At 66.1% G+C, this 112700-nt stretch carries 107 protein-coding genes and 3 riboswitches (2 of these 110 cut by a window edge); of the genes, 49 read left to right on the top strand and 58 right to left on the bottom strand.

Annotated elements, in window-relative coordinates:
* The 4 genes in view from LFT46_RS02185 to LFT46_RS02170 are tightly spaced (each overlapping or abutting the next) and all read left to right on the top strand, a layout consistent with a single transcriptional unit that may run on beyond the window.
* Positions 1-276 carry the end of a Bug family tripartite tricarboxylate transporter substrate binding protein gene (locus tag LFT46_RS02185; RefSeq protein WP_236821160.1) on the top strand. The gene continues 735 nt to the left of window position 1, outside the view, so 276 of the gene's 1011 nt are visible here — the last part of the coding sequence; the start codon falls outside the window, past its left edge; it ends in the stop codon at positions 274-276.
* A complete protein-coding gene (locus LFT46_RS02180) occupies positions 273-776 on the top strand; it encodes a tripartite tricarboxylate transporter TctB family protein (RefSeq protein WP_043451292.1) in 504 nt (167 codons plus the stop codon). Before LFT46_RS02185 ends, LFT46_RS02180 begins: the two co-directional genes overlap by 4 nt.
* A complete protein-coding gene (locus tag LFT46_RS02175; protein ID WP_236821159.1) occupies positions 777-2396 on the top strand; it encodes a tripartite tricarboxylate transporter permease in 1620 nt (539 codons plus the stop codon). It begins immediately after the preceding gene.
* Complete coding sequence (locus tag LFT46_RS02170) at positions 2393-2785, top strand: universal stress protein (RefSeq protein ID WP_142131349.1); 393 nt, start codon at positions 2393-2395, stop codon at positions 2783-2785. Before LFT46_RS02175 ends, LFT46_RS02170 begins: the two co-directional genes overlap by 4 nt.
* 10 nt (positions 2786-2795) lie before the next feature.
* Here the strand turns inward: LFT46_RS02170 and LFT46_RS02165 are convergent, their stop codons facing one another.
* Entirely contained in the window at positions 2796-3677 is an 882-nt protein-coding gene (locus tag LFT46_RS02165; RefSeq protein WP_236821158.1) for a fumarylacetoacetate hydrolase family protein, read from the bottom strand.
* A 194-nt stretch (positions 3678-3871) separates the two neighbouring features.
* Between LFT46_RS02165 and LFT46_RS02160 the strand changes: the two genes are divergently transcribed.
* Positions 3872-4132 carry a hypothetical protein gene (locus tag LFT46_RS02160; protein ID WP_236821157.1) on the top strand — a complete coding sequence of 87 codons (261 nt, stop codon included), beginning with the start codon at positions 3872-3874 and terminating at the stop codon, positions 4130-4132.
* 109 nt (positions 4133-4241) lie between these two features.
* On the opposite strand, the gene LFT46_RS02155 is transcribed toward LFT46_RS02160, so the two are convergent.
* The 5 genes from LFT46_RS02155 to LFT46_RS02135 form a co-directional block, all read right to left on the bottom strand.
* A complete protein-coding gene (locus LFT46_RS02155; RefSeq protein ID WP_159633722.1) occupies positions 4242-4487 on the bottom strand; it encodes a hypothetical protein in 246 nt (81 codons plus the stop codon).
* A gap of 162 nt (positions 4488-4649) precedes the next feature.
* Positions 4650-6242 carry a histidine ammonia-lyase gene (gene hutH, locus LFT46_RS02150; protein ID WP_236821156.1) on the bottom strand — a complete coding sequence of 531 codons (1593 nt, stop codon included), beginning with the start codon at positions 6240-6242 and terminating at the stop codon, positions 4650-4652.
* 98 nt (positions 6243-6340) lie between these two features.
* On the bottom strand, positions 6341-8095 hold the full coding sequence (gene hutU / locus LFT46_RS02145) for a urocanate hydratase (protein ID WP_236821155.1): 1755 nt from the start codon (positions 8093-8095) through the stop codon (positions 6341-6343).
* Between the two features lie 126 nt (positions 8096-8221).
* Positions 8222-9079, bottom strand: a complete 858-nt coding sequence (locus LFT46_RS02140) for an IclR family transcriptional regulator (RefSeq protein WP_236821154.1) — start codon at positions 9077-9079, stop codon at positions 8222-8224.
* A gap of 137 nt (positions 9080-9216) precedes the next feature.
* The gene (locus LFT46_RS02135; RefSeq protein WP_236821153.1) at positions 9217-10791 is read right to left on the bottom strand and encodes an HNH endonuclease signature motif containing protein; all 1575 of its coding nucleotides are present in this window, start codon (positions 10789-10791) and stop codon (positions 9217-9219) included.
* Positions 10792-11022: 231 nt separating this feature from the next.
* On the opposite strand from LFT46_RS02135, the gene LFT46_RS02130 reads away from it, so the two are divergent.
* A complete protein-coding gene (locus LFT46_RS02130; protein ID WP_236821152.1) occupies positions 11023-12492 on the top strand; it encodes an amino acid permease in 1470 nt (489 codons plus the stop codon).
* Here the strand turns inward: LFT46_RS02130 and LFT46_RS02125 are convergent.
* The 3 genes from LFT46_RS02125 to LFT46_RS02115 all read right to left on the bottom strand — a co-directional run bounded on the left by LFT46_RS02125 (position 12489) and on the right by LFT46_RS02115 (position 15688).
* Positions 12489-13421 carry a hydroxymethylglutaryl-CoA lyase gene (locus LFT46_RS02125; RefSeq protein WP_236821151.1) on the bottom strand — a complete coding sequence of 311 codons (933 nt, stop codon included), beginning with the start codon at positions 13419-13421 and terminating at the stop codon, positions 12489-12491. The two genes, LFT46_RS02130 and LFT46_RS02125, sit on opposite strands and share 4 nt — an antisense overlap.
* Positions 13421-14662, bottom strand: a complete 1242-nt coding sequence (locus LFT46_RS02120) for a CaiB/BaiF CoA transferase family protein (RefSeq protein ID WP_236821150.1) — start codon at positions 14660-14662, stop codon at positions 13421-13423. The genes LFT46_RS02125 and LFT46_RS02120 overlap by 1 nt, the downstream gene beginning before the upstream one ends.
* Before the next feature lie 252 nt (positions 14663-14914).
* Complete coding sequence (locus LFT46_RS02115; RefSeq protein WP_236821149.1) at positions 14915-15688, bottom strand: IclR family transcriptional regulator; 774 nt, start codon at positions 15686-15688, stop codon at positions 14915-14917.
* Between the two features lie 231 nt (positions 15689-15919).
* Here LFT46_RS02115 and LFT46_RS02110 point away from each other — a divergent pair, with 231 nt between their 5' ends.
* The 3 genes from LFT46_RS02110 to LFT46_RS02100 all read left to right on the top strand — a co-directional run bounded on the left by LFT46_RS02110 (position 15920) and on the right by LFT46_RS02100 (position 18768).
* A complete protein-coding gene (locus tag LFT46_RS02110; RefSeq protein ID WP_236821148.1) occupies positions 15920-16759 on the top strand; it encodes an ABC transporter ATP-binding protein in 840 nt (279 codons plus the stop codon).
* Entirely contained in the window at positions 16756-17619 is an 864-nt protein-coding gene (locus tag LFT46_RS02105) for an ABC transporter permease (protein WP_236821147.1), read from the top strand. The genes LFT46_RS02110 and LFT46_RS02105 overlap by 4 nt, the downstream gene beginning before the upstream one ends.
* 66 nt (positions 17620-17685) lie before the next feature.
* Positions 17686-18768, top strand: coding sequence for an ABC transporter substrate-binding protein (locus LFT46_RS02100; RefSeq protein WP_236800828.1), 1083 nt, complete (start codon positions 17686-17688; stop codon positions 18766-18768).
* Positions 18769-18863: 95 nt separating this feature from the next.
* On the opposite strand, the gene LFT46_RS02095 is transcribed toward LFT46_RS02100, so the two are convergent.
* Positions 18864-19727: an SDR family oxidoreductase gene (locus LFT46_RS02095; RefSeq protein WP_236821146.1), complete on the bottom strand. Its 864-nt coding sequence runs from the start codon at positions 19725-19727 to the stop codon at positions 18864-18866.
* Between the two features lie 119 nt (positions 19728-19846).
* On the opposite strand from LFT46_RS02095, the gene LFT46_RS02090 reads away from it, so the two are divergent.
* A complete protein-coding gene (locus LFT46_RS02090; RefSeq protein ID WP_236800826.1) occupies positions 19847-20221 on the top strand; it encodes a winged helix-turn-helix transcriptional regulator in 375 nt (124 codons plus the stop codon).
* 166 nt (positions 20222-20387) lie between these two features.
* Complete coding sequence (locus LFT46_RS02085; protein ID WP_236800825.1) at positions 20388-20651, top strand: hypothetical protein; 264 nt, start codon at positions 20388-20390, stop codon at positions 20649-20651.
* An 18-nt stretch (positions 20652-20669) separates the two neighbouring features.
* Here the strand turns inward: LFT46_RS02085 and LFT46_RS02080 are convergent, their stop codons facing one another.
* The gene (locus LFT46_RS02080) at positions 20670-21419 is read right to left on the bottom strand and encodes a 3-hydroxybutyrate dehydrogenase (RefSeq protein WP_236821145.1); all 750 of its coding nucleotides are present in this window, start codon (positions 21417-21419) and stop codon (positions 20670-20672) included.
* A 61-nt stretch (positions 21420-21480) separates the two neighbouring features.
* Entirely contained in the window at positions 21481-22857 is a 1377-nt protein-coding gene (locus LFT46_RS02075) for an MFS transporter (protein ID WP_236821144.1), read from the bottom strand.
* Between the two features lie 127 nt (positions 22858-22984).
* Here LFT46_RS02075 and LFT46_RS02070 point away from each other — a divergent pair, with 127 nt between their 5' ends.
* Entirely contained in the window at positions 22985-23902 is a 918-nt protein-coding gene (locus LFT46_RS02070; protein WP_236821143.1) for a LysR family transcriptional regulator, read from the top strand.
* A gap of 46 nt (positions 23903-23948) precedes the next feature.
* On the opposite strand, the gene LFT46_RS02065 is transcribed toward LFT46_RS02070, so the two are convergent.
* The 11 genes from LFT46_RS02065 to LFT46_RS02015 all read right to left on the bottom strand — a co-directional run bounded on the left by LFT46_RS02065 (position 23949) and on the right by LFT46_RS02015 (position 36109).
* Positions 23949-24911 (bottom strand): spermidine synthase, encoded by a 963-nt coding sequence (locus tag LFT46_RS02065; protein ID WP_236821142.1) that lies wholly within the window; start codon positions 24909-24911, stop codon positions 23949-23951.
* 32 nt (positions 24912-24943) lie between these two features.
* The gene (gene rfaE2, locus LFT46_RS02060) at positions 24944-26479 is read right to left on the bottom strand and encodes a D-glycero-beta-D-manno-heptose 1-phosphate adenylyltransferase (RefSeq protein ID WP_236821141.1); all 1536 of its coding nucleotides are present in this window, start codon (positions 26477-26479) and stop codon (positions 24944-24946) included.
* Positions 26476-27927 carry an aldehyde dehydrogenase family protein gene (locus LFT46_RS02055; protein ID WP_236821140.1) on the bottom strand — a complete coding sequence of 484 codons (1452 nt, stop codon included), beginning with the start codon at positions 27925-27927 and terminating at the stop codon, positions 26476-26478. The genes rfaE2 and LFT46_RS02055 overlap by 4 nt, the downstream gene beginning before the upstream one ends.
* A gap of 103 nt (positions 27928-28030) precedes the next feature.
* Complete coding sequence (locus LFT46_RS02050) at positions 28031-28747, bottom strand: SDR family oxidoreductase (RefSeq protein ID WP_236821139.1); 717 nt, start codon at positions 28745-28747, stop codon at positions 28031-28033.
* Between the two features lie 43 nt (positions 28748-28790).
* Complete coding sequence (locus LFT46_RS02045; protein ID WP_236821138.1) at positions 28791-30197, bottom strand: PfkB family carbohydrate kinase; 1407 nt, start codon at positions 30195-30197, stop codon at positions 28791-28793.
* On the bottom strand, positions 30194-30859 hold the full coding sequence (locus LFT46_RS02040; RefSeq protein ID WP_236821965.1) for a D-sedoheptulose-7-phosphate isomerase: 666 nt from the start codon (positions 30857-30859) through the stop codon (positions 30194-30196). The genes LFT46_RS02045 and LFT46_RS02040 overlap by 4 nt, the downstream gene beginning before the upstream one ends.
* Before the next feature lie 56 nt (positions 30860-30915).
* Positions 30916-32190: a glycosyltransferase gene (locus LFT46_RS02035; RefSeq protein ID WP_236821137.1), complete on the bottom strand. Its 1275-nt coding sequence runs from the start codon at positions 32188-32190 to the stop codon at positions 30916-30918.
* Positions 32187-33221 carry a glycosyltransferase gene (locus LFT46_RS02030; RefSeq protein WP_236821136.1) on the bottom strand — a complete coding sequence of 345 codons (1035 nt, stop codon included), beginning with the start codon at positions 33219-33221 and terminating at the stop codon, positions 32187-32189. Before LFT46_RS02030 ends, LFT46_RS02035 begins: the two co-directional genes overlap by 4 nt.
* The gene (locus LFT46_RS02025; protein ID WP_236800813.1) at positions 33218-34306 is read right to left on the bottom strand and encodes a glycosyltransferase family 9 protein; all 1089 of its coding nucleotides are present in this window, start codon (positions 34304-34306) and stop codon (positions 33218-33220) included. The genes LFT46_RS02030 and LFT46_RS02025 overlap by 4 nt, the downstream gene beginning before the upstream one ends.
* Positions 34306-34842, bottom strand: a complete 537-nt coding sequence (locus tag LFT46_RS02020) for a D-glycero-alpha-D-manno-heptose-1,7-bisphosphate 7-phosphatase (RefSeq protein WP_236800812.1) — start codon at positions 34840-34842, stop codon at positions 34306-34308. Before LFT46_RS02020 ends, LFT46_RS02025 begins: the two co-directional genes overlap by 1 nt.
* Before the next feature lie 310 nt (positions 34843-35152).
* Positions 35153-36109 (bottom strand): sigma-70 family RNA polymerase sigma factor, encoded by a 957-nt coding sequence (locus LFT46_RS02015; protein ID WP_236821135.1) that lies wholly within the window; start codon positions 36107-36109, stop codon positions 35153-35155.
* Positions 36110-36256: 147 nt separating this feature from the next.
* On the opposite strand from LFT46_RS02015, the gene LFT46_RS02010 reads away from it, so the two are divergent.
* Positions 36257-37297, top strand: a complete 1041-nt coding sequence (locus LFT46_RS02010; RefSeq protein ID WP_236821134.1) for an NAD-dependent epimerase/dehydratase family protein — start codon at positions 36257-36259, stop codon at positions 37295-37297.
* A gap of 51 nt (positions 37298-37348) precedes the next feature.
* Here the strand turns inward: LFT46_RS02010 and LFT46_RS02005 are convergent, their stop codons facing one another.
* Entirely contained in the window at positions 37349-37996 is a 648-nt protein-coding gene (locus LFT46_RS02005) for a hypothetical protein (RefSeq protein WP_236800808.1), read from the bottom strand.
* Positions 37997-38181: 185 nt separating this feature from the next.
* Between LFT46_RS02005 and LFT46_RS02000 the strand changes: the two genes are divergently transcribed.
* From LFT46_RS02000 to LFT46_RS01980, 5 genes are all read left to right on the top strand, one after another.
* Positions 38182-39186, top strand: a complete 1005-nt coding sequence (locus LFT46_RS02000) for a hypothetical protein (protein ID WP_236821133.1) — start codon at positions 38182-38184, stop codon at positions 39184-39186.
* Positions 39186-39617, top strand: coding sequence for a phage holin family protein (locus LFT46_RS01995; protein ID WP_236800420.1), 432 nt, complete (start codon positions 39186-39188; stop codon positions 39615-39617). The genes LFT46_RS02000 and LFT46_RS01995 overlap by 1 nt, the downstream gene beginning before the upstream one ends.
* A complete protein-coding gene (locus LFT46_RS01990) occupies positions 39614-40276 on the top strand; it encodes a DUF3618 domain-containing protein (protein WP_236800806.1) in 663 nt (220 codons plus the stop codon). Before LFT46_RS01995 ends, LFT46_RS01990 begins: the two co-directional genes overlap by 4 nt.
* 104 nt (positions 40277-40380) lie before the next feature.
* Positions 40381-41616, top strand: a complete 1236-nt coding sequence (locus LFT46_RS01985; protein ID WP_236800805.1) for a YihY/virulence factor BrkB family protein — start codon at positions 40381-40383, stop codon at positions 41614-41616.
* A gap of 349 nt (positions 41617-41965) precedes the next feature.
* A complete protein-coding gene (locus tag LFT46_RS01980) occupies positions 41966-42223 on the top strand; it encodes a hypothetical protein (protein ID WP_236800804.1) in 258 nt (85 codons plus the stop codon).
* A gap of 111 nt (positions 42224-42334) precedes the next feature.
* On the opposite strand, the gene LFT46_RS01975 is transcribed toward LFT46_RS01980, so the two are convergent.
* The 5 genes from LFT46_RS01975 to LFT46_RS01955 all read right to left on the bottom strand — a co-directional run bounded on the left by LFT46_RS01975 (position 42335) and on the right by LFT46_RS01955 (position 46718).
* Positions 42335-43129: a glycosyltransferase gene (locus LFT46_RS01975; RefSeq protein ID WP_236800803.1), complete on the bottom strand. Its 795-nt coding sequence runs from the start codon at positions 43127-43129 to the stop codon at positions 42335-42337.
* Entirely contained in the window at positions 43126-44505 is a 1380-nt protein-coding gene (locus LFT46_RS01970; RefSeq protein WP_236800802.1) for a bifunctional PIG-L family deacetylase/class I SAM-dependent methyltransferase, read from the bottom strand. Before LFT46_RS01970 ends, LFT46_RS01975 begins: the two co-directional genes overlap by 4 nt.
* The gene (locus LFT46_RS01965; RefSeq protein WP_442863662.1) at positions 44499-45587 is read right to left on the bottom strand and encodes a hypothetical protein; all 1089 of its coding nucleotides are present in this window, start codon (positions 45585-45587) and stop codon (positions 44499-44501) included. Before LFT46_RS01965 ends, LFT46_RS01970 begins: the two co-directional genes overlap by 7 nt.
* A 62-nt stretch (positions 45588-45649) precedes the next feature.
* The gene (locus LFT46_RS01960) at positions 45650-46333 is read right to left on the bottom strand and encodes an O-methyltransferase (RefSeq protein WP_236800801.1); all 684 of its coding nucleotides are present in this window, start codon (positions 46331-46333) and stop codon (positions 45650-45652) included.
* 61 nt (positions 46334-46394) lie between these two features.
* Positions 46395-46718, bottom strand: a complete 324-nt coding sequence (locus tag LFT46_RS01955; RefSeq protein ID WP_236800800.1) for a thiamine-binding protein — start codon at positions 46716-46718, stop codon at positions 46395-46397.
* Positions 46719-46840: 122 nt separating this feature from the next.
* On the opposite strand from LFT46_RS01955, the gene LFT46_RS01950 reads away from it, so the two are divergent.
* The 3 genes from LFT46_RS01950 to LFT46_RS01940 all read left to right on the top strand — a co-directional run bounded on the left by LFT46_RS01950 (position 46841) and on the right by LFT46_RS01940 (position 48310).
* Positions 46841-47464 carry a TetR/AcrR family transcriptional regulator gene (locus LFT46_RS01950; RefSeq protein WP_236800799.1) on the top strand — a complete coding sequence of 208 codons (624 nt, stop codon included), beginning with the start codon at positions 46841-46843 and terminating at the stop codon, positions 47462-47464.
* A 181-nt stretch (positions 47465-47645) separates the two neighbouring features.
* The gene (locus LFT46_RS01945; RefSeq protein WP_236800798.1) at positions 47646-47870 is read left to right on the top strand and encodes a hypothetical protein; all 225 of its coding nucleotides are present in this window, start codon (positions 47646-47648) and stop codon (positions 47868-47870) included.
* Between the two features lie 104 nt (positions 47871-47974).
* Positions 47975-48310 carry a hypothetical protein gene (locus LFT46_RS01940; RefSeq protein WP_236821132.1) on the top strand — a complete coding sequence of 112 codons (336 nt, stop codon included), beginning with the start codon at positions 47975-47977 and terminating at the stop codon, positions 48308-48310.
* A 95-nt stretch (positions 48311-48405) separates the two neighbouring features.
* On the opposite strand, the gene LFT46_RS01935 is transcribed toward LFT46_RS01940, so the two are convergent.
* From LFT46_RS01935 to LFT46_RS01910, 6 genes are all read right to left on the bottom strand, one after another.
* Positions 48406-48663 (bottom strand): hypothetical protein, encoded by a 258-nt coding sequence (locus LFT46_RS01935; protein ID WP_236800796.1) that lies wholly within the window; start codon positions 48661-48663, stop codon positions 48406-48408.
* Positions 48664-48776: 113 nt separating this feature from the next.
* Positions 48777-49088, bottom strand: coding sequence for an AzlD domain-containing protein (locus LFT46_RS01930; RefSeq protein WP_236821131.1), 312 nt, complete (start codon positions 49086-49088; stop codon positions 48777-48779).
* Entirely contained in the window at positions 49085-49873 is a 789-nt protein-coding gene (locus LFT46_RS01925) for an AzlC family ABC transporter permease (protein WP_236800794.1), read from the bottom strand. Before LFT46_RS01925 ends, LFT46_RS01930 begins: the two co-directional genes overlap by 4 nt.
* Complete coding sequence (locus LFT46_RS01920) at positions 49870-50376, bottom strand: DoxX family protein (protein ID WP_236802758.1); 507 nt, start codon at positions 50374-50376, stop codon at positions 49870-49872. Before LFT46_RS01920 ends, LFT46_RS01925 begins: the two co-directional genes overlap by 4 nt.
* Positions 50377-50622: 246 nt before the next feature.
* Positions 50623-51966, bottom strand: a complete 1344-nt coding sequence (locus LFT46_RS01915) for a CoA transferase (RefSeq protein WP_236821130.1) — start codon at positions 51964-51966, stop codon at positions 50623-50625.
* A gap of 8 nt (positions 51967-51974) precedes the next feature.
* Entirely contained in the window at positions 51975-52874 is a 900-nt protein-coding gene (locus tag LFT46_RS01910; protein ID WP_236800792.1) for a glycerophosphodiester phosphodiesterase, read from the bottom strand.
* A 49-nt stretch (positions 52875-52923) separates the two neighbouring features.
* On the opposite strand from LFT46_RS01910, the gene LFT46_RS01905 reads away from it, so the two are divergent.
* Both LFT46_RS01905 and LFT46_RS01900 read left to right on the top strand, forming a co-directional pair.
* On the top strand, positions 52924-54285 hold the full coding sequence (locus tag LFT46_RS01905; RefSeq protein ID WP_236821129.1) for a DUF445 domain-containing protein: 1362 nt from the start codon (positions 52924-52926) through the stop codon (positions 54283-54285).
* A 208-nt stretch (positions 54286-54493) separates the two neighbouring features.
* Positions 54494-56182, top strand: coding sequence for an HNH endonuclease signature motif containing protein (locus LFT46_RS01900; protein WP_236821128.1), 1689 nt, complete (start codon positions 54494-54496; stop codon positions 56180-56182).
* Positions 56183-56272: 90 nt separating this feature from the next.
* On the opposite strand, the gene LFT46_RS01895 is transcribed toward LFT46_RS01900, so the two are convergent.
* The 5 genes from LFT46_RS01895 to cycA all read right to left on the bottom strand — a co-directional run bounded on the left by LFT46_RS01895 (position 56273) and on the right by cycA (position 61552).
* A complete protein-coding gene (locus tag LFT46_RS01895) occupies positions 56273-57022 on the bottom strand; it encodes a LamB/YcsF family protein (RefSeq protein WP_236821127.1) in 750 nt (249 codons plus the stop codon).
* Complete coding sequence (locus LFT46_RS01890) at positions 57006-57815, bottom strand: hypothetical protein (protein WP_236821964.1); 810 nt, start codon at positions 57813-57815, stop codon at positions 57006-57008. The genes LFT46_RS01895 and LFT46_RS01890 overlap by 17 nt, the downstream gene beginning before the upstream one ends.
* Positions 57816-57939: 124 nt before the next feature.
* A complete protein-coding gene (locus LFT46_RS01885) occupies positions 57940-58773 on the bottom strand; it encodes a methylenetetrahydrofolate reductase (RefSeq protein ID WP_236800787.1) in 834 nt (277 codons plus the stop codon).
* A 153-nt stretch (positions 58774-58926) separates the two neighbouring features.
* Positions 58927-59026: riboswitch (glycine riboswitch) on the bottom strand.
* 91 nt (positions 59027-59117) lie between these two features.
* The gene (gene purU / locus LFT46_RS01880; RefSeq protein ID WP_373462140.1) at positions 59118-60044 is read right to left on the bottom strand and encodes a formyltetrahydrofolate deformylase; all 927 of its coding nucleotides are present in this window, start codon (positions 60042-60044) and stop codon (positions 59118-59120) included.
* Positions 60041-61552, bottom strand: a complete 1512-nt coding sequence (gene cycA / locus LFT46_RS01875; protein ID WP_236821126.1) for a D-serine/D-alanine/glycine transporter — start codon at positions 61550-61552, stop codon at positions 60041-60043. Before cycA ends, purU begins: the two co-directional genes overlap by 4 nt.
* A 153-nt stretch (positions 61553-61705) precedes the next feature.
* A riboswitch (glycine riboswitch) is annotated at positions 61706-61803 on the bottom strand.
* Between the two features lie 316 nt (positions 61804-62119).
* Positions 62120-62219: riboswitch (glycine riboswitch) on the top strand.
* Positions 62220-62371: 152 nt separating this feature from the next.
* On the opposite strand from cycA, the gene gcvP reads away from it, so the two are divergent.
* The 6 genes from gcvP to lipA all read left to right on the top strand — a co-directional run bounded on the left by gcvP (position 62372) and on the right by lipA (position 70899).
* Entirely contained in the window at positions 62372-65236 is a 2865-nt protein-coding gene (gene gcvP, locus LFT46_RS01870) for an aminomethyl-transferring glycine dehydrogenase (RefSeq protein ID WP_236821125.1), read from the top strand.
* A gap of 9 nt (positions 65237-65245) precedes the next feature.
* Positions 65246-66358 carry a glycine cleavage system aminomethyltransferase GcvT gene (gene gcvT, locus LFT46_RS01865; protein ID WP_236821124.1) on the top strand — a complete coding sequence of 371 codons (1113 nt, stop codon included), beginning with the start codon at positions 65246-65248 and terminating at the stop codon, positions 66356-66358.
* A 46-nt stretch (positions 66359-66404) separates the two neighbouring features.
* On the top strand, positions 66405-66788 hold the full coding sequence (gene gcvH / locus LFT46_RS01860) for a glycine cleavage system protein GcvH (protein ID WP_141158408.1): 384 nt from the start codon (positions 66405-66407) through the stop codon (positions 66786-66788).
* Entirely contained in the window at positions 66785-68107 is a 1323-nt protein-coding gene (gene glyA / locus LFT46_RS01855; RefSeq protein ID WP_272910820.1) for a serine hydroxymethyltransferase, read from the top strand. Before gcvH ends, glyA begins: the two co-directional genes overlap by 4 nt.
* A gap of 289 nt (positions 68108-68396) precedes the next feature.
* Positions 68397-69839, top strand: a complete 1443-nt coding sequence (locus LFT46_RS01850) for an L-serine ammonia-lyase (RefSeq protein WP_236821123.1) — start codon at positions 68397-68399, stop codon at positions 69837-69839.
* 46 nt (positions 69840-69885) lie between these two features.
* The gene (gene lipA / locus LFT46_RS01845) at positions 69886-70899 is read left to right on the top strand and encodes a lipoyl synthase (protein ID WP_236821122.1); all 1014 of its coding nucleotides are present in this window, start codon (positions 69886-69888) and stop codon (positions 70897-70899) included.
* Between the two features lie 9 nt (positions 70900-70908).
* Here lipA and LFT46_RS01840 read toward each other — a convergent pair whose 3' ends face one another.
* The 3 genes from LFT46_RS01840 to LFT46_RS01830 all read right to left on the bottom strand — a co-directional run bounded on the left by LFT46_RS01840 (position 70909) and on the right by LFT46_RS01830 (position 74935).
* Entirely contained in the window at positions 70909-73254 is a 2346-nt protein-coding gene (locus tag LFT46_RS01840; protein WP_236821121.1) for a glycoside hydrolase family 65 protein, read from the bottom strand.
* Positions 73255-73379: 125 nt separating this feature from the next.
* On the bottom strand, positions 73380-74117 hold the full coding sequence (locus LFT46_RS01835) for an HAD family hydrolase (protein ID WP_236821120.1): 738 nt from the start codon (positions 74115-74117) through the stop codon (positions 73380-73382).
* Positions 74118-74317: 200 nt separating this feature from the next.
* Positions 74318-74935, bottom strand: coding sequence for an alpha/beta hydrolase (locus LFT46_RS01830; RefSeq protein ID WP_236800777.1), 618 nt, complete (start codon positions 74933-74935; stop codon positions 74318-74320).
* A 171-nt stretch (positions 74936-75106) separates the two neighbouring features.
* Between LFT46_RS01830 and LFT46_RS01825 the strand changes: the two genes are divergently transcribed.
* From LFT46_RS01825 to LFT46_RS01805, 5 genes are all read left to right on the top strand, one after another.
* Positions 75107-75364, top strand: a complete 258-nt coding sequence (locus LFT46_RS01825; protein ID WP_236800775.1) for a DUF6458 family protein — start codon at positions 75107-75109, stop codon at positions 75362-75364.
* Positions 75365-75672: 308 nt separating this feature from the next.
* On the top strand, positions 75673-76479 hold the full coding sequence (locus tag LFT46_RS01820) for a DeoR/GlpR family DNA-binding transcription regulator (RefSeq protein ID WP_236821119.1): 807 nt from the start codon (positions 75673-75675) through the stop codon (positions 76477-76479).
* Positions 76476-77498 (top strand): 1-phosphofructokinase family hexose kinase, encoded by a 1023-nt coding sequence (locus tag LFT46_RS01815; protein WP_236800772.1) that lies wholly within the window; start codon positions 76476-76478, stop codon positions 77496-77498. The genes LFT46_RS01820 and LFT46_RS01815 overlap by 4 nt, the downstream gene beginning before the upstream one ends.
* Positions 77499-77500: 2 nt before the next feature.
* Positions 77501-79594 (top strand): PTS fructose transporter subunit IIABC, encoded by a 2094-nt coding sequence (locus LFT46_RS01810; protein ID WP_236821118.1) that lies wholly within the window; start codon positions 77501-77503, stop codon positions 79592-79594.
* A gap of 66 nt (positions 79595-79660) precedes the next feature.
* A complete protein-coding gene (locus LFT46_RS01805) occupies positions 79661-79939 on the top strand; it encodes an HPr family phosphocarrier protein (RefSeq protein WP_015935750.1) in 279 nt (92 codons plus the stop codon).
* A gap of 172 nt (positions 79940-80111) precedes the next feature.
* Here the strand turns inward: LFT46_RS01805 and LFT46_RS01800 are convergent, their stop codons facing one another.
* The 3 genes from LFT46_RS01800 to ku all read right to left on the bottom strand — a co-directional run bounded on the left by LFT46_RS01800 (position 80112) and on the right by ku (position 82719).
* Entirely contained in the window at positions 80112-80564 is a 453-nt protein-coding gene (locus tag LFT46_RS01800; RefSeq protein ID WP_236821117.1) for an SRPBCC domain-containing protein, read from the bottom strand.
* A gap of 3 nt (positions 80565-80567) precedes the next feature.
* A complete protein-coding gene (locus LFT46_RS01795) occupies positions 80568-81410 on the bottom strand; it encodes a class I SAM-dependent methyltransferase (RefSeq protein WP_236800769.1) in 843 nt (280 codons plus the stop codon).
* 127 nt (positions 81411-81537) lie between these two features.
* On the bottom strand, positions 81538-82719 hold the full coding sequence (gene ku, locus LFT46_RS01790) for a non-homologous end joining protein Ku (RefSeq protein ID WP_236821116.1): 1182 nt from the start codon (positions 82717-82719) through the stop codon (positions 81538-81540).
* A 40-nt stretch (positions 82720-82759) separates the two neighbouring features.
* Here ku and LFT46_RS01785 point away from each other — a divergent pair, with 40 nt between their 5' ends.
* Positions 82760-85321, top strand: a complete 2562-nt coding sequence (locus LFT46_RS01785; protein WP_236821115.1) for an ATP-dependent DNA ligase — start codon at positions 82760-82762, stop codon at positions 85319-85321.
* A 157-nt stretch (positions 85322-85478) separates the two neighbouring features.
* On the opposite strand, the gene LFT46_RS01780 is transcribed toward LFT46_RS01785, so the two are convergent.
* Positions 85479-85736 (bottom strand): hypothetical protein, encoded by a 258-nt coding sequence (locus tag LFT46_RS01780; protein WP_236821114.1) that lies wholly within the window; start codon positions 85734-85736, stop codon positions 85479-85481.
* Positions 85737-86171: 435 nt separating this feature from the next.
* On the opposite strand from LFT46_RS01780, the gene LFT46_RS01775 reads away from it, so the two are divergent.
* Both LFT46_RS01775 and LFT46_RS01770 read left to right on the top strand, forming a co-directional pair.
* Positions 86172-87761 carry an MFS transporter gene (locus LFT46_RS01775; protein WP_236800764.1) on the top strand — a complete coding sequence of 530 codons (1590 nt, stop codon included), beginning with the start codon at positions 86172-86174 and terminating at the stop codon, positions 87759-87761.
* A gap of 270 nt (positions 87762-88031) precedes the next feature.
* Positions 88032-89168 carry an FUSC family protein gene (locus LFT46_RS01770; protein WP_236800763.1) on the top strand — a complete coding sequence of 379 codons (1137 nt, stop codon included), beginning with the start codon at positions 88032-88034 and terminating at the stop codon, positions 89166-89168.
* Here LFT46_RS01770 and LFT46_RS01765 read toward each other — a convergent pair.
* Positions 89136-89909, bottom strand: coding sequence for an SDR family NAD(P)-dependent oxidoreductase (locus LFT46_RS01765; protein WP_236800762.1), 774 nt, complete (start codon positions 89907-89909; stop codon positions 89136-89138). The genes LFT46_RS01770 and LFT46_RS01765 overlap by 33 nt on opposite strands.
* A gap of 324 nt (positions 89910-90233) precedes the next feature.
* On the opposite strand from LFT46_RS01765, the gene LFT46_RS01760 reads away from it, so the two are divergent.
* Positions 90234-90557 carry a hypothetical protein gene (locus LFT46_RS01760; protein WP_236800761.1) on the top strand — a complete coding sequence of 108 codons (324 nt, stop codon included), beginning with the start codon at positions 90234-90236 and terminating at the stop codon, positions 90555-90557.
* A gap of 142 nt (positions 90558-90699) precedes the next feature.
* Here LFT46_RS01760 and LFT46_RS01755 read toward each other — a convergent pair whose 3' ends face one another.
* The 8 genes from LFT46_RS01755 to LFT46_RS01720 all read right to left on the bottom strand — a co-directional run bounded on the left by LFT46_RS01755 (position 90700) and on the right by LFT46_RS01720 (position 98971).
* Complete coding sequence (locus LFT46_RS01755; RefSeq protein ID WP_236821113.1) at positions 90700-91665, bottom strand: NAD(P)/FAD-dependent oxidoreductase; 966 nt, start codon at positions 91663-91665, stop codon at positions 90700-90702.
* A 109-nt stretch (positions 91666-91774) separates the two neighbouring features.
* Complete coding sequence (locus LFT46_RS01750; RefSeq protein ID WP_236800759.1) at positions 91775-92107, bottom strand: GNAT family N-acetyltransferase; 333 nt, start codon at positions 92105-92107, stop codon at positions 91775-91777.
* Between the two features lie 15 nt (positions 92108-92122).
* Positions 92123-93397: an acyltransferase family protein gene (locus LFT46_RS01745; RefSeq protein WP_236821112.1), complete on the bottom strand. Its 1275-nt coding sequence runs from the start codon at positions 93395-93397 to the stop codon at positions 92123-92125.
* A gap of 119 nt (positions 93398-93516) precedes the next feature.
* A complete protein-coding gene (locus LFT46_RS01740) occupies positions 93517-93921 on the bottom strand; it encodes a DUF1304 domain-containing protein (RefSeq protein WP_236821111.1) in 405 nt (134 codons plus the stop codon).
* 116 nt (positions 93922-94037) lie between these two features.
* Positions 94038-94889 (bottom strand): class II fructose-bisphosphate aldolase, encoded by an 852-nt coding sequence (locus tag LFT46_RS01735; RefSeq protein ID WP_236821110.1) that lies wholly within the window; start codon positions 94887-94889, stop codon positions 94038-94040.
* Complete coding sequence (locus LFT46_RS01730) at positions 94889-96355, bottom strand: GntP family transporter (protein ID WP_236821109.1); 1467 nt, start codon at positions 96353-96355, stop codon at positions 94889-94891. The genes LFT46_RS01735 and LFT46_RS01730 overlap by 1 nt, the downstream gene beginning before the upstream one ends.
* Positions 96356-96541: 186 nt before the next feature.
* Positions 96542-97441, bottom strand: coding sequence for an NAD(P)-dependent oxidoreductase (locus LFT46_RS01725; protein ID WP_236821108.1), 900 nt, complete (start codon positions 97439-97441; stop codon positions 96542-96544).
* Positions 97442-97480: 39 nt separating this feature from the next.
* A complete protein-coding gene (locus LFT46_RS01720) occupies positions 97481-98971 on the bottom strand; it encodes a four-carbon acid sugar kinase family protein (RefSeq protein ID WP_236821107.1) in 1491 nt (496 codons plus the stop codon).
* A 168-nt stretch (positions 98972-99139) separates the two neighbouring features.
* Here LFT46_RS01720 and LFT46_RS01715 point away from each other — a divergent pair, with 168 nt between their 5' ends.
* Together LFT46_RS01715 and LFT46_RS01710 are read left to right on the top strand one after the other, a co-directional pair.
* Positions 99140-99844, top strand: coding sequence for a FadR/GntR family transcriptional regulator (locus LFT46_RS01715; RefSeq protein ID WP_236800750.1), 705 nt, complete (start codon positions 99140-99142; stop codon positions 99842-99844).
* Between the two features lie 132 nt (positions 99845-99976).
* Positions 99977-100189, top strand: coding sequence for a dodecin (locus LFT46_RS01710; RefSeq protein WP_236800749.1), 213 nt, complete (start codon positions 99977-99979; stop codon positions 100187-100189).
* Between the two features lie 74 nt (positions 100190-100263).
* On the opposite strand, the gene LFT46_RS01705 is transcribed toward LFT46_RS01710, so the two are convergent.
* Both LFT46_RS01705 and LFT46_RS01700 read right to left on the bottom strand, forming a co-directional pair.
* Positions 100264-100470 carry a hypothetical protein gene (locus tag LFT46_RS01705; protein ID WP_056331347.1) on the bottom strand — a complete coding sequence of 69 codons (207 nt, stop codon included), beginning with the start codon at positions 100468-100470 and terminating at the stop codon, positions 100264-100266.
* A 151-nt stretch (positions 100471-100621) separates the two neighbouring features.
* Positions 100622-101521, bottom strand: coding sequence for a helix-turn-helix domain-containing protein (locus LFT46_RS01700; RefSeq protein WP_236800748.1), 900 nt, complete (start codon positions 101519-101521; stop codon positions 100622-100624).
* A gap of 221 nt (positions 101522-101742) precedes the next feature.
* On the opposite strand from LFT46_RS01700, the gene LFT46_RS01695 reads away from it, so the two are divergent.
* From LFT46_RS01695 to LFT46_RS01655, 9 genes are all read left to right on the top strand, one after another.
* Positions 101743-102564, top strand: a complete 822-nt coding sequence (locus LFT46_RS01695; protein WP_236821106.1) for an aldo/keto reductase — start codon at positions 101743-101745, stop codon at positions 102562-102564.
* Positions 102565-102617: 53 nt separating this feature from the next.
* Entirely contained in the window at positions 102618-103589 is a 972-nt protein-coding gene (locus tag LFT46_RS01690) for an aldo/keto reductase (protein WP_236821105.1), read from the top strand.
* Complete coding sequence (locus tag LFT46_RS01685; protein WP_236821104.1) at positions 103583-104605, top strand: NAD-dependent epimerase/dehydratase family protein; 1023 nt, start codon at positions 103583-103585, stop codon at positions 104603-104605. Before LFT46_RS01690 ends, LFT46_RS01685 begins: the two co-directional genes overlap by 7 nt.
* Positions 104606-104687: 82 nt before the next feature.
* Entirely contained in the window at positions 104688-105413 is a 726-nt protein-coding gene (locus tag LFT46_RS01680; RefSeq protein WP_236800743.1) for a TetR/AcrR family transcriptional regulator, read from the top strand.
* A 134-nt stretch (positions 105414-105547) separates the two neighbouring features.
* Positions 105548-106804, top strand: coding sequence for an acyl-CoA dehydrogenase family protein (locus LFT46_RS01675; protein WP_236821103.1), 1257 nt, complete (start codon positions 105548-105550; stop codon positions 106802-106804).
* A gap of 30 nt (positions 106805-106834) precedes the next feature.
* Positions 106835-108031 (top strand): acetyl-CoA C-acetyltransferase, encoded by a 1197-nt coding sequence (locus LFT46_RS01670; protein WP_236821102.1) that lies wholly within the window; start codon positions 106835-106837, stop codon positions 108029-108031.
* Between the two features lie 24 nt (positions 108032-108055).
* On the top strand, positions 108056-109612 hold the full coding sequence (locus tag LFT46_RS01665; protein WP_236821101.1) for a long-chain-fatty-acid--CoA ligase: 1557 nt from the start codon (positions 108056-108058) through the stop codon (positions 109610-109612).
* Positions 109613-109877: 265 nt separating this feature from the next.
* Positions 109878-112439, top strand: a complete 2562-nt coding sequence (locus LFT46_RS01660; protein WP_236821100.1) for a rhamnogalacturonan lyase — start codon at positions 109878-109880, stop codon at positions 112437-112439.
* A 35-nt stretch (positions 112440-112474) separates the two neighbouring features.
* Positions 112475-112700, top strand: partial view of an aldo/keto reductase gene (locus tag LFT46_RS01655; protein WP_236821099.1) — the beginning only. The gene runs 608 nt beyond the window's last position; 226 of the gene's 834 nt are visible here — the first part of the coding sequence; the start codon lies at positions 112475-112477; its stop codon lies off the right edge, out of view.

Here is a 112700-nt window from a genome sequence, read left to right as displayed (position 1 = left end):
CTGGACGGCGTGGATGCACCCACGCTGAAGGAATCCAACATCGACCTGGTCTTCACCAACTGGCGCGGCGTTGTGGCCCCTCCGGGCATCAGCGACAAGGACGAGGCTGCCCTGATCGCCGCACTGGAAAAGATGCACGGCACGGACGGCTGGAAGGAAGCACTGAAGACCCACAGCTGGACCGATGCCTTCATCACCGGTGACCAGTTCAAGTCCTTCCTGACCGAGCAGGACAAGCGCGTGGCGGATGTCCTCACCAAGCTTGGGCTGGCGTGACCTCCCTGACCACAGGTCTCAAAGGCCGCTCCGAGCTGGGAGTTGCACTCCTGCTCGGGGCGGCCGGCGTCATGGTCTTCCTGGACGCCAACGGCCTGGCAACCCCGTACTCGAAGTCCGATCCGGTCGGACCCAAAACCGTTCCGTTCATCGTGGCCGGAATGCTCGTGGTCTGCGCCGTACTGCTGGCCATCAACGTGCTGCGCGGCGGCAAGGGTGAAGCTGAAGGCGGCGAGGACGTTGACCTCACGCACCCCGCCGACTGGAAGACCGTCCTGCCACTGGCCGGGGCCTTCATCCTGAACATCCTGCTGATCGACTGGGCCGGCTGGGTGATCTCCGGAACCGTCCTGTTCTGGGGCAGCGTCCTGGCTCTCGGCAGCCGCCGCTACGTCCGGGACGGCCTGATCTCCGTCGCCCTGTCCCTGCTGACCTTCTACGGCTTTTACCTCGGCCTGGGCATCGCACTGCCGGCCGGCCTCCTGGAAGGAATCCTCTAAATGGACGTCTGGTCCTCCCTGATGGACGGCTTCGCCACCGCCCTCACCCCCATGAATTTCCTCTACGCCGTGATCGGCGTCATCCTGGGCACCGCCGTCGGCGTCCTGCCCGGCCTTGGCCCGGCCATGACGGTCGCCCTGCTGCTTCCCGTCACCTATGCCTTGGAACCCACCAGCGCCTTCATCATGTTCGCCGGCATCTACTACGGCGGCATGTACGGCGGCTCCACCACATCCATCCTCCTGAACACCCCCGGTGAATCGTCCTCGGTGGTCACCGCCATTGAGGGCAACAAGATGGCCAAGGCGGGGCGGGCCGCGCAGGCACTTGCGACGGCGGCCATCGGCTCGTTCGTCGCCGGCACCATCGGCACGGCGCTGCTGGCCGTCTGCGCACCGATCGTCGTGAAGTTCGCCGTCAGCCTCGGCGCGCCCAGCTACTTCGCCATCATGGTCCTTGCCCTGCTGGCCGTGACCGCCGTGCTGGGCTCCTCCCGGTTGCGCGGTTTCGCGTCCCTGGGCCTCGGCCTGGCGATTGGCCTGGTGGGCATGGACTCGGTCACCGGCCAGCGCCGCCTCACCTTCGGCCAGCCGCTCCTGGCGGACGGCCTGGACATCGTCGTGGTGGCCGTGGCCATCTTCGCGGTGGGCGAAGCACTCTGGGTTGCAGCACACCTGCGCCGCACTCCCCTGCATGCCATTCCCGTGGGCCAGCCCTGGATGGGCAAGTCCGACTGGAAGCGCTCCTGGAAGCCGTGGCTGCGCGGCACCGCCTTCGGCTTCCCGTTTGGCGCGCTGCCCGCCGGTGGAGCCGAGATCCCCACGTTCCTCTCCTATGTGACGGAAAAGCGCCTCAGCAAGCACCCCGAAGAGTTCGGCAAGGGCGCCATCGAAGGCGTGGCCGGCCCGGAAGCAGCCAACAACGCTGCGGCCGCCGGCACGCTGACCCCGATGCTGGCCCTGGGACTGCCCACCAACGCCACCGCGGCCGTGATGCTTGCCGCCTTCACCTCGTACGGCATCCAGCCGGGTCCGCAGCTCTTCGAGAGCCAGGGGCCACTGGTGTGGGCGCTGATTGCCAGCCTGTTCATCGGCAACTTCCTGCTCCTGATCATCAACCTGCCGCTGGCACCCCTGTGGGCCAAGCTGCTGCAGCTGCCCCGGCCCTACCTGTACGCCGGCATCCTGTTCTTCGCCACGCTGGGCGCCTACTCGGTGAACCTGCAGGCGTTCGACCTGGTGATCCTGCTGATCCTCGGCGCGCTCGGGTTCATGATGCGCCGCTTCGGGCTGCCCGTGCTGCCGCTGATCCTCGGCGTGATCCTGGGACCGCGGATCGAGGGGCAACTCCGGAAGACCCTGCAGCTGAGCGCGGGTGATCCGGCAGGGCTCTTCGGCGAGCCGATCGCCGTCGTCATCTACGTCATCATTGCCCTCATCCTGCTCTGGCCCTTCGCCTACAAGCTCTTCCGCCGCAACCGCCCGGTTGCTGCTCCTGCCGGCGGGGCGGAGTCGGGCGAGGCTGAGTCCGGCGGGGCATCAGCCCTTGCCACGGAAGCCGATGATACGGTCCACTCGAACCACACTGCCGTGTATTCCGACCATAAGGAGCGACCATGACCGTTGTTGTGGGATACGTCCCCACCCCTGAAGGCGAAGCCGCCTTGACGCAGGCCATCACCGAAGCCCGGAAGAACAACAGCACCCTGGTGCTGATCAACTCCTCCAAGGGCGAGGCAACAGTGGACAACCGGTTTGCGCCCGAAGGCGAAATCCAGGACATTGAGCAACGGCTGGCCAGCCAGGGTATCCAGTACCTGATCAAGCGGCCGGTCCGGGGCCACGACGCCGCGGCCGAGGTGCTGGACGCGGCCGAGGAACACAAAGCTGACCTCATCGTGATTGGCCTGCGCCGCCGCACCCCGGTGGGCAAACTGATCATGGGCAGCACGTCCCAGCGCATCCTGCTGGAGGCGGACTGCCCGGTGCTGGCCGTCAAGGCCGGCTGAGTCAGTCCGGCTAAACCGTGGTGGCCGCCGGCGTCCGGTACAGCTCCTGGCGCTGGCGGCCCAGGCCCTCCACTTCCACTTCCACCACGTCGCCGGGCTGGAGGTAAGGGAAGCGGCCGCTGAGGGCCACACCCTGCGGGGTCCCGGTGAGAATCACGTCGCCCGGCTCCAGCCGCATGTACTGGCTGCAGTGGTGGACCAGTGTGGCGGCGTCAAAGATGAGCTCAGCCGATGTTGAATCCTGCCGCGGCTCACCGTTCACCCAACTGCGCAGCCGCAGGTTGCCGCCGTCGATCTCTCCTGCCGGAACCAGCCACGGGCCCAGCGGCGTTGACCCGGGAAGCGATTTGCCCTTGGTCCATTGCCCTGCTGCCCCCGGCAGCTGGTACTCACGCTCGGAGAAATCATTGGCGGTGACGTAACCTGCAATGCACCCCGCCGCTTCGGCAGTGGAGCGGAGGTAAAGGGCTTCCCTCCCGATCACGATCCCCAGTTCCACTTCCCAGTCGTACCGGGTGGAGCGCGGGGGCATCGGGGCGGGGTCGCAGGGACCGGTGACAGTGTTGCTGGGCTTGAGGAACACGACCGGGATGGTGGGCGGCTCTGCCCCGGATTCCGCGGCGTGGGCGGCGTAGTTCATTCCAATTCCTACGACAGAGCCGGGGCGGGCCACGGGTGAACCAATGCGGAGCGAAGCGGCGTCTTTGATCTCCGGAAGCTCCCCCGCCTCCAGTGCCTTCCTGGCCTTGTCCAGGCCACCGGACGCAAGGAACGCACCATCCACCTCCGCAGTAAGCGGCAGCAGGCTGAAGTACCGGTCCTGTCCATCCTCGGAGGGAATTAGCACGGCGGGCTGTTCGCTGCCGGCGTCGCCCAGGCGCATGATCTTCATACCGAATTCTCCTCAAGGTCTTGGTAGGGGTCTTGGAGCCTGTAGCGGCTCCATCCCATGGTCCGTGATTCCCTGTCCCGCCTGCGAACGGACGCTTTATGACCGACCGCGGAAGAGCAGACATCTGACATATCGCTGGAGCAGTCGATAGAATATCGGAGCCATCTTGGCACGAAACACAGAAAGTTCAGTACATGACTACAGCCACTTTGGAGCGGATCCCCGCCGCTGCCGAAAGCATCGAAGGGTCCGCCCAGCGGTCCATCAGCCTGGAATTCTCCACCGCCGACGAGGTCCATGCCGGACTGGAAGACGCAGTAGCCCAGCTGATCGAGGTTGCTGCGAAAGACGCGTCCTGCGGCATCCTGGTCACCCGGGTACACCCCGGACGCTACACGGTCGCCCTGGACGACTCAGTGCCCTTCGGCGAGACGTACGAGTCCACCGCCGCTTAGCACCTGCAAAACCCTCGGCTTGCCCCCTGTGTCCCCGCACGGGGCGCCGGCAACAAAAATCCCCGCATGGCGTCTTGGCACTGCGGGGATTTTTTTGCTTCTGGCGGGACTAGCCGCGGCGGACCTGGACGCCGTCGGACTTCAGGAAAAGCTCCTTCTCCGCAGGACCTGACGGACCCGCCGGAACCAGCCAAAGGACGTTGCCGCTCTGCGACACCTCTTCCACTTCGCCGGCCGCCACCACATGCGCATGCTTGATGATCTCGACCCGGTCCCCGGCCTGGAGGGATTTCCAGTTGGATACCGCGGCGGAATGGGCATTGCGCCTCGACAGGACTGCCCCACGTGCTTTCATTTGAACTTCTACCCCTTTGTATCGTTCTGCTGCCACAGCTTCTTCGATGTGACTTTCACTACATCTTCAGTTCTACTACACTCCCGGCGCCACGGCGGACCGTGGCGCCGGAAATTCCGCCTTTCAGACGGGACTGCGGCAGGAGCTGAAGATCCTTCGGCGTCAGGCGAGGGGCCCGACGGCGGATTCGGCCGCCCGGAGCACGTCGCCTGAGGCCACCAGCCGGTCAGCCGCTTCCAGTTCCGGTGACAGGAACCGGTCCGTCCCCGGTCCTTCCACCACTTCCCGGAGAGCTGCCACGACCGCCGAACCTGCGGGCCCCGGCGTAAGGACACCTCCCGAGAGCTGGGTCCGGATATCGAGGGCCCGCGCGGAGGTCACCAGTTCGATGGCCAGCACCCGGCGAAGGTTCTCCACGGCTTTGCGAAGCTTCCGCGCGGCGTGCCAGCCCATGGACACGTGGTCTTCCTGCATGGCCGAGCTGGGGATGGAGTCCACGGACGCCGGGACGGCCAGCCGCTTGTTGTCCGATACCAGGCCGGCCTGCGTGTACTGCGCGATCATGAGTCCTGAGTCCACGCCGGGGTCTGCTGCCAGGAAAGCCGGGAGGCCATGTGAGCGGGCAGGGTCCAGCATCCGGTCGGTGCGGCGTTCGGCGATGGAGCTGAGGTCCGCGACGGCGATGGCCAGGTAGTCCAGGACGTAGGCCACGGGTGCGCCGTGGAAGTTGCCGTTGGAGCTGACCCGGCCGTCCGGGAGCACCACCGGGTTGTCGATGGCGGCGGCCAGCTCGCGGGTGGCCACCAGTTCGGCGTGGTCCACGGTGTCGCGGACGGCGCCGGCCACCTGCGGGGCGCAGCGCAGTGAGTAGGCGTCCTGCACCCGGGAGTCCCCCACCTTATGGGAGGCGACAATGGGCGAATCCGAGAGCACGCGCAGCATGTTGTCCGCACTTGCCGCCTGGCCCGGGTGTGGCCGCAGTGCGGCGTGCAGTTCGGGCAGGAACACCTGGTCGGTGCCCAGCAGCGCCTCGACGCTGAGCGCGGCGGTGATGTCCGCCGTCGACAGCAGCCGGCGGAGGTCCGCGATGGCCATCAGGAGCATGCCCAGCATGCCTTCGGTGCCGTTGACCAGCGCCAGCCCCTCTTTTTCGGCGAGGGTGACCGGCTCGATGCCGTGTTCTGCAAGCAGCTCAGCTACAGGCCGCTCGCCGGGCCCGCCGTACCTGACGCCGTCGGGCCCTTCCGCTTCGCCTTCCCCCATCAGCACCAGTGCGCAGTGCGAGAGGGGTGCCAGGTCGCCGGAGCAGCCGAGCGATCCGAACTCGCGGACCACGGGCGTGATGCCGGCATTGAGCACATCAACCATGGCCTGTAGGACCACGGGGCGGACGCCGGTGCGGCCGGAGGCCAGGGTCTTGGCGCGGAGGAACATGATGCCGCGGACCACTTCGCGCTCCACCGCCGGGCCCATGCCGGCCGCGTGGCTGCGGATCAGGGACTTCTGCAGCTGGGTGCGCAGTTCGTTGGGAATGTGCCGGTTGGCCAGGGCGCCGAAACCGGTGGAGATGCCGTAGGCGGGGACGTCGCTGGAGGCGAGGTCGTCGATGTGCGCGCGGACCTTGGCAACGGTTTCCAGGGCTTCGGGCGCGATGGTCACCTTGGCGCCCCCGCGCGCGACGGCGAGCACATCCTGGGGCGTGACGCCCGCCGGGCCAAGGGTGACGGTAAGCGGTTCGTGGGTAATGGCTGTCATTGAAATTCCTTGAAGAGGTTCCATCGACTGCTCCGTAACTGTCGTTTTCGGGACTCTAAACGACACTTACGGAGCAATCGATGTGGGGTTTGGCCGGGTCAGCTGTTTTCTGGGGCCACACGGGCAGGGTTCCCTGGCCGAGCTTGCGAGGTTAGGGAGTCCGTGGGGAGCATGGGGATGCGGACGCCGCGTTCCTTGGCAACGTCGAGGGCGCGCTCGTAGCCGGCGTCGGCGTGGCGGATGACCCCCATGCCGGGGTCGTTGGTGAGGAGGCGTTCGAGCTTCTGCGCGGCGAGGTCGGTGCCGTCTGCGACGGAGACCTGTCCCGCGTGGATGGAGCGGCCGATGCCGACGCCGCCGCCGTGGTGCAGGGACACCCAGGTGGCACCGGAGGCGGTGTTCAGCAGGGCGTTCAGCATGGGCCAGTCGGCGATGGCGTCAGAGCCGTCGGCCATGGCTTCCGTTTCGCGGTACGGGGAGGCGACGGAGCCGGAGTCCAGGTGGTCGCGGCCGATCACGATGGGTGCCTTGACCTTGCCTTCCTTGACGAGTTGGTTGAAGAGCAGCCCGGCCTTGGCGCGTTCGCCGTAACCCAGCCAGCAAATGCGAGCGGGCAGGCCTTCGAATTCCACGCGGTCCTGGGCGGCGTCGATCCAGCGGTGCAGGTGCTTGTTTTCGGGGAAGAGCTCCTTGATCGCTTCGTCGGTGACGCGGATGTCTTCCGGGTCACCGGAAAGTGCCACCCAGCGGAAGGGACCAAGCCCCTCGCAGAACAGCGGCCGGATGTAGGCGGGGACGAAGCCTGGGAATTCGAAAGCCCGCTCGTAGCCGCCCTTGCGGGCCTCGTCGCGGATGGAGTTGCCGTAGTCGAAGACCTCGGCGCCGGCATCCTGGAATTCCACCATGGCCTGGACGTGCCGTGCCATGGAGGCCTGGGCCTTCTTCGTGAAGCCCTCCGGGTCAGCTTCCGCTTCGCGATGCCATTCGTCCACGGAGATGCCCTCGGGCAGGTAGCTCAGGGGGTCGTGGGCGGAGGTCTGGTCGGTGACGATGTCCACAGTGAGCTCGCCGGCCTTGTGGCGGCGCAGGATCTCGGGGAAAACCTCGGCGGCGTTGCCCACGTAGCCCACGGACCAGCCACGGCGCTCTTCCTTGGCCTTGAGCACCTTGGCGATGGCGGTGTCGAGGTCTGTTTCCACTTCGTCCAGGTAGCGCTTGCCGGCGCGGCGGCGCAGGCGGTTTTCGTCGACGTCGACGATCAGGCAGGCGCCCTCGTTCAGGGTGACGGCGAGCGGCTGGGCGCCGCCCATGCCGCCGCACCCTCCGGTGAGGGTCAGCGTGCCGGCAAGGGTGCCGTTCTCGTCTCCGGCCAGCTTGCGGGCGATCGCGGCGAACGTTTCGAAGGTGCCCTGCAGGATGCCCTGGGTGCCGATGTAGATCCAGGAACCAGCCGTCATCTGGCCGTACATCATCAGGCCTTCTGCCTCGAGGCGGCGGAATTCGGGCCAGGTGGCCCAGTCGCCTACGAGGTTGGAGTTGGCCAGGAGTACCCGCGGGGCCCATTCATTGGTGCGGAAGACGCCGACAGGCTTGCCGGACTGGACCAGGAGCGTTTCGTCCTTTTCCATGGTTTCCAGGGTGCGGGTAATGGCGTCGAATGCGGCCCAGGAGCGGACGGCGCGGCCGGTGCCCCCGTAGACCACAAGGTCATCGGGGCGTTCTGCCACTTCGGGATCCAGGTTGTTCATCAGCATGCGCAGCGGCGCTTCGGTCTGCCAGGACTTTGCGGTGAGCTCGGTGCCGCGGGCTGCTTTGACCGGGCGGGCACCGGTGGTGAAATCGGCGGGTGCCATGATGGGCTCCTTCTGGTGATTGTCAGGTTGGGGAAAGAAGTTCTGTATCAACTAAAGCCCTTCGGATGGGGCCCTCACAGGGCTTTCATAGTTGTAGTGTCTGTTATTCCAGACGCGCGCCAGAGGCTATTTGCCGAGGCGGCCGTGGATGCGCACGGAGAGCTCGTCGGCCACTTTCTGGACGCGGGCAGCCAGCACGGGCCACTCCTCCGCGGGCAGCTTGTCCTCCAAAAAGGTGACGGCGACAGCGGCCGTGGGCCACCCCAAATGATCGGTGACGGCGGCGGCGATGGAGCCGAAGCCGGGGGTGACTTCGCCGTGTTCGGTGGCGTACCCGCGTTGCCGGACCTGGTCCAGGTGTGAGGACAGGGCCGAGTACTTCATGATGGCTCCCTCCACCTCATGTCGTGCCGTGAAGGCCACGGCATTCGGATAGAGCGCGCGCACCTGGGATTTGGGCAGCGCGGCCAGGATGGCGCGGCCGCTGGCGGTGAGGTGGCTGGGAAGGCGGACGCCGACGTCGGTCACCAGGGACGGGCGGTTCTTGGCCCGCTCCTCCACGATGTAAAGCACGTCCCGGCCGTGCAATACGGCAAGATGCGCGCTCTCGCCAATAGCGTCCACAAGGCTGGCAAGCAGGGGCCGGCCGAGGCGTGACAGCGGTTCCTGCCGGGAGTAGGCGGAGCTGAGCTCGAAGGCACTAATGCCCAGCCCATACCGCTGCTCCTCATGGAGATGCAGGACGAAGCCGTTGGCCTCCATCACCCCAAGCAGGTGATAGACGCTTGACCGCGGCAGCTCCAGGCTGGAGGCGATCTGTGACGCCGCCATGGGGCCCCGCCGCGAAGCCAGGAGCTTGAGGATGCGCAGGGTGTTTTCCGCGGCAGGAACTTTCGACGACGCCTTGGCGGATGCCCGGGACGCCTGCGTTTCGGTGTTGGGTGTTGTAGTGCCCCGTGTTGCGGCGCCTAGTGCAGTGCTCATGGAGTGGAAGGATCTTTCTGGCTAGCTCTGTCCGGTATCCCGTACTTAAGCTTGCGGCCTCTTGGACGCTCAGCGCGCCTCTTTTTGGAACCCTACCGTCTGGAATACCAGACAAGTCATCTTAGTCAGAGGCACGCTCAGCTCGAGAGAACCGGCGCTTCCATATCTTCGAAGTCCAAGAACAGCTTCCACTCCGGGCAGGGATCAGGAGGAAGCTGATCATCCAGCGGCCCCGGGTCATCCGGGACGCCTAGCTCCTCAAGCAAGCCGGGGTGTTCGGGTACGTACACGTCCGGCCACTGCAGTGCCCGTGTTGAGGTCTCCCGTTCCGAGGTGTCGCCGAACAACGCCAGGAGCCATTGCGGCCAGCGGGTTGGTTCGGGGTCGGGGCGTTCTGGGTTGTAGTGCCGTCCTGTTGGTGAGGTCCACCCGGGTGGTTCATTCTTGTTCGCCGGGTCCGGTGTCCACTGACTGTGGTGTTTGAGCCGGTGGTGTTTCGGGCAGAGTTGGGCCAGGTTGCTGACATCAGTACTGCCGCCGTATTCCCAGGCTTGGAGGTGGTCGGTTTCGTTGTCCGGGGTGCGGTTGGTGCAGCCGGGGAAGGTGCATTTTCCGTCGCGCATCCTGATCCAGCGTTTGATGGTTTCGGTGAGGCGGTAGTTCTTCTTCCCGATTTCCAGTGGTGCCCCGTCTCTGGGGTCGAACAGGACACGGTAGAAGAAGTCGGCCCCGTCGGCGACGAGTTTGCGTGCCATCGAGGCCGGAATGGGGCCGAGCCCGTCCAGTACTGCCGGCTCATCGGCCGCCCCGAGCAGCGAGAGTACCGGCACCCTGACCAGGACATCGGCCCGCGGGGTGGGTACTTCGCCGAGTTCGCTCGCTGATCCAAGGAGCTGGGAGGCTGCGATGTCGGGGCGGAGTTGGGTGAGTGTGCGTGATTCGTTGGGGCCCTGCAGGCCGCGGGCGGTGGCAGTGGTGCGGTTCCAGATGGCGCAGGCGGTGTCGGCGGGCAGGTAGAGCGCGACCCAGGCCATACCGTCCCGGTCGGGGCTGTATTCCATCCGCCGGTCAGCCACACCCTTGGCGTGGCGCTTCTCGATCGACTCGGGGTGGTGGCGTTCCCGCCACCCACGCACCTTCGCCCGGAACCGGGACGGGACAAGTTCGCCAGGGGCTGCCCCGCGGGCGGGGTGGGGAGCATCGGGGTCGAAGAAATGCGCCACCAACGCCGCCGCACCGGCCGGGTCGAGGCCCTCGGTTTCATCGGCGATGACCTTCGCGTGCTGCCACGACATATCACCGGCAGACAGAGCCCCGAACACCAACGGTAGTGAGCAGACCTTCCGGGACTGTTCCACAAAAGCACTTGCAGCGGCAGAGCTGACAGTGAGGACCCCGGCGATCTCCTCCACCGTGGACATCTCCGCGTAGGTGCGGTCGTGCAGCGACGCGTCCGGCGGCGTCATGGCCTGCTGAAACCCAACGGCTTCGGCAGCATCCCGCGCCTTCACCGCTGCAAGACGCGCTTCCAGGCGTGCCGTGACCTCCAGCCGTTCCAGCCGGATCTCATACCGCCGCTGCGGTACGTCAATGCCGGTACCAATGCAGGCACCGGAAGCCAGGGAAGCGTCCTCGAACTCCAGGGCAGCGAGGGCAGCCACCGAGGCATGAACACCCTCCAAAACCGCCCCAACACCGCTGCCGCTTGCCATACCCCTATCATCCATTGACCCACTGACATTCAGACTCCGGGGCTGCCGGCCGCCAAGCCCCCTGCAGCGCGGTCGTGCCTCAGCGCGTCAAGCCGTCTGCCGCCGTCGTACGCATCTCACGGCCAACAGTCTGTAACCGAAGACACCAACCCCGCGTGAGCCTCATCACGGCAGGGCCGGAAATGGTCTGCTGGTTACCGGCTCCCCTCCCAAAGACGAGAAGGTAACTCTATGCAACCCACCCAAACCCGGACCGAAAGTCCGGTGGAAAAGCAAAAGCCGGCAGCCGTCGTCGGACAAGCCCTTAGCCGTGGCCTGAATGTCCGGCACATCCGCTTCATGGCCCTCGGCTCGGCCATCGGAACCGGCCTCTTCTACGGCTCGGCCTCGGCGATCCAGAAAGCCGGCCCGGCAGTGCTGCTGGCCTACATCATCGGCGGCGCTGCCGTGTTCATGGTGATGCGCGCACTCGGCGAAATGGCAGTGCGGCATCCGGTATCCGGTTCCTTCAGCCAGTATGCGAGCCGCTACCTGGGCCCCCTTGCCGGCTTCGTAACCGGCTGGACGTACGTTTTCGAGATGGCCATCGTGGCGATCGCCGACGTCACCGCCTTCAGCATCTACATGGGTTTCTGGTTCCCGCAGGTGGACCGCTGGATCTGGATCCTGGCCGTCATCTGCTTCCTGGCCGCGTTGAACCTGCTCAGCGTGAGGGTCTTCGGTGAACTCGAGTTCTGGTTCTCCCTGATCAAGGTCGCAGCCATCATCGCCATGATCGCCGGCGGCGCAGCGATCATCGTTTTCGGTTTCCAGACCGCCGATTCCCCGGTCGCCCCAGGCCTGGGCAACCTGGTTGAGCACGGGGGCCTGTTCCCCAACGGCTTCGAAGGCCTCCTGGCATCCTTCGCCGTGGTGATGTTCGCCTTCGGCGGCGTTGAGACGCTGGGCATCACGGCCGGCGAGGCTGCCGATCCCAAGAAGGTCATTCCCAAGGCCGTCAACACCGTCCCCGTCCGCGTGCTGCTCTTCTACGTCCTCACCCTTGGCGTACTCATGAGCCTCTTCCCGTGGGACCAGGTGGGCACCAGCGGCAGCCCGTTCGTCCAAATTTTCAGCAGCCTGGGCATCCCGGCCGCACCGCACATCCTCAACGCGGTGGTCATCACGGCCGCCCTCTCGGCCATCAACAGCGACATCTTCGGCGCCGGACGCATCCTCTTCGGACTCTCGAACCAGGGCCACGCGCCCGCCGCCTTCGGCAAGGTCTCCCGGCACGGCGTCCCGTGGATGACTGTGGTCATGATGGCGGGCATCCTGCTGGTGGGCGTAGTCCTCAACGCTGTCATTCCGGAGGATGTGTTCCTGGTGATTGCCTCGATCGCAACCTTCGCCACAGTCTGGGTATGGGTGATGATCCTGGCGTCCCATGTGGCCATGAAGCGGGAAATCACGCGGAAGGGCCTGCCGGCGTCGGAATTCCCGTCACCGTGGTGGCCTGCGGCATCCGTGCTCACCATCGCCTTCATGGCGCTGGTGATCGCCGTCCTGGGCGCCTTCGAGGACACCCGGATCGCCCTGTACGTGGGCGCGGTGTGGCTGGGGCTGCTGGTCCTCGCCTACCGCCTGTGGATCAAAGGTGACGGACGACGGCGGGCCCACCTTGAGGACGAAACCTCGCCTCTGCCGGTGGTCTCCCCCTAGGCGGCGGCCTTGGGGAACACTCCTGCTCCGGCGAGGCCGGAGCGGGGAGCCGTCTCCACCTTGGCGCAGATCCAGCGGCCCAACTCCGTGGCTGCACGGGGGTCGATGGACGTGGAGTAGCCTGCCCGCTCCAACATCCAGGCCAAGTCCTCGGTGGAAACATTCCCGGCCGCGCCGGGCGCGAAGGGGCAACCGCCCAGGCCTCCCACGGCACTGTCAAAGACGCTGACCCCGGCAGCCATGGCCGCATAGGTATTCGCCAAAGCAGTGTGGCGCGTCTCGTGCAGGTGGGCGCGGAGCGGCACGTCCGTTTCCGATGCCAGGGCGGCAAAAACCCCGCCCACCTGCCAGGGGACGGCGCAGCCGATGGTGTCTGCTAGGGCAACTTCGGCCAACTGCGCCCTTTGAAGTGCGCTTCGAACGACGGAAAGAGCCTGTTCCCCGGGCACGTCGCCCTGGTAGGGGCAGCCAAAGGCGACGGCGGCCGTGACGGTGAGCGGGATGGCCGAAGCGGCAGCAATTCCGGACACTTCCTCAAGGGCACCGAGGGCGGCGGCCACCGTGGTGTTCTGGTTGGCCGCCGCGAAGGCATCCGTTACGGGCAGGACGTAGTTGATCTCGTCCACCCCTGCATCCACCGCCCTGTACGCGCCCCGGGTGTTCAATACGAGGCCGATGTAGCTGGCTCCCGCATCCCGCGGCACCCCGGCCATGACGGCGTCGGCGTCAGCCATCTGCGGAACCTTTTTGGGATTCACGAAGCTCACTGCCTCGATCCGCCTGGCCCCCAGGGCGATCAGCTCGTTGATCAGGCGCAGCTTGTCGTGGGTACTGACGGGAACCTTTTCATTCTGCAGCCCGTCCCGGGGACTGACATCCACGATGGAGACTGCGCCCCTGGACTTATCGCTTCCCGCAATTCCGTTCATCAGATCGCACCTTCATCCTTGGCATCCTGCAGTTCTTCGGCGCTGAGCTTGAGTAGGCCCGCGTAGACGTCGCTGTTGTGCGAACCGGGCGCCAGAGGCCCGTTCCATGCGATGCCGCCACTGGTCCGGGACAGCTTGGGGATGATGCCCGGCTGGACCACCGTCCCCAACTGTTCATCCGCAACGTCCACCAGCATCCCGCGCGCCCGCAGCTGGGGGTCCTCGAAAATGTCCTCGATGGTGCTGACGGTGCTGTTGGGAACAGAATGCCGGTCAAGGCAAGCCACCAGGTCGCCATGGCTAAACCCTGCAGCCCATTCGGCAATAAGCTGTTCCAACTCGTCCTGGTTGGCCCCGCGGGAAGCGTGGTTGCTGTAGAGGGGGTCGGAAGCCAGCTCCGGGGCGCCCATCGCGGCAGCCAGCCGCACGAACACCGAGTCCTGGTTGGCAGCGATCACCACCCACTTTCCGTCGCTGGAGCGGAAAATATTCGACGGCGCTATCCCCTTCAGTCCGGAACCGCTGGGGCCCGGCACAACGCCCGCAGCCGCGTAATCGGGCACGGCACTTTCCAAAAGGGAGAAGCAAGCCTCTACGAGGGACACGTCCACAACCTGCCCCGTCCCTCCCTTGGCATCCCGCCAGTACAGAGCCAACAGGATTCCCTGCAGCGCGTAGAGCGACGCCAAGCTGTCCCCCAAAGAGATGCCTGTCCGTGGCGGGGCCTGGTCCGGGTATCCGTTGAGGTGGCGCAGGCCGCCTCGCGCTTCGGCCACGGAAGCGTAGCCCGGCTTGTCCGCATCAGGCCCGGTCTGGCCATAGCCGGAGACCCTGGCGATCACCAGGCCGGGGTTGCGCTGCCAGAGCACTTCGGGGGAAAGGCCAAGTTTTTCGAGCGTTCCCGGGCGGAAATTCTCAAGGATGACATCGGCTTCCTTGCAGAGTTCCAGGAACAGGTCCCGCCCGCGAGGCGACTTGAGGTCCAACGTCACGCACTTCTTCCCCCTGGACTGGACTGACCACCAGAGGGTGTGGCCCTCGATCCGTGCCCGGCCCCATTCGCGCATGGGATCGGGACGGTCGGGAGACTCAATCTTGATGACCTCCGCACCGAAATCGGCCAGCTGCCGTCCCGCAAACGGGCCCGCGATGAGGGATCCGAGCTCCAACACACGCACACCGGCCAACGGGCCGCCGACCGCACCTGCGGCGGCAGCGGGATCAGGGGTAACGCCGGACATAGCGGCAACGGGCCGGGTTCCGGTCCGGGGCGCAGCTCCAGAATCCGGGTTCTGAGCACCGCGCATTTCCCCAGCGGGTGCGGATTGTGAAATTTCCACCATCTTTGGAACTCCTGTTCTGCCGGCACCCGGGCCGGGCCGCGTTGCCCGGGTTGCCCGGCCTGCCGCGGGATCGCGAAGCATCGTTGGCACGACGACAATTCATATTGTGGACTGAAATCCACGATGTGGATAGAGGGAGGCGGAAAACAGCTACTGCGGGATGGTGCCTCCGATGACCCTGGTGGACTCCTCGGCCGCAGCCAGGACCTGTTCCACCCAGGACGCGCAAACGTCATAGGGCATCCTCAAGGCGGGCCCCATCACCGTAAGTGCCCCAAAAAGTTCGCCTTGGGGTCCGAAGATAGGCGCCGAAATGCCACTGGCACCGGACACCCGCTCACCGGTGGTGATGGCGAAACCATCTGCGCGGGCTTTGGCCACCGCCTCCTCCAGGCTCGCGGCATCGGTGATTGTCTGGTTGGTGAGGGATTTCAGGCCCGACCGGTACACGCGCTCCGCGACCTCCGGATTCCAGGCGAGGAGGACGCGCCCTGCCGCGCCGACGTGCAGCGGCATGATTTCACCCACGCTCACCACGCGCCGGAGCATGCGACGGGTCTCGGCCAAAGCGATGCACACCCGCTTCCCTTGGGACTCGCGAAAAATGCACGCTGTCTCGCCCAAGTCATCACGCAGCCTGCGCAGCACCGGGGTCAGCAGCTCCAGGAAATCCAGCCCCTGGGTTGCCGGCGCCGCCCAATGGGCCATGCGAACCCCCACCCGGTACCGGTCCCCGTGCCGGTCCAGGATTCCCTCCTGCACCATGTTCGCCACCAACCGCTGCACCGTGGAGTGCGGCACGCCGGTACTGGAACGGATCTCGGCCAGCGACAGCTCGGGCCGGGCGAGGGAGAAAGCATCAAGGATGGCGGTGATCTTCCGAAGGACCAACAAGGGGGTGGCCGAGGTTTCGCTGGAGCTCATGGGGAAAGTGTATGAGTCGCGGAGGCGTTGAGTGTGACGGAAGTAACTGTTAGCATCAGGTCCACATCATGATGGAGAACCCACGATGTGGCAGGAAATCAACCTGCATTGAGCAAGAACACCGGAGTCCGCAAGCGGTTCTCCGTACGCGGACCGATAAACCACTTTCGTGCCGCAGACGCGAACCAACAGGGGGAACAAGCGGCCGGAGCCGGCCGGGAAGAGGCAAAGATGCCAGCTGCACAGCCAGGCACGTCCGGATATGCGGTGGAGCTCACCGGGTGCACTAAACAATTTCCAACGTCCGGAGGCGAGACCTACTTCGCCGTGCGGGACATCGACCTGAAAGTCGAGCCCGGCCGCTTCGTCTCGATTGTTGGCCCTACGGGATCCGGCAAGTCCACCATCCTCAACATGGCGGCCGGCCTGCTGACACCCAGCTTTGGGGAAGTCAGGAGCTTCGGGGAACCCGTGACCGGCGTGAACCGCCGGGCGTCCTACATGTTCCAGCAGGACGCCCTGCTGCCGTGGAAAACCGTAATCGACAATGTCAGCCTCGGATTGACTATGGCCGGTGTCTCCAAGGCGGAGGCCCACGCGGAGTCCCGGCGCTGGCTGGAAAAAGTGGGCCTCAAGAATTTTGCGGACCGCTACCCGCACCAGCTCAGCGGCGGCATGCGCAAACGCACAGCCATAGCCCAGGCCTGGATCGTGAACCCGGACATCCTCCTGATGGACGAGCCCTTCTCTGCCCTGGACGTCCAGACCCGCCAAATCATGGAGAACGAACTTCTGCAGCTTTGGCAGGAATCCGGCAAGGCAGTGGTATTCATTACCCACGACCTCGACGAAGCGATCGCGCTGTCCGATGAAGTGCTCATCCTTGGAGCAGGCCCCGGAAGCACTGTGGTGGGAAGCTACGACATCGACATTCCCCGCCCGCGCGATCTGCTGGACATTCGGGACGACCCCCGCTTCGTGGCCCTGCACCGGGAAATCTGGGGCCGGCTGAAAGTCGAAGTCTCAAAGACCTACGAAAGTGCGCTCGCCGAGGAAGGTGAGGCCGCGTGACCATCCTCGGCTCAAGGAAAACAGGTTCAAGGAAGAACGGTTCCTTTGCGGCACAGGACCGACACACCGGCAACCGCCAGCCACGTCGAGGTGAGATGTCGGCGCTGGCCATGCGGAGCATCCAACTCCTCCTCACGGTCCTCGTGCTGGGAGCGTGGGAGGTCCTGGGCCGGGCCGGGGTGATTGATGAATTCTTCTTCCCCCTTCCCTCCGACATCTTCCAGACCGTGTGGCTCTGGGTGTCATCAGGGTTTGTGTTCCCCCATCTTTGGGTGACCATGCAGGAGGCCATCCTCGCCTTCCTGGTGGGGGCCGCCGTCGGACTCCTCCTGGGTTTCATCCTTGCCCGGGTCCGTTTCCTGGAACGGTTGCTGGACCCGTTCCTCCAGATGTTCAATGCGCTCCCGCGCGTGGTCCTCGCTCCGATCTTCCTCCTCTGGTTCGGACTGGGTATCTGGTCGAAGGTGGCGTTCGGCTTCACCCTGGTGTTCTTCATCGTCTTCTTCAACACCTTGGAAGGCGTCAAGAGCGTCGACCGGGTCCTGGTGGACAACGCCAAAATGCTGGGGGCCAGCGAAAAGCAGCTCCTGCGCCATGTCTTCATTCCCAGTGCCCTCACGTGGATCTTCTCCAGCCTGCACATCAGCGTGGGCTTCGCCATCACCGGCGCAGTGGTGGGTGAGTACCTGGGCGCCTCAGGTGGCATGGGCTACGCCATTGCCCAGGCCCAGGGCGTCTTCGACACCAAGGGCGTCTTCGCCGGGATGTTCATCCTCATGATTGTGGTCCTCATCATCGACCTCCTCGTCAACCGCCTGGAGCGGCACCTCCTCAGATGGCGCCCTGTCCGGTCCTCCTGACCAGGTGCCACAGCCCAAAGCCGCCTACCAGCGCCAACTTTCCGTAACCGCCTGAAAGGGATACCCATGACAGACAAATCAACCCGGCGCCGTGGCCGGGTCCTCCTCCGGCCGCTGACCCTGATTGCTGCAGTTGCCCTGGCACTCTCGGCCTGTGGTGCCCCCGCCGCAGCCCCTCCCGGCCAGAGCGGATCAGCCGCGGCCGGCGGAGGCGGCGGGGGCGGCAAGGTGGTTATCGGCGTGGGCGGCCAGACCCTCCTGACCTACCTTCCGACGACGCTGGCCCAGCAGCTTGGGTACTACAAGGATGAAGGCGTGGACGTCGAACTCCAGGACCTCCAAGGCGGCTCGAAGGCCCTGACCGCCATGGTTGGTGGCAGCACCAATGTGACCAGCGGCTACTACGAGCACACCATCCAGATGCAGGCCAAGAACCAGCAGATCAAGGCCTTCGTGGACATGGGCCAGTCTTCCGGCCTTGCCCTGCTGGTGGCGCCGAAGAACGAAGGCCAGATCAAGACAATTGCCGATCTCAAAGGCAAGAACGTGGGGGTGACGGCGCCGGGCTCCTCCACGGACATGTTCGTGAAGTTCCTGCTGGCCAAGAACAACATGCAGCAGTCCGATGCAGCGGTGTCCGCCATCGGCGCGGGATCTTCCGCCGTTGCCGCTGTTGAGCAGGGCCAGGTTGACGCAGCCGTAATGCTCGAACCGGACGTATCGGTCCTCACCAAGCGCATTGGCCACAATCCTGTAGTCCTGGAGGACGTCCGCACGGCCGAGGGGCTGAAGGAAGTGTTCTCCACTGATTCCTGGCCTTCCGCCTGCCTTTACGCCAAGACGGACTGGCTGAACCAGAACAAGGACACGGCCGCCAAGCTGGCCAAGGCCATCAAGCGCACCCTTGAGTACATCAACGGTCACTCCGGTGCCGAAATCGCGGCCAAGATGCCGGAAAGCTTCGCCGGCGGCGACAAGGATCTCTACGCGAAAGTCATCGACGACCTCAAGAAGACCCTGAGCAAGGACGGTACGTTCACCGAAGACGGCGTCCAGGCTGTCCTGAAAACCCAGCAGGTAGCCAACCCGGACGTGGGAAACAAGGACATCAAGCTTGCCGATACGTACACCAACGACCTCGTGAAGTAGCTGCTGCCGACGGCAGCGAACCACGCCCGGGGAGCAGCTTAAAAACGAAAGGTGCCCGGTCCCCCAAAGGGGCCGGGCACCTCGCCGTTTCTGTCCTAGGCGGAAGCAGCGGCGGAGCTGACCGCCTGGCCCAGCGACGTCGTCGGGCGCCCGATCAGCCGACGCAGGTCGCCGGTGCTGACCAGGAGATCGCCGCGCGCGATGCCAAGGTCGGAATCCGCAAGGATTTCAGCGAAAGCCTCCGGTACGCCAACACCAGTGAGCACGCCAACGTATTCCTCCGCGGGCAGGTCGTTGTACTTAATGGCCTTTCCGGTTGCGGCGCTGATCTCCGCCGCCAGGTCCGCCATGCTGAAAGCGTCATCGCCGCCCAGTTCGTAAACCTTGCCGGCCTGGGCGTCGGCCACCAGGACTGCAGCGGCCGCGTGCGCGTAGTCCACCCTGGCGGCCCCGCTGACCTTGCCCTCGCCGGCACTGCCCGCGAGAGCGCCCTGGGCAAGGGTTCCGGGCAGCTGCTCCGTGTAGTTCTCCAGGTACCAGCCGTTGCGCAGCAGCACGAAGGGCACTCCGGATTCGCGCAGCAGCGCCTCGGTTGCCTTGTGTTCATCGGCCAGCTTCATGGCCGTGGTGTCCGCGTTGGCGATGCTGGTGTAGGCCAGCAACTCCACGCCCTCCGCCTTGGCGGCTTCAATGACAGTCCGGTGCTGCTGGACCCGCTGTCCCACTTCGCTGCCGGAAATGAGCAGCACGCGCCGCGCACCCTTGAGGGCGGCTGCGACCGAGCCTGCATCGGCGTAGTCCATGGGCTTGACCTGCAACCCGCGCCCGGCGAAGTCCGCGAGCTTGTCCACCGAACGGCCGGCCGCCACGATTTCCTCCGCAGGTACTCCCCGCTCCAGGAGGGCTTCCAGAACGTGCCGGCCCAACTGTCCAGTGGCGCCTGTAACAACAATGCTCACGATGATTCCTTTCGGGATTTTGCTCTGTCGAAGAGCACAACCGCCGCCCGCGGACAAAACTTCCCAAAAGGGAGTACGCACTTCTAAGTAAGGTACTGACCTTTAGGTAAGCTACCGGTATGAAAGCAGCTCCCCTGCCCTTGGCGTTTGACGACGGCGTGTTCCCGGCAGGGTGCCCCAGCCGTGTGGTGCTGGACCACATCACCAGCAAATGGGGTGTCCTGATCCTGCTTGCGCTGTCCGAGGGCGAACAGCGCTGGAGCGATCTGCGACGCCGGGCCGAGGGCATCAGCGAGAAGATGCTGGCACAGACGTTGAAGACACTCGAGCGTGACGGCCTGGTGAGCAGGAACGCGCAGCCCGTCATTCCGCCGAGGGTGGACTACAGCCTCACCGAGCGGGGCTACGAGTTGAGCGCGCTCCTGGTACCACTGGTGGCGTGGGCATTCGAGAACGCGGAGGAGATCGTCAACGGGACCGGAGCGGGCAAGTAGCGGGTCTTCGAAACGCGAGTACCTGTTACTGGTGTGACTGGTGTGAATAGCACCTAGCGTAGGAGTACGGTGGCGGCCGGAATGGGAGGACCATCCTCTGCTGGGAGCGTTCCGCCGACCAGCACCGTTAGCAGGCGGCGGGCTGCCGCTTGAAGGAGTTGGTCACGTGGCCAAGGACTATGCGCAGGATCTTTCGGAGATGGGACAGCCCGTCAGCCTCGGCACTGTCCTCGCGGCAGCCTGGGGCCGGACGGTGGCGGCCCTCGGACCCCGTTGCCCTTACCGGGTTGGGGACACGGTGATAGGCGACGACCCCTTCAGCGGCAGGCGCGAAGGGGTCGTCGTATGGCAGGACCGCCGGTCGGTGGGAGTCAAGACGCCGTACGGTGTCTTCTTTTTCGACCACCGGATGGTCAAGCCCCTGGACTAGGGTGCCAGGGGGCCTGCGCTAGCGTGCGGACCAGCCGCCGTCCATCGTGTAGCTGGCGCCGGTGACCATGCCGGCGTCGTTCGACGCCAGCCACGCCACCAGGGAGGCCACCTCTTCCGGTTCCACCAGGCGCTTGATGGCGGATTCGGTGAGCATCACCTTGGACAGCACCTCGGATTCGGGGATGCCGTGCACCTGGGCCTGGTCCGCCAATTGTTTCTCCACCAGCGGTGTGCGCACATATCCGGGGTTGATGCAGTTGGAGGTGACTCCGTGCGGGCCGCCCTCCAGCGCCGTCACCTTGCTCAGCCCCTCCAGGCCGTGCTTGGCGGAGACGTACGCGCTCTTGAACGGGGAGGCACGGATGCCGTGCACCGAAGACACATTGATGATGCGGCCGAAGTTGTTGGCATACATATGCGGCAAGGCTGCCCGGATCAGCAGGAACGGCGCCTCCAGCATCAAAGTAACGATCCGGCGGAAGTCCGCGGGATCGAACTCCTGGATGGGGTTGATGCGCTGGATTCCGGCATTGTTGACCAGGATGTCGCAGTCCAGGCTCAGGGTGGCCAGTGCGTCTGTGTCCAGCAGGTCAACGCCCCATGCGCTGCCGCCCACCTCGTCCGCGAGGGCCTCGGCAGCGGCGGCATCGACGTCGGCCACCACCACTTTCGCGCCGCGCGCCGAGAGTGCGCGCACGCAGGCGGCACCGATTCCACTGGCACCACCGGTGACCAGGGCCTTGCGTCCATTCAGCGTGTTGTCCATTCCAGTTCTCCTTTATATGCCCTCACGATTCGTACGCCCCGCACGGTTGAGCGGGTTTCAGTCAGCGTGCGGCGGTCAGCAGCCCTTCGCGGGCAGCATCTTCCTTGTCAACGTCCTCCAGCGCAACACCCTTGGTCTCCTTCAGGCTCAGCACGGCCACTGCGGTGATGACGCAGGCGACCACCAGGTAGATGGCGGTGGGCAGCCAGGACCCGGTGTCCTTGAGCCACTGGGTGGCCAGCAGCGGCGCCAATGACCCGGCAAAGATGGACGTGACCTGCGAGCCCAGGGAGGCACCGGAGTACCGCATGCGGGTGGGGAACATTTCGGCCATGATGGCTGGCTGCCCGGCGTACATGAGGCCGTGCAGGATGAGGCCGATGGTCACGGCCAGGACGATCACCACGGCGTTGCGGGTATCGAACATGGGGAACGCGAAGAACGGCCAGGTGGCTCCGAGGACGGCGCCGGCCAGGTAGACGGGCTTGCGGCCGATCCGGTCCGCCAGGCGGCCGTACTGCGGAATGATGGCGAAGTGGATGATGTGCGCGATCAGCAGCGCCAGCAGCAGCGATGAGGTGTCGTACTTGTGCACGCTCTTGAGGTAGACAATCGAGAAGCTGACCACCAGGTAGTACATGATGTTTTCCGCGAACCGCAGGCCCATGGCCTGGAAGATGCCCTTGGGGTACTTACGGAGCACTTCGAACACGCCGTAGCTGACGGCCTGTTCCTTTTCGACCAACTCCTTGGCCTCGAGGAAGATGCGCGACTCGCTGACGTTGGTGCGGATGTAGTAGCCCACGAAGACGATTACGGCGGAGAGCCAGAAGGCCACGCGCCAGCCCCAGCCGAGGAAGGCCTCGCTGCTGAGGGTGGTGGACATGATATAGAGCACCAGGGTGGCCAGCAGGTTGCCCACCGGGACGGCGGCCTGCGGCCAGCTGGACCAGAAGGCGCGGGTCTTGTTCGGGCTCTGTTCGGCCACGAGGAGGACTGCTCCGCCCCATTCGCCGCCCAGCGCGAAGCCCTGGATAAAGCGCAGGGCCACCAGCAGCGCCGGAGCCAGGTATCCGATGTCGGCGAAACCGGGGAGGCAGCCCATCAGGAACGTGGACACGCCGATGATGACGATGGTCAGCTGCAGGGTGGGCTTGCGGCCCAGCTTGTCGCCAATCTGGCCGAACACGATGCCGCCCAGCGGGCGGGCGATGAAGCCCACGGCATAGGTCAGGAAGGCCTGGATGATTCCGTCCAGGTCATTCCCCGTGGCGGGAAAGAAGTACTTGCCGAATACCAGGGTGGCGGCAGTGGCGTACAGGAAGAACTCGTACCATTCCACCACCGTGCCCACCATTGATGCGGCAACAACCCTCTTCAGTCCCGATTCCTTGGGTGCATGCCCGGCGTCGATTGCCCGGCCTTGCTCAATGCTCATGGTTCTCCTCAGTGTCCACATTGACACGCGCTGTGATCTCCAGCACAAGTGACTCAGATGAGTATTGCTGCACAAAGAAGGCACTTCAATGGCCAAAAGAGCACTAAGTATGTGCACAATTGCAGATATGAACGCGAATCCCGATGACCTGCTGGTCCTGCTTGCGGTGTCACGCTCGGCAAAATTTACGACGGCGGCACAGGCTTTGGGCCTGAACCACACCACGGTCTCGCGCAGGGTAGCCGCGTTGGAAAAGGCGCTCGGCGGCAGGGTCCTGTCCCGGGCCGCCGGAGGCTGGGAATTGACGGAGCTTGGCGAACAGGCGGTGCGGGCGGCGGAACAGGTGGAGGCGGTGCTGGGCACGCTGGGACCGACGGGCCAGGCACCCGACGCGATTGCCGGCGTCGTACGAATGACCGCGACGGATGGCTTCAGCGCCTATATTGCCGCCCCGGCCGTGGCACGGCTGCGCCGGGACCACCCCGGCCTCAGCGTGGAAGTGGTCACCATGACCCGCCGGGCCCTGCAACAGCGGTCGGGGCTGGACATCGAGGTGGTGGTGGGCGTACCCCAGGTGCACCGGGCCGAGGCCATCCGGCTGGGCGACTACCGGCTGGGCATGTACGCCTCCCGCACCTACCTCGAGGAGCATGGGATGCCGGCCACCGTGGCCGAACTCAACCAGCACCCACTGGTGTACTTCGTGGACTCGATGCTGCAGGTGGACGACCTCGACGCACCTCGCCGGCTGGTCCCGGCCATGCGCGACGGCCTTACCTCCACCAATGTGTTCGTCCATGTGGAAGCCACCCGGGCCGGCGCCGGCGTGGGATTCCTGCCGTGCTTCATGGCAGACCTCCACGATGACCTGGTCCGGCTGCTGCCCGACAAGATCGGCGAACTGCTCCCCTACTGGATGGTCCTGCGCCCGGACTCGCTGCGCCGTCCTGCCGTGGCTGCCGTCGTACAGGCGCTCCAGGACCGGATGGCGGAGCACCGCGAAGCGCTCCTGGGGAAGCAGGAATCCTCATCGACTGCTGGGTAACTGCCGTTTTGGACGCTGAAATTAAAAAGGGCCCACGCCGGCAGGGTTACCTGGCCGAACTTGTGAGGTCAGGGGGCCGGTGGGGATTAATCGGTGGGGGCGGGACGGGGTCGTGGCGGACCGGCGTGCCGGCGGCGAACGCCCGCACCTGGGCGTCGTCCCAAAGGTGCGCGGGGACGGCACCGCCCAGGAGCCGGCGGCGCAGCTGGGGGTCGTCGCCGAAGGGCACGTCGCTGCCGGCCATCACCATGTTCCCGTAGCGCCTGCCCTTCAGCATGGCGGGGTCGGCGATGATCACCGTGTGCTTGAACGCGGCCGCGATGGTGGCGGCATCCTCCCGTGCGTTCCTGAGGTCCGGGGCATCGCCGGAGTTGGCCACGTACAGGCCGCCCGGCGCCAGGACCCGCTTGGCGTGGGCAGTGAACTCCGCCGTGGTCAGCGGGCGCGGGGTATGGGCGCCAGCAAAGACGTCCCGGATGATGAAGTCACGGGTCTGGGCGGTGAGGGTTTCGGTCACGGCGCGGGCCTCCCCCACGCGGATCCGCAGCAAAGGCGCCTTGGGAAGGTCGAACCACCCGCGCACGTACTCCGCCAGCTTCCCGTCCAGTTCCACCACCACCTGCCGGGCGTCCGGGTAGGCAGCGGAGAAGTAGCGCGCCATGGAGCAGGCGCCACCGCCCAGATGCAGCCCACGGAGTTTGTGGCCGCCCCCGGCAGGGGAACCGGCAGCGGACGACGGCGGCCACCGCGACTCGATGAGCGCCGCCATCCACCGCATGTACTCGAAGTCCAGGAACAGCGGATCAGCCAGGTCGATGTGTGAGCTCATGACGCCGTTGATCTTCAGGAGCCAACCGGTGGAATTGTCCTGGTCCGCCACCAGCTCGCAGTCACCGGTATCGATGTAATAGACACCCTCCACCGGACCAGTGGGGGCAGCACCCTTGGGCACCTCCACCACTCCCGGTGCGGGCCGGCCCCGGCCGCCTGACTTTCCGCGTTTGCCCATTACCCTTGCCCCGCTTCAGTCATGCCTCAACCCTAGTTGACCGGGCTGGCTGCCCCCTTGCCGTCCCGGATCCGGTTCACCACGGCCGTGGTGGACCGCTCTGCCACATAGTCCAGGATGGCCACCCGGCCGCCATACTCCTCCACGGCCGGTGTCTCTTCCAGCATTTCGGGGGTGTAGTCCCCGCCCTTGGCGTACACCTCAGGCCGGAGCCTGCGGATCAGCGGCGTGGCCGTAGGGGTGTCGAACACCGTCACGTAGTCCACGCAGCTGAGGGCCGCCACCACCGCTGCCCGGTCCACCTCGTTGTTGATGGGCCGGCCGGCACCCTTGAGCCGGCGCACGGAGTCGTCGCTGTTCAGGGCCACCACCAGGACGTCACCCAGCTGTTTGGCCTGGTTCAGGTAGCGGGTGTGACCGCTGTGCAGCACGTCGAAGCAGCCGTTGGTCAACACGATCCGCTGGCCCTGGGCCCGGTGCAGCTCCATCTGCCGCTCCAGCTCATCCGCGCTTAGCGCCGTGTCCGCGAAAGCCTCCAGATACCGGCTGAGCTGGGCGGTGCTGCACACGGAGGTGCCGGGCTGGTGCACCACCACGTCGGCAGCCGATTGGGCGAGGTCCAGGCTGGCGGTCAGCGGCAGCCCGGCTGCGCGGGCCAAGGTCAGGGCCGCCACAAAGGTATCGCCCGCCCCGGATGCCTGTTTCTCGGCTGCCGGCCGTGCCCACGTGCGGTGCCGCACGCCGTCGGACGTCAACAGCACGGTGCCGTCCCGGTCCAGCGTGACCACCACGGCGCGCGCGCCGGTTCCCTGGAGCAACGTTGCAGCCTCGGCACCCACCGCGTCCACCCGTTCCTGGCCTTCCGGCAGTTTCCGGTCCAGCAGCTGCGCGGCCTCCTGCGCATTCGGGGTCACCAGGTCGGGCTGCAGGGCGGCCCACGGGCGGGGGTCATGCGCGTCAACCACCACGAGCGGACGGTCGGTTCCGGCAGTGCCGCTGCCAAGGACCTCGGCAAGAGCTGTGCGGACGGGGTCCGCCACCACGCCGGTTCCGTAGTCGCACACCAGGACAGCATCCCGGCGTTCGACGGCGGCACCCACCGACGCGGTGAGCGCGGCGAGGGCGTCGGCAGGGACAGTTTTGGCCGAGTCGTCGAGGCGCAGCATCACCTGGCCCCCGCTGCTGATCCGGATCTTGGTGGTGGTAACCATGTCCGGGTGCGTGTGCAGGTGCTGGACATCGATGCCTGCGGCGGCAAGCTGCCCGCGCAGGTCCTCACCGGCGTCGTCGGCGCCGATGATCCCGGCCACCGACACCTTCGCGCCCAAGGCAGCCAAGTTCATGGCGGTGTTGGCCGCCCCGCCCGGAACCGATTCACGGGTCTGGATGTCCACCACCGGCGCCGGGGCTTCCCGGCACAGCCGTTCAATGTTGCCGCTCCACCAGCCGTCCAGCATGACGTCACCGATTACCAGGATCGAAGGCTGCTCCGCGGCCAGCCGGCCGGGCAGCCAGTCGGACAGTGCCCGCTGGGTGGAGAGATCGGCATGTTCCGGGGACGCACTCATGGCAGGTCCTGTTCCTCGGGGACGGAACCGGCTCCGGAACCTGCCGGTGCCGGCGGAGCTTCGATGTGCACCACCTTGACCTGGGTGAACTCGTCCAGCAGCTCGGGCCCGTAGCCGAACCCGGCACCGCTCTCTCCGCGTGGCTGGGCAGCACCTCCGGGTGCGCCGCCAAACACTGCGTTGACCTTCACGGTTCCCACGGGCAGCGCGGCCACTGCCTGCTGGATGTGTGCGATGTTGCCGCTCAGGACGGTGGCGGCCAGGCCGTACCTGCCGCTGCAGGCCAGGCGCAGGCCGTCGTCGAACGTGTCCACCACCTGCACCGGCGCCACCGGACCGAACGTCTCTTCGGCCATGACCTGCATATCATCGGTGCAGTCCAGCAGGACCGTAGCGGGGTAAAAGGAACCGGGCCCGTCCGGCACGCTGCCGCCCTCGACGGCGCGCGCGCCCTGCGCCAGGGCATCGGCAACGTGGGCGTGGACGGCGTCCCGCATCCGCAGGTCCACAAGCGGTGCCACGGTGCCATTGTTGTTCCGGAGCGCCGCCTCTGCCTCCAGGGCGTTGCAGAACTCCTTGGCGATATCGCGGTGGACATAGATCCGTTCCACCGAAGTACAGATCTGCCCGCTGTTGGCGAACGCACCGATCGCGGCCTGCTCCGCCGCCCAGGCCGGGTCGACGTCACGGTCCACCAGCAACGGGTCATTGCCGCCGTTTTCCCTGATGACATGGGCGCCCGTGAGGGCTCCTGCCTGGGCTATCCGGGCACCGGATGCGCTGGATCCAACATGGGCAATGACGTCCACCTCCGCCTGGGACAGGGCGGCACCTACTCCGGCCGCGCCGGAAATGGTCAGGAAGACACCGGAGGGGAAGGCCGGGGCCAGGACCTCGCCCAGCGCCTCGCCCAGGCGCGGGCAGCGCTCACTGGGTTTGTGGATCACCGCGTTGCCTGTGACCAGCGCGGCGCCGATGAGTCCGCAGGCTACGGCTACGGGGTCGTTCCACGGGGTCAGCAGGACTGCCACCCCGCGCGGTTCAGCGATGGTGTAGTCGGTGGCTGACCGGCTGCCGCGGAGGCTGTGGCCGCGCTGGACCGGGCCCAGTTCGGCATACTGCTCCAGGGTGGAGACACCGGCGGCGATGCCTGCCAATGCCTCGGCTTCCGGCCGTCCGGTTTCGCTGGCGTTCAAGCCCGCGAGTTCCTGTGCAGCTGCTTCGAGCGCCTTGGCGGCGGCACGGAGGGCTGCACCGCGTTCGGCGGGAGCTGTTGCTGCCCAGCCGGGGGCAGCCCTGCGGGCCACGCTCACGGCATCGTTCACTGCGTCCGGTTCCGCTTCGGGAACTGTCCAAAGCACCTCCCCGGTTCGCGGGTCCTGGATGGTGACGCCGGCGCCCTGGGCTGTTTCATTGCCTGCGGTTGTTTCGATGGCTGTGGTGGGCATGGTGTTCCTCCCGCCTTTCGGTGCTGGATGAGTTGCTGCTGGTGGTCCTGCTGTGGCCGCACCAGGTGCGTGCGGCCACAGCAGTGGTTCGGCCTGTTCCGGCTTAGGGCCAGGAGCCTTCTTCCTCGTGGCAGATCAGCATTTCGCGGACCTCGCAGCCCGTTGGCTGGTTGAGGGCGAACAGGATGGCCTGCGCAGTGTTGGCGGGGTCGTTGAGCCGGGAATCGTCCTGCGGCTTGTACTGCTCCGTCCGGTCATCGAAGAAGCGCGTCTTCATGCCGCCGGGGATCATGGTGGTCACGCCGATTTCGCCACCGGTTTCCGCAGCGAGCGCGTGGCTGAAGCCCACAACGCCGAACTTGGAGGCGCAGTAGGCGGTGGCATCGGCCACGGCGCGCTTGCCCAGGGTTGAAGCGACGGTGACTACCCGGCCGTGGCTTTCCTTAAGGTAGGGCAGCGCCGCGCGCACGGTGGAAACGGTGCCCATCAGGTTGACCCCGATGACCTTTTCCCATTCGGTGGCTTCGACGTCGGCCAGCTTGCCGCAGCGGTCAATCCCGGCAGCGGTGACCACCGCGTCCAGGCCGCCCAAGGTCTCGGCGGCTTCCCGGACAGCGTGCTCCACCGCGGCGCGGTCCGCCACATCCACTTCGAACGCCTTCACGCCGGAGACGCTGCTGATGTCGCGGTCCAGGACCACCGGGGTGCCGCCTGAACGGAGGACAGCGTCGACGACGGCGGCCCCCAGTCCGGAGGCACCTCCCGTTACCAGGACGCGGCCGGGCGTGGTGGAGGCAGTTGCAGTTGGTTCTGCAGTCATGGTGTTCCTTTCAATGGGGAAAACAAGTTTGCGAAGTAGCGGATCAGCTGACCTTGGCGAGTGCGTCCGCCAAGCCTGTCGTGGAGCGGGCGGGGTGGAAGGGGACGGTAAGGCAGCGGCCGCCCCAGCTTTCCACCAGGTCCGCCTCGGGGAGGCGGGCGCCTTTGTAGTCGCCGCCCTTGACCCAGATATCGGGGCGGAGCCGATCCAGCGCGGCCTCGGGGGTGTCCTCATCGAAGACCATCACGGCGTCCACGCATTCCATGGCCAGAAGCAGTTCCGCCCTGTCGTGCTGGCCAATGATGGGGCGCTCCGGGCCCTTGAGCCGCCGCACCGAGTCATCGGAGTTCAGGCAGACGATGAGGCAGTCCCCCAGCTCCCGGGCTGCTGCGAGGGACCGGATGTGGCCCGCGTGGATCAGGTCGAAGCAACCACCCGTAGCCACCACCTTTCCGCCGCTTTCGCGCACCGAGCGGGCAAGCAGCAGCGGCTCGGTGGTTCGCCGGGCCGGGGCCGGCGTGGGCCTGGGACTACCGGCGGCAGCATCGGGTTCATCGGTCTCCGGCAATGCCGAGACTCCCCCTGCCGCCAGGAAATCCGCAGCGTCATGGACTGCCAGGGCGGCCGCTTCCGGCAGGTCGCGTCCGGCCAGGAGGTGCACTGCAAGGCTGGCCGCCAACCGGTCGCCGGCGCCGCACGGGTCGCCCGCTTCCACGCGCGGCGCGGGAACGGCATGGGAAGCGGCTTCTCCCTGCTGCAGCAGGACGGCCCCCTCCTCGCCCTTCGTCACCAGGACGGCCTGGCTGCGCCAACGCTGCAGCAGGACCTCCGCTACGGCTGCCGCGGGGTCATCGGAGTCGGGCACGCCGCCGGCTCCGGACTGCACGGCCTTGGTGGCTTCGGAAATGTTCGGAGTCACGACGGCGATGCCCGGCACGGGTTCGGGCCCGGAGGGGTGCGGATCCCAGATGATGGGCACGGTGCCGGCGAGCCGTGCGAGCAGGTCCCGCAGCTGCGGGTTGGCCGCCAGGCCCCTGCCGTAATCGGCAACGATGACCACGCCGGCTTTCTCCACGGCACGGAGCATGGCGGGGCTGACGTCGGGGACCGGGGTCTTCTCACAGCCCTGGTCGAAACGGACCACCGGATGGGAACCTGCCCGGACCCGGGTCTTGACCGGCGAAGGGTGGCCGCTGTTCCCCGCCACGAGCCGCACCCCGGCGAGCTGTGCACGCAGCTGGCTGCCGGCGTCGTCATTCCCCAGGACCGTCACCAGGGTGACTGGCCAGCCGTCCTGCGCCAGCATGCGCGCCACCAGGCCCGCACCGCCGGCACGGCGGCGGACGCCCGAGACGTCCACCACGGGGACGGGGGCATCAGGGCTGAGCCGGGTTGCCTCACCGGAAAGGTCGACGTCGAGCATCACGTCGCCCACCACAACGATCCTCATCGCAGGCCACCGTTTGCCACCGCGGTGGTCAGGGAGGGAGTGTGCCGGGCCACCTCAAGGTCGAAGGCGCGGCACACGGCGTGCAGCGCGATCAGGTGCCCTTCCTGGGCATTGGCGTTCAAGGCGTCAACCATGACCGCCTCGTCGCAGGCCTCGGACAAGGGGTTGGGTCCGGAGCCGGTAAGCGCCCAGGTGGTCACGTTGAGGCGGGAGGCAGCTTCCGCAGCCCGCAGCAGGTTGGGGCTCTTGCCGCTGGTGGACAGCAGCATCAGCACGTCGCCCGAACGGCCGTGCGCCCGCACCTGCCGGGCAAAGACGTCGTCGTACCCGTAGTCGTTGGCGATCGCGGTGACGGCGGACGACTCGGCATGCAGGGAAATTGCGGAGAAGGGCACCCGCTCGGAGTCGAACCGCCCCACCAATTCGGCGGTCAGGTGCTGCGCCTCCGCGGCCGAGCCGCCGTTTCCTGCCGCCAGGAGCCGATGCCCGCGAAGCAGGCGCTGGGCCAGCTCCACACCCCAGGCGGCAAGCCGGCCGGACTGGCTGCGCAGCGATTCGAGTGCCGGAAGCACGTTGTCCAGGTGGGTTCGGACGGCGTCCGCACTGGCGGGGTCCACGAACGTGGCTCCCGGGAGCACCGCAGGCAGCGCCGGCGGCACCATCAGTGTGCGGAGGTCTGCTTCGCGCAGGCTTGATTCACGCAGGGATGATTCGGCAGTCACAGTGCGGCTCCTTCCATCGGTACGATCCCGGCCGGAGCGCCCGCCTGGGCGCTTTTCTGGACGCCGGCCACGGCCAACTGGTAGGCCTTTTCGGTTTCCGCTGCCACCCGGTCCCAGGAGTAGCGGGTGCGGGCCCGGCGCTCGCCGGCCTGGCCGAGCTTGGCCCTGAGGTCGGGGTTTTCCAGAAGCAGCGACAGGGCCGACGCAATGGCTTCAGGGTCCTTGGGCGGCACATGCAGGCCCGTGGCATGGTCCACCACCGTGTCCCGGAGACCGCCCACCGCGGCTGCCACCACGGGCACACCGCAGGCCATGGCCTCCAGCGGGACGATGCCGAAGGGCTCGTACCAGGGTGCGCACACGACGGCGTCGGCGCTGCGGAAGATGCCGGGCATTTCAGCCCGGGACACCTGGCCCTGCAGGGTTACCTGCTCCGATACGCCAAGCTGGGCCGCAAGGTCCATGAGGCGGCGGATTTCCGGGTCGGCGTGCATCCCGTTCGAGTCGCCGCCGCCCACGATCAGGAGTTCGACGTCCTCGAATCCGGCCGCCTTGAGGTACGGGAGCGAACGGATGACCAGGTCCACGCCCTTGCGGGGCACCAGCCGCCCTACGGACAGGATCCGGTAGCGGCGCTTCCGCGCGGCGGCCGGACCCTCCGGTGAGAAGAAGCCAAGATCCACACCGCAGGGCGCGATGGAGATCTTGCCGGTGGCGATGCCCATGGCCTTGAGCTCGAAAACCTCGTCCGAACAGGTGGCGATAATCCGGTCCGCAGAGCGGCCCACCCCTGGTTCCAGCCAGCGGCGCGCCTCGGGGCTGGTGTCCTCGGCACCCTGGTGCCTGCGCTTGACGGTTCCCAGCGCGTGGAAGGTCTGCAGCATTGGCACCCGGTAATTGGTGTCCGGCCGGCGGGCCGCGTCGAGGGCGGCAAGGCCGGACATCCAGAAGTGCCCGTGCACCACGTCCGGCGGCCGCTGGCCCCAGTCGGCGGCCACACCGTCAGCGAGTTCGCCCATGTAGGGCAGCAACTCGTCCTTGGGCACGTGCCGGGCAGGGCCGGCGTCGACGTGGACCACCTCGAGGCGCCGTCCCACCCGCACCCTCCCGGGGAGCTCCGTTCCGTCCCTTCGCGTATAGACGGTGACGTGGTGGCCCCGCTTGGCAAGGGCTTCCGACAGCGCGGCAACGTGCACGTTCTGTCCGCCGGCATCCACCCCTCCAAGTGCCGCCAGCGGACTGGCGTGCTCGGAAATCATGGCGATCTTCATGGGGTCTTCCTCTCCCGCGCCGGAACGAGGATCCGCTCGTCCGGACGTCCGTTGTCGGAGTGCCGGGGCTGGGTCCGCAGGTCCGCCAGGAGCTCATCCCAGCGGTCCTGGAACTTGCCCAGGCCGTAACGCTCCAGCGCCGCCTCACGGGCGGCAAGTCCCCGCCGTCGGGCTTCATCCGGATTGGCAACCAGCCGCGCTGCGCAGCGGAGCAGTTCGTCGACGTCCGCGGAAACAATGCCGGCTTCCTGCGGCACCGCCCGGGGGGCCTCCGTGGCCGCCAGCACCACCACCGGCATGCCCAGATGCATGGCTTCCAGGAGGGACAGGCCCAGCGAGGTCCAGCGCATCGGATGGACGTAGACCCGGCAGCGGGCCAGTTCCCGGTGCAGCTCAACGGTTTTCAGGTCGCCCCGGGCTGTCAGCAGTGAAGGTTCGATTCCGGTGGCTTCGGCCAGTCCGTCCGTCTTCATGCCGAACACCTGCAGCGGTGCCACAGAGGCAAAGGCGGGCAACAGGTCCGTACCAGTAACGCGGCCGCGGCGGACGGGTTCGTTGATCACGACGCCCAGTTCGGGCAGCTCGCCGGTGTAGAGCTGCCCCGGGTCGGGGATGCCGTGCTCGATCACGGTGGTGGGAGCGGAGCCGTTGTCCCAGGCCAACCGGTTGAAATGGGTCACGTGGACAACGGGGATGCTGTTTTGGCCAGCGAGCGGATGGCTGATGTTCGGGAAGTTGCCCTTGGGGGTGTTGTGTTCGACGAACACGGCCGGAAGGTCGACGCCGGGCATGCGCCCCAGCGTGCGGACCACTTCGTCGATCTCTTCGGGCCGCTGGAGGACGACGGCGTCCACGGCGTCGGCGTCGAGCGTCGCCAGATCCACCTCCCGCGCGGAGTCCGGCCAGTCCCTCCCGGCGCGGCCCAGTCCCCAGGCCCCACGTTCGGGCAGGACGGGGAGCAGGTACTCATGACGGCCGCGGACAAACGCGTCCGTCCAGGAACCGTGAACATGCCAGAGCAGGATTCTCATCTGTTGCGGGCCTTTCTACGGGTACTCACATGGGTGCTGAAGGAGCTCACCCCGCTGATCAGGCGCTCCACCGCGGCCACCACTTCTTCCGGCGGGACCGAGTCGAGGCAGGGGTGGCCGAGGACGGGGCAAACCCGGGCGCGGGACATGCGGCAGGGGGCGTTCTGGTCCCCGAGGAGTTCCAGGGGCACGCCGTAGGGCGCCCAGCGGATGGCCGGGACCACGGGGGAAAACAGGCATGCCACGGGGGTTCCCACCGCAGCTGCCAGGTGGGCAGGCCCGGTGTTGCCGCTGACCACGGCATCGGCGCCGGCCATCACGCCAGCCATAGTGGAAAGATCGGTGCGTCCGCCCAGGTCCAGGGCCGAGGGGCCGGCCACCGTGGCGGTCAATGACTTTTCCGCCGGGCCGCCGGTCACCACCACGCGGTACCCAGCGCCCTGGAGGAGTTCGACGGCGGCTGCATGGTGCAGCGGGGGCCACGCCCTTGCGGGGACGGCCGCTCCGGGGTGGACCACAACGTAGGGCTCGTCGCCTACCAGGTCGGTTACGTCGGGGACGGAGTCGACGTGCAGCTTCCCGTCGTCCCCGGCTGGCAGCCGGAAACCGGCGGCCTCGGCAATGCCCAGCGCCCGTTCCGCCTCGGGTTGGTCTTCCGGAAAGTCCTCACCGGGCTTGAGGCGTACGTCCAGCAGTGAACCTGCGTAGTCAGTTGAGGCCCCCGTGATGCGCTCCACTCCGGCCAGCCGAAGCAACAGCGCCAGCGGCAACGGTGACTGGTGGAAGGACGTAAGGATGACGGCTTCGGTGATCCGGGAATTGCGGACATATTCGATCAGCCGGTCGGCATGCGGGCCGGTCATCCTGGGCGCCGGGTTCATGATCCAGGGGCTGTCCCAGCTGTAGACCTCTGCGGCCCCGGGGAGCATCGCGGCCGCAGCTTCACCCTGCCGGCCGCACAGCATGACCACGTGGTTGGTGCTGCCGCCGTACTGTGCCCGCCCGTTTGCCACTGCCCGGACAGCGGGACCGGCCAGCAGGACGTCGCCCATGCTGTCCAGCCGGGCCACCAGGACGCGCCCCATCAGGCGGTCCCCTGCAGCAGTCCGACGGCGGAGGCAAGATCAGGGGCGACCAGCCGCGCAGCGGCTACCTCTTCGACGCGTGTCACGGGGGTGGGCACCAGTACTCCGGTGGCCCCTGCCGCTTCCGCGGCACCCACGTCGGCACCGATGTCCCCGATCAGGGCGGCTTCGGATTCTGTGATACCAAGTTTGCGGCAGGCGCTGTGCACCATCCCGGGAGCAGGTTTGCGGCAGTCGCAGCCATCCTGTTCGGCATGCGGACAGACCTCCCACACGTCGAACGGTCCCAGCAGTTCTTCCACGCGTGCATTGACCTTTGCCACGTCCTCGGCCGTAATCAGCCCGCGGGCAATGCCCGACTGGTTGCTGATCACGCCGGTGGCAATGCCGTCCGCCCGCAGGCTGTCCAGCACAGCCTTGGCGCCGGCCATGGGCCGTACTTTGCCGGGGTCCCCGTTGTAGGGCACATCGACCACCAGGGTCCCGTCCCGGTCGAACAGGACAGCCCGGAGCTTGGAGGTTTCAGAGCTTCCCATAAACAACCTGTTCCCTCCTGCTCCTGCTCCTAAACAGCGCCGCAGGCTTTTTCGGCTGTAGAGGCTTGTTCTGATACCCGTTTGAACAGGCAAGATAGGGATTGGGGCGCTGCGGTTGCTCCTTTCAGGGCTCTTCCAGCCTTTCCGCCCAGGCCCGCACCGGCGCCTTCGAAACGGCGTACCGCCGTCGTAACAAGCTGCTCTGTCCCCAGAAAGTGCACTGTCCTCAGAAACCCACTGTCGCCGGAAATTCCGCCATGGCCACACTCCCGAGGGCGTGCTGGGGGGACTGCTGCCACCTGATCCCCTGCTACCGGGTCCGCGTGCCGCCGAGGCGGCGGCCGCCAGTGCGGGCAATGCCCTGGTGCCCTGCGTTCCGGGCCTGGCGGAACGGCGCAACCGGACTGCCCATACCGCCGGCTTGCCCGGCGTGGGTTGAGGTTACATTGCCGGCCATGTCCTCAGGCCGGGAGAACTGGGCGCTTGTCTCCAAGCGCCGCTGCAGTTCCACCAGCACCTTCGCCAGGCGTCGGGATACCTGCATCTGGGACATCCCCAACCGCTTCCCCAGCTGCACCTGCGTTTCCTCGCAGAAGTAGCGCCGGTACAAAAGCTCGCGGTCCGAGTCGTCCAGGTCCTGCATGGCGTCCCGCAGGCATGCCAGTTCCTCAAGCCGCTCGAGTGGCGTGTCCGGGCATGCCAGCACTTCTCCGATGGAGGGTGCGTCGGAGTTCGGGTTCACCGCGTCCAGGGAATCCGGATGCATGCTGCTCGACGCCGAAATCGCTTCCTGCACTTCCGCGGGATCAGTCCCCAGCTCGCCGGCCAGTTCCGCAACGCTGGGGTTCCGGCCCAACGACTGGGTCAGCTCGGGCTCCGCCCGGAACAGCCGGGTCCTCAGGTCCTGGATATGGCGCGGCGGGCGAACAACCCACGTCCGGTCCCGGAGGTACCTCTTGAGTTCCCCCGTGATGGTGGGAGCGGCATAGGCGGGGAAACTTTCGCCCTTGGCCTGGTCAAAGCCGCGGGCCGCTTTCACCAGGCCCAGGTAGGCCACCTGGTTCAGGTCTGCGCGTTCCCTCCCGCGGGCTTCAAACCGCGCAGCGAGGGCTTCGGCGAGGTCCAGGTAGCGCAGGACCAGGTCGTTTTCGAATGTCTCCCGCAGCCGCCCTGAAGTGGCGGGAGGACTTTGTTGTTGTGCCGGTTCCGGCTGTTGGCGATGGACAGGCGCAGCATCCATGGCAAGTGCGGCAAAGGATTCGGGCATGAGTGTTGGTTTCCCTCGGTCTGGTTCCGAAAGCCTGCGGCAAGACTTAGAAGCAGCAAATCATAAGGTTGCTTATAAAACAATCCTTCTCCGCTGTAGGCTCGGAATATAAGCGGCGACCGGACCAACCCGCCAAGGAGTTTTGCCATGCGCATCGCCATCACCGGAGCAAGCGGAAACGCCGGAACAGCACTGCTGCGCAACCTGCAGGGCCAACTCGCCCGGAAGCCCGGCAGCCTGCAGCTTGTGGGCATCAGCCGCAGGCTCCCCGACACCTCACTGGCGCCCTACGCCGGCGTGGAGTGGCACACCCTGGACGTGGGTCTGGAGCAGGACGGGCAGAAGCTGGAAAAGGCCCTCGCGGGCGTTGACGCAGTGGTCCACCTGGCGTGGCAAATCCAGCCGAACCACAACCTGGACCTCCTGCACCGGACCAATGTCACCGGCACGAAGAACGCGCTGGAAGCTGCCGGCAGGGCAGGCGTGAAGCAGGTTGTCTGCGCGTCCTCCGTGGGCGCCTACAGCAAGTCAAGCAAGGAGCCGCGCAGGGACGAGTCCTGGCCGGCAACCGGAATGGCAGGCTCCCACTACAGCCGGCACAAAGCCGAGCAGGAAAAACTGCTGGATGAATTCGCCGCCGCACATCCGGACGTTTCGGTGGCCCGGCTCCGGCCGGGCCTCATTTTCCAGGGCCGGGCGGGAAGTGAGATCGGCAGGTACTTCCTTGGGCACATTTTTCCGCGGCTCGTCCCGTGGAAACCTTGGCTCCCGCTGCTGCCGGCCCCGGACAACCTGGTTTTCCAGGCAGTTCATGCGGACGACGTCGCAGAGGCTTACTGGCGGGCCGTGGACCAGCGGGCCAGTGGCGCCTTCAACATCGCCGCAGAGCCCGTCCTGAATCCCCAGGAACTGGCCCGCATCCTCGGGGCGAAGAGAATATTGCCCATCCCCATGCGGCTGCTCCACGCGGTGGTGGACCTGACGTGGCGGGCAAGGATCCAGCCCACCGATTCAGGCTGGGTGGGGATGGCCGCCGGCGCACCCATCATGGACACCAGCCGGGCCCGGCGCATCCTGGGGTGGGAACCGCAGGTGTCCTCCATCGACGCCGTCAAGGAACTCCTCCAGGGCATGGGAACGGGGGAAGGGGCAGCCCCTTCCCCCGTCCTGAAGCCGCGCAAGCCTTAGCTACGCCGCAGCGACTATCCCGCGGTTGATTCCACCACCGGGACAGCCGGACTAGATGCGCGGATTTTCCTCTCCCCGTACATCCCGCCCGGCGGAAGTGTTCCCGGGGCCAGGCTGACGCCTCAGCCCGGATTCATCCTCAGGAATTTCCGCATTGGCACCTGCAGCTGTCGCTTCCCGGTGTGCGCCGCGGCCAGGCTCGACGTCGGACTGTCCGATGTTCGATTGTCCAGCGTTCGTCTGGCCGGCATCTGGATTTCCAGTGTTCGGATGCGCGGTGCCGTCAGGTGTATTGTCCACGTACCGCCTGTCGCTGCCGGCAGGAGTATCGTGGCGCCGGCTGCGGTCCACTCCGGCGTCGGGGTCGATCTCGTCCGCCTTGCGGGTATGGCTGGCAACATCGCCGCGCAGGGACTGCGCCTCGTGGCTGCGCTGTTCAGCTTCTTTTTGGAGGCGCGCCGCGTCAACCTTGGCCTGTTCGGCGTCCGCACGGGCCCGGATGGCCTTGGCCTCCCGTTCGCGGGCATCAATTTCCATATTCTCGGCTTCGCGCCGGATCTCGGCAGCCTTTTCCCGGTGCTCCTGGTCCCGCTTCTCCTGCATTGCTTTCCGGCGCCTTCCTCCGGCCAGAAGCAGCACCACGATGAGCACCACCACAACAACGGCAATTATCACCCATACCCATGGAGCTGTGTCCATTTTTCCCACCACTTTCCACTTCGCTGTGACCGGGCAGGCATGGCCATTCCGGCTGACATTTTTGGAACGGTTATAACTCGCTTAGCAAGGGTACTTACCTTTTATTAGTAATCATGCTTATCATTTTACGGCCAGTATTGCTGGTTCTTGATTCAACAACCGGCCTTCTTGGAAAGAGAGCGAAGATGACAGAGAACCAATGGTCCGAGGATCCCGCTTACACGGCCCCTCCGGCCAGCACAGGAATTCCTGGCGAGCGGGAGCCCGCCACCTTCCCGTCCACCGCCACTCCCCTCACCGGCGAGAGCCAGACCGGCTACGCCCAGGCCAGTGACGCCCAGGCCGGGGACGCCGCTGGTTCATCCCGAAGGGATGCAGCCAAGGAAGAAGCAGCCGACGTAGCCCGGACCGCCAAAGGATCGGCGCAGAACGTGGCGGAGACGGCCAAGAGCGAGGCCGCGAACGTGGCGCAGGAGGCGAAGTCCAATGCGCAGGATTTGCTGCACCAGGCCAAGTCGGGGCTGACCAGCCAGGCCGGCACACAGCAGCAGAAAGCGGCCGAAGGCATCCGCAACATTTCCAGCCAGCTCCACAGCATGGCCAGCGCCCCGGACCAGCAGGGCATGGCCAGCGACTTGGTCCGGCAGGCAGCTGAACGCACCTCCTCAATAGCGTCCTGGCTGGAGAACCGCGAGCCCGGTGACCTCCTGAACGAGGTCCAGCGCTTCGCCCGCAACCGCCCCGGCACCTTCCTGCTCCTCGCAGCAGGCGCCGGCGTCCTGGCCGGACGCCTCACCCGCGGCCTCACCGCAGGCGCGCCGGAGGCCTCCCCCTCGTCTGCCGGCACCAGTGCCGCAGGCCTGTCCGGACAGTACTCCGGCAGCACGTACGGGGACCAGTACAGCCAGTCCTACCCCGTTGCCGGTGGAACCGTCCCTCCCCCGCCCGTGCAACTCCCCGCCCCGGCCACCACCACGGCAGGCTACGACGGCGGCGCACCGGGCAGCGGCTACTCCGAGTCCGCCGGTCCGGCCAGTGGGCTCGACAGCCCGCAACTGGTGGAGGAACCCTGGTCCGGCAACCAGCTGTCCGACGACCCGCTGCGGGACCGAGCGCTTGCTGACGATCCCATGGCGAACGATCCCCTCACCCAGGACCGCACCCGGGGTGGCCAGACGGGTGGTCTGTGATGAGTAGCCAGATTCCTGAGCCGCCGCCCAGCGCGGCGCATGTGAAAGCGGACAACGCGTCCCTGGGCGATCTGCTCGGTGATGTGACCCGGGACCTGTCCACCCTGATGCGCCAGGAAGTGGAGCTGGCCAAGGCCGAACTCAAACAATCCACCTCCCGGGCCGGCAAGGGCGCAGGCATGCTCGCCGGCGCCGGCGTAGGCGGACACTTCGTCCTGCTCTTCCTCTCCCTGGCCCTGATGTGGGCCCTGGGCGCCGTCATGGCCCTGGGCTGGGCCGCGCTGATCGTCGCCGTGATCTGGGCGATCATCGCCGCAGTCCTGGCCTCGATCGGCCGCAAGGAACTCAAGCAGATCAAGGGCCTGCCCCAAACAGGCGAAACCCTCTCAGAAATTCCCCCAACCCTAAAACCAGGTGAGGTAAACCGATGAGCGAAAACCCTGACGTCATCCGAGCAGACATCGAAGCGACCCGGGCACGCCTGGGCACCAACGTCGACGCCGTAGCCGACAAAGTCACCCCGTCCAACATCGTGCACCGCCAAACCGACAAAGTCCGTGATGCCGTGACCGGGGTGAAGGAGAAAATCATGGGAGCAGCAGACACCGCCACCACCAAGGTCCACGACACAACCTCCGCCGGCGCCGGACACACCAGCAACGCCATGAGCTCGGCCGGGGACAGCCTGCACCAGGCCACCGACACCGTCTCGGCCAAACTCTCCGACGCCGGCCACACCGTCAGCGCCGCCCCGGACCAGGTCAAAGCCAAAACCGCCGGCAACCCCCTGGCCGCCGGACTCATCGCCTTCGGCGCCGGGCTCCTGGTCTCCTCCCTGATCCCGCCAAGCCAGAAAGAACGCGAAGCCGCGGACCAACTCAAAACCGCAGCCCAGCCCCTGGCAACCCAGGTCACCGACGCCGCCAAAACCGTCGCCCAGGACCTAAAGGAACCCGCCCAGGAAGCCATGGAAAACGTCAAGGCCACCGCCACCGACGCCGCCCAAAACGTCAAAACCGAAGGCCAACAAGCCGCCACCGACGTCAAAGACCGCGCCACAGACGCCAAAGACAACGTCCAAAACACCTAGCCCGCCTGGCTAGGCACCGCAAAGGCAATAGCCCTGTCCAACAGGCCGGCACCGTCTCCCGGGGTCGGCCTGTTGGCTTCGCCCCCTGATTGAGAGGACGCCCCATGGCCACTCACGACGATTCCGAGACCAGTACCGCGAAGGCGGCCCAGGCTCCGGCACCCGACGACGCAAGGAAGCCCGACAGCCCCAGGGATCTCTACAAGCCGTCCTGGAAGTACATCGCTAAGAAGACCTTGCGCGAGTTCAGCAAGGACCAGTGCCCGGACCTGGCTGCGGGTTTGACGTACTACGCGGTCCTTTCCCTGTTTCCCGCCCTGCTGGCGCTGGTCTCCCTCCTTGGCCTTTTTGGTGATCCCCAGAAGACCACCAATGCCCTGCTTGAGATCGTGCGCGGCTTCGCCCCGGCAGAGACGGTCAGCACGATCAGCGGCCCCATTACTGAACTGACAAGCGCGCCGGCGGCCGGGTTCACCCTGGTGATCGGCATTGTCACCGCCCTTTGGTCCGCTTCAGGCTACGTGGGTGGTTTTGGCCGGGCCATGAACCGGATCTACGAGGTGGATGAGGGCCGGCCGTTCGTTAAGCTTCGGGGCACGATGCTTGCCGTCACCCTCCTCGCCGTGGTCATCGTGGCGCTTCTGGCCGGCATGCTGGTCCTCAGCGGCCCGGTTTCCGAGGCAGTGGGCGGACTGATCGGACTCAGCGGCGCCTTCCTCGCCGTCTGGAACATCGCCAAGTGGCCGGTGATGGTCATCCTGATCATTGCCATCATTGCGGTCCTCTACTACGCCACCCCCAACGTCAAGCAGCCCAAGTTCCGCTGGATGAGCATGGGCTCGGCCATCGCCCTGGTGATCTTCCTGGTCGCCTCGCTGGCTTTCGGCTTCTACGTTGGCAACTTTGGAAACTACAACAAGACCTATGGAGCCCTGGGCAGCGTGATCATCATGCTCCTGTGGCTCTGGATCCTGAACATGTCGCTGCTGTTCGGCGCAGAGTTTGACGCCGAGGTGGAGCGGGGACGCGAACTCCAGGCCGGCATCAAGGCGGAGGAGACCATCCAGCTGCCGCCACGCGACACCAAGAAGAGCGAAAAGCTGCAGCAGCAGATCGAGGATGACATCAAGCACGGCCGTGACCTGCGGGAGAAGTACGCCGCCGAGAACGGCCAGCAGGGCCAGAACGGTTCCGATGGGGACCAGGACGGACAGTCCGATGGCGACGGGCAGAACGGCCAACGGCCCGGGGAGAGCCACCGCGACAGGATCCGCGAGAAGGTGCAGCACCGTGCCGGCAACACAGGGTCCGACGGCGGCCCAAGGGGCGGAAGCGCCTAGGAGGACAGGTGTACGCCCCGGCTAAAGGGGCCAACAGAGGGACTAGGCAGGACCTTCAGGATGGAGGAAAATTCATCTTGAAGGTCCTGTTCAGTTTTCCGGGTTGCACCGAACCCGGGGCGAAGCGGGGTCGGCGGTGAGATGGCCTCTTCTGAGACCGAGGCCAGTCCCCCCAGTCGCCGTCGGCCCCCTCAAACTCCCATGGCTTGAGGCCGCACTGGACAGGTTCGACTGGACAAATCGCAGCGAGCTGCAATACTTTCTTGAATACCTCGCCGGGATCCTCTGGATACCGGCAGGTCCGCTGAAGCAGACGGCGGCATCTCGGTCAACCCTTAAATGAGCGGACATGCCTGCTACCCATTTTGAACAGTTTCTTGCCGAAGCAGTTATCCCCGATAAGGAGCCCGGCCTGGGCCTGGGACGCGACGAGCTATACGGCCTTTATACCAGTTGGTGCCTCCTGCAGAAGGTTGAACTCCATGAGCCGGCCGCCCTTTGGGAGGCCATGCACGAAGCCGGTATCAACCCCGACAGCAACAACCTTTCCATGACCGGGCCAGCCGCGGCTGACTACATCGTTTCCAGCGCTCCCGATTTGGTCTAAACCGGGGAATGACGATTCAGTCGTGAGATTGACTTTTTGACCGCAAAAGGGCTGTTGCCTACAGGCAACAGCCCTTTTGCGTGCCCCGATCCGGGCTTCCTGTGGCAAGGGCTACGATCGGGCCAACGACAAAAGATAGGCGGCAAAACCCTTGGGCGCCCGTCCGGAGATCCGTCCAGACGTAAGAATGCGCGTCGTATCTGTAGCAGTAATGCCGGCGCCGCTGGCACGGAGCCGGTTCACCAAGCCGCGGTCTTCATCGAATGCGACACCGGGGAACCCGCCCGCGGCGAGGTAGGACGAGGCGCGAACCCCGAGGTTGGCCCCATACACGTGCGGATGGTCCTCCCCATGGTCGTGCCGTGCACGCCATCGGGCAATGAGTTCGTGGGGCATACCGTGCGGGTCCGGGTGCACAGTGCCAACGACAGCGTCGCTTCCGGCTGCGGCCAGTTCCAGCTGCCGGACCAGCCAGTGCCCGGGCACCGACGAATCGGCGTCGGTGTTCGCCACCCAAACCCGCTGCATTGGATCACCCGCAGCGGCGTGGCCGTCGTGGGAACGGGCACGCAGGCTCTTCAGCGCTGCATTGACGCCGGCCTGCCGGCTCTTTCCGACACTGCCGAAGCTGACGGGCAGGAGCCGGAATCGGGTGTCGGCTTCCGCCATTGCCGCGGCTATGGAAGGTGACCGGTCTGTGCAGCTGTCCAGGACAATCATCACCTGCACCTCAACACCTGGACGTTGGGACCCAAGCAGGTCTGCGGCGCAGCCCACGGCGGCAAGCGCGGGCCGGAGGTGTTGCTCCTCGTTGTGCACCGGAATTACCACTGCCACCTGCTGGATGCTGCGTGGATTGAAGCCCACTGAATCCGCTTCATCCCCCACCGGGGGCGACACCGTCATGCCGGTGCCTTCTGTCCGGGGGCAATCAAGACTTCCAGCACAAAGTCGCGTTCCTGGTAGAGCCCTGCCGTTCGCCAGCCCAACCTCTGCCGGGCCAGCGAATGGACTGTGTCGCCGTCGAGTTCCCAGCCGCTGATCGGGTGCCGCCAATGGCACAGGAGCAGGGTTCCCCCCGGTTTCAGGGACGCCTCCACCCGGTCCCACAGTGCGGCGAGTTCCCCAGGCGCCAGGTAGTAGCCCACTTCGGAAACCACCACCAGGTCATAGTTATCCTTCGGCCAGTCGCCCGGGAGGATGCGCTGTTCCACCTGGACACCGGGGCTGCCCTCCAGCAACTGCCCGGCTTGCCGCACCGCGGACCCACTGGCGTCCACGGCCAGCAGGTTTCGGCACCGGGCGGCCAGCTCGGCCGTAAGGGTTCCGATGGAACACCCCACTTCCAGGCCGTTTTCGTAGGAAGCATCGGGAAGTGCGGCAAGGGTGAGTGCCCGTTTGCGGCGCTCGTACCAGCTTCGGGTGTAGTTCCACGGATCTGTGGAGCCGTCGTGGACCCTGTCAAAGACCACCTCGGCATCACTGCTGGAGTGCATCTGTTCCGAGGTATTTACCGGGGGTGTCCAGGCAAACACCTCGAAGCTGCGCGAGAAGTGCTCCAGGAATTCTTTGCTGAGCAGTGTTTCGTCCCCGCGCAGCGGTGATAGCGGCCGCACCTGTGTTGTGTGCTCAGCCATGGCCCGCCCTTTGGCTTGGCGAGCGGATTCGGCCAGGTGGTACCGGGCCCAGCCCCGCCACTCCTGGTCCTGGGTGGTCGCCCAATGCCAGAACCAGATGGGATATTCCAGCAGCGCGTGCCCATCCTCCCGGGCTACCTCCGCGGCCACCGCGCCTACCGCGTCATGGTCCCCGTGCCCGTCTGCCCGGTACGGCGCAACGAGGACCAACGGTTGGGCTGCACCGCGCAGCCGCCGCGCAGAGTCGCGGACAGCGCGGGCGATCGTTTCTGACTGCCCGGCAAGCCCGCGGTCCGGCAGGTCGAGGAACGTCCAGTGATTCTTCAACCCGAGGACTGTGAGGGCTTGTGAAAACTCAGCCAGCCGGACCTGCGCCAGCTGTTCGGGAGTGGTGGTGGGTGAATCCGGGTGTGACCCCTCCCCCGCGGTGCAGAGCAGGACTTCCACCTTGGCCCCCAATGCCACCAGCGAGGCCATGAACCCTCCGGCGCCGAGTGTTTCGTCGTCGGGATGTGCCGCGAGCACGATAAAGCGCATGGCCGCCAACTCAGTGGGATCGAGCGGCAGCTCGGGCATTGCGGACAGGCCGCTGGCAGCCCAGGCGGCCTCGCTGGTTCCTGCGTCTGTGTGCGAAAAGGTCACCACGGGCAGTCTCCCTTGAGCGTGAGCCGCCCCAGCTGGGCGTCATCGCGTGCGCCATGATGCTGGCGTACGTAGAGTGCCAGGTCCGCCATTCTCTTGGCATACGTTTCGTCGAAGGCGAGCGGGCCTGGACCCCGGTTGGACCCCACCAGGTTGAGGACACGTTCGACGGCGGCGGCTACAGTTCCACGGACCCGCTGGGCCTCGCTCCACGTGCTTTGGTTTGCCCCGCCACCGAGGGTCCCGTCATCCAAGCGGGCGGCAGTCCAGGCAAGATACTGCAGCGCGGCAGTAAGGGTGCGGTCAACCTCCCCAAGTGCGGCGAGCGCCACCTGGTCAGGTTCCCGGCCCGTGCCGGAACCCGCCTGCAGGCTGTCACGGTAGTCCCGCGCCACTCCTACTGCGCCGCCCAACCAACAGGCTGCGACTCCCATCCCGCCCCACGCGAAGCCCGGGCGACTGTGGTACCAGCCGGTTCCACCTAAAGGGAAGGCCGGGACCTGCTCGAAGCGGACACTTCCACTCGGTATCTCCCGCAACCCGCGCGCAATCCACTGCGGTTGCTCGCACGCCACCCCGGGGTGGCGAAGGCTGACCGCAAAAGCCGCCCGGCCGCCGTCGTCCGTGTGGGCGGTGACGACGGCGCGGTCCAGGTGCGCTGCAAGTGAACACCAGGGCTTGGACCCGGTGAGGACCGCACCGGTGCCGGCGGGGAGCGCCTCAAGCTTGGCGCCGGGGGCTTCCGCGGCGAACACACCCCAGGCTTCGTCTTGGGAACCCTCCGGCCCGGGCCCAAAATCAGGGTACGGCTGTCCGGCTTGGGCGAGAATCGCCGTGGCATCGAGGTGCGGCTCGAACACGCGGGCGGCGGCCACATCAATGGCAGCCACCGAGGCAAGGAGTTCCCACAGCACCGCAGTCCGCCCTCCCCCGGGTTGCGGCCAAGTCCGGCCGGCCTGAACAGCCAGCGACAGCAGGCCAGGGATGTCACCTGCGGCAGCAGCGACGGAATCGAGGGTCGAAATCCAGGGGGACAGATCGGCGGGGGTGGAGCTAAGGAGCACAGGGGTAGGTGCCGCGCGCAAGAATTTCCTCCATTAATGATGGCCGGCAGGGCGCCGGTCTCATCTCCACAGCTTACTTACTGTTATTGCGGAAGAATGCGGGCCAGCGCGAAGCCATCCCAACCTTTTGACCCGACGGTCTGGATAACAGTGGCATCCAACCGTGGATGGTCCCCGAGCATCTTGAGCGCATCGATTATGCCCGGCGCATTTACGGGATCGATGTCCGGGTCCAGGACAGCCCCTTCCCAGATGGTGTTGTCCAGGACCACCACCGCACCCGGCCTTCCGAGCTTCACCGCCCAGTCAAGATAGCGGCTGTTGTTCTGCTTGTCGGCGTCAATGAAGATGAAGTCGAACGGCTCCCGCTCCTCTTCCTCGAGGGCAGCGAGCGTCTCCAGCGCAGGACCCAACCGGATCTCCACCCTTTCACCCAGACCGGCGGCATCGATATTCGCCCACGCCACCTCCGCGTGCTGGGGCAGGTACTCGCAGGTGACCAATGTGCCGCTGCGCGGAAGTCCCCGGCCCATCCAGATGGTGCTGTAGCCAGCCAGCGTTCCGATTTCCAGGATCCGGTGCGCGCCGGACAGCTGGACCAGGAGTTTCAGGAGCTTCCCGGCGTTCGGGGCCACCTCAATGGCCGGCATTCCCGCTTCCGCAGCCGTCCGGATGGCCTGCTGGGCCGCGGCGTCCGGATGCACTACGGCACTGGACAGAAACTCCTCAGTGGCAACCCACTCCGGCCGGGGCTTGTGCTCGAACATGGGCACAGTTTGGCACGCGGCGCTGCGGGGGGTCCAGATACTTTAGCCCCTCCGGGAAGGCTTAGGGCTCCTGCGCCAGGGCGTTCTCCAGGCGATCCACTTTCGCCGTCAGCTCGCCGCTGTACCCGGGCCTGATGTCTGCCTTGATCACCAGTGAGACACGGCTGCCGTAGCGGCCCACGGCCTCGGTGGCGCGTTTAACGACGTCGAACACTTCGTCCCACCCGCCCTCGATGGTGGTGAACATGGAATCTGTCTGGTTGGGGAGCCCCGACTCCCGGACGATCTTCACGGCGGCGGCTACGGCGTCGTGCACTGAGGCGTCGTTGGGCCGGGAGCCTTCGCTGGGAACGCCTGACGGAGCTACAGAAAATGCAAGCAACATGCCCCCAGTCTCCCACGCGGCTGCCGGCAACTACTTAGGGAGACGCAGCGGCCCTCCGTCACATAAGCGCCTACCCCGGAGTAACCGTGTCGGGCGCAGGCTCCGTTGCTACCCTTTTGGGCATGAGCCTCGCAGTCGCCCGAAAGCCCCTCCGCGCAGACGCAGCGCGGAACGTGGACAAGATCATCACGGCGGCGCGCCGGTGCTTCCGCGAGTTCGGCCCGGAAGTGCCACTCCAAACCATCGCCACCACCGCCGGCGTTGGCCCGGCAACCCTGTTTCGCAACTTCGCGGACAAGGAGGAACTGGTGCTTGCGGCGCTTAACCGGCAGCTCCGGCTCACGGTGGACCCGGTCATGGACGGGGCGCTGGCAGATATCGACGCGGCGGCCGGTCTGCTGCGCGTCCTCGAGGCCCTGATGGCAGCGGCAAGTGACGACGCCAACCTGTTGTGCGCGGTGGCAGGGCGGCGTGAACTCCTCACCGGAATCACGGGATCGCTCATGGATTCCATGGGTGTCTTGCTGGTTCGGGGACAAGGCCAGGGAAGCCTGCGCACGGACATTTCCATGACGGACATGTTCCGGCTGCTGGCCATGCTGATCGGAGTGGTGGACACCATGGAACCCGGTTCGGATGCCTGGCGCCGGCCGCTGGCGCTTGTCGAGGACGCCATCCGCACCGTGCGCCCGTCGCGGCCACTTCCCGTGCTGGTGCCAGTCCCGGCCGCCGCGCCGAGTCTGTAGCGGGCCCGCCCGCAGCAGGCCCGCCCGCTGTTGGCCGAGTTCGTTGTTAGCGCCGATTTCGTTGTTAGCGCCGGGAAGGTGCAATAGACTGCCACTTGGGGTTAGGCAGCCAGCCTCGGTACTTCCAGCGGGAGCGACCCATGCACTCTGTGCCTATCCGCCGTTCGACGGCTGCGCTGCAATGAATCACTCGAAGCTTCTCCACTACCTCACCGATCCCCGCGGGCCGGAGGAAGTCCTTCCTACACTGGAGGCCGGGGAACTCGTCGAACTGCTTGACGCCCTGTACCAGAACCTCGATACCCCCGAGCCTGAGTTCGGCGCGCAGGTTTGGTATGAAATGGGTGTGGAAGAAACGTACCGCAGGGCCGTCTCGCCTGGCGGCACCGCCCACGGAGTCGCTTAGCCAACTGCCGCTCCGGCAGCACCTCGCCGTCGGAGTTATTCCCTACCCTTGTTCGCTTCCTCAGCCCCGCCGTGTTCAGGCTGGCCTGGGCCTTGGTGCTGGGTTTGCATCTCACGCTGTTCATCACTGTGCTGTTCATGACCGGCGTGTTCATGGCCCGGGTACCCATGTCCTTCATGCCCGTGGTGTTGCTCATGGAACTCGTTGGGAACGTGATCCTTCGCTTCCATCAGGTGTTGCTGGAGTTTTTCTTCGGCATCGCGACGCCTCCTTGCCGTGTCCCGCAACTCCCGGGTCGACTCCGAACCCCGGGGATCAAGGTAGGCGGCCCGATGCTTTCCCGTCTGCTCCGCCGCCGGCACTCCGGCGCCCTGTTCTTCCCTGGCGTTCCTGCCGGCATCCTCGGTGCCCTGGCCGTCCTGCGGCTCAAGCGGCCGTGACTGTTCGTCCATCTCGATTCCTCCTTTAGTGGCCGCCTGGGTGTGGGCTGCCTCTCTTCCAGTGCACCACACATGGCACCCGGAGGGTGCCTGCGCTAGGCGTTGCCGGGGTCTCCCCGCCTGCGGATTTCCTGATGCACCAGGGCCTGCAGTGTCGGCACGGACGACGCCGGATCGATGTCGAGTGCCTCACGCAGCCTTTGGGAAAGAAATTCAAGGTCCTCTTGCGGAACGTCCGAAAGCCTGGCGAAGCGCCTGAAGAAGCGTTTGGCAGGCAGCCCCGCCCGCCGTCGGGCATTCTTCTGGCGGGGCTTGCCCGCCAAGCCGCCTGCAGGATGCAGCTGATTTTCCATGGTCGCCGTTCATAGGGAATGCCATGGCCAACTGCATAAGCCGATCTCATAGTACAACCGGCACCTTATGGTTGAAGTGACCCGAGTCACTATCCGGCGCGGTTGGTGTGCGGTTAGCTCCAGCCGAGGAACCGCAACAGGGCCGCGGTGCCGGCTCCGGCGATGACCACCACCAGGAAAGGGGCCCGGAGCGCCAAGGCGATTGCGGCTGCGGCAAGCGCGCCAAGCCTCGCGTCGGCAGCAAGGCCCTGGCCTGACACCACCGCGTTCACCACGGTCAGTGACGCGAGCAGTCCTATGGTCATGGTGCCCGCGATGCGTGATGTGCGCGGATCCTCAAGGAATCTGGCCGGCACAAAGTACCCAACGATTTTCCAGGCGTAGGCAAGGGCGCAGGCAATCAGCAACCACGTCCACAAGCTCACGAGCCTGCCTCCGGATCCGTGGCTTCGCGGCGCTTCGCTCCCGGGTGCGTGCCGGCAGCATCCTGGTGATGGCCGGCGTGATGCGTGTAAGGCTCGACGTCGGGCTCCAGGCCTTCGTCGCGGCGGCCATGGCTGAACCACCCCACGAGTGCCGCCACGACGGCGGCAACGAGGATGGGTACGCCCGGCGGCACGAAGGGAACCGCCACGACGGTAGCCACGGCGCACACGGCCGCGATGGCGATGGGCTCCCGGCCCTTGAGCCGGGGCCACAGCAAGGCCAGGAAAGCGGCGACGGCAGCACCGTCGAGTCCCCATTGTTTGGGATCGCCCAACCCGCTGCCGGCGAGCGCACCCACGGCCGTGAAGAGGTTCCACAGCACGTACACACCAATTCCGGCCGTCCAAAAACCGCGGCGCTGCTCCGCAGGGTCCGTCTGGCCCGTGCTGGTCGCCGTGGATTCGTCGATGGTCAGCTGGGCCCCGACGTACTTGCGCCAGCCGGTGGGCCGCAGCAGCGCGTTCAGCTGCATGCCGTAGATGCCGTTGCGCATGCCCAGGAGGGTTGCGGCGCTCATGGCCGCGATGCCCGATCCACCGCCGGCCACAACGCCAATGAAGGCGAACTGCGAGCCACCGCTGAAGAGGAGCAGGCTCAGGGCCATGGCCTGCCAGAAGTTGAGGCCGGACGTCACCGCGAGCGCGCCGAAAGAGATCCCGTACAGGCCGGTGGCAACGCTGATGGAGAGGCCTACCCTGGCCGCCGGCGAGGCCAGCAGCTTCACGCCCGGCCTCCGCGCCGGTTTATGGGCAGGGATTTCCGCAGGCTCCAGGCCCACAGGATCAGGGGTGCCTGCAGCGGCAGCCGCACGGTATGGATCTTCCGACGGCGGGACGTGCCTGCTGGCCCGTACGCCCGCTTGAGGGCGTCCACGTGGCCGGCCAGGAACGCGGTGAACATGGCAGTGAGGGCCGTGGCCGTTAGTTTGCGGGTAGGCGGCAGCAGGATTCCGACGGCGGCCGCCAGCTCCAGCAGGCCACTCACTGCGATCCACTCGTCCCGGGACAGGAGGGCCAAGGGATGCTGCACTCCGGCGCCCTGGTCCCCGTTGCTTTGGTCCCCGGCGCCTGGGTTCCTGTTGCCCTGGTCCCTGCTGCTATGGTCCCTGTTGCTTTGACTGGCGCCCGGCGCGGCATCCCTGCGGCACAGGTAGTCCGGAACTACCTCCCGGTAGAAGCCGGGATCCCGGAAATGCTTGCTTGCGCTGGCCAGCAGAAGGGCGGCCATGGCAGCGGCGGACAGGTTCTGGACTGTTGGGCCGTGAAGCGACGGGCGCGAAAAGGACGAGCCCGGCGTGGACAAACCGCGCATGGACGGGCTCCGAAATGCGGGGCCGGGCCAGGGAAAAGACATGGAACCACTCAATCACAGCACATGCGGCGGCCAGAAACCGGCGGCTGCCACCTGGCGATGACGGGAGGAAAAGCGCTTGCCCAGCTATCTCACCGGGGCAGCTGTCACACAGGGCACCCTTCATGCCCACGCGAGCGGAGTTCCTCCATACGGCGGTGGCGGGAACGGATAGTCCAGGGGCTGGTCCCCATCCATCAGCGGCGGCCCAACATAGCGGAGTTCGCCGTATGTGCTGTCCCTGGAGCGGTAGTCGGGGGCGGGCAGTTCTGAAGGCAGCTCCGCGTTCCTTCCCAGTGCGAAGAGTTCCTCGGCGGTCCGGGCGAGCGACAGGTGCGCGGCGCCCCCGGTCCCCATCCAACGGCGTCGGCCCAGCAGGTGGATGGCAGCCGCAGCAACGCCGTAGCCTGTGGCGTGGTCCAGCGCCTGGACGGGCAGGGCACCGGGGCGCCACTCGCCGTCGTCATTTTCCTTGCCGTAAACGTGCGCGATTCCGCACGCGGCCTGGACAATGCTGTCGAAACCGCGGAGTCCGCTCCAGGGACCAGCGCTCCCCCAGCTGTCCAGGGTGACCACCGCAAGCCGGGGGTACAAGGCAAGCAGTTCCCGGGGGTTGAGCCCAAAGCGGTCCAGGGCGCCATGCCTGTATCCGGCCACCACCACATCCGCAGCCGCCAGGAGTTGCCGCAACTTGTGCTGGATATCCGGCACACTGAGATCTGCCTCGGCGCTGCGCTTGCCGAATGCCGTGTCCACGAACTGGTCTTCAATCTCGGGGAAGGCGGGCGGGTCGATCCGCAGGACATCTGCTCCGAGGGCCGCGAGCAGGCGGGTGGCAACGGGCCCCGCGATCACCCGGGTCAGGTCCAGGACCCGCAATCCGTCGAGCGGCGAGCCGTTGTGGGACATGCCGGGGCTGGCCTCGGTGCCGTTCGCGGCAACTGTTGCCGCTGCAGACTCCTCCAACCCCAGGCCGGCCGTTGCACCGTCGGCAAAATCGAAAGCAATCCAAGGGCCCAGTCCCGCTGCCCGCCCCATGTCCGAGTCAAGCCATTCGCTGCGCGTCCTGACAGCCGCGGCTATGCCGCCCTTGCCCTGGATGGCAGCCTCGGCTTCCAGTGCGGCCATGGAGTGGAGTTGCCGCTCCGCCTCCTCAGGCGAGGCTGCGCCCAGGGCCTGCAGCAGCCGCTGCTCATGGTGGGGATAGTTGGCGTGGGTACGGATCCATCCATCGCTGGTGCGATGGAAGCCCGAAAGGGGCGCAAAGCCCTGCGGTTTGCGCCCGGCGATGCGCAGATGGCCGAAGGAGTCGAAAGCCGCCGCGGTGAGGGCCGGCGTGGTCCTAAACCGACCGGGCGTACCTTCAAACAGGTTGAGGGCGGCCGCCGCGGCCTCCACCGAATGCAGCGCAAGGCCTTCGACATCGAGCGGGCCGGACCACCAGTGGCGCGGCGAATACGCGTCCACTTCAGGCCCTACTTGCCCTGCGGCGAAGCCAGTTTGAGCTGGTCAAGGACACGGCCCGGAACGTTGGTGGTGATCTCCTGGATGCCCAGGTCCTGGCAGAGGGCCACATCTTCCGGCGAGTCCACCGTCCAGACGCGGAAGCGCCGTCCGGACTCCAGCCAGCGGCGGACGGTGGCAGGGCGCTCCCGGACGTAGTCGATGCCGGGGCCGGCCATCCCTACTTCCCGGTCGTCCAGGATCCGTTCGCCCTCCAGTTGGGTCGCCTTCATCAGGTTGGCGATGGCACCGCCGGCAAGAGGTCCAACTCCCAGTCCACCCCGGATCTCGTGAATGGTGAGGTCGTCCACGAGCTGGCAGATGTACTGGGGCGGAACGGAAAGGAGCAGGTGCCGGACGGAATCGGGGCTGAAACTCATGAAGGTCACAGCCACGTTGTCCACGGTGGAGCTTTGCGGGTCCCAGCCCTCGCTGCGGAGCACTTCGAGCACCCGGTCCTCCAGTTTGAGCTGGTACGGGCTGGGGTGTTTGAGCTCGATGGCGAGCTTTACGGGACGGCCCGCTCCCCGAAGGATGTCCAGCAGCTCCGGCAAGGTGAGGAGCTGTTCCGAGCGCGCCCCGTACGTGTCGGGGATCCGGACACCCTTCCAGGACGAAAAATCCAGCTGGCGCAGTTCACCAAGGGTCCGTTCTGCCACCGGCCCGGTTCCGTCCGATGTGCGGTCCAGGTTGGCGTCGTGCAGCAGGACCACATGCTGGTCGCGGGTCAGGTGGACGTCGCACTCCACCCCGTCGGCCCCATCTGCCAGGGCCTGCAGGTAGGCTGCGCGCGTGTGTTCGGCATAGGCGCCGCTTGAACCGCGGTGTGCAAAGACCAGCGGCCGCTGCGGCACTGACTCGTCAGTTGTCATGGTCACACGGTAGCCGACCGGCCCCCGCCTTCGGGGCTAGGCTTGGCACATGCAGGTGAACTCTGAGGCAACTACCGGGCCAGCCACGCAGGAAGCCCCCACCGAACCCGCGCAGCAGGTGAGGCCGGGCACCATGGCCGCAGGCGCCGTCGTAAGCCGCCAGCTTGGCGCCGGTGACGCCGAAAAGGCGGCAGCGCTGCGGATGATGAAGCTGCTGGCGGTGAGCCTGCTCATTGCCATGGCGGTGATTTTTGTCTTCGCGTTCGCGCTGCAAAAGGAATATCCATGGCTGCAGTATGTTCGCGCGGCCGCCGAGGGCGGGATGGTGGGTGCGCTGGCCGACTGGTTCGCCGTCACTGCCCTATTCAAGTACCCCATGGGCATCAAGATCCCGCACACCGCCATCATTCCCCGGCGGAAGGACCAGATCGGCGCCTCCCTGGGCGAATTCGTGGAAACCAACTTCCTTTCCGAGCAGGTGGTCCAGGACAAGCTGGCCAGCGTCAACATCGCCCGCCGGGCAGGTGAGTGGCTTTCCGCGCCCGGCGGTGCCGACCGGGTGGCCAAGGAGGGCGCAGCGGTGATCCGCGGCGCCTTCAAGGTGTTGAATGACGACGACGTCCAGGCGGTCATCGAGGGCATGGTGCGCAAGCACCTGCTCACGCCGCCGTGGGGACCTCCGGTGGGCAGGCTTGCGGAGCGGATCTTCCACGACGGGCACCACCACACGCTGGTGGACCTGTTGGTGGACCGCGCGGCGGATTGGGTAGACGAGAACCACGACACCGTGACGCACCTGGTGTCCGACCGCTCCCCCACCTGGGTTCCGCAGTTCGTGGACGGGCTGGTGGGCGACAAGGTCTACCTTGAGATCCTCAAGTTCGTGCGGGCCGTGCAGGCAGATCCCAGGCACCAGGTGCGCCAGTCAATCGACAAGTACCTCAACGACCTCGCGCAGGACCTGCAGCATGACCCGGCAATGATCGCCCGCGCTGAGGACATCAAGGCGCAGGTGCTCGGGGATCCCGAGGTGCGCGAATTGGCGTCCCGGACGTGGGGCACCGTGAAGAACGCGCTGCTGGGTGCCGTGGACGACCCGGACAGCGAGCTCACCATCAAGTTCAAGGCAGCTGTGCGCGATTTTGGTTCGAGGCTGGTGGACGATCCCGAACTGGCAGGGAAGGTCAACGCCTGGATCGGTGACGCCGCGGGCTACCTGGTCCGGACCTACCGCTCGGACATCGCCGGGGTCATCACGGACACCGTGGCGCGTTGGGACGCCGAAGAGACCTCACAGAAGATCGAGCTCCAGGTGGGCAAGGACCTGCAGTTCATCCGCATCAACGGCACCGTGGTGGGGTCTCTTGCGGGCTTGGCAATCTTTACGGTGGCGCAGCTGATTTTTGGGTGACGCATTAGGCCGGGAGCTTTTTCGCGGCGGATAGATACTGCCGCGGCGCACATTCCTGTTCGCGGCGGATATTCGAGGTGCGAGAGGGAACCTGACGGCGGAAATACCTACGACGACGGCACGCCGGCTCGGGTGCTCCGGCTTTACCCGGGCGGGTGTCGGCAGCGGCACAACTCATAATGTCAGACCCTCGATAGATGATTCTTCTATGGGAATCGGCTGTGGTGTCGGGGTGGCTTTGGAGGGTGTTCATGCCTCTGTGGCCGCCCTTGATGCGCTCACTGCCCTTGGTGCGCTGGATGCCATAAGTGCGCTGGAGCGGGAGGATGCGTTCCTGGCCTCCGGGATTGCTGTTGGTTCGGGCGCTGCTCTCGGTTCCGGCGTTGTTATTGGTCCGGGTGTCGATGTGCTGCAGCGGCGGTACGAGATCCGGCTGGAGCGGCTGGAACTCACGGCCCGGTTGGAGGCGCAGCTTGCGGCGATGAAGGCGCGGGATGCAGCGGAGGCGATCGGGTTCCAGCAGGCCATGACTCCCCCTGACGCGTCCATCCAGGACCGCACCTACGCCGAGATGTCCGCGGTGGAGGAGATCGCAGGGGTCCTCACCGTCAGCTCCGCCGCTGCCGGTGCCCTGGTGGAACAGTCCCGGAAAATCTGCTCCCTCCCACCCGTGTTCCAGGCCCTGGCCACCGGCGCCATGTCCTGGCAGCACGCCCGCATCGTCGCGGACGAAACCGAGGGCCTCGATCCGGCCGGCGCTGCCGCGCTGGTGGCCCACTTCTTCGACCCCGACGCACCCCACCCCGCCCGCGGCGCAGCCCCTGGCGAACTCGTCCCCTCCCGGTTCCGGGCCAAAGTCCGCGCCTGGCGCGAACGCCACCACCCCGAGACACTGCAGAAACGCCACGCCAAAGGGGTGGCGGACCGGCGGATGGAATACACCCCGGACCGGGACGGCATGGCCTGGGTCTCGCTCTACCTCCCCGGCGACACCGCCTGCGCCATCTGGAACCGCACCACCGCCACCGCCCGCGGCCTCCAAGGCCCCAACGAACCACGCACCATCACCCAACTCCGCCCCGACATCGCAGCATCCCTGCTCCTTGGATCAGCAAGCGAACCCGGCAAGGTCCCCACCCCGCAGGCCGACGTCCTGGTCATGGTGCCGGTGTTCTCCCTCCTCGGACTCACGGATGAGCCCGCCATGCTCGACGGGCTCGGACCCATCCCGGCGTCCATGGCCCGGAAACTGGTCGCCCACGGGGCGAACTCCTTCTACCGCGTCCTGGTCGACCCGAGGGACGGGGCACCCTTGGAGATCGGCCGGAAGAACTACCGGCTCACCGAAACCATCAAACGCTGGATCAGGATGCGCGACGCCAAATGCACCTTCCCCGGCTGCACCAACCGCACCCCGGACAACGAAACCGACCACCTGCAATCCTGGGAATGTGGCGGACCCACCGGGGCCAGCAACCTGGCACAGCTCTGCCCGAAACACCACCGGCTCAAACACCACACCCAATGGACACCAGACCCGGCAACAGAAGACAGATCACCCGGCTGGACCTCACCCACCGGCCGCCACTACAAACCCGAACACCCAGACCCAGAACCCACGTACTGGCCGCAATGGCTGATGCCCACCGAACTGCGGTCCTCGGACACCCTGAGCCTCGACGCCAGATGTAAGGACGCCAGATGTACGGACGCCAAATGTCACGATGCCGGGTGTATCGATGTCCCCTGTCTCAATATCCGCTGTCTCGAGGCGGGGCCCGAAGACCTCCCGCTATGCGAACCAGACGATGACAGCTTCATAGACCCCGATGACCTGTCGCCGGACGATCCCCTCTGGGCCCAGCTCCTCGCAACCCCGCTCGTACCATCCCGATGACGGAATTCAAGGGTTCGGGCAACATCGTCCATGGGGCTGGAGCAAAGTATGAACGGTTCGGCAGGGCCAGGGAGTCCCGCCGGACATCCCCTACGCGAAGGCCTCAAGCTCCACGCCTGCGGCCTCAAGCCCAGCACGAATACGGGCCGCCAATTCCACTGCGCCTGGACTGCCGCCCTGGAGGCGCAGGGAGTCCGGCCGGACGTTGACCGCCGTCCCGTCCACGGCCACCACTTCCCCTTGCGTTGCCAGTCGAACAGCGCGCTCAACTACCACATCAACGTCGTGCAGGACCGCGTCCTCGTCGGAAAGCGGCACCAAGCTGCCGTCGGCCAGGTACGCGCGGTCCGCGAAGGCCTCGATGAACACCGGGTGCCCGGCCTCCTTTGCCTGCTTCAGCAGCTCGGAGCCCGGGAAGCCCAGGATGGGAAGGCCGGGGTCATAGGCATTAACCGCGGCAACCACGGCGGAGGCCTGTTCGGCGTCGGAAATCAAAGCGTCGTACAGCGCTCCGTGTGCTTTCACGTAGTCCACGGAGGCACCCACGGCATGCGCGACGCCGTCGAGCGCCCCCAATTGGTACAGCACGTCGCCGAACAGCTCGTCGAAGCCCATCCCCAGCGCGCGCTGGCCATAGCCCGCCAGGTCGCGGTAGCCGAGGTGCGCCCCCACAGTGACGTCGAGTTCGTATGCTGCGCGGCAGCTGTCCAGCATGGTGACGGGGTCGCCCGCGTGCAGGCCGCAGGCCACGTTGGCACTGGTGATCAGCTGGAACATGGCCGGGTCGCCTCCTGCCGTCCAGGAGCCGAATGATTGGCCTACGTCAGCGTTGAGATCCAAGTATGTTGCCTTCCAGCGTCAGGTGGTCCGGTGCGGCAGCTGCGGTCAGCTCCCCGGGAATGGTGTCCGGCATCGGCCCGAACGCCTCACGGGCATTCTTGGCCACCGCACGGCCCATCACGAGGTTACCGGCTCCACCCACAACGGCCCCTATGCCGAACGGGAGCGCCCTGCCGAACAGGGCGGTACCCTGCCGCTTGAGCAGGTTCTTTAGGAAGGCGTGCTGGATTCTCTTTCGGACACTGCCGAAGCCCGGACCCACCATCGATTTGGAGAGCACATTGCCCCAATTATTGGCGGCGCTGTTCCCGCTGCCGGAGGCCTGGCCACTCAGCGTTCCCAGCAGGGCGGTACCCTCCTCGCCGAGCATGATGGCCATGACCATGGTGCCAGCCTTCTCCGGGTTGGTGAGGCGGATGCCGTGAAGTTCGGCCAGCGAGGTTGCGTAAAGCGCTGTTGCCTCCAGGAAGCCTACGGTGGCAGCGGCTGAGAGTCCCAGCGACGCCACTGTTCCAACCCCGGGAACGACGGCGGTTGCGCCCACCAGTGCGCCACCTCCGGCGACGGCACGCAAGTAGTCGCGCTCTGCAATGTCTGCCAGTTGCGCGGCGGTGGCATGGGGATGCTTCTTCTGGAGCCGCCGGATGTAGGCAACCACCAGGGGCCGCTGGATCTGTACTGCCTTCAGGAGCATGTTGTGAACGCCGGGCTTGGGCTTGCCGTCAGCGTCAAACATCGCATTGTGGGCGGTTTCCTGTGCGATGCGTAATGCGGGATTGCTGCGCCGGGCCATGGTCACCTTCATTCAATCGACCTGCAGCGGGTTAGCTGCCGTGCACTTTCCATCCTATGTGGATAAACACTAAGCATGCTTAACTTCGCGCGTCCCGTACCTCTGCCCTCCTGGCAACCGCCCGTTAGCTGGCGTCCGCCAGATTATTGAAGGTGAAAACGTGGGCACCCTCCACCACTCCGCCGTCCTCCAGTTGGGTCAGGATCGTCGTGGGCGAGTAAAGACCGCCTTTGAGCAGGCGGCGGCCCAGGGGGCCACGCCGGTTCAGGAGTTTCAGGGATGGGCCCACGCCAATTTTCAGGGCGGCCCGAATCAGCTGCGCCCGGGGAAAGGCGCCGGATACCCCTGCCCACACAGGCAGCCGCACACCTTCCCGGCGCAGCGTTTCGGCGTACCACTGGATGCGGGGAGCCGAGAAGCACAGCTGTGTCACCACCCGCGAGGCCAGATGCTGCTTCTCCAGCAAAGCATCAAGCATGTGCAGTTCAGTTTGGCTCGGATGTCCTTCCGGGTAGCCCGCCACGCCGGCCCGGATCCGGCCACCGGACAGTTCCGCGAGGTCTTCCAGCAGCCGAAGACTGCTGTCGTAGGGCCCGGCCGGTTCCCCTGCGTCACCACCGACGGCGAAAACCTCGGCGATACCGGCATCGTGGCAGTTTCGGACTACACCGGCCAGCTGCGCCCGGCTTTCGATGCTTCGTGCGGCCAGGTGCGGCACAACCTCAAAGCCGAGGTAGGCAAGCTCGATGGCTGTGCGAATGCTTGCCCCTACACCTTCGCGGGGCAAGCAGGACACCGTCAGCGCCGTCCCGGCAGGTACGTGGGCCTGGACGCGGGCGGCAATGCCCTCAGCAGGAATGATTTGAATCTGGACCGGCAGCTCCCGCCTGAAACCGCCGGTGGGTTGGTCGGCAGGCACTGATGCGTCGGATGGTGCCGTAAGGGACTGAGGCGTCATGAGGAACTCCAGGTTCGGCCGGCCACGGGTGGCTCGGCATGGATCGGGTCCCTCCCCGCTCTGTATTGGACCTGAGAGATTCCGCAAACCCAGCCAGGGCCTGCTTGCACCGTCGGTGAGCGCCGCCGGAGCAGCACTGCTTTCCAGAGTCGCCTCGCCGTGACGGTACATGGGCCTGAGAGATTCCTGGGGAGGATTTGCTCCTACGGCGCCTGCCCGGTGATGGCCGGGAGAACTCTCCCGCCACAGCTCGAAAGGCTGTCTTCAGATGTAGTGGTTCAACGGCCGGCGCCCGTCCCGTCACTGGATGGGATGCGGCGCCGGCCGCATGGATGGGCCGGCAATCAGCGCAGAATGACCGTCCGGTTGCCGGACAAAACGATTCGTCCTTCAGCATGCCAGCGCACCGCATTGGTAAGTGCCTTGCATTCAGCGTCGCGGCCAACGGTGACCAGGTCAGAGGCGGAATACGTATGGTCCACCTCGATCACCTGCTGAGAGATGATGGGTCCCTCGTCCAGCTCCGAGTTGACGTAGTGGGCAGTCGCGCCCACCGTTTTGACGCCGCGCTCGTACGCCTGGTGGTAGGGCTTTGCACCCTTGAAGCTGGGCAGGAACGAGTGGTGGATGTTGATGGCCTTGCCACTGAGTCGGGTAGTGGCTTCGTCGCTGAGTACCTGCATGTAGCGGGCCAGCACCACCAGTTCCACGGCGTAGTGGTCTACCAGCTCCAGCAGGCGCTCTTCAGCATCCGCCTTGGTATCCGGGGTCACGGGAATGTGATGGAACGGAACACCGTGCCAGGCGGCAAGGGGTTCCAGGTCCGGGTGGTTGGACACCACGGCGGCAATTCGGACGGGCAACTCGCCACTGCGGGCACGGAACAGGAGGTCGTTGAGGCAGTGGTCGTACTTGGACACCATCACCAGGATGGGCTGCTTGCGGCCATGCCGTTCCAGGCGCCAGTCCATCCGCCATTCCCGGGCCACTTGTTCAAAACCGGAGCGGAGGCGGTCGAGTTCCATCTCTACCTGCGAGGTGACGTGGATGCGCATGAAAAACCGGCCGCTTGCCCTGTCGCCAAACTGCTTGATGTCCACGATGTAGCATTCCTGCTCCAGCAGGTATGCCGCCACCGCCTGGACAATGCCAAGGGCATCCGGGCAATGGAAGGTCAGCACGAATTCCTTGCCGGTTTCGGGAACCATGGCCTGGCGCTGTCCGGCCGCGGCCGTGCCCGCCTGCGATGTGCGGGTTTCCGTGCCGATCACCGCTTGACCCGCTCTTCCCCCACTTCTGCGGCGGCACCCGGACGGGAAGCCTTGCCGGATGCGGCGTCGGCGAAGTCCTGGTCTGCCTGCAGTTCAGCCTGGAACGTGGCAAAACGGGCCTGGTGTGCGGGCCGGCGGCGGAGGACGAACCATGCGGCGCCCAGCAGGATGAACCAGACCGGGGTGACCAGCAGGGCCACCAGGGTGTCTGGCTGGGTGGTGAGGGTCCAGATCACGAAGCCGAAGAAGGCGAAGACCACCCAGACCATGGCAATACCGCCGGGCATCTTGAACTTCGATGCGTCGTGCAGGTGCGGCCGGCGGCGGCGGAAGGCGATGTAGCTGGCCAGGATGATCGACCAGACAAAGACAAAGCAGACAGCGGACACAGTGGTCACCATGTCGAAGGCCTTGCCCACGTCCTGGCCCGCATACATGAGGACGACGCCGGACAGCAGCAGCACGCAGGAGAGGAACAGTGCGTTCTGGGGCACCTTCCGCCGGGACAGTTTGCCAAAGACGTCCGGAGCGTCGCCTTCCTGTGCAAGGCCGAAGACCATGCGTGAGGTTGAGTAGATGCCGGAGTTCGCGGAGGACATTGCGGAGCTCAGCACCACGAGGTTGACCACGGTGGCGGCGGCACCCAGGCCCGCCAGGGAGAACATGGCGATGAATGGGCTGTGGCCTGCCCTGAACTCGGTCCAGGGGGTGACAGCCATCAGGATGATGAGGGCACCTACATAGAAGAGCAGCACGCGGATGGGGATGGAGTTGATGGCCTTGGGCAGGTTCCGCTCAGGGTTCTTGGCCTCGGCCGCGGTGGTGCCCACCAGTTCGATGCCCACGAAGGCGAAGACTGCGATCTGGAAGCCGGCCACGAAGCCCATGAACTCGTTCGGGAAGAATCCGCCGTGGCTCCACAGGTTGGTGAAGGTGGCAGGGCCGGCGTCGGACTGGAAACCGGTGAAGATCATGAACAGGCCAACAATGATCAGAGCTGCAATGGCAATGATCTTGATCAGAGCGAACCAGAACTCCGTCTCGCCAAAGGCCTTGACGGTGGTGAGGTTCAGCAGGAGCAGGATGGCCACGGTGGCCAAGCCGGGGATCCACAGGGGCACCCCGGGCCACAGTTCACGGGAGTAGCCCGCGATGGCAATGACATCAGCGATGCCGGTGATGACCCAGCAGAACCAGTAGGTCCAGCCCGTAAAGAAGCCGGCCCAGGGGCCCAGCAGGTCTGCGGCGAAATCGCTGAACGACTTGTAGTTGAGGTTGCTGAGCAGCAGTTCGCCCATGGCACGCATAACGAAGAACAGCATGAAGCCGATGATCATGTACACGAAGATCACCGAGGGGCCGGCTGCCGAAATGGTCTTTCCGGAACCCATGAACAGGCCGGTGCCGATTGCGCCGCCGATGGCGATCAGTTGGATGTGGCGGTTGCTGAGCTGCCGCTCCAGGTGCGGGGCTCCGCTTCCGGGGGACGTCGGGGAGTGGGTCGTCATTGAGGAACTCCATCGTTCGAGCGGCACCCGGGGTGTCGCAAAGATTGGATTTCCTCCCCGCTCTGTCTGGGACCTGAGAGTTTCCACGCGCCGGGATGGCGTGCTTGCACCGTCGGTGAGCCAGGACAGGGCCTGGCTGCTTTCCAGAGTTGCCTCACCGCGGCGGTACGTGGGCCTGAGAGTTTCCTGGGGAGGGTTTGCTCCTACGGCGCCTGCTGAACGTACCGGCAGGGCTCTCCCGCCGCAGGTCAAAAGCGTTAATTGGTAAATCAGTGTTCAGTTATCGGAGTGCATCCGCTGTGGACTTCAAGCCGCACGGTGCATTTCGGGGCCTCCGGTAATCACAGCCGGCGACGGAGCGCCCAGCGTTCTTTGGGCCAGTTCCGCTGCCCGGCCGGATCACGGGGTTCAGTGTGGCGTCCGTCACGAACAAAAGTCAAGCCCGGCATTACGGTCGCCGCGTAACGCACCTGTACTTGCCAGCGCGCTGCATGGCGGACCGATTTGCTCTCCGGGGCGCCATCCTGTAACTTGTGAGCCGAATCACCCATATTTCAATAAGCCTTTCGAGCTGTGGCGGGAGAGTTCTCCCGGCTATCACCGGGCAGGCGCCGTAGGAGCAAATCCTCCCCAGGAATCTCTCAGGCCCATGTACCGTCACGGCGAGGCGACTCTGGAAAGCAGTGCTGCTCCGGCAGCGCTCACCGACGGTGCAAGCAGACCTTGGCGGGGATGCGGAATCTCTCAGGTCCAATACAGAGCGGGGAGGGACCCGATCCATGCCGAGCCACCCGTGGCCGGCCAAACCTGGAGTTCCTCATGACGATTCAATCCCAACCGTCTGTCTTTGCGGACCGGCACATTGGTGCACGCCGCCAGGCTGACGTCGACACCATGCTCAAGGCCGTTGGCTACGACAGCGTTGACGGCCTGGTGGACATCGCTGTCCCCAGTTCGATCCGCCAGTCCAAGCCGCTCGCGCTCAAGGGCGCCCTGAGCGAGGTTGAGGTGCTTGCGGAACTGCGCAGGCTCGCCGCCAAGAACAAGACTGCCGTGCAGATGATCGGCCAGGGCTACTACGACACCATCACCCCTGCCGTCATCCGACGGAACATCCTGGAAGCCCCTGCCTGGTACACCGCCTACACGCCGTACCAGCCCGAAATTTCCCAGGGCCGGCTGGAGGCGCTGCTGAACTTCCAGACCATGGTCCAGGACCTGGTGGGCCTGCCCATCGCCAACGCCTCGCTGCTGGATGAAGCCACCGCCGTGGCCGAAGCCGTACTGATGATGCGCAGGGCCAATAAGGCCAGCGGCCAAAACGCTGGCGCCCGCGACGGCAAGACCGTGCTGGACGCCGACGTCCTGCCGCAGACCATCGCCATCGTCAAGGGCCGCGCCGAGGCGCTCGGCTTCGAGGTTGAGGTCGCCGACCTGTCCAAGGGACTCCCTGAAGGCGCGATCAACGGGATCGTGCTCCAGCAGCCCGGCGTCTCCGGCCGCGTCTTCAACCACGCCGACGTCATCGCCGAAGCGAAGGAGCGCGGCGCGCTGGTGACGGTGGCCGCTGACCTGCTGGCCCTGACCCTGATCACCCCTCCGGGCGAGCAGGGTGCCGACATCGCCGTCGGCTCCACCCAGCGTTTCGGGGTGCCGCTGTTCTTCGGCGGCCCGCACGCCGCCTACATGGCCGTGGCCAAGGGCCTGGAGCGTTCCATGCCCGGCCGCCTGGTGGGTGTTTCCAAGGACGACGCCGGCCTCCCGGCCTACCGCCTGGCGCTGCAGACCCGCGAGCAGCACATCCGCCGCGAGAAGGCCACGTCCAACATCTGCACGGCGCAGGCGCTGCTGGCCATCGTGTCCTCCTTCTACGCCGTCTACCACGGCCCGGACGGCCTGAAGGCCATCGCCGAGCGCGTCCACAACAACGCCCGCGTCCTCGCCACCACCCTCAAGGCCGCTGGACGGGAACTGGCCACCGAGACGTTCTTCGACACTGTCACCGTCTCAGTTCCCGGCAAGGCCGCAAAGGTCATCACCGCAGCTGAAGCACGCGGCATCAACCTGCGCTACATCGACGCCGACACCATCGGTGTCTCCACGGATGAAACCACGACGCCGGAAATCCTGTCCGCGATCGCCGTCGCCTTTGGTGCCGGCCCGGTGGTGGACGCCGAGGGCTTCGACCTCCCCGCAGAGGTACTCCGGACCTCCGAGTACATGCAGCACCCGGTGTTCAACACCCACCGGTCCGAGACGCAGCTGCTGCGCTACATCCGTAAGCTCTCAGACCGCGACCTGGCGCTGGACCGCACCATGATTCCGCTGGGCTCGTGCACCATGAAGCTGAACGCGACCGCCGAGATGGAAGCCATCTCCTGGCCCGAGTTCGCCTCCATCCACCCGTTCGCCCCGGACTCCCAGACCGAAGGCTGGCGCGAACTGATCAGCGGCTTGGAAGCCGACCTGGCGGAAATCACCGGCTACGACCAGGTGTCCCTCCAGCCCAACGCCGGGTCCCAGGGCGAGCTCGCCGGCTTGCTGGCCATCCGCGGCTACCACCGTGCCAACGGCGACACCCAGCGCAACGTCTGCCTGATCCCCGCCTCCGCCCACGGCACCAACGCCGCCTCCGCCGTCCTGGCCGGCATGAAGGTCGTCGTCGTTGCCACGGCCGCCGACGGCACGATCGACCACGAGGACCTGTACGCGAAGATCGAGGCGAACAAGGACGTCCTCTCGGCGATCATGATCACCTACCCGTCCACCCACGGCGTCTACGACGCGGACGTGACCGAGATCTGCGAGGCTGTCCACGCGGCCGGCGGCCAGGTCTACGTTGACGGTGCCAACCTGAACGCCCTTGTGGGCCTGGCCCAGCCCGGCAAGTTCGGCGGCGATGTGTCCCACCTGAACCTGCACAAGACCTTCTGCATCCCCCACGGCGGCGGCGGACCCGGCGTCGGTCCGGTTGCAGCCAAGGCGCACTTGGCGCCCTTCATGCCCGGCGATGCCAATAAGGCAGCGCACCAGGAAGGCCACGGCGTGGCCATCAGCGCCTCCAACTTCGGGTCCGCGGGTGTCCTGCCGATCTCCTGGGCCTACGTGAAGCTCATGGGCGGCGAGGGCCTGACCGAGGCCACCAAGGCAGCCTTGCTCGCAGCGAACTACGTTGCCGTGCGCCTGAACGACCACTTCCCGGTTCTCTACACCGGTGAAGGCGGACTCGTTGCCCACGAATGCATCCTGGACCTGCGCGACCTTACCGCCAAGACAGGAGTCACCGCGGAGGACGTGGCCAAGCGCCTCATCGACTTCGGCTTCCACGCCCCCACCCTGGCCTTCCCGGTCGCCGGCACGCTGATGGTGGAGCCCACCGAGTCCGAGGACCTGGCCGAGATCGACCGCTTCATCGAAGCCATGATCACCATACGCAAGGAAATAGACCAGGTGGCCAACGGCGACTTCACTGTCCAGGACTCACCGCTGCGCAACGCACCCCACACCGCGTCCGCCGTCGTCAACTCCAACTGGGACCGCGCCTACCCGCGCGAGCAGGCTGCCTTCCCCGTCCACCACCTCAAGCAGGACAAGTACTTCCCGCCGGTGGGGCGCATCGACGGCGCCGGTGGAGACCGGAACCTGATCTGCTCCTGCCCGCCGCTGTCCGAGTTCGAAAACTAAGGATTCCCCATGACTGAGAACTACACGGCTCTTTATGAAGAGCACAAGAAACTGGGCGCCTCCTTCACCGACTTCGGTGGCTGGCAGATGCCGCTCAAGTACGGCTCTGAACTGGCCGAGCACCACGCCGTCCGCAAAGCCGCGGGCCTGTTCGACCTCTCCCACATGGGCGAAGTCAGGGTCACCGGCCCCGAAGCCGGCGCTTTCCTCGACTACGCCCTGGTGGGCAAGTTGTCCGCCATCGCGGATGGCAAGGCCAAGTACTCGCTGATCTGCAACGAGGACGGCGGCATCATCGACGACCTCATCACCTACCGTTTTGGCGACGAAAAGTACCTGGTGGTGCCCAACGCCGGCAACGCCCCCACCGTGGCGGCCGCCCTCGCCGAGCGGGCAGCCAACTTCGACGTGAAGGTGGAGGACGCTTCCGCGGCCACCTCCCTCGTCGCAGTCCAGGGACCCAAGGCCGAGGCGATCCTGCTCAAGCTCACGGATGAATCCCAGCACGCCCTGGTCACCGACCTGAAGTACTACGCCTTCAATGAGCTGACCATCGCAGGCCAGGACGTCATCCTTGCCCGCACCGGGTACACCGGCGAAGACGGCTTTGAGCTCTTCCTGCCGAATGAAGGCGCCGCTTCCCTGTGGGAGTCCGTGGCCCAGGCCGGCGAAGAGTTTGGCATCATTCCGTGCGGCCTCGCATCGCGCGACTCACTCCGCCTTGAGGCCGGCATGCCGCTGTACGGCAACGAGCTGTCGCTTGAGCGTTCACCGTTCGACGCCGGCCTTGGCCCCGTAGTTGCGCTCAAGTCCAAGGAAGGCGACTTCGTCGGCCGGGCTGCACTCGAGGCGGCCAAGGAGTCCGGTTCCAAGCGCAAGCTCGTCGGCCTGAAGGGCCTAGGCCGGCGCGCCGGCCGGGGTGGCTACCCGGTCCTCAAGGACGGCAACGTGGTGGGCGAAGTGACCTCCGGCCAGCCCAGCCCGACCCTTGGCTACCCTGTTGCACTTGCCTACGTCGACGTCCAGCACGCCGGGCTGGGCACCGCGCTGGACGTGGACCTCAGGGGAAAGGCCGAGCCCTTCGAAGTTGTTGCCCTGCCGTTCTACAAGCGCCAAAAGTAGCTTCGGCGCTTCCCACTCTTGAACACCAAATTTAAGGAAAAAAACCATGGCTAAAGTTGCCGCTGAACTGAAGTACTCCGCCGAACACGAATGGATCGCCGCTGACGGCTCCGGCCCGTCCGTGGTTGGTGTGTCCGCTGTTGCCGCCGAAGCACTGGGCGACATTGTCTACGTGGACCTGCCCGAGGTTGGCTCCACGGTGACCGCAGGTGAGACCTGTGGCGAAATCGAGTCCACCAAGTCCGTTTCAGACCTGTACTCCCCCGTTACGGGCGAGGTCACGGAAGTCAACGACGACGTCGTCAGCGACCCCGCCGTGATCAACAACGACCCGTACGGCGCCGGCTGGCTCTTCAAGGTCACCGTCACCGAAGAGGGCCCGCTGTTGTCCGCAGAGGAATACGCCGAAGCAAACGGCGGCGAACTGTGAGCGCGGCCGCTGACACCGCAGTGTTCGAGCAGGTAGTCTCCCCGAGCCTCAACGCGGACCTTTCCGGGTTGGACCCGGAGGTCGCAGCCAAGATCGACGACGAACTGGGCCGCCAGCGCGACGGCCTGGAGATGATCGCGTCGGAAAACCACACCGCCGTGGCCGTGATGCAGGCACAGGGTTCCGTGCTGACCAACAAATACGCCGAGGGCTACCCGGGCAAGCGCTACTACGGCGGCTGCGAGCACGTGGACGTCATCGAGCAGCTGGCGATCGACCGGGTGAAGGCCCTGTTCGGTGCTGACTACGCCAACGTCCAGCCACACTCCGGGGCCCAGGCCAATGCCTCGGTGATGCACGCGCTGATCAAGCCCGGCGACACCATCATGGGCCTGAACCTGGCCCACGGCGGCCACCTGACCCACGGCATGCGGATCAACTTCTCCGGCAAGCTCTACAACGTGGTTCCGTACCAGGTCCGCGAAGACACCCACACCATTGACATGGCAGAGGTGGAGCGGCTTGCGCTGGAAACCAAGCCGCAGCTCATCGTTGCCGGCTGGTCGGCCTACGCCCGCCAGCTGGACTTCGCGGAGTTCCGCCGGATCGCCGACCTCGTGGGTGCCTACCTCATGGTGGACATGGCGCACTTCGCCGGCCTGGTGGCAGCCGGACTGCACCCGAGCCCGGTCCCGCACGCCCACGTGGTTACCTCCACCACGCACAAGACCCTCGCCGGTCCGCGCGGCGGCATCATCCTCTCCAACGACGCCGACATCGCCAAGAAGATCAACTCGGCTGTGTTCCCCGGCCAGCAGGGTGGCCCACTTGAGCACGTCATTGCCGGCAAGGCCGTGGCCTTCAAGATCGCAGCGTCCCCCGAGTTCAAGGAGCGGCAGGAGCGCGTCCTTGCCGGTGCCCGGATCCTGGCCGAGCGCCTGGTCCAGCCGGACGTCACCGCAAAGGGCATCAGTGTGGTGTCCGGCGGCACCGACGTGCACCTGGTCCTGGTTGACCTGCGCAACTGCGAACTCGACGGCCAGCAGGCAGAAGACCGGCTCGCCGCGATCGACATCACCGTCAACCGCAACGCCGTGCCGTTCGACCCGCGTCCCCCGATGGTCACCTCGGGCCTTCGCATCGGCACCCCTGCCTTGGCCACCCGTGGCTTCGGAGAGGACGCCTTCCGCGAGGTTGCGGACATCATCGCCGAGGCATTGATCGCCGACGCCGACGCGGACCTTTCCAGCCTGCGTCACCGCGTCGAGGCCTTGGCTGCAGCGCACCCGCTCTACCCGTCAATCACCAACCTCGCCTGAGTGCTTCACCTTGGTTGCGTCCGCGTCGGCGGACCGGACATTTTCACGCCTGCTGCTCGTTCCTCGCTTTGACGCAGGCTTTCGAAAAGTCCGGCTCCGCCGACGCTCGCGGGGTCCGTCTAGGTGGGCGGCCTTGACGACTGGGCGGATTCCGGAGACGTGCTCCCCACCGTCCCCCTAACCTCGCAAGCTCGGCCAGGGAACCCGGACGGCGTGGGCCCCGGGCACGCGGAGGAATTCGGTCACCGGCCCACCACCCCAACCACTGTTTTAGTTAGGAATCCCCGTCATGGCTGTTGGCGTTTTTGATTTGTTTTCGATCGGGATTGGTCCGTCCTCGTCGCATACTGTGGGGCCGATGCGGGCTGCTGCTGTGTTCGCGGAGGAGCTCAAAAGCCTTGGAGTCTTGGCTGACGTGGCGTCGTTGCGGGTGGATTTGTATGGTTCGCTGGCGGCAACGGGGCATGGGCACGGGACGATGACCGCGGTGTTGTTGGGGTTGGAGGGGTTCCATCCTGAGTTGATCCTGCCCGTGGAGGTGGAGGAGCGGCTGGCCTCGATCGCGGAGACCGGGACCTTGAACCTGGCCGGTGCCGTGCCGCTGCGGTACGGGGTGGAGGATATGGTGCTCCGGCCGTTGACGGTGCTGCCCCGGCACACGAACGGGATGACGTTCACCGTGGCCGATGAGGCCGGGGAGGTGCTGCACGCGGCGACGTTCTTCTCGGTCGGTGGCGGGTTCATCGTCCGCGAGGGCGAGGAGGACGCCGCGCAGCAGGAACTGGACGCGTCCAAACAGGAGTTGCCGTTGCCGTTCCGGACCGCCGCGGAACTGCTGGAACACTGCCGGAACACCGGGCTGGGCATCGCGGACGTGATGCTGGTCAACGAAAAGGCCGCCCGGTCCGAGGAGGAGATCCGGGCTGGTTTGCTGCACATCTGGTCCGTCATGGCCGACTGCGTGGCCACGTCCCTGAAGCGGGAGGGGGTGCTGCCGGGCGGGTTGAAGGTCCGCCGCCGCGCCCCGGACTGGTACGAGAGGCTGAAGAAGGAATGCGCGCGCCCCGGCGATGACAACCAGCACCTGGGTTTCCGGGACTGGGACTTCCACGACCCGCGGTATTGGCAGGAGTGGGTTAATTTGGTGGCGTTGGCGGTGAACGAGGAGAACGCCTCGGGCGGACGGGTGGTCACCGCGCCCACGAACGGGGCGGCCGGGATCATCCCCGCGGTGCTGTACTACGCGCTCCACTTCGCCCCCGGCATGGACCAGGCCACGAAGGAAGACTGGGAGGATGTGGTGGTGCGGTTCCTGCTCGCCGCCGGCGCCGTCGGGGTGCTGTACAAGGAACAGGCCTCGATCTCCGGGGCCGAGGTCGGCTGCCAGGGTGAGGTCGGGTCCGCGTCCTCGATGGCCGCGGCCGGTTTGGCCGAGGTCATGGGCGGCACCCCGGCGCAGGTGGAAAACGCCGCCGAGATCGCGATGGAACACAACCTGGGCCTGACCTGTGACCCGATCGGCGGGCTGGTCCAGGTCCCCTGCATCGAACGGAACGCGATCGCCGCCGCCAAAGCGATCAACGCCGCGAAAATGGCCCTCTGGGGCGACGGCACCCACCGGGTCTCCCTCGACGAAGTCATCATCACCATGCGCGAAACCGGCAAAGACATGTCCTCCAAATACAAGGAAACCGCCATGGGCGGCCTCGCCGTCAACGTCGTCGAATGCTGACGCCCGGCCGACTTCCAATCCCCCAAGCAAACAAAGGAAAACGATCATGACTTTGGCACCTGAAGGCCGGAAGATGCTGCGGATCGAGCAGCGCAACGCTGCGGTCCCGGTAGAGCGCAAACCGGAATGGATCAAGGCCAAGGTCCAAATGGGCCCGGAGTTCGTGGGCCTGAAGAACCTGGTGAAAAAGGAAGGCCTGCACACCGTCTGCGAAGAAGCCGGCTGCCCCAACATCTTCGAATGCTGGGAAGACAAGGAAGCCACCTTCCTGATCGGCGGTTCCGAATGCACCCGCCGCTGCGACTTCTGCCAGATCGACACCGGCAAACCCTCACCCCTGGACCGGTTCGAACCCACCAAGGTGGCCCGCTCCGTCCAGTCCATGCAGCTCCGCTACGCCACCGTCACCGGCGTGGCACGCGACGACCTCGAAGACGAAGGCGTGTGGCTCTACGCCGAAACCGTCCGCAAGATCCACGAACTGAACCCCGGCACCGGCGTCGAACTGCTCATCCCGGACTTCTCGGGCAACCCCGAGCACATCAAAGCGATCTGCGAGTCCAAACCCGAAGTCTTCGCCCACAACGTCGAAACCGTGCCCCGGATCTTCAAACGGATCCGGCCCGCGTTCCGCTACGACCGCTCCCTGGACGTCATCACCCAGGGCCGGGCCCATGGGATGGTCACCAAATCCAACCTCATCCTGGGCATGGGCGAAACCCGCGAGGAAATCTCCGAAGCCCTCCGCGACCTCCACGCAGCAGGGTGCGACCTGATCACCATCACCCAGTACCTGCGCCCCTCCGAACGGCACCTGCCCGTGGACCGCTGGGTCAAACCCCAGGAATTCGTCGACCTCCAGCACGAAGCCGAAGAAATCGGCTTCCTCGGCGTCATGTCCGGCCCCCTGGTCCGCTCCTCCTACCGCGCCGGCCGCCTCTGGGCCACCGCCATGCGCAAAAAAGGCCGCGACATCCCCGCCGAACTCGCCCACATCGCCGACGGCATCCAGGACTCCGGCACCACCCGCCAGGAAGCCGCCACCCTCCTGGCGGGCTAGCAGCCCGCGTCAGCTGTTGCCGCGCACCACCGGGATGCTCGCCGTCGGCAGTCCGCTGGGAAAGACCGTTGGCTCCGGCTCCACGGCCGGTTCAAGCGGCACCTGCACAGGCGTACCGCCCACCGTGAAGTGCTGGCCGCGGACATCTACCTCCAGCGGCTCACCCTCCTGCACCGTGAGCGTGATGGAACCGGCGGCAAGCTGGACCAGCAGCAGGCGGCCGCGGATCTTCAGGTGGAAGGCCAACCCGTCCCATTCGGCGGGCAGGCGTGGATCGAAGTAGGGCACCGGGCCCTGGTCGCGCATGCCGGCGAACCCGCACACCAGCGAACTCCACACTCCCCCGGTGGAGGCGATGTGCACGCCGTCGATGGTGTTGCCGTGGGTGTCGTCCAGGTCGATGAACGCGGCGTTGGTGAAGTGCTCCAGCGCTTCCTTCGAATAGCCCACCTCCGCCGCCATGATCCCCTGCACACAGGCGGACAACGTGGAGTCGCCGGTGGTGAGCGGATCGTAGAAGTCGAAGGCACGGTGCTTTTCCTGGGCCGTGAAGTCCTGCCACTGCAGGAACATGGCCAGGACCGTGTCCGCCTGCTTCAGCACCTGGTGGCGGTAGATGACCAGAGGGTGGAAGTGCAGCAGCAACGGGTACTTGGACCGCGGAGTGGTCCAGTCCCAGGCCTCCAGGGTCATGAAGTCGTTGTCCTGCGAGTGCACCTGCATGCGCTCGTCGAACGGCAGGTTCATCCGGCTGGCCGCAGCCTCCCACAGCTGGCGCTCCTCCAGGGTGATGCCGGCGTGCTCAAGGGCAGCGGCCGCGCGAAGGTTGAAGCGGGCCATGACGTTTGTGTACAGGTTGTCGTTGACCACGGCGGTGTACTCGTCGGGGCCGGTCACGCCGTGGATGTGGAAGAGCCCGTCCTTCCCGAAGAAGCCAAGGGAGATCCACATCCGGGCGGTCTCGATCAGCAGCTCGGCGCCCATCCCGTCCCGGAAGGCGGTGTCACCGGTTGCCCAGAGGTACCTGTTGGTGGCGAAGGCGATGGCTGCGGCGATGTGGAACTGCGCGGTACCGGCAGCGTAGTAAGCGCTGGCTTCGAGCCCGTTGATGGTGCGCCACGGGAACAGGGCACCGTCCACGCTCAGCTCCTTGGCGCGGATCCTGGCTTCGGGAAGCATGCTGTGGCGGAACTCCAGGACCTGCCGGGCGCCGTCGGGATTGGTGTACGTAAGGTAGGGCAGCAGGTACACCTCCTGGTCCCAGAAGTAGTGCCCCTCGTAGCCCGATCCGGTCACGCCCTTGGCGGGGATGCCGGCAACATCGGCACGCGCGGTGGCCTGGGCCAACTGGAACAGGTTCCACCGGATGGCCTGCTGCAGCCCGGGCCGGCCGCCCTCCACCAGAATGTCCGAGGTGGCCCAGTAGCTGCGGAAGTGCGCCTCGCTCTCGGCAAAGATGTCACCCACCGGCCGCAACGCTCCTTCCGCCACCGCGGCTGCATCGATCTCCGGGTCCTGCATGCTGCGGCCGGCGGCGTAACTAACGCTTTTCTCCAGCCGGAACGGCTCATCGGCATCCACCGCAAGGACGTACCGGACGCTGCTGTCGTCCTGGTCCACCAGTGTCTCGAACGGCTGGTGCCCGGGTGACGTCCAGTGGTCCACGGCAATGCCCACGCGCTGCTTGGACTCCGCAGCCTCCCATGACAGGCGCAAGGAGCCGTCGCCGCCGTCGAGCCGCAAGGGCAGCAGCACGCGCCCCGCGTGGCGTCCGGCGCGGCGGGGATCGTGCACGGAGTGGTCTTCCACCGGCTGGTCCTGGCGGTTGATCACGGACGAGGTGACATCCAGGGAAACCTGCCGGTTCGTTGCCACCTCCAGCGAAATGCCCAGGCCGCCACGGGACGCGAATCCCACGGCCCGCCGCTCCGTGGTGGTCACCATAGCGCCGGACCGGCATTGCCAGGTGATGCGGCATTCATAGATTCCAGTGCAGAAGTCCACGGTCCGCCGGTAGTCCAGCACCTCGGACTCCGCCAGGCTGAGGCTTTCCCCGTCCACCACCACCGTGAAGTTGTTGGCGTCAGGAATGTAGAGGATGCGCTGCCCGGTCCGGGCGAAGCCAAACGCATTCTCGGCGTGCTTGATGTCCCAGATTTCGTGGAACCCATTGATGAAGCTGCCCGGCAGTTCGGCATCGGCCGCGGCACAATGCGCACCCCGGATGCCCAGGTGCCCGTTACCCAGCGCAAACAGGGTCTCAAGCGTTCCGGCGCCGTCGGTCTGGTACCGGGTTTCGACGAGCTGCCAGGGGGTATCGGGGAACCGCTCGCGGTCCTCGGTAATCAGTGCCATGGTCGGGGTCCTTTTGGCCTTGCTGTGCTGCCGGCTGGGCCGGCATGGAGTATTGGGGGGAAGTGCGGTACTGGGATTGGTGCTGCCGGGGAAGCAACGGGGTTGCCCGGGGAGGCAACGGAGGTTTAGGGGATAAGTTCCTGGAGATCGCTAACCACCAGGGTGGCACCGGCGTCCAGGAGCGTCAGCCGCCCGGCGCCCCGGTCCACCCCGATAACGGAGTGGAAGGACCCGGCATGTCCTGCCTGCACGCCGGACACGGCGTCTTCCACCACCACGCACTCGGAACTGGACAGGTCCAGCAGCTTGGCGGCGTATTCGTAGGTGGCCGGGCTTGGTTTGCCGGGCAGGCCCTGCTCCGCGGCCACCACCCCGTCCACCACGACGGCGAAGTGCCGGCTGAGTCCGGCGGCCTTCAGTACGGCAGGGGCGTTGCGGGAGGAAGAGACGACGGCGACCTTGAGTCCGCGGTCCAGTGCGGCTTGGAGGAAGCGGACAGAGCCTTCGAACGGTTCGACGCCGGCGCTCACGATGCCATTGAAGACCGCGTTCTTCCGGTTGCCCAGGCCATGGACAGTGTCGTGGGCGGGATCGTCATCCAACGGGCCCTCCGGCAGCGTGATCCCGCGTGAGGCGAGGAAGTCACGTACCCCGTCAAAGCGCGGTTTGCCGTCGATGTGGTCGAAGTAGTCGCTTTCCCGGTAACCGGAAACACCTGGCTGTGAGGCGAGGTAGCCATCGAAAAGTTCCTGCCAGGCCCGCTCATGCACGCTGGCTGTGGGCGTCAGCACCCCGTCCAGGTCGAACAGGATTGCTTTGGCGCCGGTCCAGGCGGCGGTATCAGCTGCAGTTTCTTGTGTCATCGGCGGTGCGGTGTCCTCTCGGTTTGTGGACAGCCGGCCCCGCCGGGCAGCCTGAAGGAGGTTCTGCTGCGCGGCGTGCGCGCAGCATCACTTCCTTGTCCGCCCACTGCAGGACCGATCATGGCCGTAGACGAGTGTAAGCGCTTGCAAATTTCGCTGGCAACTGTTTTTTCTTACCCTCTACTGGAGCGGATACACAGTTAGCCCAGTACGTAATGGCGGAGGAAAGCGCTGACATCCACCATCTCCGTCTTTGACATGGCGTGCCCCATCCCCGGGTAGGTCCGGGTCGTCAGCAGCGTGTTCTGTTCCAGCCACTCGGCTGTATACGCGATGGCGTCCTCGTTAATCACCAGATCAGCCTTGTCCCGCCCCCAAAAGAACGGCGGCTTCACTTCAAAGGAGTCCATGACCGAGAGGAGCTCGTTCTTGAGGACGAAGCCGGACAACCCCACAACAGCCTTGTAGTCCTCCGGATGCAGCCGCAGGAGCGTGGTTGCCATGGCCATGCCCTGGGAATAGCCCATAAGCGTGACACTGCTGTGCTGGTCCCTGACGGAACTGATCCACGCCCGCACGGAGTTCGCTGCGGAAATCACGTCGGCGAAGTCATTTGCCAGGAAGTAGTCCAGCAGGAACCAGCCCCAGTGGTCGCCGATTGGCATAGGAGCACGGAGGGCGGCGCAGGTGAACTCCTGCGGCAGGTAGTCGAAAAGGCGCACCATCCGTGCCTCGTCCGTGCCGTACCCGTGCATCATCACCAGCAAGGGAGTGCCGGAGCGCTGGCCTTCGGGCTTGGACCACACAACTGTTTCCACCGGAACAGCCTACGAGACATGCCCGCCCTAACGGCGCGGTGATTGAATCACGAATCCCCGGAAGGTAGCCTGACGCCTGACAGACAGCAGGCTTAGCTTTTGGCAGTGACGCACCACCCTTCCGTAACGCCCTACCAGCGCCGCGCAGGACGCGGCTATAAGGAGCAAGTCATGAGAATCGGCTCGTCAATCTTCCTCATCGCCCTTGGCGCCATCCTCGCCTGGGCCGTGGCTCCCGGCCTGATCCCCTTCGTGGACCAGCAGCTGGTGGGCTACATCCTCATGGCCGTGGGCGTCATCGGGCTGATCGCTTCCCTTATCCTCGCCTCACCCGGACGCAGCCGCCGCGTAAGCGAGTCCCGCTCCGTCATAGATCCAAACACCGGGGAGCGGATCACCCGCCACGAAAGCCGTGACGGCGGACTCTAACCGTCAGCGGTACCGGGGACGGGGTTCCGGGAACCCCGGGAACGGCCCCAAGTAACCCGAAGAGCCGGGCTGGACCATATGCGTCCGGCCCGGCTTTTTCGCACCCCGGCCCTGGTGCCGAGTCCAGACCCGCAGGCCCTGGCGTCCTCCCAAGCCTGGAACCGGGGAGAGGAACTCCAGCCCTTCCCACATTCGCATCTTGTTTCATGTTGGTTTCCATTGACAAACCAACACAAGCAAAGATAAAGTCAAGTAACTCAACATCAGAGTGATCCAAGTCACGACAACCACTACGCAACGGAGGGTACGTGTTCGCCGAGGAGCGCCAGCAAAAGATTGCCGAGCTTGTGGCCGGCAACGGCCGGGTCAGCGTGACCCTGCTCGCTGAGCGCTTCAGCATCACCACGGAAACTATCCGCCGTGACCTTGCCGCTCTGGAGAACGCCGGCACCGTACGGCGCGTCCACGGTGGAGCGGTGGCGGCAGACCGCTTCAGCACCACCGAGGAAAGCGTCACCGAGCGGGCCATCCAGCGGCCGGACCAAAAGGTCCGGATCGCCCAGGCCGCCCTCACACTGATCCCCCGGAACTCGCCGGCCAGCGTCCTCATGGACGGCGGCACCACCACCGAAGTGCTGGCGGACCTGCTGGCGCGGCGCACCGCCGTCGAACCTTCCGACGGAACCGGGCCGCAGCACGAACTAGTGGTTATCACCCACGCTGTGCCCATCGCCAGCAAGCTCTCCAACGTCCCCGGAGTCGCCCTGCAGATCCTGGGCGGCCGGGTCCGCGGACTTACCCAGGTGGCCGTGGGCCAGGCGACGGTGAACGCCGCTGCCCGGATCCGCCCGGACATCGCGTTCATCGGCACCAACGGCATCCATGCCACCTTTGGCGTCAGCACTCCCGATCCTGAAGAAGCAGCCGTCAAGGCAGCCTTCGTCCAGTCGGCCCGCCGCATTGTGGTGCTGGCCGACTCCTCCAAGCTGGACACGGAAACCCTTGTCCAGTTCGCCTCCTTGAAAGATCTGGACACCTTGATCACAGACAGTGAACCCGGACCTGAACTCGCGGCCGCCCTGGAAGAGGCCGGCGTCGATGTGGTGATCGCATGATCGTCACCTTCACGGCCAATCCAAGCCTCGACCGCACAGTGGCCCTCCCCGGCCCCCTGGCACGCGGCGAAGTACAGCGCGCCGTCTCCGTCCGCCAGGAGTCCGGCGGCAAGGGCGTCAACGTCTCCCGCGCCCTGGTGGCATCCGGACTCGAATCCCTGGCCGTCCTGCCAGGCGCGGACAGCGATCCCGTCCTGGCCGGCCTGCGCGAAAGTGCAGTCCCCTTCATATCCCTTCCCATCGACGAGCCGCTGCGCACCAACGTGGCGCTCACCGAGCCCGGCGGCGTGACCACAAAGATCAACGAACCCGGGCCCGTCCTTGCCGCGGACCAGCAGGAAGCCCTCATCAAGCTGCTGCTGGAAAGCTCCCGTGGCGCCAGCTGGGTAGTCCTGGCCGGCTCGCTGCCGCCCGGATTCCCGGACAACTTCTACGCAACGGTGGCCCGTCGGATCCGGGAGGCGGGCAACGGCAATGCGCCGCTGATCGCCGTCGACTCCTCCGGGACGCCCCTTGCCGCTGCCCTCACCGACGCCGGAACCCCCGACGACGGCACAGGCACCAGCGGAACAACCACGGGTTCCGGGAAACCGGACCTCCTCAAGCCCAACGCCGAGGAACTGGCGGAACTGGCCGCAGCCGCCGGTTTTGCCCCGGCATCCGGTGACGAGCTGGAAGCGGACCCGGCGGCTGCCGCCGCCGCTGCAGCCGCCGTCGTACGTTCCGGCGTAGGTGCTGTGCTGGCAACTCTCGGTTCCAAGGGAGCTGTCCTCGTAACGGCCGACGGTGCGTGGCTGGCCACGCACCCGCCGGTCGCCGCGGTCAGCACGGTAGGTGCGGGCGACTCCGCACTTGCCGGCTACCTGCTTGCCCACGGCCGGGGCGCCGCCCCCGCCGACTGCCTTCGTCAGGCGGTGGCCCATGGTGCCGCCGCTGCCTCGCTGCCCGGATCCACTGTTCCGGCAGCAGACCAAACCACCCCGGATGCCGTAACCATCACGGCCCTTCGAAAGGATTGACAGTGACCCAGCTCATCACCACGGACCTGGTCGAGCTCGACCAGAACCTGGGCAACGCCCCCGAGACGGTGATCCGGCATCTGGCAAGCAAGGTAGCTGCCACCGGACGCGCGTCGGAAGTTGACGGACTCTTCGCCGACGCCTTCGCACGCGAACAGAAGACCGCTACCGGCATCCCCGGCGGCATCGCCATCCCGCATTGCCGCTCCGCCGCCGTCACGGTGCCCACCCTGGCCATGGCACGTCTGGACCCGAAGGTTGACTTCGGTGCCAAGGACGGCCCGGCTGACCTGGTGTTCTTCATCGCCGCTCCGGACGGCGCGGACCAGGAGCACCTGAAGCTGCTCTCCAAGCTGGCCCGCTCCCTCATCAAGAAGGACTTCACCGCGGCCCTGCGCAACGCCTCCTCGCAGGCAGAAATCGTGGAACTCGTGGAAGGCGCCCTGGCCGACAAGCCAGCCGCACACGCCGCAGCCGCCCCGGTTGACGCCGTTCCGGTCGGTGCGAGCGTTGGCGCAGCGGCAGGTGCCAGTGCAGCAGGTTCTTCAGCCTCTGCAGGCGCAAGCGCCGGCAGCACTGCCACAGGCTCAACCCCTGCCCGTCCCAAGCGCCTCGTCGCCGTGACCGCCTGCCCCACCGGCATCGCCCACACCTACATGGCGGCCGACTCGCTGGTGGCAGCTGCCAAGGAAATGGGCGTCGACCTGCAGGTGGAAACCCAGGGCTCCTCCGGGGCCAAGGCATTGGACCCCGCTGTCATCGCAGCAGCTGACGCCGTGATTTTCGCGGTGGACGTGGATGTGCGCGGCAAGGAGCGCTTCGCCGGCAAGCCGGTCATCAACGCTCCGGTCAAGCGCGGCATCGACGAGCCGGACAAGATGGTCCAGGAAGCACTCGCCGCGGCAGAAAACCCCCACGCCCACCGCGTCCCCCACTTCGGTGCCGAGGAACAGGCCGAGCACGAGGCCGAGGAAAAGGGCGAGCACATCGGACAGAAGCTCAAGAAGGCCCTGCTCACCGGCGTCAGCTACATGATTCCGTTCGTTGCCGGCGGCGGCCTGTTGATTGCGCTGGGCTTCCTCCTGGGCGGCTACGACATCACCGGCGTCGCTGACAAGGTGGTGGTGCAGAACAACTTCGGCAACCTGCCCGAGGGCGGCCTACCCATCTACCTGGGCGCCGTAGCCTTCAAGATCGGCGCGCTCTCCATGGGCTTCCTGGTCCCCGCGCTGGCAGGCTACATCGCGTACGCCATCGCTGACCGGCCCGGCATCGCCCCCGGCTTCGTTGCGGGTGCCGTGTCCGGATTCATGGGTGCCGGCTTCCTGGGCGGCATCGTGGGCGGCCTGCTGGCCGGCTACGTCGCCCACCTGATCGGAACCTGGCAGGTTCCCCGCTGGCTGCGCGGCCTGATGCCTGTAGTCATCATCCCCCTGCTCGCCTCGATCGTTGCCTCCGGCCTGATGTTCCTGGTCCTCGGTGGACCCATCGCCGGACTCACCACGGCGCTCAACAACTGGCTGTCCGGCATGACCGGTGCTTCCGCCGTCGTCCTTGGAATCATCCTTGGCCTCATGATGTGCTTCGACCTGGGCGGCCCCGTCAACAAGGTTGCCTACGCGTTCGCCGTTGCCGGCCTGAGCGCCGGCAGCGCCACCAACCAGGCCCCGTGGCAGATTATGGCGACGGTGATGGCAGCGGGCATGGTTCCGCCGCTGGCCATGGCACTGGCCACGGTCCTGGACAAGAAGCTGTTCAGCCTGGCCGAACGCGAGAACGGCAAGGCAGCCTGGCTGCTGGGCGCATCCTTCATCTCCGAAGGCGCCATCCCGTTCGCCGCGGCCGATCCCCTGCGCGTCATCCCCGCCTCCATGCTGGGCGGCGCCCTTACCGGCGCACTCACCATGGCCTTCAACGTGACCTCCCAGGCCCCGCACGGCGGCATCTTCGTCTTCTTCGCCATCGGCAACCTGCTGATGTTCGTCGTCTCGATCATCGCCGGCACCATAGTCAGCGCGCTGGCGGTCGTGGGCCTCAAGCGCTGGGCAGTCAAGAAGACCGTTGATACGGTTGAACCGGTTCCCGCAACCGTCTGAGCCGGCCTAGCCACACACCTCACCGGCCGCTGAACCCTCAGCACGCCGAAAGACAAAGGAGCAAAAATGCCAGAACGCACAGCAACCGTCGCCAGCCGCGTGGGCCTGCACGCCCGCCCGGCCGCCATCTTTGCCGAGGCAGCCGGAGAGTTCGACCTGGACATCACCATCGCCCGCGAAGGCGAACCGGCTGACGAAGCCATGGACGCTGCCAGCATCCTGTCCCTCATGAGCCTGGGTGCCTCGCACGGTGACGTGGTGGTCCTCCGCGCCGAAGGTGCCGGCGCAGACGATGCGCTGGAGCGCCTGGTGCAGATTCTGGAAACGGACCACGACGCCGAGTAGCAGCAACGCTGCCCCAACGCACAAAGCCGGCGGCCGCCGTCGGGCTTCCCCAAGCGGGAACGTCCGACGGCGGCCGCCTGGCTTTAAGCGCCGGGCCCACCTTCAGCGCGCCTCACCCAAGTAGGTCGCATTTGTTGTCGTTTTGACCCTTCAAAACGACAACAAATGCGAGTCAGTTGGGAGGGGAGGGGCGTTGGGTTCGTTCGGCGAGCGCCTTCACGTCCGCCAGGAGCTTGTCCCACATGCCCTTGGAGTGCGCGGCGGCGTCCTCGGTGGGGTTGTTGTCCTGTGCCAGCGACAGGCGGGTGGCGCCGCCCAGATCCTCGAAAGTCCATTCGAGCTTGTGGTAGTTCTCGGGCTTATCCTCCTGGCCGGACAGTGGGCTGAAGTGGGTGTGGACCAGCTTCCGGCCCGGTTCGACCTTAAGGATCCGGCCTTTGTCCTGGTACGTCTTCCCGTCCCATTCGCCCTGCCACGTGATGGGACTGCCCACCTTCCAGTCCGTCTCCAGGACGGCCCCGAACATGAACTCCTTCACGGCCGCCGGGTCCGTGATCACCTCCCACACGCGCATGGGATTGGCGTTGATGGTGGTGACGGAGACTGCCACGTGGTTCCCGGCCATGGGTCAGGCCTTCTTTGCCGTGAAGAGCAGGTATTCCCATTCCATCTGGAACGGGACGTCGCCGTGGGCGTCGCCAAAGGAGTCAGCCAAATCGGTGAGGGCCTTGTCCAGCGCCTTGACCCTGTCCTGATCCTCGGCGAGCGACTTATACACCGAAATGATGGGGCCGTAGTGGGACTTGAAATACCTCACGAAGTCCGCGGGCTGGTGGAAGCTTTTGACGGCCAGGTTCTGCTTGCGGGTGCGGACATCAGTGATCCTGTCCCCCAGCAGTTCGCGGACATGGTCCTCGCTCCCCCACAACGGGGCAGGCTGCGCACCGGGCGGGGGCGGCGGCGCGAAAGGCTTCATGACCGCAAACATCTGGCCAATAAATCCTTCCGGCGTCCAGCACAGCAGCCCCAGGGAGCCGCCAGGTTTACAGACCCGAACCAGTTCGTCCGCGGCCGCCTGGTGGTGCGGTGCGAACATCACCCCGATGCAGGACATCACGGCGTCGAACTCCGCATCACCGAAAGGCAGGGCTTCCGCGTCACCTTCCTGCCAGTCCAAGGTGACACCGCGGTTCGCGGCTTCCCGCCGCCCTGCCTCGAAAAGCTCCGGGGTGAGGTCGCTGGCAACCACTTTGGCGCCCATCATCGCGGCCGGAATGGCGGCGTTGCCCGTTCCCGCCGCCACGTCCAGCACCCGCTGGCGCGGCCTAATGCCCGTGGCCTCCACCAGGACGGCGCCCAGTTCCAGGAGCATCTCGTCCGCGAGGGCCGGGTAGTCCCCTGACGCCCACATGGCCCGGTGCTTCTTTTTGAGCTCCCGGTCCGCCTCCACTGCATCGGTCTGCTGGCTCATGCCCGTGCCCCTCTACGTGTCTGGTCCAAATGGGTGACAGCACGCTGTTGGCACAGCGGAGGCTGTGATGCGACTCATTGTGGACGCGATGGAGGCAGCTGTAAAGGTGGGACTAAAGGTGGGCAGGTCAGGCGGGCTTGCGGGCCCTGGTGGTCTTGGCGGCCGGCTTGGCTGCGGTCTTCGTTCCCGTGGACTTGCTGTCTGCCGACTTGGTGCCGGTGGACTTCGACCCGGCTGTTTGGGAGGCGGCAGGCTTTGACGCGGTCGATTTGGCGGCAGTGGACTTGGTGGCTGCCGTGGACTTCGCGGACGACTTGGCGGGTTTCGCGTCATCCGTGCCGGTCTTCGCGGCCGCCGCCCTGGTGCCGGAAGCCTTGGTCCCGGAAGCCTTGGTCCCGGAAGCCTTGGTGCCGGAAGCTTTGCGGGCCGGCTTGGCTCCCTCGGCTTCCCCGTCCCCGGTGTCGGCTTCATCGGTGTCAGCTTCGTCGTCGGAACTTCCGCCGGCGGAGGCGGCCTCCCCGCCGCCGCGTTTCCGGTCCAGGCTCCGTTTGAGGGCCTCCATGAGGTCGATGACTTCGCCCTTGCCGCCCTCGCCGGCTTCCACGCCGAACGTCTCCTCCGTGTCCAGCGATTCGCCCTGTTCGAGCTTGGCGTCGATGAGCTGGCGAAGCTGCACCTGGTACTCATCGGTGAAGGAGTCAGGTTCGAAGTCGGCAGCCATGGACTCCACCAGCGCCGCGGACATGTCCCGTTCCTGCGCTGAAATCCTGATGTCGGCCTCCAGGGAAGGGAAGTTGGCCTCCCGCACCTCATCCGGCCACAGGAGGGACTGCAGCACCAGCACGTCGTCCTTGATCCGCAGGGCGCCCAGCCGGGTCTTCTCCCGCAGCGCGAACTGGACGATGGCCACCCGATCCGTGTCCTCCAGCGCCCGGCGCAGCAGCACATAGGCCTTGGGCGACTTGGAGTCCGGTTCCAGGTAGTAGCTCTTCTCGAACATCATGGGCTCAAGCTGCTCGGACGGGACGAACTGCACCACTTCAATCTCGTGGCTGTTCTCCGCGGGAATGGACTTGAGCTCATCCTTGGACAGCACCACGGTGCGGCCGTCCTCATCGAACGCCTTCTCGATGTCCGAGTAGTCCACCACCTCGCCGCACACCTCGCACCGGCGCTGGTAACGGATCCTGCCGCCATCGGCATTGTGAACCTGGTGCAGACTGATGTCATGATCCTCAGTGGCGCTGTAGACCTTCACGGGCACGTTGACCAGGCCGAACGCGATGGCACCTTTCCAGATGGCTCTCATTCCTACAGTCAACATCAGAGCGGGCCGGAGGTGAAGCCCCATGGCCGCTAGCAGGGAGCGTGTCCGGGTGGCGGGACGGGAACTGACCCTCACCAACCTGGACAAAATCATCTATCCGGAGACCGGCACCACCAAGGCGGACGTCCTGGCGTACTACGCCGCGGTGGCCCACGTCCTGATTCCTGCGGCTGCCAACCGGCCGGCCACCCGCAAGCGGTGGGTCAACGGAGTGGGCACAGCGGAGAAACCCGGCGAGGTGTTCTTCCAAAAGGAGCTGGAGGATTCGGCCCCGGGATGGCTGCCGCGAGCGGCGATCACGCACAAGGACCGGACCATCCACTACCCACTGGTCAACGACGCGGCCACCTTGACCTGGTTCGGCCAGATCAACTCGTTGGAAGTCCATGTGCCGCAGTGGCGGGTGGACTCGCACGGCAACCAGCTGAACCCGGACCGGCTCGTGCTGGACCTGGACCCGGGCGAGGGAGCCGGCCTGCAGGAGTGCCGCGAGGTGGCCCTCCTGGCGCGCACCATCCTGCAGGACGTGGGCCTGGATCCGGTGCCGGTGACCAGCGGCAGCAAGGGCATCCACCTTTACGCAGCCCTGGACGGGAGCCAGACCTCCGAGCAGATCTCCGCGTTCGCACGGGAACTTGCCCGCGCACTCGAGGCCGACCACCCCGACCTCGCCGTCAGCGACATGAAGAAGTCCCTCCGCAAGGGCAAGGTGCTGGTGGACTGGAGCCAGAACAACGCTGCGAAAACCACCATCGTCCCGTACTCACTCCGGGGCCGGCCGACCCCATTGGTGGCTGCACCCCGGACGTGGGGGGAGATCGACTCGCCCAACCTGAAGCACCTGGACTACCAGGAGGTACTGCGAAGGGTGCGGGACGGCAAGGACCCATTCGCCGCCGTCGTCAACGCTGCAGGTGGTGGGGATGGAGCCGGAGCGCCCAGCGATGACGCCGCCCGGGAGGAAGCGCACGACGGCGATCCGCGCCTAAGCAAGTACCGCTCCATGCGCGATCCCAAGGCCACGCCCGAGCCGTTCGCCGGCCTCCCCGCCGCCGGCAACAGCTTTGTCATCCAGGAACACCACGCCAGCCGGCTGCACTGGGATCTGCGGTTGGAGCATGAGGGCGTCCTGGCCTCCTGGGCCCTGCCAAAGGGCGTTCCCGAGTCCGGCGGGAAGAACCATCTGGCGGTCCAAACCGAGGACCACCCCATGGACTACCTCACCTTCCACGGGACCATCCCGAAGGGAGAGTACGGCGCGGGTGTCATGACCATTTGGGACACCGGCACCTACGAACTGCATAAGTGGATCAACGGCAGGGAAGTCATCGCCACGCTGACCGGCTCCGAAGGCGGCGGGCTGGGCGGCACCAGGAAAATCGCGCTGATCCACACCGGACGGGGCCAGGGCAAGGACGCTGAAAGCCAGTGGCTCATCCACCTCATGGACCAGGAGCAGGCAGGCGGACGACGGCGGCATGCGGCTCCGGAGGCGCAGGCTCAATCCGCTTCAGCGTCCCGGGCGGCGCAAGCGGAGGAGCAGGAAGAGGACGACGGCGGCGCGGTGCCTGGGCAGGAAGCCGAGCCCAAGGCGTCGGCCGGGTCCGCCGCCGGTACCGTTGCGGACCCTCTGGAATACCAACCCATGATGGCGACGTCCGGCACTACGGCCGACCTGCAGGGCAGCTCATGGCAGTACGAACTCAAGTGGGACGGCGTTCGGGCCATCCTGGTGGCCGACAGGGAAACGGTGCGCATCTTCTCGCGCAACGGCAACGATGTGAGCCGCACCTATCCCGAGTTCACGGACCGGTCCTGCTGGCCGGATCAACCGTTCGTGGCGGACGGTGAGATCATCGCCGTCGGCCCCGGTGGGCGGCCGGACTTTGGCCTCCTGCAGGGCCGGATGAAGCTCACCCGGGCCGCCGACGTCGCCAGGGCCCGCACCGCGATTCCAGTCCAGTTGATGCTGTTCGACCTCCTTTTCGACGGCGGCAAGGATCTCCGCCGCCTGCCGCTCAGCAAACGCCGGCAGCGGCTCGAGGAGTTTTTTGAGCCGTCCGACTGCCCGGTGGACCTGTCCATGGTGCTGGCGGAGTCCGTTGAAATCCTCATGGAAAGCGCGCAGGAGCTTGGCCTTGAGGGTGTGATGGCCAAGAGGACCGACAGCCGCTACGTCAGCGGCCAGCGGACCCGGACCTGGATCAAACTCAAGACCGAACAAACCCAGGAAGTGGTGGTGGGAGGCTGGCGTCCGGGAAAGGGAGGCCGCCAGGAGACTGTTGGATCACTGCTGGTGGGCATTCCCGATGGCGACAAGCTGCAGTACGTGGGCCGCGTTGGCTCCGGCTTCAGCACCCGCGAGCTCACAGAACTGCGGCAGACCGTGGAGCGGCTGGGCCGGAAGAGCTCACCGTTCCACGAGGTCCCCCGCCCCGACGCGGCCGACGCCCACTGGGTGGCACCGGAACTGGTGGGCGAAGTGACCTACAGCGAATGGACTGGACCTGGACGGCTGCGGCATCCGCGGTGGCGGGGCTGGCGTGTGGACAAGGACCCGGCGGACGTGGTCCGGGAAAGCTGACAGCAGGGTTTTCGACGCGGACGTGGACCCGCGACGCGCAAATTACCTGGCGCGCTCATATTCTGAGGGCGCCAGGTAATTTCAGTGTCGACACGGCCGGTGCGCGTCGCCATGCTGCATCCAAACGCTCGTTGGCAGCTGCGACGTACCCCAGTACCTATGAGGAGTGCGGCATCTGCGGGCGGCCGGTGCGGTGGACCGCCGTCACGGCTGCTTCGTGCCCGATCCGGCCATGTCCGGAAGCGCGGTCCTTGGGATGGCGCCGCTTCCCCAGGCCATCCGGCCATCCGCCCTGCTGCGGCAACTGAACGCCGCCGACTGCTGCGGGGCCCGGGGCTACCGGCACATCCATAGCCGCCGCTAGGTGGTCCGCGACCTCGGGCTTGATGTGGAACTGGTTGGACTCTTCACCCATTGTGGTTCTTCCCTTCTTCCCTCGTTCTTCCTTGAAACGGAACGCCAACGAAAACGCCCGGGCGCGCGCAGGTTACTGCCCGGAAAGAAGTGTGTTCATCGCTCTACCATAGGCACCCCCGAGGCGCCTGTGAACCCCCTCCGAGTACGGTGGCCGCAGTCACTTTCCCGGCTGCAACCGCCGCAAAACCGGCGCCGGAAGGAGCCAAAAACAAAAATTTTCGGTAACGATGCCGTTGATCAGCCTGCTTCCCAGTAACGACGCGGGAAAAGCCGGGGAAAAATATCCAGGATGGAACCGGTTCCGGGGGCCTAAACGGCCGTATCCTAGGCCATTTGGCGAGCCGACGATACCGATCTCCCGTAAAATTGAAGGCCTGCCCAGAGCGGGGCAGCTACAAGTCGCAAGCAAATGACCTCCACAGGAGTTGCCCAAATGCCCACAGACCGAAGCAGGACCGACTCTTTCGCAGGCGCCACAAACGCCGGCGGAACCTACCCCGCAGCCGCCACGGCTGCCAAGAAGCCCAGGCTGCTCCCACGCCGCCGGCTCAAGGAATCCGATGTCAACGTGGTTGACCAGCCGATGCTTAAAAAGGCACTCGGCGGAACCATCGTGGGCAACACCATGGAATGGTACGACGTAGGTGTCTTTGGCTACCTCATCACCACCATGGGCCCGGTGTTCCTTCCCGAGTCGGATCCCACCACGCAGACGCTGTTCCTGCTGGGAACCTTTGCCGCCACCTTCATCGCCCGTCCTTTGGGCGGCGTCATCTTCGGTTGGCTGGGCGACAAGATGGGCCGCCAAAAGATCCTGGCCACCACGCTGATGATCATGGCAGCGAGCACCTTCGCCGTCGGCCTCCTGCCCGGGTACGCCCAGATCGGCCTGTGGGCAGCTGCACTGCTGGTGCTCCTTAAGGTCATCCAGGGCTTCTCCACCGGCGGCGAGTACGCCGGTGCCACCACTTTCGTCAGCGAGTACGCCGCAGACAAGCGCCGCGGCTTCTTTGCCAGCTTCCTGGACCTGGGCAGCTACCTGGGCTTCGCCATCGGCGCCGCCCTTGTGTCCGTCCTGCAGCTGACCCTGGGCCAGGACACCATGGAGGACTGGGGATGGCGCATCCCGTTCCTGGTGGCCGGCCCGCTGGGCCTCATCGCCGTCTACTTCCGGAGCAAGATCGAGGAATCGCCGCAGTTCCAGGCCACCCTTGACGCCCAGGAAGAGCACGCCAAGAACGCGTCCGCTGGTGAGACCGCCCAGGCCAAGGGACCTGTGGGAATCGTCAAGGCCTACTGGCGCCCCATCATTGTCGCCATGGTTGTGGTGGCCGCCGCCAACACTGCCGGTTACGCACTGACGTCCTACATGCCCACGTACCTGACTGAATCCAAGGGCTACGACGAGGTGCACGGCACGCTGCTGACGATTCCCGTGCTGGTCATCATGAGCCTCTGCATCCCGCTGACGGGCAAGTTGTCCGACCGGATCGGCCGCCGTCCCGTGCTCTGGATCGGCGCCGTGAGCACCATCGTCCTGGCCATCCCGGCCTTCCTGCTGATCGGCATCGGACAGATCTGGTCCACCCTCGCCGGGCTGACCCTGGTTGCCTTCCCCGTGACGTTCTACGTGGCCAACCTGGCCTCCGCCCTGCCGGCCCAGTTCCCCACGTCCAGCCGCTACGGCGCCATGGGGATCGCCTACAACTTCGCCGTGGCCATCTTCGGCGGCACCACCCCCTTCATCGTGGCCGCGCTGATCGGCGCCACCGGCAACGACATGATGCCCGCCTACTACCTGATGGCCACCTCCCTGGTAGGTGCCATTGCCATCTACTTCCTCAAGGAATCGGCAAACCGTCCCCTCCCCGGATCGATGCCGAGCGTTGACTCCGCGGCGGAGGCAAAGGAACTGGTGGCAACCCAGGACGAAAACCCGCTCATCAACCTGGACGAACTGCCGTTCGACACCCACGACGGCAACGATCCCCAGGCACACCGCGGGGTTCCGGCCGGCGCCTAGTTCCAGCTGGACACAGTTCCATCGGGACACAGTTCCAGCCGGGCTTAGTTCCAGCCGTCCGCCGGGCGCTCTTGTAGCCCACGCTCACGGGCCCGTCCCGCGTGCCTCCTTGGGGGAAGCACGGGGGACGGGCCTTTGCGTGCCTGCCGGATGTCAGAATATGACCGCCCTCAATGGAACTCTGCCCGAGGCCGGTGATACGTTCCGAAGGGCACAGCGGCTGCGACAGGCCACGAATGGCGCCACAACAAAACAGGACAGGTCAGGTACATGAAGCGCGTAGTGGAGCAGGTCCGTGCGCTCCACCGGCTGGAACCCGCCACCGGTGACCACCTTGCCGCACTCCGCGTGGCAATCAGCGTCGCCGTTCCCTCGCTGCTCCTGCTGGTACTGGGCCGCACAGACCTGATGATCTACGCCGTGTTCGGAGCCCTCACCGGCATGTATGGCCGCTCCGAACCCCACCAGTTGCGCCTCCGCCACCAGGGACAGGGCGCCTTGGTGCTGCTCAGCGGCGTGGCCGTGGGAGTGACGCTGTCCATCAACCACATCCACTCGTGGTGGCTGGTGGCCGTGGAAGCCACCCTGGCAGGAGTTGGCTCGGTCTACGCTGACCGCGTGCGCCTGAAACCGAACGGTCCCTTCTTCGGAATTCTTGCCCTTGGCGCCTGCGCTTCCGTTCCCACCGTGGTCCCCTGGTATGCCGCCATGTTCATCGCCTGCGCATCGTCCGTGTTCTCCATCCTGATCGGCTTCAGCGGCTGGGTGCGGCGGAGGTCCTGGGAACCCGGCGCAACCAGGAGCGTGCCGTCCCGTTCGTCGGCCCGGCGGCGGGAACTGTCCGTCCACGCTGCCCGGTACGTGCTGGCGGTGGGTGCCGCGGGGACGGCGGGTGTCATCAGCGGCACCGGCCATCCGCATTGGGCCATGGCGGCAGCGGCAGTGCCGCTCGCCGGCGCAGACCTCCCCAGCAGCGTCCGGCGGGGCGTCCACCGCATCGTGGGGACGTTCGTGGGGCTTGCGGTCACCGCCGTCGTCCTCCTGCCGGAGCCCTGGGCACTGGCCGGCCTCTACCCCCCACTCCTCGAGCCCGTACACCGGGCCGCTGTGCTGGCCCTGCTGGTGATCCTCTTCCAGTTCGCCACCGAGTTGTTCATGACCAGGCACTATGGCCTGGCCATGGTTTGGTTCACGCCGGTCATCCTGCTGATGACCCAGCTGGCCGCGCCCATCGAGCCGGGGGTCCTGATCCTTGAGCGGGCGGTGGAGACGCTGGTGGGCGCACTGCTGGGGATCCTGGTGGTACTGGCTGTGCGACGCCCCGGCTCCCGCACCGGAAAGGCCCTGCCGGGGCTTAAGCGCGGCTCCGCGTCCTTACTTAGGCTTCCGGGCCGGTCCGGCCAGTAGGCGCGCCGGAGCAACTCTGGCCACGGCGGCCACCGCCTTGTAGCGCTTGGACGGGATGGAGACTGCCTTCCCGCGCTCGTTGTCCGCAAGGCCTTCGCTGACCACCCGCTCGGCCCGAAGCCAGGTCCAGGAGGGGGCCACGGACTTGTCCATCCCCATCCGGTCGTGGAACTCGGTGTGTGTAAAGCCGGGGCAGACAGCCGTCACCTTGACGCCATGCTTGCGGTAGGCGAGGTTTGCCCACCGGCTGAAACTCAGCAACCAGGCCTTCGCTGCCGAGTAGGTGCCGCGCGGCAGGAACGCCGCCACGCTGGCCACGTTGATGATCCTGCCCTCCCGGCGTTCCAGCATGCCCTTCAACGCTGCGTGGGTAAGCAGCATGGAGGTTTCGGCATGCAGCTTCAGGTGCTTTTTCTCCTCCGCCGGATGGTTGTCCTCAAAGTTGTGCAGCAGGCCGATCCCGGCATTGTTCACCAGGATCCCCACCGGCCGCGTTGCGTCCTCAAGGCGTTCGACGACGGCCGCCACGTCGTCGTCCCGGGTCAGGTCGGCGGGAAGCACCTCAACCGTGATGCCGTACTGCCGCCGGAATTCTTCTGCTGCTTCTGCAAGCCGGGACGCGTTGCGTGCCACCAGGACGAGGTCATGCCCCTGGGCCGCAAGCTGCTTGGCGAATTCATGGCCGAGCCCTGCGCTGGCCCCGGTGACGAGTGCTGTTGTTCGGGTGGTGGATGGCGTCATGCTGCAAGCCTAACCAGCAAGGCGGCAGGATGGACCGTCGCTCGCGCACCATGACCGCTACGCCGGAACCCCTGGGGCCCAGGTTGCCATGAAGGGGAAAAGGACCAGCAGCAGGTTGTTGCCGGTTTTGCCCGTGGTTTTCCTGCTTTTCTGGCTCGCCTGGCAGTGGCAGCGCTATGGCGGATGTTGCGATTCCCCAAACGTAACTTGTGCAACATTTAGTAAGCATGCTTTGCTTACGGGGATAGATGAACCTCCGCAAGCAGTTCGCGGCGGGGTTGCCAACGCTGGCGGCTCCGTGAAAGAAGCCCAAGGAAGAACATAATGACCACCGCATTGGAAGACCAGCTGGCAGCGTTTGGGGAGCGCACTGAGGCAGCTGGAAATGTCATGACCGCCACCGTACCCGTGGACGCAGGGCTGCTGTTGACCCTCAACTCACGCATGCATTGCCGCACGCCGATGCAGCGCGTTGACCACGACGAGCTGCCTGTCCGGCAGCCCGTGTACGTTGACGGAAACTCCATCGTTGCCCTGCGGCCGGGATCCGTCCCGGAGAGCGTGGTCACCTACCGCTGCGCCTGCGGCTTCACCATCGATGACCCCGGGACCGCCATGGCGGTCAGCGGCGAGGCCCTCGCCAGCTAACCGGCCCCTGCATGGCCCTGAGGGCCCCCGCCAGCTCACAGCCGGCGGGGGCCTTGCCGGTTGCTGACGGCAGCCGCACTGGCAAGGCCCGCAACCCCAAAGCCTGGGGCGGCCAGGGCCCGAACCTGGCAAGCCCGGCGACCTACTGCCCCGCAGGCACCCTGGCTGCTTCAACCTCCCGGCGCGTGTCCGCCAGGACCAGGTCCGCATTGATGGCCTCTGCCGCGCGAAGGCCGGCGGCAGCGGCGGTCATCACCTGCGCTGAAACATCCGTGGCGTTGCCGGCCGCCCATACGCCCGAGCAGGATGTTCGGCCACTGTCATCGGTTTCCAGTCGGGTCCCCGGGCCTTCCTGGAGGGCGGCCGGCTCCAGCCCCAGTCGCTGGAGCATGTTGGCCTTGCTCACGGTGGCGGGGCTGACCACCAGCACGTCCAGGCCCACCGTGGCGCCGGAGTCCAGGATGGCGCCGCTGAGCCGGTCGTCGCGGACATCCAACTCCCGGACCTTTCCCTCCACTACCTGGATGGAACGGGCTGCCAGCTGTTCTGCCTGGCCCGCGCTGAGTTCCAGGGCGTCGTTGAGCAGGATGGTCACGTCTGCGCTCCACTGCCGGAACGTCAGGGCCTGCAGGACGGAGTGGGAATCCGCGGCCAGCACGCCGATCTTCTTGTTCCGGATTTCCCATCCATGGCAGTAGGGGCAGTACAGCACGTCCCGGCCCCAGCGGTCGGCCACGCCCGGAAGCTCCGGCAGCTCATCCACGATTCCGGAGGCGATCAGGAGGCGGCGCGCAGTCCGCGTGGAGCCATCGTTCATGGCCAGGATGAACTGGTCTTCTCCACGGCTGGCCTGCCGTACGAAACCTGAAGTCATCGCCCCGCCATACCGCGCCAGCTCTTCGCGGCCGGCGGCAAGCAGGTCCCGCGGGCTCATTCCCTCCCTGCTGAGGAATCCGTGAACGCTCTCCGCCCCGAGGTTCCGCTGTTCGCCGGCGTCGATCACCACCACCGAGCGCAGTGCCCGCGCCAAGGCTACCCCGGCACTCAACCCCGCCGGTCCCCCGCCGATCACTGCCACATCGAATACGTCGTCCTGGTGTTCCGCCATTCGTAAGGCGTACCCGGGGCGGCCCGGGGACTAACCGTTTCGGGGCACCACGGCTCAGGAAATAAGGCGTGGGAGATAAGGAAGGCCCGATGGGGTCACCCGGCGGACTTCAGCTATCCGCCGGCCAGTCAACGAACTGTTCGTAGCCTTCATGCTTGCGGAGGTAGCCGGAAATGAACGGGCAGTGCGGGATGATTCGCTTGCCGGTGGCCACTACATCGTCCAGGGCGAAGTGCGCCAGGACCTTCCCCAGGCCTTTGCCGTCAAAGTCCTGGCCGGTCTCGGTGTGGGTGAAATCAATGTGCCCGGGAAGGTCGCGGAAAAAGGCCTGCACCGCAAGCCGGCCATCCACGAGGAGTTCGTACCGGTGCTGGGCGTCATTGCGCCGCAGCGATACATTGGCGGTGAACTTGTCCTCCGCGGACGCGGTGTTCTCGGTCATGGTTCGACACTGGCACTACTTCACCCCGCTGGCAATGCCCCTCCTCCCCCTCTTCCGCCGGTCACCCAGCGGGACGCCACCGAGCAGAAGGGTCGCCACGAAGAAACAGACAGCGCCTGCTGCGAGCAGTCCCAGTGACAGTCCGTTAAGGGCGGCGTCCGCAACGGGGATGAAGACCACCACGACGCCGGCCCCCGCCAAGGCGGGCCGGCAGCGGAAGGCGTGCATCGCCGTCGTCCGTTCCTCCAAATGGCCAAAGGCCGCCACCACCGGCAAAAGCAGGAGGACCAGCGCAAGGACAACCAGGGGCCGGGACCACCACCAGGCGGCCGTGCCGGAACCGGGTTTGGGGATCGGGGCCAGGAGCAGCAGCCCGGACATGCCTGCCAGAAGCGGCAGGTGCCACAGGTACACGGTCAGGGACCTCGCCCCGGCCAACGCCAGCAGCCGGCTGATCCAGCCCACTTCGGCCAGCTGCACCAGGAACGGCCGCGCCAGTTCCATCACGGCCAACTGCGCGACACCCAGGATCACCAGGGTCAGGTTTGGCGGGTTGAGGTTGACCAGCATGTTTCCCCGATACAGTCCCAACCCGGTCACCAGGCCCAGCAGCAGGTGTGCCGCCATGGCGACGCCCAGCAGCCCCGAGCGGGAAAGGCGGGAAAAGCAGCCGTCGGCAGCCAGGAACCCCAACTGCTGGACCGCGCACCACACGAAAACCAGGTTGGCGTTGGCAAGGTCAGGCAGGGCGCCCCGCAGGCAGTCCACAACAACCACCAGCCCGGCGAGCAGGCCGAAGGTCAGCCAGGGGGCCCGGGCATGCAGCGCCGCCAGGACCGGGATGTTCAGCTGCGCCGCGAGGTACGCAGCGAGGAACCACAGGGGCATGGCTGCGCCGGCGGCAATCAGTTGGATTACCTGCTGGTCCACGCCGAGCACGCCTGCCACGGACAAGCCCGCTACCATCGTGGCAAGCAAGGCTGTTGCCGGGCGGACCAGGCGCAGGAGCCGGGCGCGGACGAACTGTGCCGCCGTGCCGCCGCATGCCTTAAGCCGGCGCCAGGACTGCAGTCCGGTGATGCCGCCGGTGACGAAGAACAGGGGCATGACCATAAAGATCCAGATGACGGGCTCGAACCAGCGCTGATCACCCAAGGTGTTTTCTGTGGTCACCGTGCCGTCCGGGTGCAGGACCGGGCTGACCATCATGGAGTGCCCCACCACCACCAGCGCCAGGCAGATGAAGCGCACAAGGTCGATGGCCGGATCACGGTTCGCCGTGTCCGGCACTGAATCTGACCCCCGCCTGCCGGTGTTGTGCACGGGTCCTACAAGCGCTCGAGGCTGCCCACGGCACTATTGTGCCCCCGTTGCCCGTGCTGGCTAAGGACCTTGGGCCCCTTCTGCCGCTATCGCGACACGGCCAGCAGGCCCAGAACGACGGCGAGCAGGGGCGCGCTGCCCTGGGTCACGGCTGCGCGGAGGTACTTGCGCCCGGTGAAGGCCAGGACCGCGGCCGCCAGCAGCATGGACCCGCAGCAGCTGAAAACCAGGGTCCACCCCGCCACGGACTGCGCCGACCCTGGGCCGCCAGCGGCTGCGAGTCCGATGCCGGCAAACGCCCCAACGGCCAGGAACAGGTTATAGAAGCCCTGGTTGTAGGCCATGGGTTTTGTGGTCTCGGCGTCGGACTGGGAGGCGATCCCGAAGCGCTTCCAGGTTGCCGGCCGGGTCCAGGTGAGCGACTCCATCGTGAAAATGAAGACGTGCAGCGCGGCGGCAAGGAAGGCAAAAAGAAGGGAGGCCAGGACCATTGCTCGATCCTAGCCTCCTGTTGAACCCCGGTCCCGCCCCGCAATCCGGCGGAGGCACAAAAAAGGAGGCCAGGACCGGCTGCTTGATCCTGGCCTCCCGCTTGTGGAAGATTCAGCTACCGTGCCAGCGTGGCCAGCGTGGTGGCGGCAAAACCCTTCGCCGACTGGTTCCAAAGCGACAGCAGGCCCTGCAGGTTCTCCCCGTCCGCGCGGTGCGCCGGAAGCTGGTCCTGGAGGGTGGCCAGCACGCCGGTCCGCAGTTCGGTGTTGAAGTTGACCTTGCCAACGTTCATGGCCGCCGCCTTGACCAGCTCCTCCGTCGGAATGCCGGAGGCGCCGTGCAGCACCAGGGGGATATGGATCCGCGCCGCGATGTCCTGCAGCACGTCCCAGCGCAGCTTCGGCTCGCCCTTGTACTTGCCGTGGACGTTGCCCACCGCGACGGCCAGCAGTTCCGCGCCGGTGCGGGAGACGAAGTCCTCCACCTGCGCGGAGTCCGTCAGGCCGGCCACGTCCACGCCGGACTGGTCTGCTCCGAAGGCGCGGTCCTCGTCCCCTGCCAGGCCGCCGAGTTCTGCTTCGAGCACCACCTCGGCACCCAGGAGCGCACGGGCTGCCTGGACCAGCGCAATGTTGTCCTCGTAAGGAAGGGACGAACCGTCGGCGAGGACGGAATCCGCCCCTGCCTTGACGGCGTCGGCCATGACGTCCAGGTCCGATGCGTGGTCAAGCTGCACCGCGACCGGTACCGAGGCAGCATCGGCCAGGCCGCGCAGCGCGTTGATGAGGCGGAGGCCGTTGGCGGTGGCTGCGGTCTTGGGTGCCACCAGCAGGATCACGCCACGGCCGGCTTCTTCTGCCGCGCCCACCACCGCCAACGCGGTGGTGAAGTCGTAGCAGGTGAAGGCGGGTACTGCTGAACCCTGCTGCAGGGCGGAGGTGACCAAGTGGTCCAGTCTGGTATGCATTAGGCGCCCAAGCCTCCTACCAGGATCCAGGCGACGAAGGTCAGCAGGAAGCCGGCCACGCCCAGGATGGTGGTCAGGACGGTCCAGGTCTTCAGGCCGTCGGACACTGTCAGGCCGTAGTAACGCACCACCACCCAGAAGCCGGCGTCCGTCACGTGGGACAGGCCCAGGGCGCCGAAGCCGATGGCGATGACGATCACTGCGATCTGCGCCGGGCTGTAACCGCCGCCGCTGACCGCTGCGGACAGCAGGCCGGTGGTGGTGACGATGGCCACGGTCGCCGACCCCTGGGCCGCACGCAGCGCCAGCGAGATGATGAAGCCGAGCAGCAGCAGCGGCACGCCAAGGGTGTCCAGCGTCTTGGAGAGCGCTCCACCAATGCCGGACACCTGCAGCACGTTGCCGAACACTCCACCTGCGGCCACCACCATGAGGATGGAAGCGATGGGCGGCAGCGAGCCCTCGAAGATCTCACCGGTTTCCTTGAAGGACCAGCCGCGGCGGACGGCCAGCAGGAAGAAGGACAGCGCCACGGCCACCAGCAAGGCCAGGAACGGGTTGCCCACGAAGGCCGCGAGGCCGTACAGCGGATGGGACTTGGGGAGGATGAGGGTGCCAACGGTGCCGAGCAGGATCTGCACAATGGGCGCTGCGATGAGGAAGATGATCAGGCCAGGCCGCGGCGGCGCAATGGCGGCGGCACCGGGTCCGTCGTGGCCAACCTTCACCAGCGACTTGGAGCCGAATTCCTCCACCTGCGTTTTCACGGCCGGCAGCAGCTCGTAGTCCTTGCGGTTCATGATGGACGCAACCCAGTAGGACAGGAAGCCCAGCGGCACGCAGATCAGCAGCGAGATCAGGGCGATAAGTCCAATGTCGGCACCCAGCACGCCGGCGCCTGCCACGATTCCGGGGTGCGGCGGGACTGCCACGTGGATGGCGAGCATGATGCCGGCCATCGGCAGGCCGAACTTGACCGGGTGGACTTTGGCGATCTTGGCGAAGGCGTACACGATGGGCACCAGCACGATGATGCCCACCTCGAAGAAGACGGGGATGGCCACCAGGAAGCCGACGGCGGTCAGCGCCACTGCCACACGGCGGGCACCCAGCTTGCGGGTGAAGTGGTCGGCCAGTGACTGGACGCCGCCGGACACCTCGATCATGCGGCCCAGGATGGCGCCGAGCGCGATCAGGATGGCCACCTTGCCCATGGTGCTGCCCACGCCGCCGGAGACCACGGTGAAGATGTCCTGAAGCGGGATGGTTGCCGCCACGGCCACCAGGATGCTGACGGTGAGCAGGGCCACGAAAGCCTGGATCTTGAAGCGGATGATCATCACCAGCAGGATGGCGATGCCCACTGCTGCGATAGTGAGCAGCAGCGGGGTGCCCAGCTCAACGGCGGGTTTGATGGCCGGGGCGTCGGCCGCCCGCTGTATCAGCGGATTCAGAAGGTGGTTCACGGGGAGGTGCCTCCTTTGACGTGCCGGCCTGGGGGCAGGCGGGCAGCACGGAATGGCGGGGTGGGGATAAACGTTGCTGGACTGCGCCGGCAACGCTGGGAGGTAACGACGACGGCGGAGGGGGGACCGCCGTCGTCGTACCTTTTTGCCGCAAGGGCAGGAGGATGGCTTAGTTGGCGCGCTGGCTTACTTGGTGCGCTTGGTGGGGGCGACCACCTTGATGACCGCGGAGTCATCGGCGGCGGCGAGGCCCTGCGCCTGGCCCAGCAGGTAGAGCTGCTCGGCGGCGGCGGCAACGGGGGCTGCCAGGCCGGCGGCGCGGGCGGCCTTGCCCACGATGCCCATGTCCTTGACGAAAATGTCCAGACGGGACAGGACCTCGGCGCCCTCCTCGTTGTAGGCCTCAAGGATGCGCGGGCCGCGGTTGGAGAGCATGAAGGAGCCGGCTGCACCGGCTTCCAGGGCGGCGAGGGTCTTGGCCTGGTCCAGTCCCAACGCGTCGGCCAAGGCAAGGGCCTCGGCGGCGGCGGCGATGTGGACGCCGCACAGGAGCTGGTTGACGGTCTTGAGGGCCTGGCCATCGCCGGGGTTGTCACCCACCACGGTGAGCGTGGAGGCCAGCAGCTCCAGGGCGGGGGCTGCCTTTTCGCGGGCCTCGGGGGAAGCGCCGACGACGATCAGCAGGTCGCCTTCACCGGCGCGCTTGGGCCCGCCGGACAGCGGGGCGTCCACCAGGTCCACGCCGTATTCGGCGAGCTTGGCGACCGTTGCGGGGATGGCGTCGGTGCCCACGGTGCTGCCGAGGATGACGACGGCGCCAGGCTCCAGTACCGGGGCCACGCCGTTCTCGCCGAAGAGGACATCGTTGAGCTGCTCGCCGTTGCGGACGGCCAGGAGCACGGCATTGGCACCCTTGGCGGCTTCGCGGGCGCTGGAGATGGTGGCGATGCCGGCTTCTTCGGCAAGCTTGAGGCGGGCTTCGGCGATGTCGAAGCCGTGGACGGTCAGCTGGGTGGCCAGGCGGGTGGCCATGGGCAGGCCCATGGCGCCGAGGCCCAGGACGGTGACGGTGTAGTTGCTGGTCATGGTGTTTCTCCGTTGAAGTCTTGCGGGCTGGGGCGGGGACTAGAAGGTTGTGCTGAGTTTGCGGGTGACCTGGGCCAGGGAGTCGTCGTCGCCCACGTTGCCGGCGAAGACGATGTAGGGGATGCCCTTGGCGGGTCCGTCCACCGGTTCCCAGAGGGAGACGATGCCGGGCAACATGGGGCCGCGGACAATCGCGTGGCGGATTTCCAGGCCGTGCGCTGCCACGTCGGAGGACGTGATGCCGCCCTTGGCGATGACGAACCGGGGCGGGAAGGTCTTCAGGGTGCGGTTGACGACGTCCACGACGGCGGCAGAGACCGTGCGTGCAATGCGGAGGCTTTCGGCGGGGTCGTCGGTCTTGATGAGCAGCCGGCTGGTGTGGACGATGACGTCGCCGGTGCGGAGGGCTTCAACCACTGCGTCCACGGTCTGGTCCAGGTGGGCCTTGGCTCCCGCCTCGTCGGCGAGGAGCTTTTCGACATCGATCTCGATGATGCGTGCTGAGCTGTGTTCCGCCGTGAGGATATTGAGCTGGCGCGTTGTGAGGCCCACGTGCGATCCCACTACGATCAGGCCGCCGGCCTCTGATGGGGTGTTGCCCTCGTATGCTTCTTCCCCGGTCAGTGCAGCGCGGACTTCCTGGCCGATGCGGCCGCGGACGAAGGGCGGGCCAACGCGGTACAGGAGTTTCTTGCCGCGGCGTTCTGCTTCTTCCAGGCCCAGGGCCAGCGCGCGGAAGTCATTCTCGGTGACGATGTCCGCAACGATCGGAGTGGAGTTGGTGGCCGGCTCGATGGCGTCGGCGATGGCCTTCGCGGAGATGGCGGGGTCCTGCGCGGAAGCACCGGCGCGGATGATGTTCAGGTCCAGGACGATCACGGAGTCGGCGGGGAACCGGCCTTGGGACTTCTCTGCGATGTAGTCGGCCATGACGGAGGTGCTGAAGCCGAAGGATGCGTCCTTGGCGAACTCGGTTTCGGAGACCGGGACCAGGGTGCCTTCTGCGCCGCGCATGTAGTGGACCCCGCCAATGGTGACGCGGCCGGCGTCCGGGAACGCCGGAACCAGCACAACACCGTCGGTCTTTTCCCCGCTGGCCTCGGCCACCGTCGCCGCGATGACGTCCGGTTCCAGGGGATAGTGGCCGCGGAGGGTGGAGTCGCTGCGGCTGACGAAGCCGAGGCGCAGCTTTTCCTGCTGCCCTGCTGCGGCCAGCGCATTGCGGACCACTTCCTCATTGCGGGCTGCCGCTTCTGCCGGGTCGAGGCTGCGCGTGTTGGTCAGGACGTAAACGGCGGGCTTGGCGGTGCTCTGCGCAATGTGCGCAAAGGCCCAGGCGAAGTCTTCCACGTCCCAACGGGTGAGCACAGGCAGGTCTGCGACGGACTGCGTGCCGGTGGGATCGTCGTCGAGCACTACCAGGACGCGGGGAACCTCCGCATTGGAAGCGGCAAGCGTGCCGGCTACGAGCCCAGCTTGGATCTCGAGGTCCGCCGGATAGGCGGCCAGAACGTCTGCTTCATACGTCACAGTGCACTCCGTTGTGTAGCGATCCAGGGTGGCGGATCCAGATGTAAAGGTAACTGTAAGATGTCTGACATCTTGCATTTGAAGTTAGTGTGGCACACGGCATAGAGACGCGCAAGTACACTTGTCTGACATATCCGCCGGAAGCCGGAAGCAGGAATCGGGGACAACATGGCAAGGAAGTCGCTGGTCGGCGTGGTGGCCGACGAACTGCTGGACCGCATCATCGAAGGCGAGTTCCCGCCCGGCTCCACCGTTCCCGGCGAGCACGAACTCAGCGCCCGCCACGAGGTCAGCCGCATGACGGTCCGCGAAGCGATGAAGACCCTCCAGGCCCAACGCATCCTGAGCGTGGAGCGCGGCCGCGGAACATTCGTCAATCCCCTGAGCCGCTGGGCCTCACTCGAAGCCGTCCTGCGCGCAGCATCGGAGGGCAAGAACGACGCCGATGCCTCCATCCAGCTCATCGAACTCCGCCGCATGCTCGAAACGGGCGCCTGCGAGCTTGCCGCCGGACGGATTGCCGAAGAGGACATCACTGCCCTCTTCAATTACGTCTCGGCAATGAAGGCCGCGCACAGCATCAACGACGTCGCGTCCTTTGTGGAGGCGGACCTCGCCTTCCATGACGTCATCCTGCGCGCCTCCGGCAACGTCTTCGTGTCGGTCCTGTTTGAGCCGCTGCATCGGGTCCTGGAAAAGCGAAGGACCGAAACTTCCGCCGTTCCTGAAATCCAGGAGCACGCCATTGGCCATCACCAGAACATCGCCGAAGCCCTGCAGTCCCGCGACGCAGTGCGGTCCCGGGAGGCCATGGACGCCCACATGCAGCAGACCCTGGACGACCTCAAGCAGCTGGTGCTGGAAACCAAGTAACCCCTCCCCTCGAGGTCCGGGGCGGGAAGTGGGTCCCCTAATTGCCCTTGACCCTGTTCAACGCTCCAAGTGTCCTACTAGGCTTCAGGGACGGCCCGCAACCGGGAGCATCGACGATCACGAGGAGCGAAGTTGTCCAACCACACGTACAGCATTTCTGAAATTGTCGGCACCTCCACCCAGGGCGTGGATGACGCCGTCCGCAACGGCATTGCCAAGGCGTCCCAGACCCTGCGGAACCTCGACTGGTTCGAGATCAAGGAGGTCCGCGGCCACCTGGAGGACGGGAAGATCGCGGACTGGCAGGTCACCATCAAGATCGGTTTCCGCTTGGAAGAGCACTAGTTAAAGCAACCGGCCCGCAGCCAATACGTCCGTGTCGACGTTGGCCGCGGGCCGTTTTCGCTTTTAAGCAGGCCTCAGTTTGCCGTGCCAGGGCTGCGTCGTCGCCAGACCGTGGGGACGCCGTCGAACGCGGGAAAAACGTGGCCCTCGAAGAAGGACAGCACCGTGTGGGGATCGAGGTCCGGGCTCCAAAGACCGGAGGCAGGGCAGTGCGAACCGGTGGCGGTGGAGGCGGCGCCGGCGGATGCCTGGCGTTCCTTCAGCAGGGCGATGCGTTTCATCGTTGAGACCATCCTGGGGTGACAAAAAGTGGGCGGGAAAGCACGTACTCCCACCCTAGGAAAGGGCGCACGCCGCACCAATGGGCGGCTGGCCAGAATCAACCCCTCCTGCTGGACGAATGTACAGTCACGCGCCGCCCTGACCGGCGGATCAGCCCACCTCGCCGCTTTCCGCGACGACGGCAGCGTCGTGTTCCATGCCGAGGTCCGGGCCCGCGCCAAGGCTGCCCAGCAGGGCCAGGGCGTCCGACGACGGCGATCCCGGCCGGGCCGAGTACACCCGGAGTGTCTGGTCGGGGTCCTCCGGCAGGACAAGGTTTTCAAAGTTCAGTTCCAGGTCGCCCACCGAGGGGTGGTGTAGCCGGACGGTGCCGGCAGCGCGGGTTGCCACCCGGTGTCCGGCCCACCACTGGCGGAAGTGTTCACTGTGGACCGCCAGCTCACCCACCAGGTGGTTCGCCTGGGGATCGTTGGGGTGCCGGCCCACGTCCAGGCGGAGAGATCCGGCCGCTTCGGCCGCCACCGTTTTCCAGTCCCGGAACAGTTCCCGGGCGGCGGGATCAAGAATGGTCCAGCGGGTGAGGTTACGCTCCGCGGGCGGCAGCGCCGGGAAATCGGTGAACAGCAGGAATGCCATCCTGTTGCCGGCCAGGACGTCGTTGCGGCGGCCCAACACCAGAGCCGGCACTTCCCCCACCGCGTCAAGCAGTTGGCGCAGCGCCGGCCGGACACCCTGTGCTGCAGCGGCACCGGGTTCACGGGGAGCACTGGCGCAGTTCTCAAGCAGGTCCAGCATGTGCGCGTGCTCGCTGCTGTCCAGGCGCAGCGCCCGGGCCACCGCGTCCAGGACAGTCCGGGACGGGTGGATATTGCGGCCCTGTTCCAGCCGGACGTAGTAATCCGTGCTGACGCCGGCCAACCGCGCCACTTCCTCGCGCCGCAGGCCGGGGACCCGTCGGGCACCCGTGCTGGGGCCCGTCCCGGCGACCTCCGGACTCAACCGGGACCGCATGGCTTTGAGGAATTTTCCGAACTCGGCGCTTTGACCCATGCAGACCATTCTGCCTGCGTTGGGGTCCCCGCTCTACAACGAAGGTAGGACTGGCAGTCCTAGGAAAAACAGGAACAGCTTTGCCTGCTGACTTGGGGGCCAAAAGTGCATAGGCTCAGGAGTGAGCCGGTGGAAACCGCTTTCTCATCTGTCGAGCAGCCGGCACCGATTTTCCAGCACCTCATCTTCCAGCCACACCCTCCCAGAGAAGGAGCACACCCATGTCAGAGCTGACACTCAACAATGGCGTCACCATCCCGCAGCTTGGCTTCGGCGTTTTCCAGGTCCCGCCGGAAGACACCCAGCGGACCGTGGAGGATGCGCTCGAGGCAGGCTACCGCCACATCGATACCGCCGCGGCCTACCGCAACGAGGCAGGAGTGGGGGCAGCACTGGCCGCCACCGGCATCGCCCGCGAGGAAATCTTCGTCACCACCAAGCTCCGCAACGGCGAGCAGGGCAGGGCACAGGAAGCATTCCAAAACAGCCGCAAGGCGCTGGGCCTGGACTTCATCGACCTCTACCTCATCCACTGGCCCGTCCCCTCCCAGGGGCTTTTTGTCCAGGCCTGGAAGGAGATGGAGCGGCTGTACGAGAACAAGGAGATCCGTGCCATTGGCGTCTCCAACTTCCTCTCGGACCACCTGGACACCCTGCTGGAATCCGCCGAAACTGTGCCGGCCGTGAACCAGATCGAGCTCCACCCCAGCTACCAGCAGGCAGACCTGGCGGCCAAGTGCCGCGGCCTGGGCATTGCTGTCGAGGCCTACAGCCCCCTTGGACAGGGCGGAGACCTCAACGGAAACGCCGTCACCGAAATCGCTGCTGCGCACAACGCCACCACTGCCCAGGTGGTGCTCGCCTGGCACCTTGCCAACGGAAACATCGTCATTCCCAAGTCGGCCAACCCGGACCGCATCCGCGAGAACTTCGCGGCTTCATCCCTGACGCTCTCCCAGGACGAACTGGCCGCCATCACGGCGCTGGAGTCCGGCGCCCGCATTGGTTCCGATCCCGCCGTCGCCTCCTTCACCCAGATGTAGGGACCTGCAGGCTCAACCACTGCCTGCCCGCTCCCCCACCGAAAGGATTTTCCATGCAGTACACCCACTTGGGCCGCTCCGGCCTGAAAGTCTCCCGCCTCTGCCTGGGCACCATGAACTTTGGGCCGCAAACGGAAGAAGCGGACGCCCACAGCATCATGGACTCCGCCCACGAGTCAGGCATCAACTTCTTCGACACCGCCAACGTATATGGCGGCGTTGACCACCGCGGCTGGACCGAGGAAATTATCGGACGCTGGTTCGCCAAGGGCGGCGAGCGCCGCGAGCACACCGTCCTGGCCACCAAGCTCTACGGCACCATGACGGACCGTCCCAACGAGTCCAAGTTGTCAGCACTGAACATCCGCCGGGCCCTGGACGCAAGCCTGAAGCGCTTGCAGACCGACTACATCGATGTGTACCAGTTCCACCACATCGACCGCGACACCCCGTGGGACGAAATCTGGCAGGCCATCGAGGTGGCAGTGCAGCAAGGGAAGATCCTGTACTCAGGCAGCAGCAACTTTGCAGGCTGGCACATCGCACAGGCCCAGGAAGCCGCCCGACGCCGCAACTACAACGGCCTGGTCAGTGAACAGTCCATCTACAACCTGTTCCGCCGCGAGCTCGAACTGGAGGTCATCCCGGCGGCACAGCAGTATGGCCTGGGCCTGATCCCCTGGTCACCGCTGCAGGGCGGGCTGCTGGGCGGCGTGCTGAAGAAGGAACGCGAGGGCGTGCGGCGCACCGAAGGACGGGCCGCCGAAACGCTGAAGAAGCACCAGGACCAGATCCGCCAGTACGAGGACTTTGCCGACGAGCTGGGCCACGAACCCGGCGACGTCGCCCTGGCGTGGCTCCTGCACCAGCCCGCGGTCACGGCTCCGATCGTGGGCCCCCGCACCCAGGAACAACTGGATGCCGCCATCCGCGCCCTGGACGTCTCGCTTGACGAAGACGCGCTTAAGCGCCTGGACGACATCTTCCCGGGACACCGCACGGCGCCGGAAGACTACGCGTGGTAACCCAATTCGCTGCCGATACGGTGGCGCCGAGGAGCATCCTGTTCATCGGTGGCACGGGAGTCATCAGCGCGGCGGCGGCAGAGCGTGCCGTCGCGCTGGGGCACCGGCTGACCATCCTGAACCGCGGCCAGTCCACCCGGCCTGTCCCGGAGGGCACGGAAGTGCTCCACGCCGACGTCCGTGATGCAGCGGCCGTCCGGGAGGTGCTGGGCGGCAGGGAGTTCGACGCCGTCGCGGACTTTATCTCCTACACCCCCGACCAGGCGCAGGCCAGCATGGAGCTGTTCCGGGAGCGGACCGGGCAGTACGTCTTCATCAGCTCCGCCTCCGCCTACCAGAAGCCGCCCACCAGGCTGCCGATCCGTGAGTCCACGCCGTTGAAGAACCCCTTCTGGGAGTACTCCCGGAACAAGATCGCGTGTGAGGAGCTGCTCTTCCGGGCCTACCGGGAGGATGACTTTCCCCTGACGGTCATCCGGCCATCGCACACCTACGACCGCACCAAGATCGCCATGATGGGCGGCTGGACGGACATCCACCGCATGCGCAACGGCCTTCCGGTCATGGTCCACGGCGACGGCACCTCGCTGTGGACGCTGACGCACAGCAAGGACTTCGCCAAGGCCTTCGTCGGCCTGCTCGGCAGGCCGCAGGCGGTGGGCGAGAGCTACACCATCACCTCGGACGAGTACTTGCCCTGGAACCAGATCTACCAACTGTTCGCGCGGGCAGCGGGGGTCCGGGAACCCGAACTGGTACATGTGGCATCCGAAACCATCGCCGCCCATGACGAGGAACTGGGTTCCAACCTCCTGGGCGACCGGTCCCACTCGGTGGTCTTTGACAACACCAAGATCAAATCGCTGGTGCCGGACTACACCGCCACCATCCCGTTCGCGGACGGCGCCCGGGAGATTATTGAGTGGTACGACAGCCACCCGGAACTGCAGCAGGTGGACGAGGCCTACATGCAGCTTTCCGACAAGCTCACCGGCTGGGCGCGCCAGGGAGCCTGAGCCCACGGACTCCGCCGCAACTGGCCTGCCACCCTCCGATGGCAGGCCAGTTGCGCAGGGCGGCTGTGCTACATTTCGGCGCATGACTTCGCCCCCTTCCAACCAGCCCGCGGACGGGCATCCCGCCGACGGGCCTGTCGCCGCAGCCATCGGGCTCCTGGCGAAGCAGGGCTTCGATGCCACGTCGGTCGAGGAGCTCGCGGAAGCGTCGGGGATGAGCCGCAGCACGTTCTTCCGCAGGTTCGGGTCGAAGGAGGACGTGGTCTTCGCGGATCATGAGCGGATCCTGCGCCAGGTGAATGACCGGCTCGCCGAATCAAGGCTTGAGCCGCTCGCCGCCGTTGCGGACGCCGCCCTGTTGGTCTTCGAGCACCACCTGCGGAATCCGGCAACGTCCAGGGCCCGCTACGGGCTGCTGCAGGCAGTCCCGGCCCTTCGCGACCGGGAACTGGTCACGTCCCACCGCTACGAGCGGGCATTCCTGCAGTTCCTCAATGACCGGCTGCCCGGGAAGGGGCGGCACGAGTACAAGGCCGTCGCCTTCGCCGCGGCCGTAGTGGCCGTGCACAACGCCTTCCTCCGCCAGTGGCTGCGCACCACCCCGAAGGCCGGGGACACTACTGCGGCAGACAAGAACAGGGCGGCAGCCCTCGCCGCAGAACTCCAGGTCCTGTCGGATACGTTCCGGCCTGCGCTCCTCGGTTCCCCCGCCCCCTCCCAACCAGCCCCGACCGTCGTCGTGACCGTCCTTCCCGGCCCTGCCGACAGGGAAGCCATCGCCCAGGCGGTCCGGGACGCCCTGCCCTAGCAAAATCCCCTACCAGCCCTCGTGGTACGCAGTTTCTTGACGTGGAACTCCGTTTCATTGCATCCTTGTTCAATGTGGCCCGAGCCACACTGCCCGGCAGTTCCGCCGCCGCTGATTCAAAAGGATGCAAATACATGACGACGACGTCCCCCACCCGGGTGCCCGCCAGCGCCAAAAGTCCCACCAGCTTTCCCGGCGGCACGGTGGAACCGGACTACATCCTCACCGAGGCGCTGGGCACCGACCCGGCATCCGTCCTTACCGGCGTCACCGATGGGGACCGCGCCTACTGGGACCGGGCCCGCAGCTTTGTCCAGAATGAGGTCCTCCCCGTCATCGATGGCTACTGGGAACGCGGCGAGTACCCCCTGCATCTCCTCCAGCGCCTTGGCGAACTGGACCTGCTGCGCGACGGCATTGCGGTGGAGGGGTACGCACCCATGAGCAGCATGGCCGCCGGCCTGGTGAACATGGAGCTCAGCCGCGGCGATGGCTCCGTGGCCACGATGGTGGCAGTGCAGGGCGGCCTTGCCCTGCGGTCCGTCGCGGAATGCGGGTCCCCGGAGCAGAAGGAGCGCTGGCTCCCGGCGATCGCCGGCGGCGCGGAATACGCAGCCTTCGCCCTCACCGAACCCACCCACGGCTCCGACTCCGTCGCCCTCGAGACGACGGCCACCCGCACCGAGGGCGGGTTCCTGCTCAACGGTGAAAAGAAGTGGATCGGCAACGGCTCAGTAGGCGGCGTCAGCATCGTCTGGGCCCGGGGCGAAGACGGCCAGGTCCATGGCTACCTGGTTCCACAGGGCTCCTCCGGCTACACTGCCACCAAAATCGAAGGCAAGCTGGCCCTCCGCGCCATCTGGCAGGCGCACATCCGGCTGGAGGACGTCTTCGTCCCGGAAGAGAACGTCCTGCCTGGCGCCCGCACCTTCAAGGACACGGCCCGCGTCCTGTTGGCGACCCGGCTGGGCGTGGCCTGGTCCGCCGTCGGGCATGCCACCGCGTGCTACGAAACGGCCGTCCAGTACGCCAAGCAGCGCAAGCAGTTCGGCCGGCCCCTGGCCGCCTCCCAGATCGTGCAGGAACGGCTGGCCCGGATGCTCAGCGAACTGGCCACCATGCAGCTGATGGTGGTTCAGATGACCCGGCTTGATGAAGCCGGAACACTCACGCCCGAGCAGGCGTCGCTGGCCAAGTACACCTGCACCCGCACCGCGCGCGGTATTGCTTCCAACGCGCGCGACCTGCTGGGCGGCAACGGCATCCTGCTGGAAAACCGCGTGGCGCGGCACCTCGCCGACATCGAGGCCATCCACACCTACGAAGGTACCGAGACCATGCAGGCCCTCATCATCGGGCGCGGCATCACCGGCACTTCCGCCTTCGCGTAACCCCGCCCAACACCTTCGAAAGGACTGTTCTTGAACCAGAACGCCAACATCCCCGTCATCCTGGGCGGCGCCCGCACCCCGTTCGGCCGGTTCCGCGGCGGCCTCACGCCCTTCTCCTCCAGCGACCTCGGCGCGCACGCCATCCGGGCCGCCCTGGAACGGACCGGTGTGGCACCGGAGCAGATCGGTGCCGTCATCGTGGGACAGGTCATCCAGGCCGGTGCCGGACAGGGCCCCGCCCGCCAGGCCAGCCTGGCCGCGGGAATCGGCTGGGACGTCCCCACCATCACCATCAACAAGCTTTGCCTGTCCGGATTGACTGCCGTCATCGACGCTGCGCGGATGATCCGGACCGGTGAAGCGGACTTCATTGTGGCCGCCGGCCAGGAGTCCATGACCAACGCACCGCACCTGGTCCCCGGCCTCCGCGCCGGCGTGGTCATCGGTGATGCCCCAATGCTGGACTCGCTGAACCATGACGGACTGCAGGACCCGGTCACCGGCAAGCTGATGGGCGAGGCCACCGACGCCGGGAACACCGAACGCGGCATCACCCGTGAGGAGCAGGACGCCGTGGCGGCACGCTCCCACCAGCGCGCCGACGCTGCACGCGCTGCCGGGGTGCTGGCCGAGGAAATCGCGCCGATCCAGGTGCCGCAGCGCAAAGGTCCGTCCGTCACCCTTGAGCACGATGAAGGCATTCGCCCCGAAACCACCGCGGAGTCCCTGGCGCAGCTGCGCCCGGCGTTCTCCAAGGCGGAGACGGCCACCATCACCGCGGGTTCGTCGTCGCCACTCTCCGACGGCGCGGCCGCCCTGATCATTGCCAATAAGGCTGCGGCTCAAGCCGCAGGCCTGGAATGGATCGCCGAGATCGGCGCCCACGGCCAGACCGCCGGCCCGGACGGATCGCTGCACTCCCAGCCCGCCCGGGCCATCGAGCGGGCGCTGAAGGTCCAGGGACTCACGGTCCAGGAGCTGGATTTGGTGGAAATCAACGAAGCCTTCGCCTCCGTCCTCATTCAGTCCGCCAACGACCTCGGCATTGAAACCGAAGCCGTGAACGCCGAGGGGGGCGCCATCGCCCTGGGCCATCCAGTGGGAGCATCGGGGGCACGGCTGGTGCTGCACCAGGCGCTGGCCCTGAAGCGCCGCGGCGGCGGCACCGGCGTCGTGGCCCTCTGTGGCGGCGGCGGCCAGGGTGACGCCCTGATCCTCACAGCATGACCCACCCCGACGAAGAAGCAGGCCATGACAAACACCAACTCCGCTGACGGCTTCGCCACCATTTCGGTGGCAGCCGTGCTGGCTGAATCAGCCAAAAGGACTCCCGACAGCATCGCCCTGGTGGTGGGTGAGGAGCAGGTCAGCTACGGCGACCTGTGGCGCCAGACCCGCGCCTATGCCGGCGCACTGAGGGCGCGCGGCATCGGCCCTGGAGACGCCGTTGCCGTCCTGATCCCGAACGTTCCGGACTTCGCCCGGGTGTACTACGCCATCCTGTCGCTCGGTGCCATCGTTGTGCCCGTGCATGCCTTGCTCAAGGCGCGCGAAATCGAGTACGTCCTGCAGGACAGCGGCGCCAAGCTGCTGATCTGCGCCGCTCCGCTGCTCGGGGAGGGGGCAGCGGGTGCCACGGCCAGCGGAATCGACGTGCTGACGGTGATGGCTCCCGACGACGGCGGGTTCCCCCGGCTGGAAGCGGAAGCTGCGGACGCGGAGCCCATCCGGACGTACGAACCGTGCCGCCCCTCGGACACGGCCACCATCCTTTACACCTCGGGCACCACCGGGAAACCGAAGGGCGCGCTGGGCACCCACTTCGCCCTGGTGGAACAGACCAGCACCCTGCTGACCAGCGTGATGGACTTCCAGCCCGGCGATGTCCTGTTCGGCGGCCTGCCGCTCTTCCACACCTTCGGCCAGACGGTGGTCCTCAACACCGGGCTGCGCGCCGGCGTCACCATCGTCCTGATGCCTCGGTTCACCGGCGAGGACGCCCTGAAACTGCTGGCCAAGCACAACGTCAACATCTTCATCGGGGTGCCCACCATGTACGTGGCGCTCCTGGAAGCCGCCAAAACCGTACCGGACCGGCCGGCCGCCCTGCGGTACGGCATCTCCGGCGGTGCATCCCTTCCGCTGGCCGTCATGGACAGGTTCCGCGACGTCTATGGCGTGGAGATCCACGAAGGCTACGGCCTGACTGAGACGTCGCCGGTGGCCGCCTTCAACCACGTTGGCACCGCACCCCGGCCGGGCACCATTGGGATCCCGATCTGGGGTGTTGACATCGAAATTGCCAGGCCCGAGGTGGTGGACAGCATTGAGCTGCTTCCCAACGGCGAATTGGGTGAGCTGGTCATCCGTGGCCACCTGCTGATGAAGGGCTACCTGAACCGGCCCGAGGCAACGGCGGAGGCCGTGGTGGACGGCTGGTTCCGCAGCGGGGACCTTGGAACAAAGGACGACGACGGTTACCTCACCATCGTGGACCGCAAGAAGGACATGATCATCCGGAACGGTTACAACGTCTACCCGCGGGAAGTGGAGGAGATCCTCCTGACGCATCCCGCTGTGGTCAGTGCCGCCGTGTACGGGATCCCGGACGAGGTGCACGGCCAGGAGATCGCGGCAGCCATCGTGCTGGACGCCGGAGCAAGTGTCACCGAGGCGGAGTTGATCGACTTCGCCAGCGCACAGCTGGCCGCCTACAAGTACCCCCGGGTGGTCCGCATACTCTCCGAACTCCCCCTGGGGCCAAGCGGAAAGATCCTCAAGCGCAAGCTTGCCGAGGACCCGGCCTAGTAGGTACAGCTGCCGTACCGGGCCCGACAAGTCCAGGCATTGCCCGCCAGGCGCGGGACACCTGGCTCGCACGAGCGGCACCGCGCGGCGTGGAGGTGGGGCGCTTGATCCGGAGGGCCGGCTGCAAAAGCAGCAGGCCCTCCGGACTTCTACAACGTTCTAAATACCCTCTCCGCGCCAGGAAAACAAGGGTTCCCCTACCCCCTCCCCACCGCTAGATTGCTGGGGAAGCGTTTTCCGGTATCAAAATTGAAAGGATTCATTGATGAATCCACGCCTTACCCCCGTTCGCCTGCTCTCCGTGGGCGCCGCCGGCCTGGCACTTACGGTCGGTTGCCTCGCAGCCCCGGCCTCCGCCGTCGGCCCCTCCCCCAAGCCGGCTAGTCCCGGCATCCAACTGGACCATCTTGACCGTGGCCTGGTCGCCGCCGGCACCTCCGAGGGCGTGTTCCTCAGCTGGCGGCTGCTGGGCACCGAGGCAACCGGCTCCTCCGCAACCGGCCTTACCGGCACCGACTTCAACGTCTACCGGGACGGCCAAAAACTGGCCACCGTCACGGACAGCACCAACTTCCTGGACCGGGCTGGAACGGCGGGGTCGGCCTACCAGGTGCGGGCCGTCGTCGGAGGCGTCGAGGTGGACCGAAGCGCCACCGCCACGCCGTGGGGCAGCAACTTCAAGGACGTTCCGCTCAAGAAGCCTGCCGACGGCGTCACCCCGGCCGGCCAGGCCTACGCCTACTCCGCCAATGACACCTCCGTGGGGGACGTGGACGGCGACGGGCAGTATGAGTTCATCGTCAAATGGGACCCGAACAACTCCAAGGACGTCTCGCAGGTGGGCTACACGGGCAACACCTACGTCGACACCTACAAGGCAGACGGGACGCTCCTCAGCCGCATCGACCTGGGCGTCAACATCCGCTCGGGCGCGCATTACACCCAGCTGCTGGTGAACGACTTCGACGGCGACGGCCGGGCGGAGATGATGATGAAGACGGCCCCGGGGACCAAGAGCACCAGCTTCAACACTGACGGCAGCGTGGCGGCCAGCTCGTTCATCTCCCTGCTTCAATCCGATATCGAAGCCGGCTACTCCAACACCGACGACTACCGCATGAGCGCAGCGGATTACTACCAGCACATGGTGAAAACCTTCCAGGGCTGGACCGGGCACCCGGAGGTCAAGGCAGGCCGCTGGCCGGCCACCCTTGAGGAAGCCTTCGGCATCGCCCCGCAGTACAAGTACCCCCTCTCCCAGGCTGACGCGGAAAAGCTCACCGACTACTTCATGGACGTCTACGCCCCGTCCCGCAGTGCACGCAACAACCTGCGCGCATTTGAGGGCTTCATCGTGTCGGGACCGGAATACCTGACCGTGTTCGAAGGCGCCACGGGCAAGGAACTTAAGACGGTGGCCTACACCCCGGGGCGCACGGACGACGGCCTGATGTGGGGCGACTATGCAATGGCGCGGATTGAGCCGGGGAACCGCGTGGACCGGTTCCTGGCCGGCGTCGCCTACCTGGACGGCAAGAAACCGGCGGCGGTCTTCGCCCGCGGCTACTACACCCGCACCACTCTCGCCACCTACACCTGGGACGGAACAAACCTTTCGCCCGTTTGGCACGTGGACTCGGACTGGACGCCCATGACCAACCCGTTCAACGACTCCCCGCACGGCCGTGATGGAACGGACCCCACCTACGGGAAGCTCACCACGCAGGGCTTCCACTCCCTGAGTGCCTCGGACGTGGACGGCGACGGCAAGCAGGAGATTGTGTACGGGTCTGCAACGCTCGACGACGACGGCTCGATTTTGTACACGTCCTTCGACACCCTGCCGGCAGGCAGTGCGTCACCCGGCCAAGAGGCCCGGCTGGGCCACGGCGACGCCATGCATGTGACCGACATCGACCCCAACCGGCCCGGCAAGGAAATCTTCACCGTCCACGAGGGAGCGGCGTACGCCCCCTACGGCTACGCCATGCGGGACGCGGCCACCGGGGAGGTCCTGTTCGGAGCCTACTCCGGCAAGGACACGGGCCGCGGCATGATCGGCGACGTGGACCCGTCCGTCCCCGGCATTGAAAACTGGGCCATCGGCATGCAGTCCGCCGACGGCCGGAAGCTGTCCAGCAGCGCACCGGGCACCAACATGAGCATCAAATGGGCCGCGGACATGACCACCCAAATCATCAACGGCTCCGGGGACCAGACCCCCACCATCGATGACTGGAAGCGCGGCCGGCTGCTCACGGCGGACGGTACCCGCACCAACAACAGCACCAAGGGAACTCCCAGCCTGGTGGCGGACATCATGGGCGACTGGCGCGAGGAAATGGTGGTCCGGACGGCGGACAGCTCGGCCCTGCGGATCTACCTGAGCACGGAAGTGACCAACCACAAGCTCTACACCCTGATGCATGATCCGCAGTACCGCGCCGAGGTAGCGCGCCAGAACACGGCCTACAACCAGCCGGCTTACACCGACTTCTACTTCGCGTCCGACATGAAGTTCGGCAACGTCCCGCTGCGCAGCGCGTGGCTTCCGGGCAGCATTAAGGCCCTGCAGGACATTCTGGCGGACCTGGTGGAGTCAGGGGACGTTTCCGGTCCGGTGGCGAGCCAGCTTGGCACCAGCGTGCAGCAGGCGGCAAAGGCGGTCCAGGACCGTAACCCGGCCAAGGCGGGCCAGGCCGTGCAGCGGTTCGTGGACTTCCTTGCGCAGCAGAAGAACCCGGATACGGTATCAAATACGGCCCGGGTGTCGCTGGAGTACAACGCCGGCAATATCCTGAGGGCATTCTCGAATGCCGGGCAGTGAGAGCCGGGACCGCCGATACAGGGGAGACTGATGGCATGACACTTGCACCGCTCATAGAACTCAATGACGGCAACAGGATTCCACAGCTGGGGCTTGGCACCTGGCCACTGGACGACGAACAGGTGGCAGCCGCCGTCGTACAAGCCGTGGAAGCCGGGTACCGGCACATCGATACCGCCGTGAAGTACGGCAACGAACGGGGTGTTGGCAACGGCATCCGCGCCAGCGGCGTGGACCGCAGCGAGCTGTTCATCACCACCA

The sequence above is a fragment of the Arthrobacter sp. FW306-07-I genome, assembly GCF_021800405.1.
GTDB lineage: Bacteria > Actinomycetota > Actinomycetes > Actinomycetales > Micrococcaceae > Arthrobacter.
Note: the sequence above shows the minus strand (reverse complement) of the source record. Positions and strands in the feature narration are given on the sequence as shown.

Bases quoted from the DNA above. Each gene is read 5' to 3' on its own strand.
- LFT46_RS02175 (WP_236821159.1), top strand. From the start codon at position 777: ATGGACGTCTGGTCCTCCCTGATGGACGGCTTCGCCACCGCCCTCACC.
- LFT46_RS02170 (WP_142131349.1), top strand. From the start codon at position 2,393: ATGACCGTTGTTGTGGGATACGTCCCCACCCCTGAAGGCGAAGCCGCC.
- LFT46_RS02165 (WP_236821158.1), bottom strand. From the start codon at position 3,677: ATGAAGATCATGCGCCTGGGCGACGCCGGCAGCGAACAGCCCGCCGTG.
- LFT46_RS02160 (WP_236821157.1), top strand. From the start codon at position 3,872: ATGACTACAGCCACTTTGGAGCGGATCCCCGCCGCTGCCGAAAGCATC.
- LFT46_RS02155 (WP_159633722.1), bottom strand. From the start codon at position 4,487: ATGAAAGCACGTGGGGCAGTCCTGTCGAGGCGCAATGCCCATTCCGCC.
- hutH (WP_236821156.1), bottom strand. From the start codon at position 6,242: ATGACAGCCATTACCCACGAACCGCTTACCGTCACCCTTGGCCCGGCG.
- hutU (WP_236821155.1), bottom strand. From the start codon at position 8,095: ATGGCACCCGCCGATTTCACCACCGGTGCCCGCCCGGTCAAAGCAGCC.
- LFT46_RS02140 (WP_236821154.1), bottom strand. From the start codon at position 9,079: ATGAGCACTGCACTAGGCGCCGCAACACGGGGCACTACAACACCCAAC.
- LFT46_RS02135 (WP_236821153.1), bottom strand. From the start codon at position 10,791: ATGGCAAGCGGCAGCGGTGTTGGGGCGGTTTTGGAGGGTGTTCATGCC.
- LFT46_RS02130 (WP_236821152.1), top strand. From the start codon at position 11,023: ATGCAACCCACCCAAACCCGGACCGAAAGTCCGGTGGAAAAGCAAAAG.
- LFT46_RS02125 (WP_236821151.1), bottom strand. From the start codon at position 13,421: ATGAACGGAATTGCGGGAAGCGATAAGTCCAGGGGCGCAGTCTCCATC.
- LFT46_RS02120 (WP_236821150.1), bottom strand. From the start codon at position 14,662: ATGTCCGGCGTTACCCCTGATCCCGCTGCCGCCGCAGGTGCGGTCGGC.
- LFT46_RS02115 (WP_236821149.1), bottom strand. From the start codon at position 15,688: ATGAGCTCCAGCGAAACCTCGGCCACCCCCTTGTTGGTCCTTCGGAAG.
- LFT46_RS02110 (WP_236821148.1), top strand. From the start codon at position 15,920: ATGCCAGCTGCACAGCCAGGCACGTCCGGATATGCGGTGGAGCTCACC.
- LFT46_RS02100 (WP_236800828.1), top strand. From the start codon at position 17,686: ATGACAGACAAATCAACCCGGCGCCGTGGCCGGGTCCTCCTCCGGCCG.
- LFT46_RS02090 (WP_236800826.1), top strand. From the start codon at position 19,847: ATGAAAGCAGCTCCCCTGCCCTTGGCGTTTGACGACGGCGTGTTCCCG.
- LFT46_RS02080 (WP_236821145.1), bottom strand. From the start codon at position 21,419: ATGGACAACACGCTGAATGGACGCAAGGCCCTGGTCACCGGTGGTGCC.
- LFT46_RS02075 (WP_236821144.1), bottom strand. From the start codon at position 22,857: ATGAGCATTGAGCAAGGCCGGGCAATCGACGCCGGGCATGCACCCAAG.
- LFT46_RS02070 (WP_236821143.1), top strand. From the start codon at position 22,985: ATGAACGCGAATCCCGATGACCTGCTGGTCCTGCTTGCGGTGTCACGC.
- LFT46_RS02065 (WP_236821142.1), bottom strand. From the start codon at position 24,911: ATGGGCAAACGCGGAAAGTCAGGCGGCCGGGGCCGGCCCGCACCGGGA.
- rfaE2 (WP_236821141.1), bottom strand. From the start codon at position 26,479: ATGAGTGCGTCCCCGGAACATGCCGATCTCTCCACCCAGCGGGCACTG.
- LFT46_RS02055 (WP_236821140.1), bottom strand. From the start codon at position 27,927: ATGCCCACCACAGCCATCGAAACAACCGCAGGCAATGAAACAGCCCAG.
- LFT46_RS02050 (WP_236821139.1), bottom strand. From the start codon at position 28,747: ATGACTGCAGAACCAACTGCAACTGCCTCCACCACGCCCGGCCGCGTC.
- LFT46_RS02045 (WP_236821138.1), bottom strand. From the start codon at position 30,197: ATGAGGATCGTTGTGGTGGGCGACGTGATGCTCGACGTCGACCTTTCC.
- LFT46_RS02040 (WP_236821965.1), bottom strand. From the start codon at position 30,859: ATGGTGCCGCCGGCGCTGCCTGCGGTGCTCCCGGGAGCCACGTTCGTG.
- LFT46_RS02035 (WP_236821137.1), bottom strand. From the start codon at position 32,190: ATGAAGATCGCCATGATTTCCGAGCACGCCAGTCCGCTGGCGGCACTT.
- LFT46_RS02030 (WP_236821136.1), bottom strand. From the start codon at position 33,221: ATGAGAATCCTGCTCTGGCATGTTCACGGTTCCTGGACGGACGCGTTT.
- LFT46_RS02025 (WP_236800813.1), bottom strand. From the start codon at position 34,306: ATGGGGCGCGTCCTGGTGGCCCGGCTGGACAGCATGGGCGACGTCCTG.
- LFT46_RS02020 (WP_236800812.1), bottom strand. From the start codon at position 34,842: ATGGGAAGCTCTGAAACCTCCAAGCTCCGGGCTGTCCTGTTCGACCGG.
- LFT46_RS02015 (WP_236821135.1), bottom strand. From the start codon at position 36,109: ATGCCCGAATCCTTTGCCGCACTTGCCATGGATGCTGCGCCTGTCCAT.
- LFT46_RS02010 (WP_236821134.1), top strand. From the start codon at position 36,257: ATGCGCATCGCCATCACCGGAGCAAGCGGAAACGCCGGAACAGCACTG.
- LFT46_RS02005 (WP_236800808.1), bottom strand. From the start codon at position 37,996: ATGGACACAGCTCCATGGGTATGGGTGATAATTGCCGTTGTTGTGGTG.
- LFT46_RS02000 (WP_236821133.1), top strand. From the start codon at position 38,182: ATGACAGAGAACCAATGGTCCGAGGATCCCGCTTACACGGCCCCTCCG.
- LFT46_RS01995 (WP_236800420.1), top strand. From the start codon at position 39,186: ATGAGTAGCCAGATTCCTGAGCCGCCGCCCAGCGCGGCGCATGTGAAA.
- LFT46_RS01990 (WP_236800806.1), top strand. From the start codon at position 39,614: ATGAGCGAAAACCCTGACGTCATCCGAGCAGACATCGAAGCGACCCGG.
- LFT46_RS01985 (WP_236800805.1), top strand. From the start codon at position 40,381: ATGGCCACTCACGACGATTCCGAGACCAGTACCGCGAAGGCGGCCCAG.
- LFT46_RS01980 (WP_236800804.1), top strand. From the start codon at position 41,966: ATGCCTGCTACCCATTTTGAACAGTTTCTTGCCGAAGCAGTTATCCCC.
- LFT46_RS01975 (WP_236800803.1), bottom strand. From the start codon at position 43,129: ATGACGGTGTCGCCCCCGGTGGGGGATGAAGCGGATTCAGTGGGCTTC.
- LFT46_RS01960 (WP_236800801.1), bottom strand. From the start codon at position 46,333: ATGTTCGAGCACAAGCCCCGGCCGGAGTGGGTTGCCACTGAGGAGTTT.
- LFT46_RS01955 (WP_236800800.1), bottom strand. From the start codon at position 46,718: ATGTTGCTTGCATTTTCTGTAGCTCCGTCAGGCGTTCCCAGCGAAGGC.
- LFT46_RS01950 (WP_236800799.1), top strand. From the start codon at position 46,841: ATGAGCCTCGCAGTCGCCCGAAAGCCCCTCCGCGCAGACGCAGCGCGG.
- LFT46_RS01945 (WP_236800798.1), top strand. From the start codon at position 47,646: ATGAATCACTCGAAGCTTCTCCACTACCTCACCGATCCCCGCGGGCCG.
- LFT46_RS01935 (WP_236800796.1), bottom strand. From the start codon at position 48,663: ATGGAAAATCAGCTGCATCCTGCAGGCGGCTTGGCGGGCAAGCCCCGC.
- LFT46_RS01920 (WP_236802758.1), bottom strand. From the start codon at position 50,376: ATGGCCGCCCTTCTGCTGGCCAGCGCAAGCAAGCATTTCCGGGATCCC.
- LFT46_RS01910 (WP_236800792.1), bottom strand. From the start codon at position 52,874: ATGACAACTGACGAGTCAGTGCCGCAGCGGCCGCTGGTCTTTGCACAC.
- LFT46_RS01905 (WP_236821129.1), top strand. From the start codon at position 52,924: ATGCAGGTGAACTCTGAGGCAACTACCGGGCCAGCCACGCAGGAAGCC.
- LFT46_RS01900 (WP_236821128.1), top strand. From the start codon at position 54,494: ATGGGAATCGGCTGTGGTGTCGGGGTGGCTTTGGAGGGTGTTCATGCC.
- LFT46_RS01890 (WP_236821964.1), bottom strand. From the start codon at position 57,815: ATGGCCCGGCGCAGCAATCCCGCATTACGCATCGCACAGGAAACCGCC.
- LFT46_RS01885 (WP_236800787.1), bottom strand. From the start codon at position 58,773: ATGACGCCTCAGTCCCTTACGGCACCATCCGACGCATCAGTGCCTGCC.
- cycA (WP_236821126.1), bottom strand. From the start codon at position 61,552: ATGACGACCCACTCCCCGACGTCCCCCGGAAGCGGAGCCCCGCACCTG.
- gcvP (WP_236821125.1), top strand. From the start codon at position 62,372: ATGACGATTCAATCCCAACCGTCTGTCTTTGCGGACCGGCACATTGGT.
- gcvT (WP_236821124.1), top strand. From the start codon at position 65,246: ATGACTGAGAACTACACGGCTCTTTATGAAGAGCACAAGAAACTGGGC.
- gcvH (WP_141158408.1), top strand. From the start codon at position 66,405: ATGGCTAAAGTTGCCGCTGAACTGAAGTACTCCGCCGAACACGAATGG.
- LFT46_RS01850 (WP_236821123.1), top strand. From the start codon at position 68,397: ATGGCTGTTGGCGTTTTTGATTTGTTTTCGATCGGGATTGGTCCGTCC.
- lipA (WP_236821122.1), top strand. From the start codon at position 69,886: ATGACTTTGGCACCTGAAGGCCGGAAGATGCTGCGGATCGAGCAGCGC.
- LFT46_RS01840 (WP_236821121.1), bottom strand. From the start codon at position 73,254: ATGGCACTGATTACCGAGGACCGCGAGCGGTTCCCCGATACCCCCTGG.
- LFT46_RS01835 (WP_236821120.1), bottom strand. From the start codon at position 74,117: ATGACACAAGAAACTGCAGCTGATACCGCCGCCTGGACCGGCGCCAAA.
- LFT46_RS01825 (WP_236800775.1), top strand. From the start codon at position 75,107: ATGAGAATCGGCTCGTCAATCTTCCTCATCGCCCTTGGCGCCATCCTC.
- LFT46_RS01815 (WP_236800772.1), top strand. From the start codon at position 76,476: ATGATCGTCACCTTCACGGCCAATCCAAGCCTCGACCGCACAGTGGCC.
- LFT46_RS01805 (WP_015935750.1), top strand. From the start codon at position 79,661: ATGCCAGAACGCACAGCAACCGTCGCCAGCCGCGTGGGCCTGCACGCC.
- LFT46_RS01800 (WP_236821117.1), bottom strand. From the start codon at position 80,564: ATGGCCGGGAACCACGTGGCAGTCTCCGTCACCACCATCAACGCCAAT.
- LFT46_RS01795 (WP_236800769.1), bottom strand. From the start codon at position 81,410: ATGAGCCAGCAGACCGATGCAGTGGAGGCGGACCGGGAGCTCAAAAAG.
- ku (WP_236821116.1), bottom strand. From the start codon at position 82,719: ATGAGAGCCATCTGGAAAGGTGCCATCGCGTTCGGCCTGGTCAACGTG.
- LFT46_RS01785 (WP_236821115.1), top strand. From the start codon at position 82,760: ATGGCCGCTAGCAGGGAGCGTGTCCGGGTGGCGGGACGGGAACTGACC.
- LFT46_RS01780 (WP_236821114.1), bottom strand. From the start codon at position 85,736: ATGGGTGAAGAGTCCAACCAGTTCCACATCAAGCCCGAGGTCGCGGAC.
- LFT46_RS01775 (WP_236800764.1), top strand. From the start codon at position 86,172: ATGCCCACAGACCGAAGCAGGACCGACTCTTTCGCAGGCGCCACAAAC.
- LFT46_RS01770 (WP_236800763.1), top strand. From the start codon at position 88,032: ATGAAGCGCGTAGTGGAGCAGGTCCGTGCGCTCCACCGGCTGGAACCC.
- LFT46_RS01765 (WP_236800762.1), bottom strand. From the start codon at position 89,909: ATGACGCCATCCACCACCCGAACAACAGCACTCGTCACCGGGGCCAGC.
- LFT46_RS01760 (WP_236800761.1), top strand. From the start codon at position 90,234: ATGACCACCGCATTGGAAGACCAGCTGGCAGCGTTTGGGGAGCGCACT.
- LFT46_RS01755 (WP_236821113.1), bottom strand. From the start codon at position 91,665: ATGGCGGAACACCAGGACGACGTATTCGATGTGGCAGTGATCGGCGGG.
- LFT46_RS01750 (WP_236800759.1), bottom strand. From the start codon at position 92,107: ATGACCGAGAACACCGCGTCCGCGGAGGACAAGTTCACCGCCAATGTA.
- LFT46_RS01740 (WP_236821111.1), bottom strand. From the start codon at position 93,921: ATGGTCCTGGCCTCCCTTCTTTTTGCCTTCCTTGCCGCCGCGCTGCAC.
- LFT46_RS01735 (WP_236821110.1), bottom strand. From the start codon at position 94,889: ATGCATACCAGACTGGACCACTTGGTCACCTCCGCCCTGCAGCAGGGT.
- LFT46_RS01725 (WP_236821108.1), bottom strand. From the start codon at position 97,441: ATGACCAGCAACTACACCGTCACCGTCCTGGGCCTCGGCGCCATGGGC.
- LFT46_RS01715 (WP_236800750.1), top strand. From the start codon at position 99,140: ATGGCAAGGAAGTCGCTGGTCGGCGTGGTGGCCGACGAACTGCTGGAC.
- LFT46_RS01705 (WP_056331347.1), bottom strand. From the start codon at position 100,470: ATGAAACGCATCGCCCTGCTGAAGGAACGCCAGGCATCCGCCGGCGCC.
- LFT46_RS01700 (WP_236800748.1), bottom strand. From the start codon at position 101,521: ATGGGTCAAAGCGCCGAGTTCGGAAAATTCCTCAAAGCCATGCGGTCC.
- LFT46_RS01695 (WP_236821106.1), top strand. From the start codon at position 101,743: ATGTCAGAGCTGACACTCAACAATGGCGTCACCATCCCGCAGCTTGGC.
- LFT46_RS01690 (WP_236821105.1), top strand. From the start codon at position 102,618: ATGCAGTACACCCACTTGGGCCGCTCCGGCCTGAAAGTCTCCCGCCTC.
- LFT46_RS01680 (WP_236800743.1), top strand. From the start codon at position 104,688: ATGACTTCGCCCCCTTCCAACCAGCCCGCGGACGGGCATCCCGCCGAC.
- LFT46_RS01675 (WP_236821103.1), top strand. From the start codon at position 105,548: ATGACGACGACGTCCCCCACCCGGGTGCCCGCCAGCGCCAAAAGTCCC.
- LFT46_RS01665 (WP_236821101.1), top strand. From the start codon at position 108,056: ATGACAAACACCAACTCCGCTGACGGCTTCGCCACCATTTCGGTGGCA.
- LFT46_RS01660 (WP_236821100.1), top strand. From the start codon at position 109,878: ATGAATCCACGCCTTACCCCCGTTCGCCTGCTCTCCGTGGGCGCCGCC.